Origin of the sequence: Massilia aurea, assembly GCF_024753205.1 — a bacterium.
Classification (GTDB): Bacteria; Pseudomonadota; Gammaproteobacteria; order Burkholderiales; family Burkholderiaceae_D; genus Telluria; species Telluria aurea.
Window position 1 is genome coordinate 690,913 of record NZ_JANUGZ010000003.1, and the last position, 115,343, is coordinate 806,255.

Annotated in this window: 102 protein-coding genes, 1 other RNA gene and 1 pseudogene (2 of these 104 only partly in view); 35 read left to right on the forward strand and 69 right to left on the reverse strand. The window is 63.0% G+C overall.

Annotation, left to right across the window (positions count from 1 at the left end; all coding sequences use genetic code 11):
* Positions 1-1,677, reverse strand: a pseudogene (locus tag NX775_RS24190) (Pls/PosA family non-ribosomal peptide synthetase); it reaches 2,354 nt to the left of the window's first position.
* Positions 1,678-1,992: 315 nt separating this feature from the next.
* Between NX775_RS24190 and NX775_RS13630 the strand changes: the two are divergent.
* Entirely contained in the window at positions 1,993-4,062 is a 2,070-nt protein-coding gene (locus NX775_RS13630) for a hypothetical protein (protein WP_258836496.1), read from the forward strand.
* 82 nt (positions 4,063-4,144) lie between these two features.
* On the opposite strand, the gene NX775_RS13635 is transcribed toward NX775_RS13630, so the two are convergent.
* The 6 genes from NX775_RS13635 to NX775_RS13660 form a co-directional block, all read right to left on the reverse strand.
* Positions 4,145-5,170 (reverse strand): porin, encoded by a 1,026-nt coding sequence (locus NX775_RS13635; RefSeq protein ID WP_258836497.1) that lies wholly within the window; start codon positions 5,168-5,170, stop codon positions 4,145-4,147.
* 30 nt (positions 5,171-5,200) lie between these two features.
* Positions 5,201-5,905, reverse strand: a complete 705-nt coding sequence (locus NX775_RS13640) for a MarC family protein (RefSeq protein ID WP_258836498.1) — start codon at positions 5,903-5,905, stop codon at positions 5,201-5,203.
* A gap of 340 nt (positions 5,906-6,245) precedes the next feature.
* Positions 6,246-7,634 carry a cytochrome c gene (locus NX775_RS13645; protein WP_307732210.1) on the reverse strand — a complete coding sequence of 463 codons (1,389 nt, stop codon included), beginning with the start codon at positions 7,632-7,634 and terminating at the stop codon, positions 6,246-6,248.
* Positions 7,635-7,646: 12 nt separating this feature from the next.
* On the reverse strand, positions 7,647-9,422 hold the full coding sequence (locus NX775_RS13650; protein ID WP_183557271.1) for a GMC family oxidoreductase: 1,776 nt from the start codon (positions 9,420-9,422) through the stop codon (positions 7,647-7,649).
* Between the two features lie 2 nt (positions 9,423-9,424).
* Positions 9,425-10,150, reverse strand: coding sequence for a gluconate 2-dehydrogenase subunit 3 family protein (locus NX775_RS13655; RefSeq protein WP_183557268.1), 726 nt, complete (start codon positions 10,148-10,150; stop codon positions 9,425-9,427).
* Between the two features lie 781 nt (positions 10,151-10,931).
* A complete protein-coding gene (locus NX775_RS13660; protein ID WP_258836500.1) occupies positions 10,932-12,275 on the reverse strand; it encodes an MBL fold metallo-hydrolase in 1,344 nt (447 codons plus the stop codon).
* Between the two features lie 195 nt (positions 12,276-12,470).
* On the opposite strand from NX775_RS13660, the gene NX775_RS13665 reads away from it, so the two are divergent.
* The 5 genes from NX775_RS13665 to yidD all read left to right on the forward strand — a co-directional run bounded on the left by NX775_RS13665 (position 12,471) and on the right by yidD (position 15,458).
* On the forward strand, positions 12,471-13,340 hold the full coding sequence (locus NX775_RS13665; RefSeq protein WP_258836501.1) for a prepilin peptidase: 870 nt from the start codon (positions 12,471-12,473) through the stop codon (positions 13,338-13,340).
* Positions 13,337-13,942, forward strand: a complete 606-nt coding sequence (gene coaE, locus NX775_RS13670) for a dephospho-CoA kinase (RefSeq protein WP_258836502.1) — start codon at positions 13,337-13,339, stop codon at positions 13,940-13,942. The genes NX775_RS13665 and coaE overlap by 4 nt, the downstream gene beginning before the upstream one ends.
* 87 nt (positions 13,943-14,029) lie before the next feature.
* The gene (zapD, locus tag NX775_RS13675; RefSeq protein ID WP_258836503.1) at positions 14,030-14,785 is read left to right on the forward strand and encodes a cell division protein ZapD; all 756 of its coding nucleotides are present in this window, start codon (positions 14,030-14,032) and stop codon (positions 14,783-14,785) included.
* A 15-nt stretch (positions 14,786-14,800) separates the two neighbouring features.
* The gene (locus NX775_RS13680; protein WP_258836504.1) at positions 14,801-15,001 is read left to right on the forward strand and encodes a DNA gyrase inhibitor YacG; all 201 of its coding nucleotides are present in this window, start codon (positions 14,801-14,803) and stop codon (positions 14,999-15,001) included.
* Between the two features lies 1 nt (position 15,002).
* A complete protein-coding gene (gene yidD / locus NX775_RS13685) occupies positions 15,003-15,458 on the forward strand; it encodes a membrane protein insertion efficiency factor YidD (RefSeq protein WP_258836505.1) in 456 nt (151 codons plus the stop codon).
* Positions 15,459-15,547: 89 nt separating this feature from the next.
* On the opposite strand, the gene NX775_RS13690 is transcribed toward yidD, so the two are convergent.
* Genes NX775_RS13690 through argJ form a run of 3 tightly spaced genes read right to left on the reverse strand, consistent with a single transcriptional unit; the run spans position 15,548 to position 18,092 of the window.
* Positions 15,548-15,958, reverse strand: coding sequence for an NUDIX domain-containing protein (locus tag NX775_RS13690; protein ID WP_370660583.1), 411 nt, complete (start codon positions 15,956-15,958; stop codon positions 15,548-15,550).
* 5 nt (positions 15,959-15,963) lie between these two features.
* Positions 15,964-16,854, reverse strand: a complete 891-nt coding sequence (locus NX775_RS13695) for an ATP-binding protein (protein WP_258836507.1) — start codon at positions 16,852-16,854, stop codon at positions 15,964-15,966.
* Positions 16,854-18,092, reverse strand: coding sequence for a bifunctional glutamate N-acetyltransferase/amino-acid acetyltransferase ArgJ (gene argJ, locus NX775_RS13700; protein WP_258836508.1), 1,239 nt, complete (start codon positions 18,090-18,092; stop codon positions 16,854-16,856). The genes NX775_RS13695 and argJ overlap by 1 nt, the downstream gene beginning before the upstream one ends.
* Before the next feature lie 250 nt (positions 18,093-18,342).
* Here argJ and NX775_RS13705 point away from each other — a divergent pair, with 250 nt between their 5' ends.
* The 4 genes from NX775_RS13705 to NX775_RS13720 are packed head-to-tail and all read left to right on the forward strand — an operon-like array spanning position 18,343 to position 23,787.
* The gene (locus NX775_RS13705; protein ID WP_258836509.1) at positions 18,343-21,195 is read left to right on the forward strand and encodes a type VI secretion system Vgr family protein; all 2,853 of its coding nucleotides are present in this window, start codon (positions 18,343-18,345) and stop codon (positions 21,193-21,195) included.
* Positions 21,195-22,439 (forward strand): hypothetical protein, encoded by a 1,245-nt coding sequence (locus NX775_RS13710; RefSeq protein ID WP_258836510.1) that lies wholly within the window; start codon positions 21,195-21,197, stop codon positions 22,437-22,439. Before NX775_RS13705 ends, NX775_RS13710 begins: the two co-directional genes overlap by 1 nt.
* A 17-nt stretch (positions 22,440-22,456) precedes the next feature.
* Entirely contained in the window at positions 22,457-22,747 is a 291-nt protein-coding gene (locus NX775_RS13715; protein WP_258836511.1) for a hypothetical protein, read from the forward strand.
* Between the two features lie 20 nt (positions 22,748-22,767).
* Entirely contained in the window at positions 22,768-23,787 is a 1,020-nt protein-coding gene (locus NX775_RS13720) for a hypothetical protein (RefSeq protein ID WP_258836512.1), read from the forward strand.
* Between the two features lie 85 nt (positions 23,788-23,872).
* On the opposite strand, the gene secA is transcribed toward NX775_RS13720, so the two are convergent.
* Positions 23,873-26,659, reverse strand: a complete 2,787-nt coding sequence (secA, locus tag NX775_RS13725; protein WP_258836513.1) for a preprotein translocase subunit SecA — start codon at positions 26,657-26,659, stop codon at positions 23,873-23,875.
* Between the two features lie 279 nt (positions 26,660-26,938).
* Between secA and NX775_RS13730 the strand changes: the two genes are divergently transcribed.
* Positions 26,939-27,430 (forward strand): DciA family protein, encoded by a 492-nt coding sequence (locus NX775_RS13730; protein ID WP_258836514.1) that lies wholly within the window; start codon positions 26,939-26,941, stop codon positions 27,428-27,430.
* An 18-nt stretch (positions 27,431-27,448) separates the two neighbouring features.
* Here the strand turns inward: NX775_RS13730 and lpxC are convergent, their stop codons facing one another.
* The 18 genes from lpxC to mraZ all read right to left on the reverse strand — a co-directional run bounded on the left by lpxC (position 27,449) and on the right by mraZ (position 47,526).
* Positions 27,449-28,384, reverse strand: coding sequence for a UDP-3-O-acyl-N-acetylglucosamine deacetylase (lpxC, locus tag NX775_RS13735; RefSeq protein ID WP_258836515.1), 936 nt, complete (start codon positions 28,382-28,384; stop codon positions 27,449-27,451).
* Positions 28,385-28,435: 51 nt separating this feature from the next.
* Positions 28,436-29,278: a DMT family transporter gene (locus NX775_RS13740; RefSeq protein WP_258836766.1), complete on the reverse strand. Its 843-nt coding sequence runs from the start codon at positions 29,276-29,278 to the stop codon at positions 28,436-28,438.
* 215 nt (positions 29,279-29,493) lie between these two features.
* Positions 29,494-29,997, reverse strand: coding sequence for a peroxiredoxin (locus tag NX775_RS13745; RefSeq protein WP_183557230.1), 504 nt, complete (start codon positions 29,995-29,997; stop codon positions 29,494-29,496).
* 399 nt (positions 29,998-30,396) lie between these two features.
* Complete coding sequence (gene ftsZ / locus NX775_RS13750; protein ID WP_183557227.1) at positions 30,397-31,596, reverse strand: cell division protein FtsZ; 1,200 nt, start codon at positions 31,594-31,596, stop codon at positions 30,397-30,399.
* A gap of 163 nt (positions 31,597-31,759) precedes the next feature.
* Positions 31,760-32,992 carry a cell division protein FtsA gene (gene ftsA, locus NX775_RS13755; RefSeq protein ID WP_183557224.1) on the reverse strand — a complete coding sequence of 411 codons (1,233 nt, stop codon included), beginning with the start codon at positions 32,990-32,992 and terminating at the stop codon, positions 31,760-31,762.
* Between the two features lie 13 nt (positions 32,993-33,005).
* Entirely contained in the window at positions 33,006-33,842 is an 837-nt protein-coding gene (locus NX775_RS13760) for a cell division protein FtsQ/DivIB (RefSeq protein WP_183557221.1), read from the reverse strand.
* Between the two features lie 5 nt (positions 33,843-33,847).
* Positions 33,848-34,837 carry a D-alanine--D-alanine ligase gene (locus tag NX775_RS13765; RefSeq protein ID WP_258836516.1) on the reverse strand — a complete coding sequence of 330 codons (990 nt, stop codon included), beginning with the start codon at positions 34,835-34,837 and terminating at the stop codon, positions 33,848-33,850.
* 2 nt (positions 34,838-34,839) lie between these two features.
* Entirely contained in the window at positions 34,840-36,228 is a 1,389-nt protein-coding gene (gene murC, locus NX775_RS13770) for a UDP-N-acetylmuramate--L-alanine ligase (protein WP_258836517.1), read from the reverse strand.
* A complete protein-coding gene (gene murG / locus NX775_RS13775; RefSeq protein WP_258836518.1) occupies positions 36,225-37,310 on the reverse strand; it encodes an undecaprenyldiphospho-muramoylpentapeptide beta-N-acetylglucosaminyltransferase in 1,086 nt (361 codons plus the stop codon). Before murG ends, murC begins: the two co-directional genes overlap by 4 nt.
* Positions 37,307-38,524 (reverse strand): putative lipid II flippase FtsW, encoded by a 1,218-nt coding sequence (gene ftsW / locus NX775_RS13780; protein WP_258836519.1) that lies wholly within the window; start codon positions 38,522-38,524, stop codon positions 37,307-37,309. The genes murG and ftsW overlap by 4 nt, the downstream gene beginning before the upstream one ends.
* Positions 38,524-40,017, reverse strand: coding sequence for a UDP-N-acetylmuramoyl-L-alanine--D-glutamate ligase (gene murD, locus NX775_RS13785; protein ID WP_258836520.1), 1,494 nt, complete (start codon positions 40,015-40,017; stop codon positions 38,524-38,526). Before murD ends, ftsW begins: the two co-directional genes overlap by 1 nt.
* Complete coding sequence (gene mraY / locus NX775_RS13790) at positions 40,017-41,186, reverse strand: phospho-N-acetylmuramoyl-pentapeptide-transferase (protein WP_183557206.1); 1,170 nt, start codon at positions 41,184-41,186, stop codon at positions 40,017-40,019. Before mraY ends, murD begins: the two co-directional genes overlap by 1 nt.
* A gap of 1 nt (position 41,187) precedes the next feature.
* Positions 41,188-42,558, reverse strand: a complete 1,371-nt coding sequence (locus NX775_RS13795) for a UDP-N-acetylmuramoyl-tripeptide--D-alanyl-D-alanine ligase (RefSeq protein ID WP_258836521.1) — start codon at positions 42,556-42,558, stop codon at positions 41,188-41,190.
* On the reverse strand, positions 42,558-44,090 hold the full coding sequence (locus tag NX775_RS13800; protein ID WP_258836522.1) for a UDP-N-acetylmuramoyl-L-alanyl-D-glutamate--2,6-diaminopimelate ligase: 1,533 nt from the start codon (positions 44,088-44,090) through the stop codon (positions 42,558-42,560). The genes NX775_RS13795 and NX775_RS13800 overlap by 1 nt, the downstream gene beginning before the upstream one ends.
* Complete coding sequence (locus NX775_RS13805) at positions 44,090-45,865, reverse strand: peptidoglycan D,D-transpeptidase FtsI family protein (RefSeq protein WP_258836523.1); 1,776 nt, start codon at positions 45,863-45,865, stop codon at positions 44,090-44,092. Before NX775_RS13805 ends, NX775_RS13800 begins: the two co-directional genes overlap by 1 nt.
* Positions 45,862-46,134, reverse strand: a complete 273-nt coding sequence (ftsL, locus tag NX775_RS13810; RefSeq protein ID WP_183557193.1) for a cell division protein FtsL — start codon at positions 46,132-46,134, stop codon at positions 45,862-45,864. Before ftsL ends, NX775_RS13805 begins: the two co-directional genes overlap by 4 nt.
* Positions 46,131-47,090, reverse strand: a complete 960-nt coding sequence (rsmH, locus tag NX775_RS13815; protein ID WP_258836524.1) for a 16S rRNA (cytosine(1402)-N(4))-methyltransferase RsmH — start codon at positions 47,088-47,090, stop codon at positions 46,131-46,133. The genes ftsL and rsmH overlap by 4 nt, the downstream gene beginning before the upstream one ends.
* Positions 47,091-47,097: 7 nt before the next feature.
* Positions 47,098-47,526, reverse strand: a complete 429-nt coding sequence (gene mraZ, locus NX775_RS13820; protein WP_183557569.1) for a division/cell wall cluster transcriptional repressor MraZ — start codon at positions 47,524-47,526, stop codon at positions 47,098-47,100.
* 504 nt (positions 47,527-48,030) lie between these two features.
* On the opposite strand from mraZ, the gene NX775_RS13825 reads away from it, so the two are divergent.
* From NX775_RS13825 to udk, 4 genes are all read left to right on the forward strand, one after another.
* Entirely contained in the window at positions 48,031-48,666 is a 636-nt protein-coding gene (locus tag NX775_RS13825; RefSeq protein ID WP_258836525.1) for a response regulator, read from the forward strand.
* Positions 48,667-48,835: 169 nt separating this feature from the next.
* Complete coding sequence (locus tag NX775_RS13830; RefSeq protein ID WP_258836526.1) at positions 48,836-49,225, forward strand: response regulator transcription factor; 390 nt, start codon at positions 48,836-48,838, stop codon at positions 49,223-49,225.
* Positions 49,226-49,508: 283 nt separating this feature from the next.
* A complete protein-coding gene (locus NX775_RS13835; RefSeq protein WP_258836527.1) occupies positions 49,509-49,766 on the forward strand; it encodes a hypothetical protein in 258 nt (85 codons plus the stop codon).
* An 85-nt stretch (positions 49,767-49,851) separates the two neighbouring features.
* On the forward strand, positions 49,852-50,493 hold the full coding sequence (gene udk / locus NX775_RS13840; RefSeq protein ID WP_258836528.1) for a uridine kinase: 642 nt from the start codon (positions 49,852-49,854) through the stop codon (positions 50,491-50,493).
* Positions 50,494-50,503: 10 nt separating this feature from the next.
* On the opposite strand, the gene NX775_RS13845 is transcribed toward udk, so the two are convergent.
* Positions 50,504-50,911: a response regulator gene (locus NX775_RS13845; protein ID WP_258836529.1), complete on the reverse strand. Its 408-nt coding sequence runs from the start codon at positions 50,909-50,911 to the stop codon at positions 50,504-50,506.
* A gap of 158 nt (positions 50,912-51,069) precedes the next feature.
* Positions 51,070-52,629 (reverse strand): sensor domain-containing diguanylate cyclase, encoded by a 1,560-nt coding sequence (locus NX775_RS13850; protein ID WP_258836530.1) that lies wholly within the window; start codon positions 52,627-52,629, stop codon positions 51,070-51,072.
* A gap of 296 nt (positions 52,630-52,925) precedes the next feature.
* Here NX775_RS13850 and NX775_RS13855 point away from each other — a divergent pair, with 296 nt between their 5' ends.
* Positions 52,926-55,181 carry a putative bifunctional diguanylate cyclase/phosphodiesterase gene (locus tag NX775_RS13855; RefSeq protein ID WP_258836531.1) on the forward strand — a complete coding sequence of 752 codons (2,256 nt, stop codon included), beginning with the start codon at positions 52,926-52,928 and terminating at the stop codon, positions 55,179-55,181.
* Between the two features lie 19 nt (positions 55,182-55,200).
* Here the strand turns inward: NX775_RS13855 and NX775_RS13860 are convergent, their stop codons facing one another.
* The 6 genes from NX775_RS13860 to rnpB form a co-directional block, all read right to left on the reverse strand.
* The gene (locus tag NX775_RS13860; RefSeq protein ID WP_258836532.1) at positions 55,201-56,208 is read right to left on the reverse strand and encodes a Csu type fimbrial protein; all 1,008 of its coding nucleotides are present in this window, start codon (positions 56,206-56,208) and stop codon (positions 55,201-55,203) included.
* Positions 56,209-56,212: 4 nt separating this feature from the next.
* Entirely contained in the window at positions 56,213-58,666 is a 2,454-nt protein-coding gene (locus NX775_RS13865; protein WP_258836533.1) for a fimbria/pilus outer membrane usher protein, read from the reverse strand.
* A 14-nt stretch (positions 58,667-58,680) separates the two neighbouring features.
* The gene (locus NX775_RS13870) at positions 58,681-59,418 is read right to left on the reverse strand and encodes a fimbrial biogenesis chaperone (RefSeq protein WP_258836534.1); all 738 of its coding nucleotides are present in this window, start codon (positions 59,416-59,418) and stop codon (positions 58,681-58,683) included.
* Between the two features lie 12 nt (positions 59,419-59,430).
* Complete coding sequence (locus NX775_RS13875; RefSeq protein WP_258836767.1) at positions 59,431-59,943, reverse strand: Csu type fimbrial protein; 513 nt, start codon at positions 59,941-59,943, stop codon at positions 59,431-59,433.
* Between the two features lie 177 nt (positions 59,944-60,120).
* Positions 60,121-61,614 (reverse strand): glycerol kinase GlpK, encoded by a 1,494-nt coding sequence (glpK, locus tag NX775_RS13880; protein WP_258836535.1) that lies wholly within the window; start codon positions 61,612-61,614, stop codon positions 60,121-60,123.
* A 59-nt stretch (positions 61,615-61,673) separates the two neighbouring features.
* Positions 61,674-62,021: RNase P RNA component class A (gene rnpB / locus NX775_RS13885), an RNA gene on the reverse strand.
* 145 nt (positions 62,022-62,166) lie between these two features.
* Here rnpB and NX775_RS13890 point away from each other — a divergent pair.
* The 6 genes from NX775_RS13890 (at position 62,167) to yghU (ending at position 69,320) form a co-directional block, all read left to right on the forward strand.
* On the forward strand, positions 62,167-63,864 hold the full coding sequence (locus NX775_RS13890) for a thiamine pyrophosphate-binding protein (RefSeq protein ID WP_258836536.1): 1,698 nt from the start codon (positions 62,167-62,169) through the stop codon (positions 63,862-63,864).
* A gap of 99 nt (positions 63,865-63,963) precedes the next feature.
* Positions 63,964-65,103, forward strand: a complete 1,140-nt coding sequence (gene ftsY, locus NX775_RS13895) for a signal recognition particle-docking protein FtsY (RefSeq protein ID WP_258836537.1) — start codon at positions 63,964-63,966, stop codon at positions 65,101-65,103.
* A gap of 23 nt (positions 65,104-65,126) precedes the next feature.
* Positions 65,127-65,798, forward strand: coding sequence for a cell division ATP-binding protein FtsE (locus NX775_RS13900; RefSeq protein ID WP_183557109.1), 672 nt, complete (start codon positions 65,127-65,129; stop codon positions 65,796-65,798).
* The gene (gene ftsX / locus NX775_RS13905; RefSeq protein WP_258836538.1) at positions 65,795-66,715 is read left to right on the forward strand and encodes a permease-like cell division protein FtsX; all 921 of its coding nucleotides are present in this window, start codon (positions 65,795-65,797) and stop codon (positions 66,713-66,715) included. The genes NX775_RS13900 and ftsX overlap by 4 nt, the downstream gene beginning before the upstream one ends.
* 586 nt (positions 66,716-67,301) lie before the next feature.
* Positions 67,302-68,192, forward strand: coding sequence for an RNA polymerase sigma factor RpoH (gene rpoH, locus NX775_RS13910; protein ID WP_258836539.1), 891 nt, complete (start codon positions 67,302-67,304; stop codon positions 68,190-68,192).
* Between the two features lie 285 nt (positions 68,193-68,477).
* Positions 68,478-69,320: a glutathione-dependent disulfide-bond oxidoreductase gene (gene yghU, locus NX775_RS13915; protein ID WP_258836540.1), complete on the forward strand. Its 843-nt coding sequence runs from the start codon at positions 68,478-68,480 to the stop codon at positions 69,318-69,320.
* A gap of 15 nt (positions 69,321-69,335) precedes the next feature.
* Here the strand turns inward: yghU and NX775_RS13920 are convergent, their stop codons facing one another.
* The 3 genes from NX775_RS13920 to pstS form a co-directional block, all read right to left on the reverse strand.
* The gene (locus NX775_RS13920) at positions 69,336-72,029 is read right to left on the reverse strand and encodes a bifunctional diguanylate cyclase/phosphodiesterase (protein WP_258836541.1); all 2,694 of its coding nucleotides are present in this window, start codon (positions 72,027-72,029) and stop codon (positions 69,336-69,338) included.
* 21 nt (positions 72,030-72,050) lie between these two features.
* Positions 72,051-72,713: a winged helix-turn-helix transcriptional regulator gene (locus NX775_RS13925; protein ID WP_258836542.1), complete on the reverse strand. Its 663-nt coding sequence runs from the start codon at positions 72,711-72,713 to the stop codon at positions 72,051-72,053.
* Between the two features lie 90 nt (positions 72,714-72,803).
* The gene (gene pstS, locus NX775_RS13930) at positions 72,804-73,832 is read right to left on the reverse strand and encodes a phosphate ABC transporter substrate-binding protein PstS (protein ID WP_258836543.1); all 1,029 of its coding nucleotides are present in this window, start codon (positions 73,830-73,832) and stop codon (positions 72,804-72,806) included.
* Between the two features lie 177 nt (positions 73,833-74,009).
* Between pstS and NX775_RS13935 the strand changes: the two genes are divergently transcribed.
* The gene (locus NX775_RS13935) at positions 74,010-74,438 is read left to right on the forward strand and encodes a hypothetical protein (RefSeq protein ID WP_258836544.1); all 429 of its coding nucleotides are present in this window, start codon (positions 74,010-74,012) and stop codon (positions 74,436-74,438) included.
* 2 nt (positions 74,439-74,440) lie between these two features.
* Positions 74,441-76,207: a gamma-glutamyltransferase gene (ggt, locus tag NX775_RS13940; protein WP_258836545.1), complete on the forward strand. Its 1,767-nt coding sequence runs from the start codon at positions 74,441-74,443 to the stop codon at positions 76,205-76,207.
* A 157-nt stretch (positions 76,208-76,364) separates the two neighbouring features.
* Here ggt and NX775_RS13945 read toward each other — a convergent pair whose 3' ends face one another.
* The 6 genes from NX775_RS13945 to NX775_RS13975 form a co-directional block, all read right to left on the reverse strand.
* Positions 76,365-79,211 carry a PAS domain-containing protein gene (locus NX775_RS13945; RefSeq protein ID WP_258836546.1) on the reverse strand — a complete coding sequence of 949 codons (2,847 nt, stop codon included), beginning with the start codon at positions 79,209-79,211 and terminating at the stop codon, positions 76,365-76,367.
* A 94-nt stretch (positions 79,212-79,305) separates the two neighbouring features.
* Entirely contained in the window at positions 79,306-80,922 is a 1,617-nt protein-coding gene (locus NX775_RS24085; RefSeq protein ID WP_307732214.1) for a methyl-accepting chemotaxis protein, read from the reverse strand.
* 384 nt (positions 80,923-81,306) lie between these two features.
* Entirely contained in the window at positions 81,307-81,891 is a 585-nt protein-coding gene (locus NX775_RS13960; protein ID WP_258836547.1) for a TerD family protein, read from the reverse strand.
* A gap of 12 nt (positions 81,892-81,903) precedes the next feature.
* The gene (locus NX775_RS13965) at positions 81,904-82,599 is read right to left on the reverse strand and encodes a TIGR00266 family protein (RefSeq protein ID WP_258836548.1); all 696 of its coding nucleotides are present in this window, start codon (positions 82,597-82,599) and stop codon (positions 81,904-81,906) included.
* A gap of 63 nt (positions 82,600-82,662) precedes the next feature.
* On the reverse strand, positions 82,663-83,238 hold the full coding sequence (locus NX775_RS13970; protein WP_258836549.1) for a TerD family protein: 576 nt from the start codon (positions 83,236-83,238) through the stop codon (positions 82,663-82,665).
* 118 nt (positions 83,239-83,356) lie between these two features.
* Entirely contained in the window at positions 83,357-84,403 is a 1,047-nt protein-coding gene (locus NX775_RS13975; protein WP_258836550.1) for a DUF475 domain-containing protein, read from the reverse strand.
* A 115-nt stretch (positions 84,404-84,518) separates the two neighbouring features.
* On the opposite strand from NX775_RS13975, the gene nhaR reads away from it, so the two are divergent.
* The 5 genes from nhaR to NX775_RS14000 all read left to right on the forward strand — a co-directional run bounded on the left by nhaR (position 84,519) and on the right by NX775_RS14000 (position 89,662).
* Positions 84,519-85,427 (forward strand): transcriptional activator NhaR, encoded by a 909-nt coding sequence (nhaR, locus tag NX775_RS13980; protein ID WP_258836551.1) that lies wholly within the window; start codon positions 84,519-84,521, stop codon positions 85,425-85,427.
* A gap of 59 nt (positions 85,428-85,486) precedes the next feature.
* On the forward strand, positions 85,487-86,827 hold the full coding sequence (locus NX775_RS13985) for a hemolysin family protein (protein ID WP_183557055.1): 1,341 nt from the start codon (positions 85,487-85,489) through the stop codon (positions 86,825-86,827).
* 86 nt (positions 86,828-86,913) lie between these two features.
* Complete coding sequence (locus NX775_RS13990; protein ID WP_258836552.1) at positions 86,914-87,717, forward strand: alpha/beta fold hydrolase; 804 nt, start codon at positions 86,914-86,916, stop codon at positions 87,715-87,717.
* Positions 87,718-87,723: 6 nt separating this feature from the next.
* Positions 87,724-89,274, forward strand: coding sequence for a hybrid sensor histidine kinase/response regulator (locus NX775_RS13995; RefSeq protein ID WP_258836553.1), 1,551 nt, complete (start codon positions 87,724-87,726; stop codon positions 89,272-89,274).
* A 28-nt stretch (positions 89,275-89,302) separates the two neighbouring features.
* A complete protein-coding gene (locus NX775_RS14000; RefSeq protein WP_258836554.1) occupies positions 89,303-89,662 on the forward strand; it encodes a hypothetical protein in 360 nt (119 codons plus the stop codon).
* Between the two features lie 46 nt (positions 89,663-89,708).
* On the opposite strand, the gene NX775_RS14005 is transcribed toward NX775_RS14000, so the two are convergent.
* The 10 genes from NX775_RS14005 to paoA all read right to left on the reverse strand — a co-directional run bounded on the left by NX775_RS14005 (position 89,709) and on the right by paoA (position 102,418).
* Positions 89,709-91,394, reverse strand: a complete 1,686-nt coding sequence (locus tag NX775_RS14005) for an alkaline phosphatase D family protein (protein ID WP_258836555.1) — start codon at positions 91,392-91,394, stop codon at positions 89,709-89,711.
* Positions 91,395-91,546: 152 nt separating this feature from the next.
* Positions 91,547-92,575: a glycerophosphodiester phosphodiesterase family protein gene (locus tag NX775_RS14010; protein WP_258836556.1), complete on the reverse strand. Its 1,029-nt coding sequence runs from the start codon at positions 92,573-92,575 to the stop codon at positions 91,547-91,549.
* 372 nt (positions 92,576-92,947) lie between these two features.
* On the reverse strand, positions 92,948-93,514 hold the full coding sequence (locus tag NX775_RS14015; protein ID WP_258836557.1) for a DUF3617 domain-containing protein: 567 nt from the start codon (positions 93,512-93,514) through the stop codon (positions 92,948-92,950).
* A gap of 160 nt (positions 93,515-93,674) precedes the next feature.
* Entirely contained in the window at positions 93,675-94,355 is a 681-nt protein-coding gene (locus tag NX775_RS14020; RefSeq protein WP_258836558.1) for a carboxymuconolactone decarboxylase family protein, read from the reverse strand.
* 130 nt (positions 94,356-94,485) lie between these two features.
* Positions 94,486-95,004, reverse strand: coding sequence for a (R)-mandelonitrile lyase (locus tag NX775_RS14025; protein ID WP_258836559.1), 519 nt, complete (start codon positions 95,002-95,004; stop codon positions 94,486-94,488).
* Between the two features lie 70 nt (positions 95,005-95,074).
* Positions 95,075-97,519 carry a membrane-bound PQQ-dependent dehydrogenase, glucose/quinate/shikimate family gene (locus NX775_RS14030; RefSeq protein WP_258836560.1) on the reverse strand — a complete coding sequence of 815 codons (2,445 nt, stop codon included), beginning with the start codon at positions 97,517-97,519 and terminating at the stop codon, positions 95,075-95,077.
* On the reverse strand, positions 97,516-98,547 hold the full coding sequence (locus tag NX775_RS14035; protein ID WP_258836561.1) for an SMP-30/gluconolactonase/LRE family protein: 1,032 nt from the start codon (positions 98,545-98,547) through the stop codon (positions 97,516-97,518). The genes NX775_RS14030 and NX775_RS14035 overlap by 4 nt, the downstream gene beginning before the upstream one ends.
* Positions 98,548-98,604: 57 nt before the next feature.
* Positions 98,605-100,815, reverse strand: coding sequence for an aldehyde oxidoreductase molybdenum-binding subunit PaoC (gene paoC / locus NX775_RS14040; RefSeq protein WP_258836562.1), 2,211 nt, complete (start codon positions 100,813-100,815; stop codon positions 98,605-98,607).
* Positions 100,812-101,771 (reverse strand): FAD binding domain-containing protein, encoded by a 960-nt coding sequence (locus NX775_RS14045; RefSeq protein WP_258836563.1) that lies wholly within the window; start codon positions 101,769-101,771, stop codon positions 100,812-100,814. Before NX775_RS14045 ends, paoC begins: the two co-directional genes overlap by 4 nt.
* On the reverse strand, positions 101,768-102,418 hold the full coding sequence (paoA, locus tag NX775_RS14050) for an aldehyde dehydrogenase iron-sulfur subunit PaoA (RefSeq protein WP_258836564.1): 651 nt from the start codon (positions 102,416-102,418) through the stop codon (positions 101,768-101,770). The genes NX775_RS14045 and paoA overlap by 4 nt, the downstream gene beginning before the upstream one ends.
* A 317-nt stretch (positions 102,419-102,735) precedes the next feature.
* Here paoA and NX775_RS14055 point away from each other — a divergent pair, with 317 nt between their 5' ends.
* The 3 genes from NX775_RS14055 to NX775_RS14065 all read left to right on the forward strand — a co-directional run bounded on the left by NX775_RS14055 (position 102,736) and on the right by NX775_RS14065 (position 104,521).
* Positions 102,736-103,623, forward strand: coding sequence for an AraC family transcriptional regulator (locus NX775_RS14055; RefSeq protein WP_258836565.1), 888 nt, complete (start codon positions 102,736-102,738; stop codon positions 103,621-103,623).
* Between the two features lie 30 nt (positions 103,624-103,653).
* On the forward strand, positions 103,654-104,136 hold the full coding sequence (locus tag NX775_RS14060; RefSeq protein WP_258836566.1) for a putative quinol monooxygenase: 483 nt from the start codon (positions 103,654-103,656) through the stop codon (positions 104,134-104,136).
* A gap of 79 nt (positions 104,137-104,215) precedes the next feature.
* Entirely contained in the window at positions 104,216-104,521 is a 306-nt protein-coding gene (locus NX775_RS14065; RefSeq protein ID WP_258836567.1) for a glutaredoxin domain-containing protein, read from the forward strand.
* 37 nt (positions 104,522-104,558) lie between these two features.
* On the opposite strand, the gene NX775_RS14070 is transcribed toward NX775_RS14065, so the two are convergent.
* Positions 104,559-104,858: a putative quinol monooxygenase gene (locus tag NX775_RS14070; RefSeq protein WP_258836568.1), complete on the reverse strand. Its 300-nt coding sequence runs from the start codon at positions 104,856-104,858 to the stop codon at positions 104,559-104,561.
* A gap of 201 nt (positions 104,859-105,059) precedes the next feature.
* On the opposite strand from NX775_RS14070, the gene NX775_RS14075 reads away from it, so the two are divergent.
* Positions 105,060-106,160: an NADH:flavin oxidoreductase/NADH oxidase gene (locus tag NX775_RS14075; RefSeq protein ID WP_258836569.1), complete on the forward strand. Its 1,101-nt coding sequence runs from the start codon at positions 105,060-105,062 to the stop codon at positions 106,158-106,160.
* Between the two features lie 153 nt (positions 106,161-106,313).
* Positions 106,314-106,490, forward strand: coding sequence for a hypothetical protein (locus NX775_RS14080; protein ID WP_258836570.1), 177 nt, complete (start codon positions 106,314-106,316; stop codon positions 106,488-106,490).
* 65 nt (positions 106,491-106,555) lie between these two features.
* Here the strand turns inward: NX775_RS14080 and budC are convergent, their stop codons facing one another.
* From budC to NX775_RS14115, 7 genes are all read right to left on the reverse strand, one after another.
* Complete coding sequence (gene budC / locus NX775_RS14085; RefSeq protein ID WP_258836571.1) at positions 106,556-107,317, reverse strand: meso-2,3-butanediol dehydrogenase; 762 nt, start codon at positions 107,315-107,317, stop codon at positions 106,556-106,558.
* A gap of 153 nt (positions 107,318-107,470) precedes the next feature.
* Positions 107,471-108,550 (reverse strand): AI-2E family transporter, encoded by a 1,080-nt coding sequence (locus NX775_RS14090; protein ID WP_258836572.1) that lies wholly within the window; start codon positions 108,548-108,550, stop codon positions 107,471-107,473.
* A gap of 29 nt (positions 108,551-108,579) precedes the next feature.
* Positions 108,580-109,134 (reverse strand): SCO family protein, encoded by a 555-nt coding sequence (locus NX775_RS14095; RefSeq protein ID WP_258836768.1) that lies wholly within the window; start codon positions 109,132-109,134, stop codon positions 108,580-108,582.
* A gap of 49 nt (positions 109,135-109,183) precedes the next feature.
* Positions 109,184-110,077, reverse strand: coding sequence for a heme o synthase (cyoE, locus tag NX775_RS14100; protein WP_258836573.1), 894 nt, complete (start codon positions 110,075-110,077; stop codon positions 109,184-109,186).
* Complete coding sequence (locus tag NX775_RS14105) at positions 110,077-111,246, reverse strand: COX15/CtaA family protein (protein WP_258836574.1); 1,170 nt, start codon at positions 111,244-111,246, stop codon at positions 110,077-110,079. Before NX775_RS14105 ends, cyoE begins: the two co-directional genes overlap by 1 nt.
* A gap of 24 nt (positions 111,247-111,270) precedes the next feature.
* Positions 111,271-111,879: an SCO family protein gene (locus NX775_RS14110; protein WP_258836575.1), complete on the reverse strand. Its 609-nt coding sequence runs from the start codon at positions 111,877-111,879 to the stop codon at positions 111,271-111,273.
* Positions 111,857-112,582, reverse strand: a complete 726-nt coding sequence (locus NX775_RS14115) for an SURF1 family protein (RefSeq protein WP_258836576.1) — start codon at positions 112,580-112,582, stop codon at positions 111,857-111,859. The genes NX775_RS14110 and NX775_RS14115 overlap by 23 nt, the downstream gene beginning before the upstream one ends.
* A 33-nt stretch (positions 112,583-112,615) precedes the next feature.
* On the opposite strand from NX775_RS14115, the gene NX775_RS14120 reads away from it, so the two are divergent.
* Positions 112,616-112,816 carry a twin transmembrane helix small protein gene (locus tag NX775_RS14120; RefSeq protein ID WP_183557020.1) on the forward strand — a complete coding sequence of 67 codons (201 nt, stop codon included), beginning with the start codon at positions 112,616-112,618 and terminating at the stop codon, positions 112,814-112,816.
* Positions 112,817-112,831: 15 nt separating this feature from the next.
* On the opposite strand, the gene NX775_RS14125 is transcribed toward NX775_RS14120, so the two are convergent.
* The 5 genes from NX775_RS14125 to ctaD form a co-directional block, all read right to left on the reverse strand.
* Positions 112,832-113,707: a cytochrome c oxidase subunit 3 gene (locus tag NX775_RS14125; protein ID WP_258836577.1), complete on the reverse strand. Its 876-nt coding sequence runs from the start codon at positions 113,705-113,707 to the stop codon at positions 112,832-112,834.
* Positions 113,708-113,787: 80 nt separating this feature from the next.
* On the reverse strand, positions 113,788-113,997 hold the full coding sequence (locus NX775_RS14130) for a DUF2970 domain-containing protein (RefSeq protein WP_183557016.1): 210 nt from the start codon (positions 113,995-113,997) through the stop codon (positions 113,788-113,790).
* Positions 113,984-114,565: a cytochrome c oxidase assembly protein gene (locus tag NX775_RS14135; RefSeq protein WP_183557014.1), complete on the reverse strand. Its 582-nt coding sequence runs from the start codon at positions 114,563-114,565 to the stop codon at positions 113,984-113,986. Before NX775_RS14135 ends, NX775_RS14130 begins: the two co-directional genes overlap by 14 nt.
* A gap of 1 nt (position 114,566) precedes the next feature.
* The gene (locus NX775_RS14140) at positions 114,567-114,674 is read right to left on the reverse strand and encodes a cytochrome oxidase small assembly protein (RefSeq protein ID WP_221290780.1); all 108 of its coding nucleotides are present in this window, start codon (positions 114,672-114,674) and stop codon (positions 114,567-114,569) included.
* A 10-nt stretch (positions 114,675-114,684) separates the two neighbouring features.
* Positions 114,685-115,343, reverse strand: the final stretch of a protein-coding gene (ctaD, locus tag NX775_RS14145; protein ID WP_258836578.1) for a cytochrome c oxidase subunit I. 949 nt of this gene lie beyond the right edge of the window; the window shows 659 of its 1,608 coding nt (coding positions 950-1,608); its start codon lies beyond the right edge, outside the window — the gene reads right to left on this strand; it ends in the stop codon at positions 114,685-114,687.

Sequence of the window (115,343 nt, forward strand, 5' to 3'; positions counted from 1 at the left end):
CCGGATCGGCTGCCCCGGGAACAGCTGGGCAAGGGCCGCGAACAAGGCAGTCTCCCCCGCGGTTTCCGGCGCGTCCGATGCCGCCAGGTCGCCCGGCAGCGGCGCGCTCAGTGCCATGGCCTTGAGCGCCTTGCGGTCGATCTTTCCTGAGGTTAGGCGTGGCATGACCGCGAGAACTTCGAAGCGGCTCGGCACCATGTAGGGCGGCAGGCGGCCGGACAGCGCCGTGCGCAACGTGGCGCTCGCAAGCTGTTCGTCGGTCGCACCCGGCGTCGGCACCAGATAGGCCACCAGACGGTCGATGCCATCGTCCTTGCGCAGCAGGACGGCGGTGGTACCGATGCCGTCCTGCTGGGCCAGCACAGCCTCGATCTCGCCCAGTTCCACGCGAAAACCGCGGATCTTGACCTGATCGTCGGTACGGCCCAGGCACACCACCTGCCCGTCCGGTTCGATGCGCGCGAGGTCGCCCGTGCGGTACAGGCGCGCATCGTCGCTGCCGCAGGCCCATGGGTTGGGCAGGAATTTTTCGGCAGTTAGATCAGCGCGCCCCAGGTAGCCGGCAGACAGGCCGGGACCGGTGATGCACAGCTCCCCGGTATCGCCGCGCGGCAGGATCTGCAGGCCCTTGTCGGTCTCGGTCGAAATGACCAGCAGGCCATAGTTCGGCAGCGGATCGCCGATGGTGATCGTGCGTCCCGGTTCCATGCGCGCCAGGCTGGCCGAGACCGTCGCTTCGGTCGGGCCATAGGTGTTGAACATGACACGGCCGGGCCGGGAGAAGCGCTCGACCACGGCTTCCGGGCACATCTCGCCACCCAGATTGATGATGCGCAGGCTCGCGACATCCTGGGCGAACAGGGACAGCAGGGTCGGTACCGCATGCAGCACGGTGACGCCGTTTTCCGCGAGCAGGCGCGGCAGCGCTTCCGGATCGCCTGCGGCTTCCTTGGGGCCGAGCCAGAGCGTCGCGCCGACCAGATAGGAAATCCAGATCTCTTCGAAGGACATGTCGAAGGCGACCGAAAATCCCTGGTAGACACGGTCGTCCGCACGCACGCCCAGCACCGCGTTTTCGCTGCGCAGGAAGTGGCAGATGCTGCGCTGGTCGATCAGGATGCCTTTCGGCTTGCCGGTCGACCCCGACGTGTAGATCACATAGGCCGGCGCGCTCCCCGGGACCACGCCGCGGCGCTTGAGCACGTAGCCGTCGGTTGCGGGCAGCAGCAGGTGCTCGGCCATGTGGATGGGTTGGGTAATACTGCCAAGGCGCTCGCGCATCCGTTCGCTGGCCACCAGCGCCGGCGAACCGGCGTCCGTCATGCAGACCAGCAGGCGCTCGGCCGGCGTGTCTTCGTCGACCGGCAGCCAGGCGGCCCCGGTCTTGGCGATCGCCGCCTGCATGATCAACAGGTCGATCCCACGTGGCATCCACAGGCCGACGATATCGCCTGGCCCGATGCCGGAGTCGATCAGGCGCGAGGCGGCCAGGCTGGCCTGCTCGTCGAGTTCGCGGTAGCTGAGCTGGCGTGCGCCGGACACAAAGGCGGGCTGGTCGGGCGCACGCTGCGCGCTGGCTTCGAGCAGGTCGGCCAGGATTTCATCGCGCAGCAACTCGGGCTGGTGGGGTCCGTACAGGATGTCGGGATGCTGCGTCGAGGAAATAGAATTTTTCATCGACACCACATAAGGCTGAGATGCATTTACGCAAGGCAGTTGTAAAACAAAAATTCCCGCACCACCACCTTTCATCGGTTTTTACAACGACAGGCTGACCTTCCCTCAAATAGGTGCATTAAGCTTTTTTATATTTGACTTCTTCATATGTTGTAAAAAAACAATCGGAACCAAGTGCTGTAAATATTGATGGAAAAACAATTTGATTAAGGTCAAACTAGTTCTGTAAATACACCAAGGGAGGCTTACATGAGAACCAAATGGATCGGATCCACACTCTTTTTGCTGTGTTGCTGCCTATTGGCGAGCGGTTGCGTGACCCACATCCAGAAGTCGCTGGACCGCTCGGTCATGATCGCGCAGCGATGCGCAGATATCGAAGAAGCTGTACCAAATCGCAAAGATGTGGAAAGCGACCTGTTGAACGCCATCTCCATGCGCTTGGTAGCCACCTGCGCCGACGGCAATCAGAGCTGTGTGGGTTCGACGTCAATAACGGCGCCACCTAATCCCATGACTTTTGCCGGAAACCTGCTCGCAAACTTGGAACAGCACCATACGATTCTGCTCTCTATAAATCACCAGTTTTCAGAAACCAATAAGAGCACACTCAGGTCGTTCCGAAACGAACAGGAAAGCCTTCGAAACGAACTGATCCAAACTCAAAACGATATCCCCAAAGCCCTGAATGCGCTGTATGGCGAGTTAAGGAATGCAAAGATAGTGCTTGATGAGTCGCTATCGAAAGCGCACGCGTGCGAACGTCGCACAAACTGCGTTGCCGCTCTTGGCCGGAAGTTGGCGACGATCCGACCGACGTTGGACAAAAAAGTCGGCGACCTCCATCAAAAGATACGAGATTTTTCTGCCCTTGCACGACGCTCACAACGTCTTGCAGAGAACACAGCATCTCTTCTAGAGCAGTTCGGCGAGACACTCACGACGACCGCAACAATGGAACAGCAAGCGATCAAGAACACGAGCAATCAGCTGAAACGCGACACAGCCAACCTTGTCGCCAGCAGCGCCTTCATGGAGCAGCGGCTGGAAGCTGGCGCCCGGGCGCTCGACAGTCTGTTCTCACTGGAAGTCCAAGTCGCTGCGGCTGATCTCATGGCGACGAGACTATACGAAAAAGTGGCCGACAAAATGGTTGTCGGTATAGATCGCCTGTTGTCGCAAGTAGATCGGACCATCGACAAGGTGGATGAGCACGCATATGGCGCCGCCACGCTCGGAACCTATCTTTTCGAAGATAAGATACAGAATAAATTCGATGGGGTGTTCACCACCTATATTGCCGACCGTTTACCAAAAAACAGCAATACGGCGAAGCTTGCTTTCATGGCCGCGACCTGCAAACGCCTGGTGCCCGACGACGATAATGTGGCCAAAAATGCGTCGCTGTTCTCGCCCTTTGTGTTTGCTGCCCTCATCCGTATGCAGGTGGATCTGGAGGGCGGCAAGAGGTCACTGGAAAGCGTTCGCAAGGAATGGGAACAAGGCTTAATTTACACGGGCCACAAATCAGTGGAGGCCGAGCAAAAATCGGACACGACCTTCCTCGGTCTTGTCGCCGAGGCGTATCGTGTTGAGTCCTCCACGGACGGGGGTGGACAAAAAGCCCCTTCAATCCTGCAGCAGGTGGCATTGTGCGCCAACGTGGAGCAGCAACTCGCGGCGACCGAGCAACTGACCCACAAAGAACTGAAAGAACGCTCATGGGCGGCATGCGGAAAGGCTGTGATGAGTGCGACGTTGATCGGCCAAGGGCTGCCCGACGCCGCGAATCCTGCACTTGCCCACCAGGCGATCGAAAAAGCGAAATTGGACCCGCCTGCGTCGCGGCCGGCAGGGCAACCTGGTGCAGAGGATGCTGCTGCCTGGCGCCAGGCCATGGAGGCAGTGCTTGCCGCCACCGCCCCAAAGCAGCCATCACACTTCGAGCGGCTGTGCCAACGCATCCGCAGTGGCACGCCAGCGCTCCGCTGCCAACCAAGCGTATCAGGCGATACGGTAACACTGGACTTCGACTCCAGCTTCGCTATCAGCAAGGCTGAGGACCGGGCACTGGAAATGCAGATTGCCCAACTCGCCGACGTACTGGGTGAGGAGCAGCAGGTCTATATCTTCACAGTGTACGGTTATGCTTCCGCCAGTGCCTATCCTTGCCGCCGCTCGATAGCTCGCAAGCCCTCTCCCTGCGACGAAAAGAAGAATTATGCTTTAGCAAAGTCGCGTGCTGACTGGGCGATAAACGTACTGAGGAAGCGGCTACAACACCGTTTCGTCTCGGGCAGCGATACCGTTGGCCTGTTCAACCCGCTGAGCTTTGACACGCCAGAGGACCGGCGTATCCGGATGAAGGTCGCTTTGCAAAATTGAACAAGCTGCAATGCGCGCATAGATCAGCAAGGTCACCTGCGCAGGAATTGCCGGCAATTTTCTGGCATCCCTGCGCGCCGCCTCAAAAATCGTAACGCAGCCCCACTGCCAGCGCACGACCACCACGCACACCGCCATCCACGTCCGCCAGGCCGCCACGGCGCGTCGTCAGCGCCGCCGTTTCAGCTTCACGATACAGCTCGGCAAACAACCTGGCGTCGCGCGACAACGCGTAATCGATGCCGAGATGGATGATCTCGTCACCGTAGTTGTCCACCTTGGCGAGCATCAGCTTGATCGTGCTCTTGCCCAGCGCATAGTGGCCGTACAGATTGATGGCGCGGTTGCCATCGGTCGAGAAGCTGCCTGGCTGGCGGTTGCCCGTCTCGAATGCCTCGTACTTCACTGCGAGATACAGGGCGTCGGCCTGATGGCTCAGCGTGACGCCGTAGATGCGGTTCTTGCCATAGCCCGCGTCGCCCCGGTCATCGACGCCTGCCGCCAGGCGGGTGTCGCCGCGGACATACGTGGCCACTGCCTGCCAGCGGCGGTCGTCGATGCGCGAAGTCGAGCGGCGGTTACCGCTGCTGGGCGCATAGCCTGCGCCAAACGACAGGCCGTTGTAGTCGGGGGTCGTGTACGCCAGCGTCTTGGCTACCCGGAACACGGTGTAGGTCGCATAGCCACTGTAGTAGGTGCTGAACATGTCCACCGGCGCCGCCACCGCGTTGTAGTAAGGCATCCATTGCTGGCCGTAGGTGAGCGCGCCGAGGGTGCCCTTCACCCCGACGCTGGCGATGCGGATGTTTTCATCCTGGTCGTAGGGATCGCGCAGCCTGGCGTTGGCGACATCGACCGGCAGTTCGACCTGTCCGACGAGCGCCAGATCTGCATTGATCGGGTATTTGCCGCTGACGCCCACGCGTGAATATGCGTCGCGCAGGCCAGTGTAGGAATCAGCACGATCTGGGTGGACCGATTCGACCTGGGTGCGCAGCGAGCCGTAGAAATCGAACTCCGGCGTGTCCTGTGCAAACGCGGCGCTGCCGCAGAGAGAGCCCGACAATGCAAACGCCATGCAGGCAGGTGTGGTGGTAAGGAAAGTCATCGATGGTCTCCAAAGGTCAGGACCATAAGGTCAAATTAAAGCGGCAAGATGGGTGGCTACTGGCATCAGACTGAGCACCAGTTCGCGCACCCCGTCCCAGACGATCTGCACGCCCAGACACAGCAGGATGAACGCGGTCAGGCGCAGGAAGACGGCGGTGCCGGCTTCGCCGATCAGGCGCAGGAAATGTTCGCCGTAGCGGAACGCAAGGTACAGCAGCACGCCAATCAGGCCGAGGGCGAGCAAGGCGCCGCCCATGCGCGCTAGTGAAAACACCACCTTGACATCATGCAGGGCCACACCGACGGTGATGGCGACGGCGATCGAGGCCGGGCCACAGCTGATCGGGAAAGTCAGCGGATAAAAGGCCTGGCGCTGGGCGTGCTCCGGCGTGAAGGTCTCGGCCAGGGAGGCCCGGCTGTCGGGCGTGGCAGGCGTCGCCCCGAGCAGGCGCCAGGCGACGGAGGCCAGGATCAGGCCGCCGCCAATACGGACGATGGGGAGCGAGATACCGAAAAAATCGAGGACGTACGAGCCGATCAGCATCGAACCGGCCATCAGCCAGAACATGTTGCGGGCGATGCGGCGTGCCAGCAGCGCCCGGATCGTCGGCGAGGCGCCTTCGGTCAGGCTCAGGAAAATCGGCGCGGTTGCGGCCGGATTAAGGATTGGCAACATCGTTACCAGTACAAACAGGAAGCTCCTGGCTGCCACCAGAATAAGTTCGATCGTCATGGATAATCCGGCAGCCCCGTCAGGCTGCACCTCGGTTGCCAGCGCATGGGGTCGCTGGCGTGGTGGTTGTTTACGTGCACACCTTCAAGCGAAACACGACGCGTGCCAATGTGGAACCTGCCGGTGTTACGGGGGCTCTTAGTCTCACAGCATAAACTGTACAGGAAGGTCGGGCGGGATGGACACACGCCTAGCGTCGCTCCGTGGTGTGCGGAGGTGCGTTGAACGCGTGGACGGGAAACCCGCCCACCCTACCCGTGAAAAAAAGCGGCGCCGCCAGCACCGGATCACGTGAATGACCCTGTACCGACGGCGCCGCCGTCACGCTACCCTCACACGTTTAGTGCTTGGTATCGCCCTTGTCCATCTCGTGGATCTCGTGGTCCTTCAGTGCCTTGCGTACCTTGGCCACATCGGCTGCACCGACTGGCGCGGCCTTGTTACCCCAGGCATTGCGCACGAAGGTGGTCAGGTGCGCCGTCTCTTCGTCCGACAGACGCCATGCGAAGCCCGGCATGCCCAGTTCCGATGGCGCCGTTTTGGTCGATGGCAGGCGTGCGCCGGCCAGGATCACACGGATCAGCGAGCTCGGGTCCTGCTGCAGCACGGTCGGGTTGCCCGGCAGCGCAGGGAACACATTGCCCGAGGCCTTGCCGTCGACACGGTGGCAGGCCGAGCAATTGTCCAGATACAGCTGGACACCGCGCTGGCTGTCGTCGCCGCTCATGATGGCGTCGACCGTCGCCGTGCTGGCCGTGAAGCTGGCTTTCTTGTTGCCCGTGGCCGGCAGCGTCTTGAGGTAGCCTGCCATCGCGCTCAGGTCGTCATCCGTCATGTTCTGCGTGCTGTGCAGGACGACGTCCTGCATCGGCTCGCCGAGCACGCCCGAATGGCTGTTGCGACCGGTCTTGAGGGTATCGACGATATCCTTCTCGCTCCAGTTGCCCATGCCGTCGACCTTGTCGCCACGCAGGTTCACCGCGAGCCAGCCGTCGATCAGCGGACCGCCAGCCAGGTACTCGGGACCCGACTCGTCCAGCGCCAGCTCATTGAGCGTGGCGGCGCGCGGGGTGTGGCAGGTGCCGCAGTGACCCAGGCTCTGGACCAGGTAGGCGCCGCGTGCAATGCGCTGGTCGGCGTACTTCGACAGGTCCATCGGGCCCTGCACCGGCACGAAGGTCTTGCGCCAGATGCCGAGCGGCCAGCGGATCGACAGCGGCCAGCGGATGTCGGCCGCGCGGTTCGCGGCGCTTGCCGGCGCCACGCCGTGCATGAAGTAGGCGTACAGCGCGCGCAGGTCGTCGTCGCTCATGCGGGCATACGACGGGAACGGCATCGCCGGATACAGCGTGCCGCCGGTCGGCGTGATGCCGTGGCGGATCGCGCGATCGAAATCGTCCAGCGTGTAGTTGCCGATACCGGTCGTCTTGTCCGGCGTGATGTTCGTCGAGTACATATTGCCGATCGGCGACTGGATCACGCGGCCGCCCGCGAAGGCTTTGCCGCTTGGCGCCGTGTGGCAGGCGATACAGTCCGAGGCGGTGGCGACATAGCGCCCCTTCTCGATCAGGCCGGCATCAGGCTTGGCGCCGGCCGCAAGTTGCGGACCGGGTTCGATCTTGCGCGTCTCGGTCGGTGCAACGGCGTAGCCGTACATGCCGGCAAACACCAGCGCGCCAACGATGCCAAGGGTCAGGAGGACTTTTTTCACAGGTTTTTTCGTCGTCATCTGTTCGTCCTCTTATGCCTGGACCAGTGGGCCTGGGTTCTTGATGTACTGCTCACGGATTGCCTTGGCACACCAGTAGGCCAGCGCGCCGACCATGCCGGTCGGGTTGTAGCCATTGTTCTGCGGGAACGCGTTGGCGCCCGGCGCGAACACGTTCGGCACATCCCACGACTGCAGATACTTGTTCAGGGCCGACGTCTTCGGGTTGTCGCCCATGATCGCGCCGCCAACCGTGTGCGTGCTCTGGTACTGGTTGATGTTGTAGTGGCTGCCCGCCTTTTTCGCATCGCCCTTGATGGCCAATGGATTGAGCACCTGGCACATGTCCTGTGCCTTGCCGACCAGGTATTGCGACGCGATGATTTCGTTCTCGTGCCAGTCGAACGTCATGCGCAGCAGCGGACGGCCGAAACCATCCTTGTAGTTCGGATCGAGGTCGAGGTAGGCATCGTCGTACGACATGCAGGAGCCCTGCACTTCGAAGTAGAACGAATGGCGCATCGCTTCCTTGGCGCCCTTCTTCCAGTCGCTGCCCCAGCCCGGTACGCCCGGTGCGGTCGCGATACCGCGCACGGGACCGCCGCCCGGCTGGCGCGCCCAGATGATGCCGCCGCCGATGAAGCCGGTCTTGGTCGGATCGTTGCGATTGCCGTTCAGGTCATCGAACGTGGCGCCGCCGCCGCCAATGCCCATGAACTGGTTGGCATGCACGGTTTCGTCGAAGAACAGCGAGACGCGGTTCAGGTTCTGGTACGAGTAGTTCTTGCCGACGGTACCGGTCTTGGTGACAGGATCGTAAGCCGGGCCAATGCCCGAGAGTAGCATCAGGTGCACGTTGTAGAGCGAGAACGCGGCCAGGATGACGATGTCCGCTGGCTGCTCGGTCTCGCGGCCCTGGGCGTCGAGGTAATTCACGCCGGTGGCCATCTTGCCGTCCGGCGTCAGGTTGACCTTCATGACTTGCGCCATCGTGCGCAGGTCGAACCCCTTGCGGCCACGCAGCACCGGCAGGATGTTCGCGTTCGGGCTTGCCTTCGAGTAATTCAGGCAGCCATAGTCGGAGCAGAAGCCGCAGAAGTTACATGGCCCCATCTGGCAACCGTACGGGTTGACATAGGTGCCCGAAGCGTTCGAGGCCGGGATCGGGTATGGGTGATAACCCATCGCGTTGGCGGCCTTGTAGAAGTATTCGGCGCCCAGGTAGTCCGGGTTGGGCCCGAGCGGGAATTCGCGCGAGCGCGAGCCTTCGTACGGATTGCCGCCGGCAACTTGCGCGCCATTGATGATGCCGCCCTTGCCCGAGGTGCCGCACACGTATTCGAAGTGGTCGAAGTGCGGTTCCAGATCTTCATACGTGATCGGGAAATCCTGGATCGACATGCCGGCCGGCAGGATCTTCTTGCCGTACTTTTGCTCCATGATGCTGCGGATCTTGAAATCCTCTGGCAGCGCGCGGAAGTGGCAGCCCGACCAGTGCGAACCGGCGCCGCCGACGCCGGTGCCCGGCTTGAACGAGCCCATGCGGCGCATCGGCACCGCCGACGTCGTGCCGTTGTGGCGGATGGCGATGGTTTCCTGCGCCAGCGACTGCAGGTACTTGCGGTGCACCGAGCCTTCGAGCTCGTCGATCACGCGCGGGTAGGCGAAGTCGGGCTGCGTGTCGCGGTCAGGACCGCGCTCGAGCACGACGACGTTCATGCCGGCGTCCGTCAATTCCTTGGCAATGATGGCGCCAACCCAGCCCATGCCAACGATCACTGCATCTGTTTTTGGTTTTACGATTGCCATGCTTATCCTCTCCGTCCCGCCAGATCGACCGGTCCGAGCGGATACGGTTTGTCGCGAATCTTGACCCACTCCAGATAATCGCCCCGCATGCCGGGGTAGCCGATCATCTTCCATGCGCCCATGTTTTTGTTGCCGCCGTGGCTCGGGTCGGCAAAGTAGCCGGCGCGCACTTCGGCGAGGAAATCAGCGAAGAACAGCTTCGACGAAATGTCGGCCAGCTTGATCTTGCCTTCTTCGAGGTCCTTCAACACCGCCTCTTGCATGCGCAGGTCGAGGTCCGCAAACGCCTTGCCCGAGAAGCTGCTGGCGCAATGCGCGTCGACGGCTTTGATGCCCACGCGGATGATGTCCTTGAGCGCCAGCTTGCCCTGGTAGCCGAATTCGGACGTCGCTTCGAGGAACGGACCCTGCATGTACCAGATCGCGCCGGCGGCGTACGGGCTCTGCATATGGCGGTCGAGGAATTCGGGCACGCCCAGTTCGACGGCGCCAGGGCCGTGCTGGTCATGCGGAATCAGGCGATCGACGGCGGCGATGACGAATTTCCATTCGGTCGCGGTGAAGAATTTGGGGGTGTAAGCATCTGGCTTGCCTTCGGCCGGCGCTGCGGCCGTTGCGTTGGGCAAGTTCTGCTGGATCGCCGCTGCAGCGCCCGCACCCATCGGCACGAACACCAGGGTCTTGATGAGCGTGCGGCGCCGGGAAGGAGATTGCTGGTCATCGGACATAATGTCTTTGCTCCATATTGACGTTGGATATATATGCATCAGGCATCTCGCATGATAACAATGCTGAACTTGATACGCCATTGAAAATCCCGGCAGGGGAATTGGTGCGATCCATTATGTGTTTGTTGATTGACGCCGATTTGGGGTAATACGACCGTGCTAATTGCCGCATAGGGAAACCAGCGCCAGAACCACTCATATATTTACAAATGAAACATTCGAATATTCAGAAATTTCAAGAGTTTTAATGTAGAGGTGGAATGCGCACCTATACAACGACAGCACCGTACTAAGTAATTGCTGCACGGATACACTGAAATCCTCGTCAATACAAATGTGTCGTTGTGGACGCAGTCTGAAATGATGGGAGGAAAAGTACAGGGGTAGATGACACCGCGATAGGCGCGTGGGGAGGACGAGCGCCACTGCTTCAGGCTGCTGCCGGCATATCGACATGGGTTCAGCATGTGACAAGAAAAAACTTCACACGTTGCATAAATGAAACACTGTAACAGTCGTCTTCAATCCCTGAAAATACCTGCTCATCCAAGTTTTAGTGACCACATCCGATGGAAAATAATTCGTAATAATATCAAGCTAATAATGTTTTACAGCGTCTGCGCAGTGATCATTGGCTGGAGATGTAATGACAAACCCATGCATATTTTTAATGCTCGCATCACCCAATATGATGAAGGCAAATACATTACCGATATGGCATCACGCTGGCATTGAATTCGCATGGTAATTGGCAGTGGCGCAGTTAATTCAGGCAGTGCATTCACGACAATTGTGTACGTATTGCACGCCATGCCCAAACCAATGTCGCACGCAGCAGCGCAGCGCCAATATTCCATGGTCGTTGCCGCTCCAGCACACGCTGGCATACGCGCTGGGGCAAGAAGAAACGCCTGAACATCGGCATACCTTGCGCACGCATGCCCTGGAAGCAACCGCCCGCAACCGTCGTGTCGAACCCGTCCCCGGCGCGCAGCAGGTACAACGCCGTGCCCGAACACATCGCGATATCGGCGCGGGCATCGCTCGCCAGTGGGCGCAGGCCGTGCCTGTACGACAGCACGATCGTCCGGTGCAGGTCGGGCAGCGCGATGTGCAGCGGACACAGAATGCCAAGCAATTCCAGCATCCTGGGCAGGCCGTGCAGATGCACACCGACGCGGTCGCGATAAATGCCGAACGCCTCCTTCAGCTCGGCCAGCGTGGCTTGGGTAGGACGCGGCAACGGCGCAGGTTGCTCTCGCCAGCGCGCCATCCAGTACGCCAGCGCTTCGGCGTGCTGCGCGCACAAGGCGGCCGGCGTCGCAGAGGCCAACTCGACCTGCGCACCGGGCCGCATGAATCGGACAACGCCACGCAGTGCGGCCAGCGCTGGCGCATCAAGCACGTCCAGTGGCGTGGGACGGCCGTGATTGCGCCACGTGTTGTCGATGCGGCTGAAGTGCGCGAACGAGGCGACCGGCACGACCAGCCGTGGCCGGAAAACGTCGATCTGGCACGCCATGCGCCCGACGCCACGTTCGGTCGCTGCTTCGCCGGGCGTCGCATGGGCAGCAAAGCTGGTCAGCAGCAGATCGATACGCACCTGCCCCGCGCGCAGTTGCACAGCCGCGCGACGGCACGCGGCGGCAGTGGCCAGCGCCCGTTCGCCCAGGTGCAGCAGCGTGTGCTGCCCGCACGCGATCAGGCAATAGGACTCGCCCTCGTCGCTGGCATGGGCCGTCAGGCGCAGGCCGGGGGCCAGCGCGCGCGGCGCGCCGGCGCGGAACGTGGCGATGGGCAGGCGGTGACGCCGCAGTTCGTCCGCCAGGCGCCAGTCGCCCTCGCGGCACAGGAAGGTGGCGATGCCGCGAAATTCGGCGCGAAAACGCTGCACGAAGGAGTGCGACAGGTGCTCGGGCCGGCTACTCGAGCACCAGATAAACACCGGCAAACTGCTTGCGTTAAGTTCGTCGATCACGTGCGCGTTGCGGGTAGCATCGTCCAGCAGGCGGCAGGCATTGTTGTGCACGGTGCCTTCGAGCCATGGGTCGACCAGCAACAGCGCACCGTCAGTGTGCAACAACCAGCTGGCGTGGTTCAGGAATGTGAAGGTCGGAGTTTGCATGGGCTTAATCGCACGGGACGTCGATACGATCGAGTCTGGTGCGTGGCCGCGCATCGCGCGTGAGGCGTCGCAATCGTGCGCGGGAACCGGCAAAGCGCTTCGCCAAATGGGGGAAACGCCCTACAATAAGGTTGTTCTACAGAATCTCCGTGCAGCTTGCCCGTACTGCATGCCACCCGACCCGAAACGACCGACATGCCCCTGGAATCCCTTTTGTTCGCGCTCCCTGCGCAGCTTGCACCCACGCTGGTGGCGGCCCTGCTGGGCCTGTTGGTCGGCAGCTTCCTGAACGTCGTCATCTACCGCATCCCGAAGATGATGCAGCGCGAGTCCGACAATTATGTTGCGCAAGAAAGTGGCCAGCCGCCACCGCACACGGACCGCTTCAACCTGACGGTGCCCCGCTCTGCCTGCCCGTGCTGCGGGCACCGGATCACGGCGATGGAAAACATCCCGGTCATCAGCTACCTGGTCCTGGGCGGCAAGTGCCGCAAGTGCAAGACGCCGATCTCGCCGCGCTATCCGGCCGTCGAACTGTTCACCGCGATCGTGTCTGGCCTGCTGGTCTGGACCTTCGGCAGCGGCGCGATGGGCATGGCCAGCCTGGTGTTCGCGTGGCTGCTGATCGCGATGACCTTCATCGACTACGACACGCAGCTGCTGCCGGACGACCTGACCTATCCGCTGCTGTGGGCCGGTCTGCTCATCAACTTGAACGGCACCTTCGTGCCGCTGCAGGATGCCGTCATCGGCGCCGCCGCCGGTTACCTCGTGCTGTGGTCCGTGTATTGGCTGTTCAAGCTTGCTACCGGCAAGGAAGGCATGGGCTACGGCGACTTCAAGCTGCTCGCCGGCCTGGGCGCGTGGCTCGGCTGGACCGCGCTGCCGACCATCATCCTGCTGTCGTCGGTCGTCGGCGCCATCGTCGGCATCAGTCTGATCGTGTTCGCCAAGCGCGCGCGCGACAAGGCGATTCCGTTCGGCCCCTATCTGGCAGCGGCGGGCCTGCTGACGATGCTGTACGGCGCGCAGCTGGGCGGCTTCACGGCGGGTCTGTTCGGATGATGCCGGCGTTTTCGGTAGGACTGACCGGGGGCATTGGTTGCGGCAAGAGCACGGTCGCCGACCTGTTTGCCGCGCTGGGCGCGACAATCGTCGACACCGACGTCATCGCCCATGCGCTGACCGCACCGCAGGGCGCAGCGATGCCGGCCATCGTGGCCGAGTTCGGGCCCGACTTCGCGCAGCCAGACGGCGCGCTCGACCGCGCCCGAATGCGCACCCTCGTGTTTTCGGATGCCACTGCCCGCGCGCGGCTGGAAGCCATCCTGCACCCGCGCATCCGCGCTGCGACCGAGGCGGCCGGTCAGGCAGCCACGGGCGCTTATGTCATCTATGTCGTGCCACTCCTGATCGAATCGGGCAGCTGGCGCGAACGCGTCACGCGCGTGCTGGCCATCGACTGCAGCGAAGACACGCAGGTGGCGCGCGTCATGCGCCGCAGCCACCTCTCCGCCGACGAGGTGCGCGCGATCATGGCGACCCAGGTCACGCGCGCCCGGCGCCTGGCCGAAGCCGACGATGTCGTCGACAACGACGCCGGCCTGGAGGCCCTGCGGACGCAGGTGCAGGCATTGCATGAACGGTATCTCGCGTTAAGTCTGTAACAATAGTGATGCAGGGTTTGTAATTTCGGCCCGCATGGTTCAGAATCACGCAGTTGCCTTCCAGCCTACATTCAGAGGAATGTCATTTTGATCGTCTACGAATACCCTTTCAACGAGCGGATTCGCACGTTGTTGCGGCTGGAAGACCTGTACGAAAAATTCAAGTTCTTCGTGCATCAGGAACACCCGATGCAGCACCATGTCGCGCTCGCGACGATCTTCGACATGCTGGAAGTGGCCGGCCGCGCCGATCTGAAATCCGACCTGCTGCAGGAGCTCGAGCGCCAGAAGCAATCGCTGCTGGCCTACCGCAGCAATCCGGCCGTCGTCGCCGAAACCCTCGACGCCGTGCTGGCCGAACTCGATGCTGCCAGCAGCGCCTTGGTCGCGAGCCAGGGCAAGACCGGCCAGAACGTGCGCGAGAACGAGTGGCTCATGAGCATCCGCGGCCGCACGATCATCCCGGGCGGCGCCTGCGAGTTCGACCTGCCGTCGTACTTCGCCTGGCAGAAGCGCCCGTTCGACAAGCGTTTTGACGACATCATGGGCTGGTTCGGCCCGCTCTCGCCGCTGCTCGAAGCACTGTCGCTGGTCCTGCGCCTGCTGCGCAATTCAGGCGCGTCAGTCAAGATGTTCGCCGCCGCCGGCAGCTACCAGCAGATGTTGCAGGGCAAAATCTACCAGATGCTGCGCCTGACGCTCGACGAAACGACCGGCGCGATCCCCGAGATCTCGGCCAACAAGTACATGCTGTGGGTGCGCTTCACCAGCCAGGACGGCGATTGCAAGCCCAAGCCGCTCGAAGCCGATGTGCCGTTCGACCTGACGCTCTGTAATTTTTAACCGATTGACCGTACGATGACCGTTGTCTCCTGCCCTACCTGCAGCAAGAAAGTCGAATGGATCGAGGCGAACAAGTATCGCCCGTTCTGCTCCGAGCGTTGCAAGCAAATCGACCTGGGCGCCTGGGCCGAAGAAAAATTCGTGATCCCTGGCGCCGTACCGGCCGACCCGCTCGATCCGTTCGACGAACCACCACCACCGCCACCACAGCGCTGACATGGGTCGCGCGCCGCATTCCGCCGGCACGCGCCTGGCACTGTGGGCGATTCGCCTGTACCAGCGCCACCTCTCCCCCCTCAAGGGTTTTTCCTGCGCCTGGCGCGCCACCACTGGCCGCGCCAGCTGCTCGGGCCATGCCTACCGCGTCATTGCGCGCCATGGCTTGAGGCTGGGGTTGCCGCTCCTGCGGCGCCAGTTGCGGCGTTGTGGCGCTGCGCACGACCGCGCGCTGGCTGAACGTGTGGTTGCGGCGCCCAATCCTGTCCTGCATTACCAGCGTGGGGAGTGCGACCTGTTGCCGTGCGATTGCTGCAGCAGGCCGCTGGGCAATGCTCTGGCGAGCCTGGGTTGCCAGGCAGCGGGGGAATGCGCGTGCGACAAGGTCGACCGCTGGCTCACGCGCTGGCTGCGCGGCTGGGGCGACGCGCGCAAGAAGTCACGGCAGCAGCGCTGATCTGCCATCCTGACGCCGTCGCGGAACGACACACCCAGGCCCCACGCCAGTTGAAGTCGGCGCTGGCGAGGTGCCTGCGCTACCGAACTTTACGTTATGCGATCCGGAAAACGGACACGGTCGAGCCATTCGAGCAGCGGGATGGTGGCCGGCAGCAGCGGGCTGACGCCATACGAACCCTGCCAGGCAAACGCCTGCCCTTCCAGGCTTTGCGGTTCACCAAGCCACTCGCGGCAGATGTAGAAATAGAGGCGCACGTGCGCGTGCTCGTAGACGTGTTCGACGCAGCACCAGGCCTCCCCGCTTATGACCTGGACCCCGAGTTCTTCCATGAACTCGCGCTGCAGCGCCGCGAAGATATCTTCGCCCGCTTCGACTTTCCCGCCCGGGAATTCCCAGTAGCCGGCATACGGCTTGCCCTCCGGGCGCTGGCCGAGCAGCACGTCACCATCCGGGCGCATCAGCACGCCGACGGCGACATCGACGGGTTTAATGTTCACATCACTCATGCGGCTTGATCCGGCAACTTGCCTGCGTAGTCCTTCGCGAACTGCCAGGCCACACGGCCCGAGCGCGAGCCGCGCTGCAAGGCCCATTGCAGCGCTTCGGGGCGCGCCGCCGCGATCTGCTCCGGCGTGCAGCCGAAGCTCGCCAGCCAGTGGCCGGCGATCGCGAGGTAGTCGTCCTGGCGGAACGGGTAGAACGACAGCCACAAACCAAAACGCTCGGACAGCGAAATCTTCTCTTCGACCGTTTCGCCCGGATGCAGGTCGCCATCCGCGCCATGCTGGTAACTCGCGTTGTCCGACATTTTTTCGGGCATCAGGTGACGCCGGTTCGACGTCGCGTAGATCAGCACATTATCGGACTGCGCCGAGATGCTGCCATCGAGCGCAACCTTCAGGGCCTTGTAGCCGGCCTCGCCCTCTTCGAACGACAGGTCGTCGCAAAAGATCACGAAGCGCTCGGGCCGGCCGGCGACCAGATCGACGATGTCAGGCAGATCGGCCAGGTCGGCCTTGTCGACTTCGATCAGGCGCAGGCCCTGGTCGGCGTAGCCGTTCAGGCAGGCCTTAATCAGCGACGATTTGCCGGTGCCGCGCGCGCCGGTGAGCAGCACGTTGTTGGCCGGACGGCGCGCGACGAACTGGCGCGTGTTCTGCTCGATCTGGCGCTTTTGCGTGGCCACGTGGTGCAGGTCGTCCAGGTTGATGGTCGACGCGTGCAGCACCGGCTGCAGATAGTTGCCGGCGCCGTTCGCGCGGCGGCGCCAGCGGAACGCCGTGCTGCGCTTCCAGTCCGGCTCGCGGGCATGCGCGGCCGGCAGCACCGCCTCGAGGCGCTCGAGCAGCCCTTCGGCGCGGCGCAGGAACTGATCCAGTGGCGACGTCACCATCAGGACCGGTAGTCGGCGTTGATCGTGACGTAGTCGTGCGACAGGTCGCAGGTCCAGACCGTGGCCGTGGCGTCGCCGCGCGCGAGCTTGACGCGCACCGTGATCTCGGACTGCTTCATGATGCGCTGGCCGTCTTCTTCCTTGTAGTCGGGATTGCGCCCGCCCGCCTTCGCGACCCAGACGTCATCCAGGTACAGGTCGAGCTTCGTGACATCCAGGTCGTCCACGCCGGCATAGCCGATGGCGGCCAGAATGCGGCCCAGGTTCGGATCCGACGCGAAGAACGCGGTTTTCACCAGCGGCGAATGCGCAATCGCATACGCGATCTTGCGGCACTCGGCCACATCGGCGCCTTCGTCGACCGTGATGGTCATGAACTTGGTGGCGCCCTCGCCGTCGCGGATGATCTGCTGCGCCAGGTTGCGCGAGATGTCGGTGACGGCATCCTTCAACGCTTCATAATCTGCGCCTTCGGCCTTGTCGATCACGAGCGAACCGGCGCCGGTGGCGACGATGATGAAGGAGTCGTTGGTCGACGTGTCGCCATCGATCGTGATTGCATTGAACGAATGATCGGCTGCATGCTTGACCAGTTCATCGAGCACCGGCTGCGCAACCTTGGCGTCGAACGCCAGGTAGCCCAGCATCGTGGCCATGTTCGGCTTGATCATGCCGGCGCCCTTGCTGATGCCGCTCATCGTGACGGTGTGCCCGCCGATGGTGACGGTGCGCGATGCGGCCTTCGGCTGGGTGTCGGTGGTCATGATCGCCTCGGCGGCGTTGTACCAGTTGTCCGCCTTCAGGTTCGACACTGCGGCTGGCAGGCCGGCGACGACCTTCTGCAGCGGCAGCTGTTCCAGGATCACGCCGGTCGAAAACGGCAGCACCTGGCCCGGCTCGATATCCAGCAGCTTGGCCAGCTCGGCGCAGGTGGCTTGTGCATTGGCCAGGCCCACTTCGCCCGTGCCCGCATTCGCGTTGCCGGTATTGACCACCAGCGCGCGAATCGGCGCGCCGCCATTCTTGACGGCGGCCAGATTGGCCTTGCTGACCTGGACCGGCGCGGCGCAGAAGCGGTTCAGCGTGAACACGCCGGCGACAGTGGCGCCTTCGGCCACACGCATCACGAGGATGTCCTTGCGGTTGGGCTTCTTGATGCCGGCTTCGGCAAAACCGATCTCGATGCCGTTGACGGGTTTCAGGTCGGCTGCGACTGGCAGGGGGGAATTGACGGCCATGGTGATCTCGTTGGAAAAATTGCGAATCTCTTATTGTAACGCCAGCGTCGCCGCCACGCGGCAAGCATGCGGCCGCAGGTGTGAATGCATTGAACATGCGACCGACCTGCCTGCGCAGGGCATCTGCTCGTTCCTGCCCTGTGGGCTGTGGTATTTCCCCACAGCGATATCAAGGCAACGACAAAAGTCAAGGTTGGTGGATTCAGTGTCGGGCATGTTTATGAGCTAGTTCTTCAGCGAAAGATCTCATATGAACAGCCTGAATCTGAATGGAACCATATTCGAATACAGCCAGTGCAATCGTGCGATCCGCCTGCGTCTCGCCCACGGCGAGATAGACATGGAGGATGTGCTAGTGGTGGCTCGTCTGAGCGGACAAGAAACACTGTGTGGAGGTCTTGAATACCGCGTGGATTGCTTCTCGACTCAGGCGGATCTTCCTCTGAAAATGTTGATTGCGCTGCCTGCAGAGCTGCAATTCGTGACTGATCGCGGCACATTGCATTCGGTGTGCGGGATTCTCGCGCAGGTGTGCGCCGGACCGAGCGATGGTGGGCTGGCTACCTACCATTTGGTGATTCGCGATGCGCTGGCGCTGATGGAGCAGCGCGTGAACTCGCGTGTTTTCCAGAACATGCACGAAGTCGATATCTCGACGGTGCTGGTACGCGAGTGGCGCCTGAACAATCCGGTGCTGGCGATGGCATTCGAGCTTGATACGACTGGCATCGCCAAGGAGGGTCCATTTCGGGAGCTGACGATGCAGCACAATGAATCCGATGCGGCGTTCCTGCGCCGTCTGTGGAAGCGGCGTGGCATTGCCTGGTTTTTTCGGCCAGGGAAGGCTGCCAAGCCCGCGTTCCCTGGTACACCCACTCATGTGCTGACACTCTTTAACAAACCGCTCTCGCTTGCAGAAAATGCCGTGGGCATTGCGCGGTTTCATCGCGATGCGAGCACTGAAGAGCGCGACGGCATCATCGGCTGGAGCGCTGTGCGTACGTTAAAGTCTGGCTGTGTTTCCCGCCAAAGCTGGAATCCCTTGCAGGGCCGGATGATGTACGCCTACTCCCCCACCCTCACGAAGCAGGGAACTGCAGGCACCCAATTTTCATCCGGCCTCGAGGATTTCCAGATCGATCCACCCGGTATCGCGATGGATGCGGCCGACTATCGAACGGAGGGTGATTTACGCATTCAACGATTCGAATATGAGAGCAAGTGCTTTCACGGAGAAAGTGGCGTGCGCGATTTGCGTATCGGCGAGTGGTTTCGCCTTGACGGGCACCCCGAGATCGACCGTCACCCGGAAACCGAGCGTGAGTTCGTAGTCACAGACCTCTCGGTAGTGGCCGAAAACAACCTGCCCAAGGACGTTGATGAACGCATACGGCGTATGTTCGCCGCCGATTTGCTGGCCAACGCGTCGATTCACAAAGGGTTGGAACTAGCAAGCCAAGAGCGTGACGTGAAATACACCAATCGGTTCACCTGTGTGCGACGCGGGATACCGATCGTCCCGGCCTACGATCCGCGTACCGATCTGCCCAGAATAAAATTGCAGTCAGCCCTTGTGGTTGGGCCTCCTGGTGAAGAAGTACATTGCGACACCCTGGGACGGATCAAAGTGCGGTTTCCCGGAAACCGGGAGCAAGACCATCAGGACCGCGGCGGCGCGAGCAATACCGACCGCGATTCCCCCTGGGTACGTGTGGCTACTTCCTGGGCCAGCAACCACTGGGGCGGCATTAGCTTGCCACGAGTCGGCGATGAAGTATTGGTCGACTTTCTTGGTGGCGACCCGGATCGCCCCATTGTCGTCGGCCGGGTATTCGGCGGCGCTTCTCTTCCCCCTGCCTTCAGTCATCACGGCGCATTGCCTGGGAATCGGTTCCTGGCTGGCATCAAGAGCAAGGAGGTAAAAGGCACGCGCTATAACCAGCTCCGACTGGACGACACGCCCGGACAAATCAGCGCGCAACTGGCCAGCGAACATGGACATAGCCAGTTAAATCTGGGATGCCTGACACATCCCAGGAACGATGGGAATGGCGAACCCCGGGGTGAAGGTGCGGAATTGCGCAGCGATCATTCGGTCGTTGTACGTGCAGCGCAATTGATGTTACTGACCACACAGGCGATGCTTGGTGCGACCGGCAAGCAACTCGAGCGCGAGCCCCTGCTGGCACTGCTGGAAAGTTCACAGGCCCTGCTGAAGGAGCTTGGAGAATTCGCTGCACAGCATCAGGCACTGCCAGTCGATCTGACATCCCATCAGCAGCTGGCGGATAGCCTCGAGAGCGCTGGCGCCGCGTCTGGTTCGGATGCGAATGGCGCCAGACAAGCAGCGGCTCTGATCGCCCAATATGCCGATGGGGGCTTCGTCAACGCCACGCCGAAATCGACCGTCAGCTACAGCGGACGCCAACAGAATATTCTCGCGCAACAGCACATCCAGGTCGTTGCCGGTCAGCGGATCAATTTCAATGCCGGCAAAGGCATTTCGCTGTTTGCGCACGAGGATGGAATGAAGCATATCGCGCGCTCAGGAAAGCTCGAACTCCAGGCGCAGCAGGACAGTGTCGGCATTGCTGCGGATGTCGATGTCAGGATCACTGCCAGTCAGGGCGAAGTCGTCATCGCGGCAAAGAAAAGCCTGACGCTGCTATGCGGCGGTGCATATATCAAGATCTCTGACGGAAAGATCGAGCAAGGCTGTGCTGGTGACTTTACCGTCAAAGCCGCGAATCATCGATTTAACGGCCCTGCACAACAAGAGGCGAAATTGCCTTTCTTCCCCGCTGCCGAGCACACCAACTGGCTGAAACTCGATCTGGACGGGCACGAAGGCGCACCGATGGCTGGTGTGCCCTACACCCTGTACATGGCCGGCGGCCAGCAAAAGGACGGGATGCTCGATGGCAACGGCATGGCCGAAGAGCGCAACCTGCCGGACACGATCGACAAGGTGGTTTATCACAACTCGCCATCAGCCCAGGATGAACCACGCGCGCAAATTGACGAGCTGCTGGCATCTGTCGATCGACTGGTGAGCGAGGCGCCGCGCCTGTCAGATGAGCAGCCAATCAGGGGAGACGCCTGATGGCCACCAGCGATCAAACATTGAGCGCCCTGAACGAAGTGCGCGGCTACCAGAAACCAGATGATGTGGGAATCGGCGAGTGGATATGGGGCGCATTGCAAGGGGATTTTAATCCGGACAGAACGAACGGACAGATCGGCTTCGACATGGGGGTGTCGCTGGTTCCGGTCGTCGATACGATTCTTGACCTGCGAGATCTGGTCGCAAATATTCGCCTTTACCGAAAGGACCCCGATAACAAAGTGACGATGTTTCTCATCGCGACAACGGCTATCGGCTTTATTCCCGAGATCGGCACTGTGGCCAAGAGTGGCCTGCGCCTGGTGTGGGTCTATCTGAAGCCATTGATCAAGCATGCAGACGATTTCACCAATGTCAGCAAGCTGGTCGCTTTGACGAATCGCGCGTGCGATCTCGCCCTGCCGAGGTTGACGGAATACCTCCAGCATAGCCAGGTTGCAAAATGGGCGACACGGGGGAAAATACCGGACGTTTACAAATTTATTTCAAAGAAAATCATAGATGTTGCGGCGAGCATCAGCCCATCCGTCCTTAAAGGTCTGATCAACGAGAAGTGCGATGCACTGAAAGAACTTCTTAAAAAAATACGGTTGATTGTTCCCACGGGTATTCGCACGCGAGTGGACGACAATCTGAAAATGCTCGATGAGTTTCGGAAAGCGGTTGGTGAGTGCATCGATGATTATGCGCAACCTGTCAGAACCGTACTCAAGGTCGTGGCAAAGAGGCTTGATGACCAAGCATGGCGGGTGGAAATATATCGAACGAATCGCGGTTGGATTGCACCGATTTCAGAATCTGGCTCGGCAAAACTGATTAATGCACAGCCTCCGGTTTGGGTTAAACCCTTTAAAGGAAGTCTTGACTTTCCCCCGCTACAGTTAAGTGATGTAGAAGCTGCAAATCTGATGAAAATGTATCCTAACCATCCAAAAATTACAGCCGGAAACGCGGCCACTTTCAGCAATATAGGTACTGGAATGGAAGCAAAATATATTACTGGCCCAGAAAAACTGTATCGAATTGTCGACCCTTCCAATGAAGGTGCGGGCATTTTTTGGATATCCGAAGCAGATTTCAAAGCCACAAAAAGTCTCGCTGAGTGGCGCCGCCGTTTTGCAGTCAAGCCTGAATGGAATCAAAATGGTTGGTTTGTAGAATACGAGGTACAAGCCGGAGAAACTCTTGCAGTCTGGAGGGGGCTAGCTGCAGTCAGGAACTAGGAGGAACAAACTATTATTTGGAAGGTGGAGCAGAGCAAATTTTATTTTTCCCAGGCAAACGGGATGATATGCACAATATAATGCCAAGAGTAGATCCTAAAACTGGCGATGACATCATGGACTACGCTGGAAATTTGGATCGTCGTGTTGAATTTACCGACATTGCCGGTGAAAAAGCTCCTGCTAAATTGCGCAAGCGGATTGTCGACCCTCACATAAAGGGTCCAATTGAAACTGGCTGGGGCGCAACCCATTATTCCTCGGAAGAAGCGAAAAGAATTCTTCTCAACTTACCTGTAAAGCCATAAGCGAAAAAGAAAGGAATGTAATGAGAAATATCAACCTCGAAGCTGCAATCTGGTATTTATTTACATCGCCAGAATTTTTCGAGAAAGCAGCACTAGATACTGATTCCACATTGAGGTGGTTTGAGAATTTGGCCGTCTCTCGCAACGTTTCGAACTTTGGTAGAAATAATCAAATTTACGACACATTCAAATCCCTAGGTAATAATTTGAGAAGAGGATCAGCCCTAGCAAGACTTGGGGACTACCAACTCATTTTCGACACGGCGCGCTCATTCACAGGAAGTGCCCGAGGAATGCTTGAGCAGCCATTACATAGTTGGATGACAGAAAAGGAGCATCACGAGTTTGAATGGGTAAGGATTTCGAGGGCCACGGCATATACTAATCTAATAAAGATCTCGTTACATAACGCATTATGGGGCGCAGAAAGTTATTTTAGTCAAGATTTAACATGTCAAAATCGACGAAATGATGATAATGGTTTTCCCGGAAGCAAAATCGTGGATTGGTACAATGATGAAGCTAACTATTATAAAAATCCATTTTTCCCTCCGCTGCCAGATCCCGCTATCGAGTACGTCGTTGATAAATCAATTTCTTGCCATACTGGTAACGAGGTGCCATGGACAGGCGTATGGTATCCCGGCACAGGCTTACAAAATCACAGTCTCACCTTTGCAATTAAAGGAATGAGAATGCAGCCAGTGTATAAGGTGATTAAGACAACGGAAGAACTTAGAACAGAAACACGCATGTTTCCCCCGCCTGAAACAGTGGCGATCGCTACAACTTGGAACCCAGTCATTCCTGCCCCACCAAAAACGCACGTCCCAATCGAACTGTGGTCAAAGGCTGCCAGCAATGCCCAAAAGAAGGCGTATGGGAGCCAACCGACCCCGGTGCAGCTCGCCGATACTATCGAGTCGGAGATGTCATGCTCAGTCTTGGATCGGCCCATGGTTATACTGTATGGCGATGGGTATCGGAACGTTAGTTCCGATTTGCTGCAATCCGCACCGCCGCGAGATAAAGCGGCGTAACCCATTACATATCAATCAGCGGCTAGGCAGAAGAAAAACGGCCGGGTTTCCCCGGCCGCTTCTACATGCTACCTGCCTGCTGCGCTTACGCCAGCTTGCCGTGGCACTGCTTGAACTTCTTGCCGCTGCCGCAAGGGCATGGATCGTTGCGGCCGACCTTCACGCCCATGTAGCTGCTGTGGTCTTCGGCCGAGACCGCGTCGCCTTCGCCGCCCTTGTTCGGGTTCGGATTGAACAGCTCTTCCGGCGCGGCCGACGGGTTGTAGTCGGCGTGCTGGTAGTTGACGTTCTCGAGCTGGGCCGCCTGCGCTGCCATCGCTGCTTCGGCTGCTTCGACTTCTTCACGCGACTGGATGTGCACTGTCATGACGGTGCGAATCACTTCGTTCTTGATCAGGTCCAGCATGCTGCTGAACAGCTCGAACGCTTCGCGCTTGTATTCCTGCTTCGGGTTCTTCTGTGCGTAGCCGCGCAGGTGGATACCCTGACGCAGGTGGTCCAGCGCCGCGAGGTGTTCGCGCCAGTGGGTGTCGACGCTTTGCAGCATGACGTTGCGCTCGAAGCCGCCGAACGATTCGCGGCCCACGATGCCGACCTTGCTGTTGTACGACGTTTCGGCCGCCGTCAGCACGCGCTCGAGCAGTTCGTCGTCGTTCAGGTTCGGCTCGTCCTGCAACATCTGCTGCAGCGGCACGTTCAGGCTCCACTCGCCTGCCAGCGTCGTTTCCAGCGCCTTGACGTCCCACTGTTCTTCGACCGATTCGGCCGGCACATGGATGCGCACCTGGTCGGTGAACACGCCCACGCGCAGCGAATTGATCATCTCGCTGATGTCGGTCGCTTCGAGCAGTTCGTTACGCTGGGTGTAGATCACCTTGCGCTGGTCGTTGGCGACGTCGTCGTACTCGAGCAATTGCTTACGCACGTCGAAGTTGCGGGCCTCGACCTTGCGCTGGGCCGACTCGATCGAACGCGAGACGATGCCTGCTTCGATCGGTTCGCCTTCCGGCATCTTGAGACGGTCCATGATCGCGCGCACGCGGTCGCCGGCGAAGATGCGCAGCAGCGCGTCGTCCAGGCACAGGTAGAAGCGGGACGAACCCGGATCGCCCTGACGGCCCGAACGGCCGCGCAGCTGGTTGTCGACGCGGCGCGATTCGTGGCGCTCGGTGCCGATGATGTGCAGGCCGCCGGCATTGACCACGTGGTCGTGCAGCGATTGCCACTCGTCGCGCAGCGTCTGCGACTGGGCCGCTTTTTGCTCAGGGGTCAGGTTGCCATCGGCTTCGATGAGCTGGATCTGCTTGCCCATATTGCCGCCCAGGACGATGTCGGTACCACGGCCGGCCATATTGGTGGCGATGGTGATCATCTTCGGACGGCCCGCCTGCGCCACGATCTCTGCTTCGCGTGCGTGCTGCTTCGCGTTCAGGACGTTGTGCGGCAGATTGGCCTTGGTCAGAATGCCAGAGAGAAGCTCGGAGTTCTCGATCGAGGTGGTGCCCACCAGGACCGGCTGACCGCGCTCGTAGCAGTCGCGGATGTCCATGACCATCGCGTTGTACTTCTCGTCAGACGTCTTGTAGACCTGATCCTGGCGGTCCTTGCGCTGCGACGGCCGGTTCGGCGGGACGACGACGGTTTCGAGGCCGTAGATTTCCTGGAATTCGAATGCTTCGGTGTCGGCGGTACCGGTCATGCCGGCCAGCTTGCCGTACATGCGGAAGTAGTTCTGGAACGTGATCGAGGCCAGCGTCTGGTTCTCGTTCTGGATGCGCACGCCCTCTTTTGCTTCGACGGCCTGGTGCAGGCCATCCGACCAGCGGCGGCCCGTCATCAGGCGGCCCGTGAATTCGTCAACGATGACGACTTCATTGTTCTGCACCACGTAGTGCTGGTCCTTGTGGTACAGGACGTGGGCGCGCAGGGCCGCGTACAGGTGGTGGATCAGCGTGATGTTGCCGGCGTCGTACAGCGACGCGCCTTCTGGCAGCAGGCCCATCTCGGTCAGGATCGCTTCGGCGTGCTCGTGGCCCGATTCGGTCAAGAGCACGGTGTGCGCTTTCTCGTCCTTCAGGTAGTCGCCCGGGACTTCGATCTTGCCCTTGCCGTCTGGCGTTTCTTCGCCGATCTGCTGGACCAGCTGCGGCGGCACCGCGTTCAGGCGGATGTACAGGTCGGTATGGTTCTCGGCCTGGCCCGAGATGATCAAAGGCGTACGCGCTTCATCGATCAGGATCGAGTCGACTTCATCGACCACCGAGAAATTCAGACCGCGCTGGACGCGCTCGCGCAGGTCGTAGACCATGTTGTCGCGCAGGTAGTCAAAGCCGAATTCGTTGTTGGTGCCGTACGTGATGTCCGAGCTGTAGGCTTTCTGCTTGCTGTCGTGGTCGAGCTGCGACAGGTTGACACCGGTCGTGAGGCCCAGCCAGCCGTACAGCTGGCCCATCTGGTCAGCATCGCGCTGCGCCAGGTAATCGTTGACGGTAATGACGTGCACGCCCTTGCCCGACAGGCCGTTCAGGTAGACCGGCAGCGTGGCCATCAGGGTCTTGCCCTCGCCCGTGCCCATCTCCGCGATCTTGCCTTGGTGCAGGACCATGCCGCCGATCAGCTGGACGTCGAAGTGGCGCATCTTCATGACGCGCTTGGCCGCTTCGCGGCAGACGGCGAATGCTTCCGGCAGGATCTCGTCGAGGGTCGTGCCCTTGGCCAGCCGGTCCTTGAATTCAGGCGTCTTGGCTTGCAGTTCCGCGTCCGAGAGCTGCTCCATCTGTGGCTCGAGCGCGTTGATGACACGCACGGTCTTTTGATATTGCTTGAGCAGTCGCTGGTTGCGACTGCCGAAAATCTGGGTCAGGAATGACATGCTTGGTTTCTAGTATTAAATACGCCGCAATAGACGCCAATGAGGGAGCCAAGATGATATCAACAGATTTCACCAAAGACCGCGTTAGGCAAATAACCACTGATTTTATCATGCGATTCGGCCACACTTGGGGATCGTGGGCAGGATAACAAGTCCCGCAGGGACAGAAACGTTATCAGACTGCCTCGTATGGCGTGCAAAATCCCACCCTGCATTGCCCGCGACCCGGCGCTGCGCCGGGGTTTCCCCATCGGCCGCGCGCTGTGGTATGTTCCGAGCATGCAGCAACCTCCCCCAAAGCGCCCGGTCCATATCTTCGGCACCAAGAACCGGCAGACCTCGCACGCCGCCACCGACTTCCTGCGCTCGAACGACCGCCTGGCCAGCCTGATGCCGGCCATCACGCGCATGGCGCGCCTGCAGGCCGATTGCGCCGCAGCGCTGCCGGCCGTGTTTCACAACTGCGATGTGCTGTCGTTCCAGGAAGGGGTATTGATTCTGGCCGTGCCCAGCTCGGCGCTGGCGGCGCGGCTCAAGCAGATGCTGCCCAAGCTGCAGACGACGCTCATCGGGCGCGGCTGGCAGGTGGAATCGACCCGCATCAAGGTGCAGGTCACGCGCGCGCTGCCCGACAAACCCGAGATGCGCACGCTGGAGTTGCCACCAACGGCGGTGCGCGCGTTCGAGGAACTGGCCGCGTCACTGCCGGACGACAAGCACAATCACGACCTGGTGGCCGCGCTCAGGGCGCTGGCAGCGAAGAGAAAATAAGCACAGGCAGCGCCGGGATCAGCTCTGCGCCCACTCCCGCGTCATCTGCTTGACGTACGACGGCGGCGCGCTCTCGAGTGCATCGAAGCTGACGATCTCGTACGAATCCGGCTGTGCCAGCAAGGCGCGCAGCAGGTCGTTGTTGAGCGCGTGGCCCGACTTGTGAGCCGTGTAGCTGGCCAGCAGCGGATGACCGACCAGGTACAGGTCACCGATCGCGTCGAGAATCTTGTGGCGCACGAATTCATCTTCGTAGCGCAGGCCGTCAGCATTGAGGATGCGGTATTCATCCATCACGATCGCGTTCTCGAACGAGCCGCCGCGCGCCAGGCCCATGCCACGCAGGCTTTCCACGTCCTGCATGAAGCCGAAGGTGCGCGCACGGGCCACGTCGCGCACATAGGTGATGTCGCCGAAGTCCACGCTCGCGCGCTGCATCGTGCCATCGACTGCCGGGTGATTGAATTCGATGAAGAAGTCGAGCTTGTAGCCGTTGTGCGGCGACAGGCGCGCCCACTTTTCACTGCCACCAGTGCCCTGGCGCACTTCGACGTCCTTCAGCACGCGGATGAACTTGCGGGCCGACGACTGCTCCTGCACGCCGGCCTGCTGCAGCAGGAACACGAACGACGACGCCGAACCGTCCATGATCGGGATTTCCTCGGCCGTCACATCGATGACGAGGTTATCGATGCCCAGGCCGGCGCAGGCCGACATCACGTGTTCGACGGTCGAGACGCGCGCATCGTCCTTGATCAGGACCGACGCCATGCGCGTATCGCCCACGACGTGCGCGGAGCTGGGAATGGACACGATCGGGTCGAGATCGACCCGGCGAAACACGATGCCCGTGTCCGGACCGGCCGGGCGCAGCGTGAGTTCGACCTTGCGGCCCGAGTGCAGTCCGACGCCCGTGGCGCGGACCAGTTCCTTGATGGTTCGTTGTTTCAGCATGGATCGATTATAGCCCAGCGTCTCCGGCGCTGCTGCGCCCCTCCCTGCTCGTCAAGGATGCTCGGCCTCGACATGCTCTTTCTCGTGGCGGATCAGATACAGGCCGCTGCCGATGATGATTGCCGCGCCCAGCAGCGTGTAGCTGTCGGGCAGCGTGCGCCACAGCAGCCAGTCCAGGCCCACGCCCCAGGCCAGCGCCGAGTATTCGAACGGCGCCACGCTCGATGCTTCGCCGCGCGAAAACGCTTCGGTGATCGCCAGCTGGCCGATGAAACCCGACACCGCCAGGCCACACAGGATCGGGATGTCACGGGCCGACATTGGTACCCAGTCGGGCGCCGCCAGGGAGCCGGCGCCAATGGCGATCAGCACCATCAGCCAGAACACCGTGTGCTCGCTGCGGTCGGTCCGTGACAGCACGCGCACCGTGATCGCGGAGACGGCGTAGCAGGCGGCCGATCCCAGCACCGCCAGGCCGCCCACTGTCAGGAAGCCCGCGCCGCTGGGGCGCAGCACGACCAATACGCCAATCAGGCCGACGCCAATGGCGAGCCAGCGCGCCAGGTCGACGCGCTCGCGCAGCAGCAGGACCGACAAGGCCGTGATCAGGGCCGGCGCGATGAAGAAGATCGAATAAGCCTCGGCCAGCGACAGCTTCTGCAGGCCGAAGGCAAACAGCGCCAGCATCAGGATGCCCAGCCCGGCGCGCAGCAGGTGCATCGGCCAGCGCACGCGCAGGATGCCGGCAAATGCGCCGCGCCAGGCCACGTACAGCGCAATCAGGGGCAGCGAGCAGATGGCGCGCAATGCGGCGACCTGCAACGCCGGATAGCGCGCCGACAGCAGCTTCATGGCCGTGTCCATCAGCGCGAACATGAAGACGGCAAGCAGCATCGCATAGATGCTGTACAGGTTTCCCGATGGGCGCTTCACGGTGAGATTGTCTTAGTTGGCGGTAAAAAAAACGGCGCCGTAGGGTGGACGGGTTTCCCGTCCACGCGTCCAACGAACCTCAACGCGCCACAAAATCAGCTTGATCTGAACGCGTGGATGGCACAGCCATCCACCCTACGGCCAGCTTGATGCCGCGCCGGTCGTTACAACAAAAATCAGCCCAGCTTTTCCAGCATCGCTTCCGCGCTCGAGGCTTCGACGCCCTTGGCATCCAGGTCCAGCGTCTTGACCACGCCGTCGTCGACGAGCATCGCGTAGCGCTTCGAGCGCACGCCCATGCCGTGGGCCGAGTAGTCGTTGTCCAGGCCCAGCGCCTTGGTGAACGTGGCGTTACCGTCGGCCATCATGCGCACGATGCCGGTGGCTTTCTGGTCGCGGCCCCAGGCGCCCATCACGAACGCGTCGTTGACCGAGATGCACCAGATTTCATCGATGCCCTTGGCTTTGAGCGCGTCGGCGTGCTTGACGTAGCCCGGCACGTGCTGCACCGAGCAGCCTGGCGTAAAGGCGCCTGGCAGGCCGAAGATGACGATCTTCTTGCCCTTGACCAGATCGGCGACCTGGAACGTGTTCGGGCCCAGGCTGCAGCCTGCGGTTTCGTTCTCGATGAATTCGGCCAGCGTGCCGTCGGGCAGGCGTTCGCCAATCTGGATGCTCATGTTCGCTCCTGTGAAGGTTGTGTGAATCCGGCCATTATCGCCGATCCGGGTGGGCTGTGCAGGGCATTGCCCCGGCAGTTGGCCACTCCCCCCACCACGTCGTTCCCGCGAAGGCGGGAACCCAAGATGGGGTGTGCAGGGCATTGCCTTGGCAGTTGGCCACTCCCTCGGCACGTCGTTCCCGCGAAGGCGGGAACCCAAGTTTGCACGCGCAGCTACATTTGCCATACATAGCGGTAGCGCTCAAGACTGGGATTCCCGCCTGCGCGGGAATGACGCGTGTCGTGGCAGCTGGCCGGCAGGACTGGAAGCAGCGCGCAAGCGGCGCGCAAACAAAAAAGGCCAGCTTGCGCTGGCCTCTTCAACTCTGGTCATCCTGCGCCGACCATCATGCGAACATCAGTCCGCCTGCTTGCGCAGGAACGCCGGAATGTCGTAGGTCTCGACACCATTGCGCTGCATTGCCTGCACCTGCTCGGATGCCTGCTCGCGGCGCCACACGGCTGGCTGCTTCATGCCGCCCAGTGCGTCGGGGCTGGCCTTGCCGGCGGTCAGGCCGCCCGGCACGGCTGCGGCGCCCTGCATCACTGGCGCATCGTAGGTACCGGTGCGCATGACCTGTTGCGGCTGGACCAGCTGGATCGACTTCTTGTTCTTGCCCAGGCCCGTCGCGACCACGGTCACGCGGATCTCGTCGCCCATCGAGTCGTCGTAAGCGATACCCTGGGCGATCGACGCGTCCGGCGCGGCGAAGGCGCGCACGGCGGCCATGACTTCCTTGATCTCTTTACCTTTCAGGCCACGGCTTGCGGTCACGTTGACCAGCACGCCCTTGGCGCCCGACAGGTCGATACCGTCGAGCAGCGGCGAGGCGACAGCCTGCTCGGCGGCGATGCGCGCGCGGTCGACGCCGGCGGCGGTCGCGGTGCCCATCATGGCCTTGCCCTGCTCACCCATGATCGTCTTGACGTCGTTGAAGTCGACGTTGATGTGGCCCGGCACGTTGATGATCTCAGCGATACCGGCAACCGCGTTGTTGAGCACATCGTCGGCGTGCTGCATCCAGTCGAGCATGCTTTCGTCTTCGTAGATGTCTTCGAGCTTTTCGTTCAGGATGACGATCAGGGAGTCGACGTGCTTGGTCAGTTCTTCGAGGCCCGCTTCGGCCACGTCCATGCACTTCTGGCCTTCGTACGAGAACGGCTTGGAGACGACAGCCACGGTCAGGGCGCCCATCGCCTTGGCCACTTCGGCCACGATCGGTGCGGCGCCGGTACCGGTGCCACCGCCCATGCCGGCGGCGATGAAGACCATGTGCGCGCCGCGCAGTGCGTCTTCGATGCGCGAGCGCGATTGTTCGGCGAGCTGGCGACCGACTTCAGGACGCATCCCTGCGCCCAGGCCCGAGTCACCGATCTGGATGATGTTGCCGGCGCTCGATACGGCCAGCGCTTGCGCGTCCGTGTTCGCGGCGATGAACTCGACACCGGATACACCTTTATTGATCATGTGCTGAACCGCGTTGCCGCCGGCGCCACCGACGCCCACGACCTTGATCACGGTCCCCAGTGCTGCGTTATCGACCATATCGAACTCCATGATGTGCTCCCTAATTTTCAAAGTGCAGTTCCGGGAACGAGGCCTGTGCGTATCTGGTTCGCCGCCTCAAACCGGTATCTGCGATTGTATGTAAAAAACTGTAATTCGTGATGAAATTTCGCTACCTAATTTGTTACCAAGTGCTAGTGCGATTGCATGTGCGTCAGAAGTTCCCCGCGATCCACTCCTTCATGCGCTGCCAGACTGCCTTCACCGAACCATCCTGGCGCGTGACGATGTGTCCGCGCAGGTACTGTTTCTTTGCTTCGAGCAGCAAGCCAAGCACGGTGGCGTAGCGGGGGCTGCGCACCACGTCGGCCAATTGCCCGCGGTAGTCCGGCGTGCCAAGGCGTGCCGGTTTGAGGAAGATGTCTTCCGCCATTTCGATCATGCCGGGCATGATCGCGCTGCCGCCGGTCAGGACGATGCCGGACGACAGCACGCCTTCGTAGCCCGATTCGCGCACCGCCTGGTGCACCATCGCGAACAGCTCCTCCACCCGGGGCTCGATCACGGCTGCCAGCGCCTGGCGCGACAGGGCGCGCGGGCCGCGGTCACCGAGACCTGGCACTTCGAGTGTCTCGCCCGGGTCGGCCAGCACCTGCTTGGCCACGCCGTAGCGGATCTTGATATCTTCAGCTTCGCCGGTCGGCGTGCGCAGTGCCATCGCGATGTCGCTGGTGATCTGGTCACCCGCGATCGGGATCACGGCCGTGTGGCGGATCGCGCCGTCCGAGAACACCGCGATGTCGGTGGTGCCCCCGCCGATGTCGATCAGCACCACGCCTAGTTCCTTTTCGTCGACCGTCAGCACTGCGTCGGCGGAGGCCATCGGCTGCAGGATCAGGTCCGAAACCTCGAGACCGCAGCGGCGCACGCACTTTACAATGTTTTGCACTGCGGAGACCGCACCGGTGACAATGTGCACCCGCACTTCGAGGCGGATGCCGCTCATGCCGATCGGCTCGCGCACGTCTTCCTGGTTGTCGACGATGAATTCCTGCGGCACCGTGTGCAGCAGTTGCTGGTCGGTCGGGATATTCACCGCCTTGGCCGTCTCGATCACGCGCGCCACGTCGGTCGCCGTGACTTCTTTCTCCTTGATCGCCACCATCCCGCTCGAATTGAACGAACGGATATGGCTGCCGGCGATGCCGGCATAGACGTTGCGGATCTTGCAATCCGCCATCAGCTCGGCCTCTTCCAGCGCGCGCTGGATCGATTCGACGGTGGCCTCGATGTTGACGACCACGCCTTTCTTCAATCCCCTGGACTCGTGCTGACCCAGCCCGATCACCTCGTGGCGTCCGTCGGACATCACTTCGGCGACCACGGCCACCACCTTGGAGGTGCCGATGTCGAGACCGACGATCAGGTTTTTCGCGTCTTTTGTCATTGCTGTAGCCTGCTCAGATTTGCTTGGTTGTTGTATTGGTTTTTGTATTCGGTGCGGCTTTGGGCTTCTTGGCTGCCTTGACCGGCTTCGTCGCATCCAGCGGCACGTTCAGCGCTGCCGACGACAAGGCCAGTCCGTTCGGATAGCGCATATCGATCGTATCGATACGGCCCTCCTGCAGCCGGGCCACCAGCTGCGGGTACACGCCGACCAGACGCGCGACGCGCTTGTTCAACGTGTTGCGATCCTGTTCGCGTCCGAGTTCGACGCTCATGCCATTATCCAGCTTCACGGTCCATGCATAGCGATTCGATAGCGACAACGCGTGCGGCACCAGCGCCACCTTGGCGAACGCCGTGCGCAATTCATTGAAGCGCGCCAGCACATCCTTCTCGCTGCCCACCGGTCCATCGAATTCGGGGAGCGTCTGTTCATCGTCGGCTTCAGCGATATTGGCCGTAAACACGTCGCCCTTGACCGACAGCAGGCGGCCTTCGTCGCCCCAGGTGCCGAGCGCCTCGTGCTCTTCGACTTCGACCACCAGCGCGTTGGGCCATTCGCGGCGCACCGTGGCGCGGCGCACCCAGGGCACGGTCTCGAACGTCGCGCGCACCTGTTCCAGGTCGGCGGTAAAGAAGTTGCCGCGAATTTTACCGACCACGCCGTTGCGCACGGTCAGTTCGTTCACATGTTTCAGGTCGATCCCGTACATGCTCTCCACCGTCACCGAGCCCAGTGCGAACATCGGGCGCTGCGACAGCCACCAGACGCCGGTCACCAGCGCGGCGAGCACCGTCAGCGCCGTCAGGAAGCTGGCGGTTGCATTGAGGGAGCGGACGTCATGCCACATCGCTGTCAGTCCTTCACGTCGGGTTGCGCACCCCGGTTGCCCATCTTGAGCCGCGCCGAACGCAGGATCTCGACGCACAGATCTTCGTAGCCGATGCCCACTGCGCGCGCCGCCATCGGCACCAGCGAGTGCGTCGTCATGCCCGGGGACGTGTTCACCTCAAGCAGGAATGGACGCATGTCGCTCTCGCGCACCAGCACGTCGACGCGCCCCCAGCCTTCGCAGCCGAGCGCGCGGTAGGCATTCACGGCGTGACGCTGAATTTCCTGCGTCAGTTCGTCGGGCAGCGGCGCCGGGCAGTGGTATTGCGTGTCGTCGGTGAAGTACTTGTTCTGGTAGTCGTACTTGCCTTCGGGCGCGACGATCTCGACGATCGGCAGCGCGCGGGCGGCGGCGCCCTGCCCCAGCACGGCGACCGTGAATTCTCGGCCGGTGACGAACTGCTCGGCCAGCACCGCATCGTCCATGCTGGCCACGAGCGCGATCGCGTCCGCCAGCTGATTGCGGTCGGTGACCTTGGTGATGCCGATGCTCGAGCCTTCGAGCGGCGGCTTGACGATCAGCGGCAGGCCCAGTTCGGCCACCAGCGCATCCAGATCGGTGTCGGCGTCGACCGTTGCGTACTTCGGCGTTGGCACGCCTTCCATCAGCCACAGCTTCTTGGTGGTGATCTTGTCCATGCCGACGCTCGAGGCCCTCACGCCGCTGCCGGTGTACGGAATGCCCAACTGCTCGAGGGCGCCCTGCAGGCTGCCGTCTTCGCCGTAGCGGCCGTGCAGCGCGATGAACACACGGTCAAATCCCTGCGCAGCCAGGTCGGCCAGGCTGTGCGTGCCCGGATCGAACGGGTGCGCATCGATGCCGCGGCTTTTGAGCGCCTGCAGCACGCCTTCACCGGAAATGAGCGAAATTTCGCGCTCGGCCGAACGGCCGCCGAACAGGACGCCGACCTTGCCGAAGACGGTGGCATCGAGAAGTTGAATGGTCGTCGTCATGCTCAGCCTTTCGCTGTGGTCAGTTGTTGCGGAATGCCGCTGATCGAACCGGCGCCCATCGTCAGCACGACGTCGCCGTCGCGCGCCACGTTCAGGATGGCGTCGCGCATCTCGGCGATCGACTCGACGAAGATCGGCTCGATCTTGCTGGAGGTGCGCAGTGCGCGGGCCAGGGCGCGCCCGTCGGCGGCCACGATCGGCGCTTCGCCGGCCGGGTACACGTCGGCCAGCAGCAGCACGTCTGGCGTGGCCAGCACCTTGACGAAGTCTTCGAACAGGTCGCGCGTGCGGCTGTAGCGGTGTGGCTGGAACGCCAGCACGAGGCGCCGGCCCGGGTAGGCGGCGCGCGCAGCGGCCAGCGTGACTTCGGTTTCCACCGGGTGATGGCCGAAATCGTCGACCAGCGTGAAGCTGCCGCCAGACGCCAGCGCCACGTCGCCGTAGCGCGTGAAGCGGCGGCCCACGCCGCGGAACTCCAGCAGGCCCTGGGCGGTGGCAGCGTCGTCGATGCCGATTTCGCGCGCGATGGCAATCGCCGAGCAGGCATTCAACACATTGTGCATGCCGGGCTGGTTCAGCACGAACTTGGTGTCGGCATAGCCTTCCTGGCGCACGGTGAAGTGCATGTGCGTGCCATCCGCGTAGGCATCCAGCGCGCGCACTTCGGCATCGATCGAAAAACCGTAGGTGGTGACCGGCTTGGTCACCTGCGGCAGGATCTCGCGCACGTGCTTGTCGTCGATGCACAGCATGACGCGGCCGTAGAACGGCAGGCGGTGCGTGAAGTGCACGAACGCGGCCTTGAGTTTCTCGAAGTCGTGCTCGTAGGTTTCCATGTGATCGGCGTCGATATTCGTGATCACTTCGATCATCGGCGACAGGTTCAGGAACGACGCGTCCGATTCATCGGCTTCGGCCACGATGTAGTCGCCGCTGCCCAGCGCCGCATTGGCGCCGGCGGCGGTCAGGCGGCCACCGATGACGAAGGTCGGATCGAGTCCGCCCTGCGCCAGCACCGATGCGACCAGGCTGGTGGTCGTCGTCTTGCCGTGCGTGCCTGCAATTGCGATACCGCGCTTCAGGCGCATCAGTTCGCCCAGCATGATCGCGCGCGGCACCACTGGCACCTTGTTGGTACGCGCGGCCACCACTTCCGGGTTGGCTTCGTTCACGGCGGTCGAGGTCACGACGACGTCGGCGCCCGTGACGTGATCTTCGTGGTGGCCCAGATACACCTTGGCGCCCAGATCGGCCAGGCGCTGGCTGGCGGCATTGCTGCCCAGGTCCGAGCCCGACACCTGATAGCCGAGATTGAGCAGCACTTCGGCGATGCCGCTCATGCCGCTGCCGCCGATGCCCACGAAGTGGATGTTCTTGATCTTGTGTTTCATGCTGCTTTTACCCTTGCTGCCAGTTGTTCGAGTTCGCGCGCGATCGCCTCGTTGGCGTCGCGCTGGCCGACGCGCGCTGCCGCCTGCGCCATGGCCAGGCACTGCTCGCGCGTCGTTTGCAGCAGGCTTTTCAGCCGCTGCGGATTCAGTTCACCCTGCGGCAGGTGCACGGCCGCGCCTTGCCCGTCCATCCAGATCGCGTTGTCGCGCTGGTGGCTGGTGGTGCTGGCCACGAACGGCACCAGCACGCTGGCCACGCCGGCCGCCGTCAGTTCGGACACCGTGATCGCACCGGCGCGGCAGATCACCAAGTCGGCCTCTGCGTACGCCGCCGCCATATTGTCGATGAAGTCGACCACATTGGCCTGCACGCCAGCCTGTGCATACGCGGCGCGCAGCGCATCGATGTTCTTCTTGCCCGACTGGTGCGTGACGACCGGCCGTGCGGCCGGGTCGATCAGGGCCAGGGCTGCCGGCACGCCATCGTTGAGCACCTTGGCGCCCAGGCTGCCGCCCACGACCAGCACGCGCAGCACGCCCGCGCGGCCGGCGAAGCGTTCGGCGGGCGCCCGCAGATCGAGGATCTGCTGGCGCACCGGGTTGCCGGTGACGACGGCCTTGCCGGCCGCCTTGCCGAAATCGGCCGGGAAGCCGAACAGCACGCGCTGCGCCAGCGGGGTCAAGGTCTTGTTCGACAGCAGCAGCGCGGCGTCGGCATTGATCAGGGCCAGCGGGATGCCGGCGGCGCGCGCCATCATGCCGCCCGGTACCGTCACGTAACCGCCCATGCCCAGCACGACGTCGGGCCGGCGCGCGGCCAGGTAGCGCCGGCAGGTCGCAAAGGCGGCCGCCATCTTGAGCGCGCCCTTGATGGTGTGCGCCAGGCCCTTGCCGCGCAGGCCGGCGAAGTCGATCGTGTCCATGTCGATGCCGGCTTTCGGCACCAGATCGGTTTCCATGCCGTGGGCGGTGCCCAGCCAGCTTACTTCCCAGCCGCGCGCGCGCATCGTCTGCGCGATCGCGATGCCGGGGAAGATGTGGCCACCGGTACCGGCAGCCATGATCATCAGCTTTTTGGTCATGTGCGGCCTCCGCGCATGCGCACGCGATTTTCGTAATCGATGCGCAGCAGGATCGCCAGGCCGACGCAGTTGAACAGCACGCCCGAACCGCCAAAGCTCATCAGCGGCAAGGTCAGGCCCTTGGTGGGCAACAGGCCCAGGTTCACGCCCATATTGATGAAGGTCTGCACGCCGATCCAGATGCCGATACCTTTGGCAGCCAGGCCAGCGAACACCTGTTCGAGCGCGATCGCCTGACGGCCGATGTCGAAGGCGCGCTTGACGAGCCAGTAGAACATCGCCACCACGACCAGCACGCCGACCAGGCCCAGTTCTTCGCCGATGACGGCCATGATGAAGTCGGTGTGCGCTTCGGGCAGGTAGAACAGTTTCTCGACCGAGCCACCCAGGCCCACGCCAAAGATCTCGCCACGCCCGAATGCGATCAGCGAGTGCGTCAGCTGGTACGCCTTGTCCAGGGCATTGCCTTCTTCCCACGGGTTCAGGTAGGCGAACATGCGCGCACGGCGGAATGGCGAGAGCGCGATGATCGCGCTGAAGATCACGACCAGCAGCGCGCCGATGCCGCCGAACCAGATAATGTTGATCCCGCCCAGGAACAGGATGCCCATGGCGATGCAGACGATCACGCCGAATGCGCCCAGATCCGGCTCCATCAGCAAGAGGCCGCCCACCAGGCCAATGGCCACGACCATCGGCACGAAGCCCTTGGTCAGCTTGTGCATGTACTCTTGCTTGCGCACCGTGAAGTCGGCCGCGTACAGCACCACGGCAATCTTCATGATTTCGGATGGCTGCACCATGAACACCTTGAGCGACAGCCAGCGGCGCGCGCCGTTGACCGACACGCCCAGGCCAGGAATCAGCACCAGCACCAGCAGCACCAGCGTGCCGATGAAGATCATCGGCGCATGCCGCTGCCAGACCGCGATCGGCACGCGGAACACGATCGCGGCGGCCACCATCGAGACGAGGATGTAAACCGCCTGGCGGTACAGGAAGTATTCGTTGCGGTCCTGCAGATAGCGGAATTTCGGCGAATCGGGCAGCGCAATCGACGCCGAGTACACCATCACCATCCCGAACAGCATCAGGAGCAGCGTGACCCAGACCAGCGGCTGGTCGTAGTCCATCATTTTGGACGGCCGGCTACGACCGTCGACAGTGGCGTCGACGGCGTTGCCGGAAAACTTGAAGGGCAGCTGGAAGGCCATCAGATCTCCTGCCCTTTATCGAGCGCGATGTCGCGCACGGTTTCGACGAACACCTGCGCGCGGTGCGCGTAATTCGTGAACATGTCCAGGCTGGCGCACGCAGGGGACAGCAGTACCGCGTCGCCGGCGCGTGCCAGACCGGCTGCGCGGCGCACTGCCTGCGGCAAGTCGTCGAGGTCAAAAGCCGGCACGCCGGTGGCATCGATGGCGGCGCGCACGGCCGGCGCATCGCGGCCGATCAGCAGCACGGCGCGGGCATACGCCGCCACCGGCTGGGCCAGCGGCGAAAAGTCCTGCCCCTTGCCATCGCCACCGGCGATCAACAGGATTTGCTGGTCGGCGCCGGCAAAGGCCTTGCCCAGGCCCTGCAGCGCAGCGACGGTGGCGCCGACATTGGTGCCCTTGCTGTCGTCGTAATAGTCGACGCCGTCGATGGTGGCCACCAGTTCGACGCGGTGCGGTTCGCCCGCATACTCGCGCAAGCCGTGCAGCAGCGGCGCGAGCGGCAGACCGCAGGCGCGGCACAGGGCCAGCGCAGCCAGCGCATTGGCGGCATTGTGCAGGCCGCGAATCTTGAGCGCATCGGCCGGCATCAGGCGGCTCACGATGGCGTCGACCTGTTCGCGGATTTCGCCGCGTTTGAGTTTCTTGTCGCTCGCCTCGCCCGCCACGGCGTTGGCCAGCCACAGCACGCCGCGCTCGTCGATCAGGCCGAAGCTGTTAGCGTCGACCGGTTCGTCAGTCCCGAAGGTGAACAGCGGCGCATCGACCGCCATGCGCATCACGCGTGCATCGTCGCGATTCAGGACGCGCACGGTATCCGGGCCGAAGATGCGCGCCTTGTCGGCCGCATAGGCATCCATCGTGCCGTGCCAGTCGAGGTGATCCTGGGTCAGGTTCAGCACCGTCGCGGCGTCGGCCTTGAGACTGAACGTTGTATGCAACTGGAAGCTGGACAATTCCAGCACCCAGGCTTGCGGCAGTTCACCGGCATCGATCGACTCGCGCAGCACGTCCAGCGCGGCCGGGCTGATATTGCCGGCCACCCGCGTGGTCAACCCCGCGCGGCGGCACAGCAGGCCGGTCAGGCTCGTCACCGTCGTCTTGCCGTTGGTACCCGTAATCGCGATGACTTTCGGCGCATAGCCGTTGGTCTCGTGCAGGTGCGCCAGCGCCTGAGCGAACAGTTCGATCTCGCCCCAGACGGGGATGCCGCGGGTAGCAGCGGCAGGCATGATGGCGGCCACCTCGCGCTCCGGGGCCAGGCCCGGGCTGACGGCGACAAAGTCGACGCCGTCGAGCAGGTCGGCGCCAAATTCGCCAGCGACGAACTGCGCATCCGGCGCGGCCGCGCGCAGCGCCGGCAGACGTTGCGGTTCCGCGCGCGTATCGGCCACGCGCACGCGTGCGCCGCCCCGCGCGAGCCAGTGCGCCATCGCGAGTCCCGATTCACCGAGGCCCAGTACCAGTGCGAGTTTGCCGTCGTAGTTCATTAACGCAGTTTCAGTGTAGAGAGGCCAACCAGGATCAGCACGATGGTCACGATCCAGAAGCGGACCACGACCTTGGTTTCGTTCCAGCCCTTTTGTTCAAAGTGGTGGTGCAGCGGCGCCATGAGGAACACGCGGCGGCCGGTACCATAGCGCTTCTTGGTGTACTTGAACCAGGTCACCTGGATGATCACCGATAGCGTTTCAGCCACGAACACGCCGCCCATGATGAACAGGACGATTTCCTGGCGCACGATGACGGCGATCGTACCGAGCGCGCCGCCGAGGGCCAGCGCGCCGACGTCGCCCATGAACATCTGGGCCGGGTGCGCGTTGAACCACAGGAAGGCCAGGCCCGCGCCGGCCATCGCGCCGCAGAAGATCAGCAGTTCGCCGGCGCCCGGGATGTACGGGATCAACAGGTATTTCGAGAACGTCACACTACCGGTCAGATACGCGAACAGGCCAAGGGCCGCGCCGACCATCACGGTCGGCATGATCGCCAGGCCATCGAGGCCGTCGGTGAAGTTCACGGCATTGGATGCGCCCACGATCACGCAATAGGTCAGCGCGATGAAGCCCCAGACGCCCAGCGGATAGCTGATGGTCTTGAAGAACGGGACGATCAGGTCGGCCTTTGGCGGCAGGCTCATCGAGAAGCCCGACTGCACCCAGGCGTAGAACAGTTGCGCGACTTCCCATGGATTGGCAGCCGAGACCGAGAACGCCAGATAAAGAGCAGATGCGATACCAATGAGCGACATCCAGAAGTATTTTTCGCGCGAGCGCATGCCTTCCGGGTCCTTGTAGACCACCTTGCGGTAGTCGTCGACCCAGCCGACGGCGCCAAAGCCCATCGTCACGACCAGCACTGGCCAGATCAGGCGGTTCGACAGGTCGCACCACAGCAGCGTCGAGATGCCGATTGCGATCAGGACCAGCACGCCCCCCATCGTCGGGGTGCCGTGCTTGGTCAGGTGGCTTTGCGGGCCGTAGGTACGCACGGCCTGGCCGACTTTCAGTTCGGTCAGTTTGCGGATGACGATCGGGCCGGCCACGAGGCCAATGGTGATGGCCGTAATGGTGGCGAACACCGCGCGGAACGTGAGGTAGTTAAACACGCGCAGCGGACCGAGATAGTCCTGAAAGTATTGTGCGAGCCAGAGAAGCATATTAGTGGGCGTCCTTGCCAAGGGGGGTTGATCCGGTCAGGTGCAGGACCACGCGTTCCATTTTCATGAAACGCGAGCCCTTCACCAGCACAGTCGCGTCCGTATTGCTGCCCAGTTTTTTATCCAGTGCTGCCAATAACTCGTCGAACTGCTCGTAATGCTGTGCTCCCGACGCGGCCAGATGGCGCGCCAGCTCGCCCGTCGCGAGCACGGTGTCGATGCCACGCGTATGTGCGTAAGCCCCGATTTCTTCGTGAAATTCTTTGCCCTGCGCGCCGACTTCGCCCATGTCGCCCACCACCAGGATGCGCGGCGCGGGATACGCGGCCAGCACGTCGATGGCGGCGCGCATCGAATCGGGATTGGCGTTGTAGGTGTCGTCGATGACGGTCGCGCCGCCGGCGGCCTGCTTGCGCTGCAGGCGCCCGCCGACCGGTGCGAAGGCTTCGAGGCCGCGCACGATGGCGTGCTGATCGATGCCAGCGCCGACAGCACAGGCGATCGCGGCCAGCGCATTGCGCACATTGTGCTCCCCGGCCGCGGCCAGCTTGATGGCGAACTGTGCGCCGCGTGCGCTCACCTGCAGGTCGCTGCCAAAGCCGTTGCTCGTGTAGTCGGCGCGCACGTCGCAGGCGTCAGAGAGGCCAAACGTGATGACGTCGCAGGCGGCCAGGCCGCGCCACAGGCCGGTGTACTGGTCGTCGCCCGGGAACACGGCCACGCCATTCGGCGCCAGCGCTTGCAGCACGGCGCCATTTTCGCGCGCCACCGCTTCCACGGTGTGCATGAATTCCTGGTGCTCGCGCTGCGCATTGTTCACCAGTGCGACCGTCGGTGCGGCGATGGCCGCCAGGCGGGCGATCTCGCCCGGATGGTTCATGCCCAGTTCCACCACCGCCGCGCGGTGGGAAGCCGTCAGGCGGAACAGCGTGAGTGGCACGCCGATCTCGTTGTTCAGATTACCCTGCGTGGCCAGGCGCGCTTCTTCGCCCACTGCCGCTGCCAGGATAGCCGCGATCATTTCCTTGACCGTCGTCTTGCCGTTGCTGCCGGTGACGCCGATGACGGGTAGAGTGAACCCCGTGCGCCAGGCATGCGCGATGCGGCCCAGCGCCACCAGCGTGTCGGGCACGACGATCGCCGGCAGCGTCCAGCCGTCCGGCAGCGTCGACACTACGACAGCCGCGACGTCGCGCGCCGCGACCTGGTCGAGGAAATCGTGGGCGTCGAACGACTCGCCGCGCAGCGCGACAAACAGCGCGCCGGCGTCGACCTTGCGGCTGTCGGTTGACACGCCGCCAAAGGCGACATCCGCGCCGACGAGGCGCGCGCCGGGAATGGCCGCCACGAGTTGTGCGAGCGTACCGCGCATCAATGCGTCCTCAACATGGTAAGCCGCGCCGTCAATGCGAGCGAAGCGTGGTCCGTATCCGAAAACGGCATCTTGCGTCCCTTGATTTCCTGGTAAGGCTCATGGCCTTTGCCTGCCAGCAGGATCACGTCCTGCTTGGCCGCCTGTTTCACGGCCAGCAGGATGGCCGACGCGCGGTCTTCCACCGTCTGCAGGCGCGAGCCCGGGGCATTGGCGTCCATCCCCGCCACGATCTGGGCGATGATGGCGCTTGGTTCTTCGCTGCGCGGGTTGTCGCTCGTGACGAGCACCTGGTCGGCGGCCTGCGCGATGCGGCCCATCTGCGGGCGCTTGCCCGGGTCGCGATCGCCCCCGCAGCCAAACACGCACCACAACTGGCCGCCGCGGTCAGCCGCCACCTGGCGCAGCGCGTCCAGGGTTTTTTCCAGTGCGTCCGGCGTGTGCGCGTAGTCGATCACGACCATCGGTGCATCCTGCCCGCCCATCTGTTGCATGCGGCCCGGCGCCGGCACGAGCGATTCGATCGCCTCGACCGCGCTTTTGAGCGCCACGCCGCGCGCCAGCAAGGCGCCCAGCACCGCCAGCGTGTTGCTCACGTTGTAGTTGCCCACCAGGCGGCTGCGGATGGTCGCGCTGCCCGCGGGCGTTTCGACCTGGCATTCGGTGCCGGCGTTCTTGCTGCGCATGCCGCTCGCGCGCAGCACGGCCACGCCATCCGGCGCTGCTGACGCATCCAGTGTGTAGCCCGTCACGGCCAGCGCCGGGAAGTTCGCGCGCAGATGCGCCACCAGGCGCTGCCCGGCTGCGTCGTCAAGGTTCACGATCGCGTGCTTCAGGCCCGGCCACTCGAACAGCTTGACCTTGGCCGCCTCGTAGCTCGCCATATCGCCATGGAAGTCGAGGTGGTCGCGCGTCAGGTTCGTGAAGATCGCCACGTCGACATGCATGCCGGCGGTACGCTCCTGCACCAGACCAATGGACGAGGCTTCGATTGCCAGCGCCGTGACGCCCTTGCCGTTCAGCTCCGCCAGCGTCTGCGCCAGCAGCACGGCGTCCGGCGTCGTGTAGCCGGTGACGTCGAACCGCGCTTCGGTTTTTGCCTTGGGCGCGATGACGCCCACGCCCAGCGTGCCGATCACGCCGGCGGTCTCGCCCAGGCGCGCCAGCGCTTGCGCGGTCCACAGCGCGCACGAGGTCTTGCCGTTGGTGCCGGTGACGGCGACGGTAAACATTGCGCTGTCCGGCTGGCCCAGCACCGCATGCGCGATCGGACCGGCCAGCTGCCTGAGGCCGGCCACGGCCAGGTGCGGCGTCGTGACTGTGTCAGGCCAGGTGAAGTCCTGATCGTCATACACGATGGCGGCGGCGCCCGCGTCGGCAGCCGCGCCGATGAAGCGGCGGCCATCCTGCGCATCGCCCGGATAGGCAAAGAACACGTCGCCCGGCTGCACGCGGCGCGAGTCGGAAACGAGACGGCCGCCCGGTGCGGCGGCGGCGATCCAGCTGCGGATGTCGTTCAGGCCTGGGCTCATCACATGCTCTCCTCGAGTGGGACTTCCGGAATGATGATGTCCGTGATGGAGGAATCGGGCGGCACGTTGGCCGCGCGCAGCGCGCTGGCAAACAGGTCGGCGGCCGTCGGTGCGGCGACGCTGCCGCCGGTGCGCAGGGCGCCGCTCGGATCGTCGACCATCACGGCGATGATGAAGCGTGGCTTGGACATCGGCCCGATGCCGGCGAAGTAGCCGATATTGTTGGTGCGCGAGTAGCGGCCGTTGACGAGCTTTTCGGCCGTACCGGTCTTGCCGCCGATGCGGTAGCCGGCGACCTGCGCTTTGGACGCCGTGCCTTGCGGGCCGACCACCGATTCGAGCATCGTGCGCACCTGCGCTGCGGTCTTGGGCGAAATCACCTGCTGGCCGACCGGTTCTTCGTTGACCTTCACGAACGACAGCGGAATGATGTCGCCGTTGCGGGCGAAGATCATGTACGAGCGCGCCATCTGCAGCAGCGACACCGACAGGCCGTGGCCGAACGCCATGTTCGCGTACTCGATCGGGCGCCACGATTTCCATGGCCGCACGCGGCCGGCGGTCGCGCCCGGGAAGCCGAAGCGCGGGGCCTGGCCGTAGCCGACCTTCGTGTACATTTCCCACATTTCCTGCGCCGGGATGCGCTGCGACACCTTGACGGCGCCGATATTCGACGACTTCTGGATGATGCCGCTGACCGTCTGCACGCCGTAGTTGTGGGTATCGCGAATGCGCTTGCCGGTGATCGTCATCCAGCCCGGATTGTTGTCGAACACCGTGTCGGGCGTGATGCGGCCCGTGTCCAGGCCCAGGCCAATGGTGATCGGCTTGATCGTCGAACCCGGCTCGAACGTGTCGGTGATGACGCGGTTGCGCAGCTGCTCGCCGGTCAGCTTGGAGCGGTCGTTCGGGTTGTAGGTCGGGTAGTTTGCCAGCGCCAGCACCTCGCCCGTATGAACGTCGAGCACCACGGCGGCGCCGGCCTTCGCATTGAACTTCTCGACCGCGTTCTTGATGCTGGTAAACGCAATGTATTGCAGCTTGCTGTCGACTGACAGCGTCAGGTCGCGGCCCTGGTGCGGCTCGCGGAACATGCCAAGATCTTCGGCGATGTGGCCCAGGCGGTCCTTGATCACGCGGCGGCTGCCAGGCACGCCCATCAGCGTTTTCTGGTGTTGCAGCTCCATGCCTTCCTGGCCCTTGTCTTCCACGTTGGTGAAACCGACCAGGTGGGTGACGACTTCGCCCTGCGGGTAGAAGCGCTTGTATTCCTTGCGCGTGTCGAGACCATTGATCTTGAGCTTCTCGATTTCGGCGATCACTGGCATTTCGACCTGGCGTTTCAGGTAGACGAAAGTGCGGTCCGAGTCGAGCTTCTTGCGGATGTCGGCTTCCGGCATGCCCAGCAGCTTGGCCAGTGCCGTGATTTTTTCCGGCGGCGAGGCCAGCACGTCTTCGGGGATCGCCCACACGGCGCGCACCGGCAGCGAGGTGGCCAGCACGGCGCCGTTGCGGTCAAGGATGCGGCCACGCGTGGCCGGCAGTTCGAGCGTGCGCTCGTAGCGGCTCTTGCCCTGGCTTTGCAGGAACTGGTTCGACACGCCCTGCAGCCAGACGGCGCGCGCGCCCAGTGCGGCGAACGACGCGAACAGGACGAACAGCACCATGCGCGAGCGCCAGTCGGGCAGGCGCACCGCGAGCACCGGGCTCTTGGTGAATGCAACGCCCTTCGAGGCAGCAACGCGTGCGCCGGATTTGGAAGCACCGCGCGTCATGGGGCGCCTTCAGTCAGGTATTGGGTACGGGCGGGCGTGAGCGGCGCCATATTCAGTTCGGAACGGGCAATCTGCTCGATGCGATCGTTCTTGGCCAGGCGCGACTGGTCGAGCTGGAGCTGGTCCCAGTCGACGTCGAGCTGGCGCGCATGCTGCTGCAGGCGTTCGAGTTCGATCAGCAAGTGGCGCGCCTGGTAGCGGGCGTTGACGACCGACAGCGCGCAGCCGACCAGCAGCGTGGTAAGAAACACGTTGACCTTCACGCTCATGTCGGCGTTCCCAGGCGTTCGGCGACGCGCAGCACGGCCGAGCGCGAGCGCGGGTTGTCCGACACTTCGGCATCCGATGGCTTGATCTTCGTGATCAGCTTCATCAACGGCTGCGGCAGGTCGACGGCGCGGATCGGCAGGCGCCGGTCGGGCTGTTCGACATTGGCTTTGGATGCGAAGAACTGCTTGACCATGCGGTCTTCCAGCGAGTGAAAGCTGATCACCGACATGCGGGCGCCGGGCGCGAGCATGCTGTAGGCAGCGGTCAACCCCGCTTCGAGGTCTTCAAGCTCTTGATTGATGAAAATCCGGATAGCCTGAAAGGTCCTGGTTGCCGGATCCTTGCCTTTCTCCCTGCTTTTGACCGTGCTTGCCACGATTGCGGCAAGCTGTCGTGTGCTTGAAATTGGTTCGACTGCGCGGCGAGCAACAATCGCCTTTGCAATCTGAAAAGCAAACCGCTCTTCTCCATAATTGCGTATCACCTTTTCCAAATGGTTTTGCTCTGCCGTCGCGACCCATTCGGCCGCCGACATGCCGCGCGTGGTGTCCATGCGCATGTCGAGGGGGCCGTCCTGGCGGAAGCTGAAGCCGCGGCTGGCGTCGTCGACCTGGGGCGACGAAATGCCCAGGTCAAGCAGGATGCCGTCGACCTGATGAATGCCGCGCGCGGCAAGCGCGTCGGCCATCGTGGCAAAGCTGTCGTGAACAATGCTGAAACGCGGATCGTCGATCTGCTCCGCGGTTGCAATGGCTTGCGGGTCCTTGTCGAACGCGATCAGGCGCCCTTCCGGCGCCAGGCGCGACAGCAGCAGGCGGCTGTGACCGCCGCGACCGAAGGTCCCGTCTATATACGTACCGGCAGCACGTGCGCCGCTCAGCTCGAGCGCATCGACTGCTTCGTCAAGTAGCACCGTGCGATGCTGATAATCAGGCACCGTCAAAGAATCCGTCATCGGCGCCTCAGAAAGAAAAATTGGAAAGTACATCCGGCATGCCGCCAGCCACGGCTGCGGCCTCGTCCTCGGCCAGTTTGGCGGCGTTCCAGATTTCGAAGTGGCTGCCCATACCGAGCATCATCACTTCCTTCTCGAGCCCGACTGCAGCGCGCAGTTCGGGAGAGATCAGGATCCGTCCGGCGCTGTCGAGCTCGACATCGACGGCATTGCCAAGGAAAATACGCTGCCATGAACGGGCCGACATCGGCCAGGCGGCGATCTGCTTGCGATGCTCTTCCCACACCGGGCGCGGAAAGAACAACAGGCAGCCCTGTGGATGCTTGGTCAGCGTGACGCGACCTTCGCACTGAAGTGTCAGGGCGTCACGATGCTTGGCTGGAATGGACATCCGCCCTTTTGCATCGAGGTTGATCGCTGACGCGCCCTGGAACACGTAAATGCCTAGCTTGGAGAATTCGGTTGGTCGTTGTTGTCTGGCGCCGGGATCTGGATTTCTTCCCACAAATCGACACTTTTTCACACTGTTTCCCACTTTAGTGGAAGCAATGTTGACGGTCAAGCGAAATCCCAACCGTGCTTTCCTAATTTTGCCAATGAAACCAATGACTTAGGTGCGTGTTTGGGGTACTCGACAATTCAAAATATTCCTTTAAATTAGGGACTTAGCCGTCACAGTGAAGGTCGGGCCTCATTCCGCAACCACATATTTACGTTTGTGCCAGCGCAAGGCAAAGAATAAGATTGACGTAAAGTAACAACCAGCGTGTGTTTCAAACCACTGTACGGGCATCCAGCACTCTGATGTACCCCAAGAACTTGCCAATGCGCTATCCTCCGCTTTGACAGCACCGAATAACAACTTTTGGTTTAAGGAATTCTTCATTTATCTGGTTAACTATTTTGACTTTGGGAAACTTAAAACGTAACATCAGTAAATATGAAAAATTCCCCCGACCTGCAGCCGGCAGCACCGTACAACGCCGCCGACTTTTGCTCGACCAAGGAGGCGGCCGCAGTCCTTGGCGTATCGCATCGCACGGTGCAACTGTGGGTGGAGAGCGGTACGCTGCAAGCGTGGCGCACGGCCGGCGGCCATCGCCGCATCACGCTGGAATCGGTCAACCGCCTGGTCGAAGGGCGTCGCGTTGCCATCGCCGCGCACGCGCCGCCGCCGGCCGCGCCGGTCGCCCCGGCGTCCTCGACGCGGCGCGTGCTGGTAGTGGACGATGATCCCCTGATGCTGCGCTTGTACGAACTCGAGATGGCCGGCTGGGGCATGGACCTGAACGTGGTCAAGGCCAACAACGGTTTCGAGGCCCTGATCCGCATTGGCGAAGAGCGTCCCGACCTGCTGGTGAGCGACCTGAACATGCCGGGCATGGACGGGTTCCGCATGATCCGCACGCTGCGCGAAGACAGCGGCAGCGCCGGCATGAGCATGATCGTGGTCAGCGGCCTGGACCGTGCAACGATCAAGGCGATGGGCTTGCCGGCCGATATTCCGGTGTTCCCGAAGCCGGTGCCGTTTGGCGAATTGCGCGCTGCTGTTGAACACGGTCTGGCGCGCGCTTGATCAGCAACTGAACTGCTATGCTCGGCGCACCGACGCGCCTTTCATGCCAGCCCATCCATGACCGCCACCCTGGCCTCCATGCCGATCTTGCCTACCCTGCCGATCCTGCCTGTCTTGCGGTGCGACCGGACGGGCGCCATCAGCCTGCACTCACGCCAGGAGCACGGCGATGCCCGCTAACACCATTCTCGTCGTCGATGACCAGGACGAACTGCGCCTGCTGATCTCGCTGAGCCTGCAAGCACTGGGCCGCATCGTCGAAGCGGCCAACGCCGAACAGGCGCTTGCCCTGTTTGCGACCGAGCGGCCCGACGTCGTTATGCTCGATATCTGGCTCGGCCCCGGAGAGAGCGGCCTCGACGTCTGCGCGCGGCTGCGGCAGGATCCGGCCAACGCGGGCGTCAAGATCGTGCTGCTGTCGGCCTGCGGCCAGCAAAGCGATGTGGCAGCTGGCATGGATGCCGGCGCCGATCTGTACATCGTCAAGCCGTTCAGCCCGATCGAACTGATCGACGCGGTATCGGGATTGCTGGCGAGTTTGCCTGAAAACACGGTCTAATATTTCTTTATTTAAACTAATATTGCTTTTAGAGACTATTCTCTAATTTGCCAAAAACCCGCAAAACCGACAACTGTTTTTATATTTATTGCAATTATCAGCGTTTGAGTCGACGGCCTGCGAAATGCATTCGGTCGAACCGGCAAGTAAATACCGCCAAACCCGAAATACCGCTAAATCCCTTCTTCGCTTCGTTTCACACTGTGTTCGCACACGGCTTCGCCGATGTGGCTATGATGGTCTTCATCGATCATCTAACGGCTAATTGCCCCGACCACAAAGCATGTCGCGCTCCCTTCGTTTCCTTGCTGCTCTCCTGGCCACCGCCACCCTGACCTTGCCGGTCGGTGCGGATGCGCACGTGGTGTCGGCAAGCTTCGAAGCGCGCCTGACGATCATTGCCACCTGCTCGATCAGTGCCGGCGCCGCCGTGCAGGTGCAGTGCGCCAGCCCGGCCACGCCGTATCTTCTCGATGCTCCGGCAGCGCCATCGCTGCGCAGCGCCGGCCCGGACGCCGGCCGCGTCACCGTCTACTTCTGATGCACTGACAATCGAGCCAGGTCAGGGCCAGGTCATTGCCAGGCCTGCCCTGTCGGCCTGCGCGCCTCTCCGGTATCATGCGGGGATGAATTCCATTCCTTTTTCGCCATTCGTCATCGGGGTCGCCGGTGGCAGCGGCAGTGGCAAGTCCACGGTCTCCCAGCAGGTACTGGCGTCGTTCGGCGCCGACATGGTCTCGATCGTGATGCAGGACGATTACTACCGCGACCAGTCCGACCTGCCCCCTGAAGTGCGCCGCAAGCAGAACTACGATCATCCGCATGCGTTCGACTGGCCGTTGCTGATCCAGCACGTCCAGGCCCTGCGCAATGGCGAGGCGATCGCCATGCCCGAATACGATTTCACGATCGACAACCGCTCGGACAAGACCATTCCCGTCAAGCCGGCGCCCGTGATCGTGGTCGAAGGGTTGTTTGCGCTGTACGACGCCGATCTGCGCGACATGATGTCGCTGAAGATCTTTGTCGATACGGCATCCGACGTGCGCTTCATCCGCCGCATGCAGCGCGATATTGCCGAACGTGGCCGTTCACTCGAGAGCATCGTCAGCCAGTACCTGGACACGGTGCGGCCAATGCACAAGCAGTTCATCGAACCCACCAAGCGCAATGCCGATGTGATCCTGCCCCATGGCGCCAATGGCCCGGCGGTCGACATGATCACCACCAAGGTCGCGAGCATCGTCGGCCGGTCGAAGCGGCCCTGAACCATCGGGCTCACATGCGCATGTGCTTTTCGACGGTGGCCTGCAGCGCGGATCTGAACCGGGCCAGGTCGCCCGACTTGTGGACATAGTCGACGGCGCCGAGCTTGCGGGCACGCTCGCGGTCGGTGTCGAGATCCGAGTTGGACAGGATGATCAACGGCACGTCGTACTGCAGCTGGTAGCCCCGCATCAGGATCATCGTCTCGAAGCCATCCATCCGGGGCATCTTCAGGTCCATGAGGATCAGGTCGAAATGACGTTGCTTCATCAGGACCAGCGCATCCCAGCCATCGCGCGCGACATCGACATCGACGCTGCCTTCGAATTTTTCCAGCGCCTGCAACGTGAATTCAGCGTCGAACGGCAGATCTTCGACCACCAGAATGACTTTTTTGGCAGCATTGTCTGTCTTGGTCATTGCACAGTCTGGCTTTCCGGTGAATCGCGTCGTGGAGGTACTGCTGGTCGTCGGCATCATCAATACAGTATAGACGAGCCACTGCCCTGGCGTTGGGCCATGTCCGGCAGATGTCCCGACAATCTGAGGCAACCGTTCAGCCCCGCTGCCGGCCGCTGCTACGGCCCGACGGCAAGGCGATTGCGCCCATCCATCTTCGCCTGGTACAACAGGCGGTCCGCAGCTTCGATGGCGTCCACCGGCGCGTCGCACGTGCCATCGGCCTGGTTGCAGGTATGGACGCCGAGACTGACCGTGACATGGCCGTAGGAACTTCCCTCGTGCGCCAGGCCAAGCGCCTGCACGGCGCACCGGATGTTCTCGGCCACTGCGCGGGCGCCATCGCTGTCGGTATCGGGCAGGATGATGGCGAATTCTTCGCCGCCGTAGCGCGCCGTCAGGTCAGTCGGCCGCCGTGGTCCCGACGCGATCGCGCCCGCGACCCGGCGCAGGCAATCGTCGCCGGCGACGTGGCCATAGCAGTCATTGAACTTCTTGAAGTGGTCGACATCGAGCAGGATTAGCGAAAATGGCAGGCCGCTCCTGCGTCCCCGTTCGTATTCGACGGCCAGTACTTCGTCGAAGCGGCGCCGGTTGGCCAGCCCGGTCAGGGCGTCGACGTCGGCCAGGTGGCGCAGCGATACATTGTGCAGTTCGAGCGCGCTGCGCGCTGCGCGCAACTCCGATTCCAGCGCTTCGCGCACGCGCAACTGGCTGATCATGCGGTGCCCTCCCCAGCCGAGCATGCACACGGCGAACACGACCACGCAGCTCATCTTGATCACGGCCATCCACCAGCCGTCCAGAATTTCGTCCTTCGACTGGGCCGTTGCCACCAGCAGCGGAAAGCCGTCCAGGTGGCGATAACTGTACAGGCGCTCGACGCCATCGATCCTGGAAGTCATCATCGCCGTGCCGACGGGCCCCGATTTGGCATACGTCTGGAACACGGGACCGTTGCTGATGCTCGTTCCCACCATCACGGCGTTGAACGGGCGGCGGTACAGCAGTGTGCCGTCATCGATGGCCAGGATGATCGTGCCGGTGCGGCCGACATCGAAGCTGTCATAGAACTTGCCGAAGTAATCCAGATTGAGCGACGCCATCGCAACGCCGCCGAAACTGCCATCGGGGCGGTTGATCCGGCGCGACACGGGAATCGTCTGGACGCCGGTGGAGCGGCTGAAGATCGGCTTGCCGATACGCGTGCCCAGGTCGGTATGGGTCATGTGGTAACGGAAAAACTCGCGGTCGATATTGCTGCCCGGTAGCACTGCTGGCAGCGAGGTCGCCAGCCGCATGCCGTCGGCGCCGTAGATGAACAGCTCGCGCACTTCTTCGCTAGTGCGCGTGATGCGCGCCATCCGTGCATGCAGGCGCCGTACATCCACCGGCTGCGTGGCTGACTGCTCGACCCGTTCCACCATCTCCGCCAGCACCGAGTCGGCCACGGTCAGCGAGCGCTCGGCGTGCGAGGCCAGCGCGCGCGCCATGTTTTCGGTGCTGATTGCCGTCTGGTCCAGTTCCCCCTGGCGCGATGCCCACAGGCTCCATCCATGCAGGCCGATCAGCAACAGGCAAAAGCCCGCCATCAGAATAATCGACCGCACGACCAGCGGTCTGCGCCGCTCGTCGAGATGTTGCAGGCGGAGCAGGTTGAGATCGGCGGAAGGGGGCATGGCAAGAATGGCAACGAGGAAAAAGAAAGATTCCGGACAGCTTAATAGTTCCTTCTGGAAATGTCTTGCAGATTAGAACGTAAAGCCTCGTTCTGTTCATGGCTTAGATTCAGGACCGAACGGGCGAGCATGGGAACCTGCGCCGATGGTCGCGTGCGCGCAACAGGGACGGATCAAACGATGTGATCCGATACAAACTGATAGAATGTTTCCTGATGGAAATTTACAAATGATCGCACTATTTTTGGACAGCCTGGATGCCTCATAGAATCAATCGGGATCTCTTCCGATGGCGCGTGCGCGCCTTTGCCAGGCTGATGTCGGCAGTGCTCGTGCTGGCGCTGGTCGTGGCCGTGCCCAGCGCGCTGGTTGCCGCGTACCGTGGCTATCCGCAAGTTGCCCTGATGGACACGATCGCACTGGCGTGGATCCTGGCGATCTGGCGTTTCGATCGCTTGTCGCACACGAGCCGCGTCGTCAATTTTCTGGCCATGCTGTTTTTCGTTGCCGTCGGTTCAATCGTCTCCGTTGGCGCAGTCGGCCTTTGCTACCTTCTTGCAATACCCGTCATCGCCGTGATCCTGCTGGGACAGCGCGCGGCGTATGCCACGATCGGTGCCGGCGCCCTGGCCATGATCGTGCTCGGCCTGGCCGGCTACAGCGAGCTGACCATGGGCGACCTTGCGAACGACTCGCCTGTGGGCGTGCTGCTTTTTGCGCTCAACTATGCATGCGTTGGCGCGCTGGGCACGCTGACGGCCGGCAGCGTGCTCAAGGGCTTGTCGCGCTCGCTGAACAAGGCGGACGCCGTTTCCACATCCCTCGAGCAGGAGCGCACCACACTGCGCGCGGTCAATCAGGAACGCCGACTGACCTCGGCAGCGCTGGCGGGCCTGCACGACATGGTGCTGATCATCCAGGCAATTCCCGGGAAAACCTCGCATCAGCCGATCATCTTCGCGAACGCCGCGTTCGAGCGCCACAGCGGTTATCGCATCGACGAAATCATCGGGCAAAGCCTGCATGCGCTGCACGGGCCGGAAACCAGCACCGAAACCGTTGCTGCCCTGTCGGATGCGATGGCGCGCTACGAACCGGCGTCGGCGCAACTGGTCAACTACACGAAAGCAGGCGAACCGCGCTGGGTGGAAGTCGATATCGTGCCGTTCGCCGGCGAAGGCGGACCGATCACGCACTGGGTGGCTGTCGGCCGCGACATCACCGAAAAGCGCCAGTCGGCCGAATCGATCCGCAAGCTGGCGTTCTACGACGTGCTGACCGAACTGCCGAACCGCCGGTTGCTGATGGAGCGCCTGGGCGCCCTGACCGACAAGGCGCAGCGCGGCGAAGGGATCGGGGCCGTGCTCTATCTCGACCTCGACAACTTCAAGAGCGTCAACGATGCGCGCGGCCATGCGACCGGGGACGCTCTGCTGAAACACGTGGCCGGCATCCTGCGCGATACCGTCCACCGGCGCGACACCGTGGCGCGTCTCGGCGGCGACGAATTCGTCGTGCTGGCCGAGCATCTGGGCGACGACGCCAGCGCGGCCACCGCCGCCGCGGTGGCGCTGGCCGAGCGCGTCGGCACCGCCCTGCGCCGGCCCATCGACATCGATGGCCAGGTCTACCAGTCGTCGGGAAGCGTGGGCATTTCACTGCCCACCCGACCGGAGCAGACCGCCCAGGACCTGCTGCGCGAAGCCGATACGGCGATGTACCATGCCAAGGCTGCGGGGCGAAATAGCGCGGCCCTGTTCGAGACGACCATGCTGGCCGCTGCCGAAAATACGCTGATGCTCGAACGCGACTTGGGCAATGCCCTCGACAACGACGAGTTCGCGCTGCACCTGCAGCTGCAGGTCAGCCCTGACGGCCAGCCGATCGGTGCCGAATCGCTGTTGCGCTGGCGCCGTGCCGACGGTGTGCTGGTACCGCCCGACGTGTTCATTCCGATCGCCGAAAAAACCGGCCTGATCGTCCCGCTGGGAACCTGGGTGCTGCGGCAGGCCTGCCTGTCCTGGCTGCGCCTGTCGCGCGCCGGCCACGCGCTGCCGCTGTCGGTCAACGTCAGCCCGCGCCAGTTCCAGCAAGCCGACTTCGTTGACGTGGTGCGCTCGATTCTCGCCGAGACGGGCGTGCCCGCCACCCAGCTGATCTTCGAGCTGACCGAAGGCCTGCTGGTCGAGAACATGGACGCGACTGTCGCCCGGATGCACGTGCTGGCCGAGCTGGGTATCCGGTTCTCGATCGACGACTTCGGCACCGGCTACTCGAGCCTGGCCTACCTGCAGAAGATGCCGTTGTACGAACTGAAGATCGACAAGGGCTTCATGCGCGACATGCCGCACGACGTGAATGGCACGGCGCTGGTCAAGTCCATCCTCGCCATGGCCGGCCAGCTTGGCCTGCGCGTCGTCGCCGAAGGCATCGAAACCCGCGAGCAGGCGCAGTTTCTTGCGTCGCACGGCAAACCGTGCATGCAGGGCTTTCTGTTCTGCCGCCCGATGCCGCTGGGCGAACTGATCAGCCAACTCGAAGCCGCGGCCTGAACGGCGCACCAGCCTTTCATCAGAACATCAGCAACACCGTCACCGTATCGCGGTAATCGCCCGGTGTCGGCGCCCGCTGGCGCGGCACGATACCGTGCATCATGACGGCCTGCGCGCTGCCGGTGCCGATGCCGCTGTAGACCGTGGTGCCCACCAGCCCGTCGCCCCAGGCCGGACCGTCGGGCGTGGCCGAGATCCGGTAGGTCAGCGTTTCTCCGGTCACGCTGTTCTTCATCGTGCGCGCCCCCGGATTGTTCGACACGCCGCCATTCAGCGCGATCTGGTACGTGCTGTTGGCCGTGCACGCCACGCTCAGTGGTGCGCTGATGCGCTGGTCGGTGATCGGGCTACCGCTGGCAAAGGCCAGGTTGCTGGTGCTGATCAGGCAATTATTGACCGCCGTGGCGCGCGCCTGGAACGAGAATGCCGCGCTGGCGCCGCCCGTGCACGGCACGCTGCCGAAACCATACTGTATGGTGCCGTGGCCGGCGAAGCTGGCGCCATAGAGTGTATCGGCATTGCCCACCGTGGGCACGCCCACCAGGCTTGCCGCCGCAATCTTGCCGTACACGGTGAAGCTTTGCGTCACCCCGCCCAATCCCAGCAAGCCCGCCAGGGTCGCGTTGACCGGCCTGGCGCCGATGGTGCTGGCGGTGCTGCCCCAGATCTTGGCCGCCGTGTACGAGCTGTCGGTGTAAAGGTTGAAGGCCAGGCGGTTGCTGCCGTTGAGCAGGTAGCGCGGGGCGCCCGTGCCGCCGCCCGGGCCCACGCCCAGGTTGACGCACACGTTCGCCGCCGGCAGCAGCAGTTGGTTGGACCCGAGAGTCCAGTAGCAGGTCACGGTCAGCGTGCCGCTGGCCGTGACGTCGCTCCCTGCAATGGGGCTGACGACACCGAAGTCGACATCGGTCATCGCGGCCACGCAGTTGTCGGCGCGCGCCGCAGTGGCAGCCAGCAACCACAGCGTGACAGTCATCAACATCAGGCGGCACAGGCGCAGCGCGAGTGGGTGGCAGATTGCGGTCATTTGGTCATTCTCCTTGCAGGGGCTGGCAAACCAGCGGTCCGATCACGGGCAGTTCGCCCGCCACCGGTTTGTAATCGAAACGCACTTCGCACAGATCCTTGCCGCTGCCGACGCGCACGCGGTTTTGAGCGCGCAAGCCTTCAATGAACAGCACGCCATCGTACCCGACCATCGCCGTCAGTTCGCTGCCGTCCAGGCGCGCCAGCGTGCCGACGTCGGGTACCGTACCATCGGCGCGCACCAGCGTGAGCGTCGCGGCCGCGTAGCGTTCGATCGCGAAGCGCGCCACCACGCCGGCATTCTGGCGCGGCACGATCTCGAGGAGCGTGTGCGGGATGCGGGTATCGGACGGCAGCGACGACGGGTCGATCGCGATCCGGCTGGCAGCGTACGGCTGCAGGTCGGGCACCAGGAGGCGCCCGTTGCGGTCGGTGCGCCCGATCGGGCGATTGTCCTGCAGCACCGGCAGGTCGGGCGCGCCGCTCGAGACCAGCGCGAAACCGCGCCCGACATTGCGCGCCGTGATCAGCGCGCCATCCATGGCGACGATGGCGCCGCTGACATCCAGGCTCGTGTTGCGGCTCTCGCCAACGCGCTGCGTCGACACGATCGCGCGGCCGTGTGCGCCCAGGTATTGCACCTGGGCCTGGTCGTAGCGTTGCGGGCCGGTCTTGCCCGCCTGGACGGCCCAGCCGAGGCCACCGTCGAAGTCCGGCGCGCGGCCCATCGACACCGACGCCACCTGCTCGCCGCGCTGGCGCCCCGCATTGGCGTTGACCGCCACGCGCGAATCGAAGGCCATGCTGAAAGTAGCCGTGATGCCCCGTTCGGCACGCCGCTCGAGATCCTGGAACGCGCCCAGGCTGAAGTAGCCACGCAGGCCGACGCTGCGCGACCAGGCCAGCGACACGGTGCGCGTTACCTGAGACGGTGTGGCCTGCGCCGTCAGTCTGCTCAGCGGGTTGCCGAACGGATCGAGCACTGGCGCGACGCCCGCCAACAGTGGCGTGCGCAGCCCGATCAGGTTGATGCTGAAGCTGTTGCCGGCGAACGCCGTGCTGATGCTGGCCCGGTCGAGCGCGCGCGGCACCGGCGTGCCTTCGAGCGTGCCCAGGTCGCCGAAGCCGGCGCTGGCGCGGATCGATTGCAGGTCGAGCGCGAAGCGTGGCGACACGTATTGGTAGCCGAGCGTGGCTTGCCAGCCACGATAACGGCCGGCGCTGGCCGCCAGGGCGCCACTGGCCACCCCGGCGCCGGGCACGCGCGCGAGCACGCCGCCGCCGAGCAGCACCTGGCCGCTGCCGGCTTCGGCATGCCCTTCCAGCGTCAGGCGGTCGGTCCAGCCGTGGCGCACCGAGCCCACTGCCGCCGGGCCACCGTAGCGGAACGATGCCACGCCGTAGTCGCGCCGCAGCGCGCCAAGGGAGACGGCGAAATCGGTCAGGCCGCGCGCCAGCAGGCGGGTGTCGACGTACAGCGGCAGCGTGGTGGCCACTTCACGCCCGAGCGCATCGCGCGTGATGACGGTGGCCTGGCCGGCGCCGTTCAGGCCCGCCACCTGGTCGACCACGAACGGGCCGGTCGGCACGCTGGTGCTGAACTGGCGCACGTTGTTGACGAACAGGTCCACGCTCGTGGGCACGACGGCCGAACCGGCAATCGAGGCCACCGGATAGGTCACCAGGTCCGGACGCAGCTCGAAGTTGCGGCGCCACTCGATACCACCCAGGCGCAGCGCGCGCGACCAGCTCAGCGCCGGGGTGACGGTGTCGCCCAGTTGCACGGTGGTCAAGCGGTCCTGATTGGCGTAAGTCCAGGTGGTGTCGTAACGCGTATAGCCGCGCTCTTCGCCGCGCAGGATGGCCGCGCCGGTGCTGGTCAAGCTGCCGTACGGATCGAAATAACGCAGATCGAGATTGCTGGCCACCGAGCCGCCGCTGCTCTGGGCGAACACGTTGTAGTTCAGGAGCATGCCGCGGCTGGCCTGGCCGGCGCCGCTGGCGCGCACCGTGCGCGCGCTGATCACGCGCGCCACGCGCAGGCGATCCGACAGGGTCAGCGCCAGCGTCTGGGCGGCGCTGTCGTAGCGCCAGGTCATGCCGTCGATCTCGTCGAGCAGAAAATCGGCGCGGTCGGCCACGCCGAAGCGCGCCGGGTCCAGGCCCAGTTCGCGCAGGCTCTCGACCGTCATGCGCAGGCTGGCGCCCTGCTGGATCACGGAGACGAGCAGACCCGTGGGCTGGCCGTCGATCGACACGTCCAGATACAGTTCGGTGGGTTGGGCGGCCACCAGGCCGGCCTGCGCTTCGAGCGCGGCCAGCGAGGCCGACGCCGGCGCAGCGGCGACCATGGCGGCCGCCGCCGCGATGGGCGTCACAGGTGTGATGGCGAGGGCCAGCAGGCAGGTGGGCAGGGACGACGACCGCAGGGCCCGCCACGCCCGGTGGCGCGTGTGCATGGCTGCCCCGGGCGTCAGTCGCGCGCGACGGCCGCCTTGGCGGACTGCGGCTTGGCGTTGACGTTGGTGGCGATGGCGAGCGGCGCCGGCAGTGCCCCGGCGACGTCGGCGGGCAAGGCCCATTCGCGCGTGCGGCCTGGCAGTGCGTAACCCAGCAAGCCTTTGCTGAGCACGACGTCGCGGCTGCCGACCGTCACGCTGGTGGCGCCGATCTGCGCATGCAGCGCGCCGGTATTGCGGGCGCGCAGGTGCCAGGCGCCGGCGCGCTGGAAGGTGCTCCATTCGAGCTGCGGGGCAGCTTGGGTATCGCTTGGCAGCACGAACGCCGGGACCGAATATTGCAGGCGGATCGCGACATTGGCCTGCTGGGGATCGCCACGCGGCAGTTCATCGATCAGGATGCGGTAGGTCTGTTCGGCGCCGCCCGGCGTCGAAGGGTTACCGACTGCAGCACCGGCGCGGCGCACGAGGCGGATCGTCTGGGCGCTCTTGCCCGCGATCTCGATGATCGGCGGACTGGCCACGAGCTGCGTGGTCGGGGTCAGGGCGTCGATGCCGTCACGCTGGTCCCAGGCATACACCCGGACCTGGCCGTACAGCGGCGTGTCGCCATTGTTCTGCAACTGGATCCCGGCCGAATTCTGGCCGGGCTGGAAGCTGATCGACACCGGTGAAATCTGCAGGTTGGCGCCGTACGCCGCCGTACCGGAACACAGTGCCGCCGCCAGCACGATGGAGTAAAAGCCCCGCATGCGCGATTCCGATCAGAAGTAGATGGTCGCGGTGATCGTCGATTTGTAGTTGTCCGGCGTCGGCGCCTTCTGGACCGGGATTTCACCGTACACGGTCAGCGTCTGCGCAGTACCGGTACCGGTGCCGGCCAGCGTGTCAGTGCCCTGGGTATTGCCCCACAGGCTAGAGCCGGCGCTGCGGTACAGGTTGACGGCGACCGTGTCGGCGTTGGCGCCGGTGCCGCTCAGGAAGCGCGTGGTGCCAGTCGAACCGGCGCCGGTGCCGGCGTCCAGGCCAACGTTGTAGGGCGTGGTGTTGGTGCAGGTCACATTGATGTTCGACGAGCCGGTGAGCGCCGAGGTGATGACACCGGTCTGGCCGAAGTCGATGCCGTTGGCAGCGATGGTGCAGTCGGCCACGACGCGCATCGTGACGTCGAAGGTGCTGCTCTTGCTCTTGGAGTACACCGCAGCGCCCGTGGTGAAAGGCATGACAGCAGCCAGGACAGCAGCCAGGACACGGATACGTTTTGGGGTAGTCATCATCATATTCTCCAGATTCAAGGGCGCTGTCACCGCGACGCGCATCGTCTTGCTCAACTCAGAAAATATGATACATGTGTTTCCATGCGGAATCAAACGCCTTTTTTCAATTCTGCTGAATCTGCGCACTTTGCTGGTTTTTTGCAACACTCGTTGCATTGTTGTCATCCAGCAGTGGATTTAATCCTCCGGTTCGGCCCACGACCTTGCATGCGCAACAGCCCGCGCCCAGCGCGCCATCAGCGCCGCGCGGCGCTCGGCCGCCATCCGGGGCTCGAAACAGGTGTCGACCTGCCACTGGTGTTCGAGTGCTGCGGGCGATTCCCAGACACCGCACGCCAGGCCGGCAAGCCAGGCGGCGCCCAGCGCCGTCGTTTCGGTCACGCGCGGGCGCACCACGGGGATGCCGAGCAGGTCGGCCTGGAATTGCATCAGCAGGTCGTTGCGCGCCGCCCCGCCGTCGGCGCGCAGTTCGGTGACGGCGCACGCAGCGTCCTTCTGCATGGCCGTCAGGAGTTCGGCGCTCTGGTAGGCAATCGCCTCGAGGGCGGCGCGCGCGATATGGGCGGCAGTGGTGCCGCGCGTCATGCCGAGGATGGTGGCGCGTGCGTATGGATCCCAGTGCGGCGCGCCCAGGCCGGCAAATGCCGGCACCAGCATCACGCCGCCGCTATCGGGCACGCTCGTGGACAGCGCCTCGACCTCGTGCGACTGGCGGATGATGCCCAGGCCATCGCGTAACCACTGCACCGTGGCGCCACCCATGAAGACGCTGCCTTCGAGCAGGTAGTCGGTGCGCCCGTCAATTGTCCAGCCAACGGTCGACAGCAGGCGGTGATGCGATACCGGTGGCGTGGCGCCGGCATGCATCAGCATGAAGCAGCCGGTGCCATAGGTATTCTTGACCATGCCCTTGCGATGGCACGCCTGGCCGAAGGTGGCTGCCTGCTGGTCGCCGGCAATGCCGGCAATCGGGATCGGGTGGCCGAACCACTCGGCGGCGGCATGACCGACCAGGCCACTGCTGGGCACGACCTCGGGCAGCACCGCGCGCGGGATGTCGAACAGCGCCAGCAAGGCATCATCCCAGGCCAGCGTGTGGATGTTGAAGAGCATCGTGCGCGCCGCGTTGCTGGTGTCGGTCACGTGGCGCCCGCACAGGCGGTACACCAGATAGCTGTCGACGGTGCCGAAGGCCAGCTCGCCCCGCTCGGCGCGCTGGCGGGCGCCCGGGACATGGTCGAGCAACCATTGCAGCTTGGTGGCCGAAAAATACGCGTCGAGCTCCAGGCCGGTCAGTTCGGCGATCATGGCCGCCCTGCCCGCTTCGCGCAGCCGGTCGCAGGCGCCGGCCGTGCGCCGGTCTTGCCAGACGATGGCGTTGGCCACGGGTTCGCCGGTAACGCGGTCCCACAGGAGCGTCGTTTCGCGCTGGTTGGCGATGCCGATCGCGGCGATGCGCGCAGGGTCGACGCCGCTGTCGGTCAGCGCGGCGCGCGCGCAGGCAAGCTGGCTGGCCCAGATGTCCGCCGGATCGTGCTCGACACAGCCGGGTTGCGGGAAATGCTGGGGAAATTCGCGCTGGCAGCTGGCCACGGCCACGCCGGTATCGTCGAACACGATCGCCCGCGAACTGGTGGTGCCCTGGTCGAGGGCGAGGATGTAGTGGGTCACTGACGGTCTCCGGAACGACCGGGGAAAACGCGCACCGAGCGGTGCGCGTCATGAATTATGTGTAAAGCAGGCCGATAGGCCGGATTCTGTGTAGTGCCACCTTGCGGCGACACTTGGACAATCATTCCTCTAGGCGCTGAATTACTCCAGCGCTCAAGCTTCCTACCCGCACGCTCCGCGAGCAACATCAACGCGTGCCTATTTGGAATTGCTCCGAGTGGAGGTTACCGCGTTTCACCGTAACTAAATACGCTCGTCTCTGTGGCCCTGTTCCTCGCCTTGTACCACTGGCTTGCGCCAGCGGATTTCGGCGGACGGCCGTTAACCGTCACCCTGCTCTATGGAGTCCGGACCTTCCTCCCGTCCACGACCTTGCGGCGTGGACCAGCGACTGCCTGGCCTGCTTCACGGGGGCATTGTAACCGATATCCCTCTGGCCAAGTCCGGCGCCGCGCCCGTGTTTTCTGAAATTTGATGTCGCCATTCCAAAAGCCGCGTGTGGGCCGCTCACTTAGAATACTTGCAAGCGAACCCTATAAGGACGACCCTTCCATGACGCACCCTTCCCGCACCGGCGGCCAGATCCTGGTCGATGCCCTCTCCATTCACGGCGTCGACACCGCCTTCGGTGTCCCGGGTGAAAGCTACCTGGACGTGCTCGACGCGCTGCACGATTCGAACATCCGGTTCGTGATCAACCGTCAGGAAGGGGGCGCGGCGTTCATGGCCGAGGCCTATGGCAAGCTCACCGGCAAACCGGGCATCTGCTTCGTCACGCGCGGGCCGGGCGCCACCAATGCGTCGATCGGCGTGCACACGGCCTACCAGGATTCCACGCCGATGATCCTGTTCATCGGCCAGGTGGGCAACGACTTCGTCGATCGCGAAGCGTTCCAGGAAATCGACTACCGCCGCATGTACGGCCAGATGGCCAAGTGGGTCGCCCAGATCGACCGCGCCGACCGCATCCCCGAATACATGGCGCGCGCGTTCCAGGTCGCCACCAGTGGCCGTCCCGGTCCGGTAGTGCTGGCGCTGCCCGAAGACATGCTCGTGTCGCTGGCCGAGGTTGCCGACACGCGCGCCTATACGCCAGCGCATGGCGCGCCGTCCGCCGACCAGATCGCGCAACTGCGCACGATGCTGGCCGGGGCCGAGCGTCCGGTCGTGCTGCTCGGCGGCGGCACCTGGACCGCGCAAGCCTGCGCCGACCTGGCACAGTTTGCCGAGCGCAATCACCTGCCGGTGGGTTGCACGTTCCGCTTCCAGGACCTGCTCGACAACGCGCACCCGAACTACATTGGCGACGTGGGCATCGGTATCAATCCGAAGCTGGCCGCGCGCGTGAAAGACGCCGACCTGGTCATCGCCATCGGTCCGCGCCTGGGCGAAATGACGACCGGCGGCTACACCTTGCTGGCCGCGCCCGTGCCGGCCCAGCGCCTGGTGCACATCCATCCCGATCCCGAAGAACTGGGCAGCGTCTACCAGGGCGAACTGATGATCGCGGCCGGCATGCCGCAGGCGTGCGCCATGCTCGCCGCGATGGAACCGGTCGACGCGACCTGGCAGGCCAATGTGAAGCAGGCCAGGATTGAGCTGGCCGCGTGGCAGGAGCAGCCTGCCCTGCTGCGCGAAGGCGTCCCGCTCGACCTGTGGCAAGTGGTGCAGGATCTGCAGGGTGCGCTGCCGGCGGACGCGATCATCACCAACGGCGCCGGCAACTACGCGTCGTGGGCGCACCGCTTCTACCGCTATGGCGGCATGCGCACGCAGCTGGCGCCGACCAATGGCGCGATGGGGTATGCGGTGCCAAGCGGCGTCGCGGCCAAGATCGTGCATCCCGAGCGCGCCGTGGTGACCTTTGCCGGTGACGGCGAATTCATGATGACGGGCCAGGAACTGGCCACCGCTGTGCAGTACGGCGCCGGCGTCGTGATCCTGGTCTTCAACAACAATATGTTCGGCACAATCCGCATGCACCAGGAGCGCACTTATCCGGGCCGCGTGTCGGGCACGAACCTGCACAATCCGGATTTCGCAGCGCTGGCGCGGGCCTATGGCGGCCATGGCGAAGTGGTCGACCAGACTGCCGACTTCGCACCGGCTCTGGCGCGCGCGCTGGCCTACACGGCGCAGGAACAGCTGCCGGCCGTGATCGAGCTGCGCTACGACGGCAATCTGATCACGCCGAACGCCACGCTCGAGATGATGCGTGCGCAGGCCGAGGCCGCAAAAGGAGCACGCTAGCGCGCAAAGCGGGAACGTATTGCTGCTCTGGTAAAATATTCGCACGTTTTTTCATCGCCGGCCCCGCCGGCGTTCGCACGAAGTCCCCCACCAGACACTATGTTCAGCTTCTTCAAAAGAAAGAAAGCGCCCGATACCCCGGCGCCGGAACCTGTTGTACCTGCTGCACCCGCGGCGCCCGCGGCGCCTGCCACCAGGCCGGCACCCCCGGCGCCAGCCGTGGCCAAGCCCGACACCAAGAAGGACACCAAGCCCGAGGTCAAGACCGAAGTCAGCGTGCTGCACGAAGGCGGCAACCTGTTCCCGGAAACCGCCGAGCGCCCCACCACCGAGCTGGAAAAGAAGCAATCGTGGATGGCGCGCCTGAAGGCCGGCCTGTCCAAGACCTCGAGCAACCTGTCGCTGCTGTTCGTCGGTGCGCGCATCGACGAAGACCTGTACGACGAACTCGAAGCGGCGCTGCTGATGTCCGACGCCGGCATCGGCGCCACCGAACACCTGCTCACCGAACTGCGCCGCAAGGTCAAGGAAGACAAGCTGCTCGACGCGCCCGCCGTCAAGACCGCGCTCAAGAGCCTGATGATCGAGATGCTGCTGCCGCTGCAAAAGCCGCTCGAGCTGGGCCGCCACGACCCGCTGGTGATGATGATCGCGGGCGTGAACGGCGCCGGCAAGACCACCACCATCGGCAAGCTGGCCAAGCACATGCAAAGCTTCGACCAGTCGGTGCTGCTGGCTGCGGGCGACACGTTCCGCGCCGCCGCGCGCGAGCAATTGATGGTCTGGGGCCAGCGCAACAATGTGACCGTGATTTCGCAGCAGTCGGGCGATCCGGCGGCTGTCGCCTTTGATGCAGTCCAGTCGGGCAAGGCGCGCGGCACCGACGTCGTGATGATCGACACGGCCGGCCGCCTGCCGACCCAGCTGCACCTGATGGAAGAGCTGAAAAAGATCAAGCGCGTGATCGGCAAGGGCATGGCGGGTGCACCCCATGAAATCCTGCTCGTTATCGACGGCAACACGGGCCAGAACGCGCTGGCGCAAGTGAAGGCGTTCGACGATGCGCTCGGCCTGACAGGCCTGGTCGTTACCAAGCTCGACGGCACCGCCAAGGGTGGCGTGCTGGCCGCGATCGCACAGAACCGCCCGATTCCCGTGTACTTCATCGGCGTGGGCGAAAAGCTGGAAGATCTGCAGCCATTCAATGCCGAAGAATTCGTCGACGCGCTGCTCGGCTGAGCGGCTGATCGAACAAGGACACCATGATTGCATTCCAGTCAGTATCGAAGCAGTACACGCACGGCGACGCGCAGGGCAGCTATGCACTGCACGACGTCACGCTCGCCATCGGCAAGGGCGAGCTGGTCTACCTGGCCGGTCCGTCGGGCGCTGGCAAGTCGACCCTGATGAAAATGGTCGCCGGCGTCGAGCGGCCCACCAGCGGCAAGGTGATCGTCAGCGGCCATGACGTCGGGCGCATCAAGCCGGCCGGGATTCCTTTCCTGCGCCGCAATATCGGCATCATCTTCCAGCAGCAGCGCCTGCTCAACGACCGCAATATCCTAGCCAATACGATGCTGCCGATGCTGGTGACCGGTGCGCGCACGGCGGAAGCCGAGCAGCGCGCCCGCGCCGCGCTCGACAAGGTCGGCCTGCTCGACCGGGCGCGCGCGATGCCGCTCGAACTGTCCGGCGGCGAGCAGCAGCGCGTGGCCGTGGCCCGCGCGATTGTCAACCGGCCGCAGATCATCCTGGCCGACGAACCTACCGCCAACCTCGACCGCGTCGCGGCCGACAAGGTGCTTGATGCGCTGCGCTCGTTCCACGCAGTGGGCGTCACGTGCGTGATCTCGACCCACGACGATTACGTGCTGGAGCGCGCCGAGCGCGTCATCCGCCTGGAAAATGGCCAGCTGGTCGGAGGTGCAGCATGAGCCCGTGGTTGCGCCAGCACCGTTTCGCCCTGGTGGCCGCGCTGTCGACCGTGCGCAAGTCGCCCGGCAGCTTCCTGTTCAACGTACTCGTCGTCGCGCTGGCGCTCACGCTGCCATTCGCCGGCCTGACCTTGCTCGACAATGTACGGCCGCTGTCCGAGCAGTTGTCGGTCGACCCCGAGATCAGCCTGTTCATGCGCGAAGATGTCAGCCGGCCCGATGCACAGGCCTTGCTGCCGCAGATTCGCCAGATCGTCGCGCAGGGCAAGGGCGAAGTCATGTTCGTGCCGCGCGAAGAAGCGCTGGAATCGCTCAAGGCGCGCAGCAGCCTGGGCGGCGTGCTGGAAACGCTGGGCGAGAACCCGCTGCCGGACAGTTACGTGATGAAGCTGGGCGGCTTCGCCAGTGCCGGCGCCGCGGCGCAGGTCGACGCCATCACCGAGCGCCTGCGCGCCCTGCCCGGCGTCGAGACGGTGCAGGTCGACTCGGCCTGGGTCAAGCGCCTGGCCGCGCTGCTCGGCATCCTGCGCCTGGCCCTGCTGCTGCTGGCCGGAACGCTCGGCATCGTCGTCATCGCGGTGGTGTTCAATACCATCCGCCTGCAGGTGCTGACGCAGAAAGAAGAAATCTCCGTCTCGCAACTGCTCGGCGCGACCAATGACTTCATTCACCGCCCGTTCTTCTATACGGGCGCCCTGCTCGGCCTGTGCGCCGGCGGCGTCGCCCTGGGCGTGGTAGCGCTGGCCTTGCACCCGCTCAATGGCGCCATCGCCGAATTTGCGCGGCTGTACGGCTCGCAATTCCAGCTGGCACCGCTGGGCGGGCTGGAAATTGCAGGCTTGCTGGCGGTGAGTGCCGGCCTGGGCCTGATCGGCGCCATGCTATCGGTACGGCGTCACCTGGCGCGCGGGCGCTGACGGGCTACAGGGGTGCCGGCAGCGGCACTCCTACAATATTGCTGAATAAAAAAGATTGATTCAGGGTGTTGAAAATGCCGGAAGTGGCACCACTTCCAGAGCAGGGCGAGGCGGCCGTTGTGCTGCCTCCCCGATTACCTGGCCGTCGGAATGCGCCGCAGCGCGCCCATACTCCTACGGTCGCTTCGCACTTCCCTACGCTGTCTTGCGTAGAACTCCTACAGGCCGTCCCAGTCGTACGTGCGCCATTCAACAGAGAGCTTGTCTGTCCCGCCTTACTCTGAACCTGTACGCGATTTCCAGTGTTTATCGGCTCAGTTCTGGGCTGCATCAAACGAATATTCAAGTGCTGCACTAAAGTAAGTTTGCTTGCGGGTTTAATTCCCATAGGCAATACTTTGGACAGTCTTAAGTTCTGGCCACATTCTGGCACTCTCTTTGGGGGAGTGCTAATATATGGTCCAAGGCAATCAAATTTCAAGCAAAAGTATCCGCATGACGAAGCGATGTTCGCTTCAGGATGGCGTCACCGGCATGAGGCCGAGGCCCGTCAGGATGCAGCAAGATTACTAAAAGGGAAATAAACATGTCCGCACAATCCGCATTGGTCCCGACCGGCAATCGTGCTCTGGGACTAGGTTTCACCGGCAATCTCGGCAATATCGATGCGTACATCTCGGCAGTGAACCGCCTGCCGATGCTGACGCACGAAGAAGAGATGTCGCTGGCAAAGCGGCTGCGCGACGATAACGATCTCGACGCAGCGCAAAAGATGGTGCTGTCCCACCTGCGCCTGGTAGTGTCGATCGCGCGTGGCTATCTGGGCTATGGCCTGCCACACGCAGACCTGATCCAGGAAGGCAATATCGGCCTGATGAAGGCAGTCAAGCGTTTCGACCCGAACCAGGGCGTGCGCCTGGTGTCGTACGCCATGCACTGGATCAAGGCCGAGATGCATGAGTACATTCTCAAGAACTGGCGTCTGGTCAAGGTCGCGACGACCAAGGCGCAGCGCAAGCTGTTCTTCAACCTGCGCAGCAACAAGGTGGGTCTGGACGCGATGTCGCCGGGTCAGGTCGATGATCTGGCCAAGCTGCTGGGCGTGAAGCGTGAAGAAGTGATCGAGATGGAAACCCGTCTGTCGGGCCGCGATATCGCGCTCGAGTCGCCAACCGACGACGAAGACGACAAGTTCTCGCCGATCGCCTACCTGTCGTCGGAACAGCAAGAGCCGACCAAGGTGCTTGAGGCGCAGCAAGTCACGCGCCTGCAGTCAGAAGGCCTGGAATCGGCGCTTGGCAAGCTGGACCCGCGTTCGCGCCGCATCATCGAAGCGCGCTGGTTGGCCAACGACGACGGTTCGGGCTCCACGCTGCACACGCTGGCGGAAGAGTTCAGCGTGTCGGCCGAGCGGATTCGCCAGATCGAATCGGCGGCACTCAAAAAGATGAAGGGTGCGCTGACGGCGTTTGTCTGAGCCGCTTTGCCATCTCCCAAACCCCGCTTCGGCGGGGTTTTTTCTTATGCGGCTTTGCTCTTTCCATCCCGGCCTTGGCCGATTTTTGTTGCGTTGAACGCGTGGGTGGCATAGCCGCCCACCCTACGGTGTTTTTTTTAGGGTGGACGGGTTTCCCGTCCACACGTTCAACAAAACGTGGCAGCCACGAAACTGGGGTAATTTGAACGCATGAAGCCGCCGCCGACACGTTTGTCGCCCATTGGCTAGAATGGTTCTTCTGACACGTCAGCTCAAGGAAAAGCCATGCCTGATTCAACGCCGTATGTCCCACCAACTGTCTGGACCCCGCCCGCCACCCCGGGCGGCGCCTTTGCCAATATCAATCGCCCGGTCGCCGGACCGACGCACGACCAGGCGCTGCCGGTAGGCGAGCATCCGCTGCAACTGTATTCGCTGGCCACGCCCAATGGCGTGAAGGTCTCGATCATGCTCGAAGAACTGCTGGCCGCCGGCCATGCGGGCGCCGAGTACGATGCCTGGCTGATCCGCATTAACGAAGGCATGCAGTTCTCGAGCGGCTTCGTCGATGCCAACCCGAATTCGAAGATTCCCGCCCTGGTCGACCGCAGCGGCGCCGAGCCTGTTCGTGTGTTTGAATCGGGGGCGATCCTGGTGTACCTGGCCGAAAAATTCGGCGCGTTCCTGCCGAAGGACGGCGTGGCGCGCACCGAGACGATGAACTGGCTGTTCTGGCAGATGGGTTCGGCGCCATTCATGGGCGGCGGCTTTGGCCACTTCTACGCGTATGCACCGGAAAAGCTGCAATACCCGATCGACCGCTACGCGATGGAAACCAAGCGCCAGCTCGACGTGCTGGATCGCCATCTGGCCGACAACCGCTACATGGCCGGCGACGAGTACACGATCGCCGACATGGCCATCTGGCCCTGGTATGGTGGCATGGTGCTCGGTCAGCTGTACGACGCGGCCACGTTCTTGTCGGTGCACGAGTACAAGCATGTCAAGCGCTGGGCTGATGCGATCGCGGCGCGGCCGGCCGTGGTGCGTGGGCGCAAGGTCAACCGGTCGTTCGGACCGGCAGAAGACCAGGTGCTGGAACGCCACAGCGCTGCCGACCTCGACTGATTGTCGCGGCGGCGCTCACGACGCCGCCGCAACGACCTCGAGCAAATAGCGCTGCGTCATCAGCACCGCCATCTCGTGCGCCGGCATCGGGCGCGCGATGAAGTAACCCTGCACTTCATTGCATTCCAGGCCGCGCAGGATCGCCAGTTGCTCGGCGGTTTCCACGCCCTCGGCCACGACCGACATGCCCAGCGCGTGCGCCATCGACACGATCGCCTGGAAGAACACCTTGCCCTCTTTCGACCTGGCCAGCTCGTTGGTGAACGCGCGGTCGACCTTCAGCACGTCCATCTTCAGGCGCTGCAATTGCGACAGCGACGAGTAGCCCGTGCCAAAGTCGTCCACGTGCAGTTTCACGCCCAGCGCGCGCAGCGCCGCCAGTTCGGCCAGGATGTCGTCCTGGTCGCCCATCATCGCCGACTCGGTGATTTCCACTTCGATCAGGCTGGCCGGCACGCCGTGGCGCACCATGGCGGCGCGCAACTGCCGCTGCACGCCGCCGCGCAGGAACTGCTTGGGCGAGACATTGATCGAGACGGGCACCAGCGCCACGCCGGCCTCGCGCCACGCGGCCAGTTGTGCGCACGCCTTGTCGATCACAACTTCACCGATGCGCACGATCAGGCCGGTCGATTCGGCCAGCGGAATGAAGTCGCCCGGCGCCACCATGCCCAGCGTCGGATGGCGCCAGCGCACCAGCGCCTCCATGCTCAGCAACTCGCCGCTGCGGGAATCGACGCGCGGCTGGTAGTGCAGCACGAACTGGTCGCCCTCGAGCGCCTCGAGGATGTGCTGCTTGAGGCGCGCGCGCGAATTGAGCGTCGTCGACAGCGATGGATCGAAGAAGCGGTACTGGCCCTTGCCGTCGTTCTTGCCGACATACATGGCGATATCGCTGTGACGCACCAGCGTTTCGGCATCGGCGCCGTCGCGCGGGTACATGCTGATGCCGATCGATGCACCCACCGCGTGCAGCTCGTCGCCCAGCAGGAACGGCACCCCGAACGCCTCGACGATGCGCGCCGCCACCGACGCCGCCTGGCGCTCGCCATCGCAGGGCGTGAGCAGGACGACGAATTCGTCGCCGCCGAAGCGGGCCACCTGGTCTGACGGGCGCAGCAGCGCCAGCAGGCGCTGGGCCGCGCACTTGAGCACGCCGTCGCCGGTGGCGTGGCCGTGCGAATCGTTGATGTGCTTGAATTCGTCCAGATCGATGAACAGCAGCGCCGCCCCCATGTCGGCGGTGTGCGCCTGCGCCAGCATCGCCGGCATGCGTTCCAACAACGCGTGGCGGGTGGCCAGGCCGGTCAGTGAGTCGACGTTGGCCAGGCGCTCGAGCTGCGACTCGTGGGCCTTGCGCTCGCTGATATCCTGCAGCGTGACGGCCAGGCCATGACCTACCCGCACCAGGCGACGCCGGCCCCAGCTGATGTTCAGACGATTGTCGCTCGGCATTTTGCGGTCGTCCTCATGGAAGCCCGTCTCCATCGCCTTGCGGTAGGTGGCCAGTAATTCTTCGCCGAACAGGCCGGTGTCGATCTCGGCCAAACTGGCGCCGACCAGGTCGTCACGCGTCATGCCATAGAAGAAGGCGCCCCGTTCATTGCAGTCGACGATGCGAAAGTCGACGATCTGCCCATCGCGTCCGCGCACGGCGGCCGCCATGTAGAAGCCGTCGTTGCCGCTTTCGGTGGCGGTGCGGTAGGCGCGCCGCACGTCGTCCTGTTCGGTGCCGCGTTGCAGCGCGCGCCGCGCCAGCACGGCGCCGACGGCACCCAGCAGCATCAGGCACAGCGTGGCGGCGATGGCGCGGTCGCGGCTGTCGGTCCAGTAGGTATTGGTTGTGGCCAGCGTATCGGCGCGTGGCAGGCCGACCAGTGCGACCAGCGGATAGACCGGCGACTGGCGCCAGCCCAGCACGCGCGACTGGCCGTCGGCAAAGCCATTCGCCCCATCGACTTCGCGCACGCCCTGCTCGCCCGACCAGGCGGCGCCGCGGCGCGGCAGCGTGGCCGTGTCGAAGAACGCGGCGCCGTCACTGCGTTGTTCGACGCGCAGGCGCCCTTCGCTGCCGGCCAGCGCGACGATGCCGCCGGCGCCGAGCGTTGCCGGGCTGACGAACGACGTGAAGTAGCGCGCATCGACCGCCATCATGATGACGCCGTCGAACTCGTCTTCGCGGTCATCCAAACGGCGTGTGAACAGCACCACGTCGTCGGCCGCGCCGAACTGCACCGGCGTGGTGCCCAGCCGCAGTGCCGTCGAATTGTTGTCGCGGTGGCGTGAAAAATACGGGCCATCCGCCAGGTCCGCGCCAACCAGGCTGGGGCGCGTGCTGGAACGCACGATCCCGCGCCGGTCGAGCACGGCGACCACGTGGAAGGCGCTGTCGGTGAACATGCCGTCGCGCCGCATGTCCGCCAGGAGTTCCGGCTTGCGCGAGTTCTCCCAGCTGAACTTGAGCTGCATCGTGATCTGGTCCATCTGCGCGACCGAGCGCGTGATGTACTGCTCGTAGGCTTCGGCGTAGGCGGCAGCGTCCTTGCGGATCTGGCCGGCAACGCGATCCTGTTCGGTGTCCACCCGCACCAGGGTTGCGCCCCACAGCGCGATGCAGAGCAACAGCGCAAGCAGCGGCCATGCCAGCACCAGGTAGCGTTTGCTGCGGTGAGGCGTGATGGAAGGGGCGATACGGGGGTGGTGACTCATGCTGCCGGCAAACACTGCATGTCAGGTCGGCGCGAGCATGTAACCGGCGCCACGCACGGTCTTGATCAGCGATTTCGCGCGGCCCAGCGCCTTGCGCAGGCGCAGCACGTGGACGTCGACGGTGCGCTGGTCGAGCGACTGGTGCGCGTCCCAGAGTTGTTCGAGCAACTGCGAGCGCGAGAAAACCTGGCCCGGATGGCACAGCAAAAAACGCAGCAGGCGATATTCGGCGTGGCGTACTTCGACCCGGCTGTTGCCGACCCTGACGCTGCAGCTGAGCGGATCGAGCACGAGGCGGCCCGAGCGCAGCAGCCGCGATTCGGGCGACAGTTCGCGCGCCTCGCCGATCGGCGCCTGCGGGATGAATTCGGGATGCGACACCGCTGCCGGCAATGCAGACGGACGCTCGCCTTCGGCACATTCGGCCGCCAGCAGGATGACAGGCTGTTCGCGCAGGCGGCGGTCACCGCGCAGGCGAGCCAGCAGGCGCATGCCGCCTTCGTTGCGCAGCATCGATTCCTGCAGCAGGAGTTCGGGCCGTTCGCGTCCGATGAAGTCCCAGGCTTGCGCCAGGCTCGGCACGTTGTGCCAGACCCACTCGTCCTCGTGCAGTGAAAATTTGAGCAGTTCGGCGATGGCCGGCTTGTCGTCAATCACCAGGACGATCGTGTTCGCCATTGTCATGGGATACCCAGTCTGTGAGATGCCGAGGTTGGATGTGCTGATAAAAAAATCCGGCAGTCGCGCTGCCGGATCGTTGCTTCACCTGCCTGATTACATGATCGCTTTGCCGGAAGCGTCTTTCAGGTTGGCTTTCCAGGCATCCTGCACTTGCTTGACGACGCTGGCTGGCATCGGGACGTAGTCCAGTTCAGCTGCTGCTGGCGCGCCGTTCTTGAAGGCCCAGTCGAAGAACTTGACGACTTCCTTGCCCTTGTTCGCGTCAGCCTGTTCCTTGTGCATCAGGATGTACGACACGCCGGTGACTGGCCAGCTTTGCTTGCCGGCGCCGTCGGTCAGGACCACGCCGAAGCCTGGGGTCTTGTTCCACTCGGCGTTCGCGGCAGCTGCCTTGAACACGTCGTCGCTTGGCTGCAGGTCGACGCCTTCTTTATTGCGCAGCTGGGTGTGCGCCAGCTTGTTCTTTTTCGCGTAAGCCCACTCGACGTAGCCGATCGAACCCTTGATACGCTGCACGTTGGCGGCGACGCCTTCGTTGCCCTTGCCACCCACGCCCACGGCCCACTTCACGGTGGTGCCCGAGCCGATGTTTTCTTTCCAGGCCGGGCTGGTTTTCGCCAGGAAGTCGGTCCACAGGAACGAGGTACCCGAGCTGTCGGCACGGTGCACAACGGTGATCTCGGTATCCGGCAGCTTGACGCCAGGGTTCAGCGCGGCGATCGGCGCAGCGTTCCACTTGGTGATCTTGCCCATGTAGATGTCGGCCAGCACCGGACCGGTCATCTTCAGCTGGCCTGGGGTCACGCCCTCGACGTTGACCACGGCAACCACGCCGCCCATGATGGCCGGGAACTGCATCAGGCCTTCCTTGTCCAGCTCATCTGCTTTGAGTGGCATGTCCGACGCGCCGAAGTCGACGGTCTTGGCCTTGATCTGCTTGATACCGGCGCCCGAACCCACCGACTGGTAGTTCAGGCCATTGCCGGTCGCTGCCTTGTAACCCTCGGCCCACTTGGCGTAGATCGGGTACGGGAAGGTAGCGCCTGCACCGGTCATGTCGGCGGCAAACGAGGTCGTCATCACGAGTGCGGCAGCGGCGCCGGCGAGGATCTTTTTGAACATTGTTATTCCTTAGTTGAGGGATATGTTTTGCACTACGGGACAGAGAATAGCCTGCGAATATGACCTGTTTATGACTTCACAATCGCCGTGTTCATGACGCCCGGGCGCATCATGCCGCGCCGCTGCGCTTGCGCTTTTGCTATCATGGGTTTTCCCTGCCAAACACTGGATGACACCATGCGCCCCTCGATCTTCCGTCCGGCCCGCGTCTTCTGCATCGCCGCCGTTTGCCTCGGCGCTGGCCTGTTGTCCGGCTGCGCCGCGCCCGAGCGACTGCCGGACGCGCAATACAATCTCAGCGAGAGCCAGAGCCTGCTGCTGGCGCCAGAGCAGCGCCTGAGCCTGACGTATGAAGGCGCCGACGACACCCGCTGCCCGGACAATGCACGCTGCATCGTGGCCGGGCGTGTCGCCTACCGCTTCACGCTGCGCATCCAGAACGTGGCGCAGGCATTCTGGCTGGTGCCGGGCAAACCGGGCTTCACGTCGCCGGCGCTGCGCGGCGCGCGTGTCGAACTCGACCGGTCGTTCGAGCCACCGGCGCGCGGCATGATCGAGGCGAGGCCGGCGTCGTATCCGGTCGTGCTCAATATGTACGGTACGTAATCGTGCCGGCCCGCTCGCCGGTCAATGCCGCACTGGCCTGCGGGCTGGTCCTGTCGATCGTCGTTGTCCCCGCCACCGGCGCGCCTGTCGCGACGGGGCACGGCGGCGCCGTCGCCACCATCAGCGCCCAGGCCTCGCAAGCGGCGCTGACCATCCTGAACAACGGCGGCAATGCAGTCGATGCGGCCGTCGCCGCAGCCGCCACGCTGGGCGTGACGGATCCGTTCAGCTGCGGCATCGGTGGCGGCGGCTTCATGGTCATCTATCTGGCCAGGGACAAACGGGTGATCACGATCGACCACCGCGAGACGGCGCCGGCCAAGGCCGGCCCCACGCTGTTCGAGCGCGATGGCAAACCGATCGACTTCGACACCGCTGTCGCCAGCGGCGCGGCAGTGGGCGTGCCGGGCACGGTACGCGGATGGCACGAGGCGCTCGAACGCTACGGCAGCATGCGCTTCGCGCAGGTACTGGCGCCGGCCATCGCGGTGGCCGACACGGGCTTTCGGGTCAACGCCACGTTCAATGGCCTGGTCGACCAGAACCTGGCCAAGTTTCGCCAGTTCACACCCACCAGCGCGCTGTACCTGCACGACGGCAAGTCCATCCCCACCGGCACACTGCTGCGCAATCCCGATATGGCGCGGGCCTACCGCGCCATCGCTTCGGGTGGCGTGAAGGCATTCTACGAAGGCCCGATGGCGCGCGCGATCGTCGACACCGTCAACCGCCCGCCCGTGGCCAGGGGCGTCAATGTCCGCGCTGGCACGATGACGCTGGCCGACCTGGCCAACTACGAGGCGCGTATCCGCCCTGCCCTGCGCAGCACCTACCGGGACTACGAACTGTATGGCATGCCGCTGCCCAGCAGTGGCGGCGCGACGGTCGCGCATGCCCTCAATATCCTCGAAGGCTACGACCTGAAAGCGCTGCCGCGCGCGCAGGCCGAGCACCTGTACATCGAAGCGAGCCGCTTTGCATTCGCCGACCGCAACGCATATCTGGCCGATCCCGAATACATCGATGCGCCACTGGCTGGCTTCCTGTCGAAAGACTTCGCCGCCACGCGCCGCGCACTGATTTCGCTGCAGAAGGCCGCACCGGGCGCAGTGGCGGCGGGCAATCCGTATGCATTCCAGAATGATCCCAGCGTGCCGCTGCTGCCACCTGTGCGCGCCAGCATCCGCCCTCCACCGGAAAGCCTGCACACGACACATCTGACGGTGTCAGACAAGGATGGCAACGTGGTCGCCTACACGTTCACGATCGAATCGTGGGGCGGCAGCGGGATCGTCGTGCCGGGCTACGGCTTCCTGCTCAATAACGAGATGACCGACTTCGACTTCGCCGGCCCGCACCCCAACGTGCCCGAAGCCGGCAAGCGGCCCCGCTCCAGCATGGCGCCGACGATTGCGCTCAAGGATGGCAAGCCGGCGTTTTCAGTGGGGAGCCCGGGCGGCGCGACCATCATCACGACCGTGCTGCAAACGATCGTCAACTACGTCGACTTCGGCATGCCGATGCACCAGGCGGTGGATGCCCCGCGCATCAGCCAGCGCAACGCGCCCGACACATCGGTCGAACCAGGCTTTGCCGGCAGCGCGCAAGCAACGGCGCTGGCGCGCTTCGGCCAGCGCTGGGAATCACCAGCGGAAGAAATCGGCGCGGCCAATGCGCTGGTGTTCAACCCGGATGGCACCGTGACCGCAGTCAGCGAAAGCAAGCGCCATGGCGCGGGTACGGCACTGGTGCAGCGGCGCGGCCACTAACGCAAAAGCCGGGGGTCAGGTCTGACATTCGGACACGGCCTCGACATTAGTTCGCCATTTCTCTCGCGCCGGATGTCATGGCTGCCTTCGCGCACCATGGCTACTGCTGTGATCGTGTCCGAATGTCAGACCTGACCCCGGCTGTGGTGAACGGCTATCACCCGTGCCGCGCCACCATGTCCCGTACCCGCTGCGCCATCGTATCGATTGAAAAAGGTTTGGTCAGGATCGCCATGTCGGGACCCAGTTGCCCGTTGTCGAGCAAGGCGGTTTCGGCATAGCCAGTAATGAACAGCACCTTCAGTTCGGGCCGGGCCACGCGCGCGGCATCGGCCATCTGCCGCCCGTTCATCATCCCGGGCAAGCCGACATCGGTGATCAACAGATCGATGCGCGCGCCCGATTGCAGCAAGGCCAGGCCGCTGGCACCGTCTTCGGCGTTCAGCACGTGGTATCCCAGGTCTTCCAGCAGATCGACCACCAGCATGCGCACGCTCGGCTCATCGTCGACCACCAGGATCGTCTCGCCGCGGCCATCCGGTGACGCCAGCGCCACGGGCGGCGCGGCATCGACGCCCTCGGCCTGGCCGCGATGGCGCGGCAGGTAAATGCTCACCGTGGTGCCCCGCCCTACCGCCGAATCGATGTGTACCTGGCCGTCTGACTGTTTGGCGAAGCCGTAGATCATCGACAGCCCCAGCCCCGTGCCCTGCCCGATCGGCTTGGTCGTGAAGAACGGGTCGAACGCCTTGGCCACCACGTCCGGCGCCATGCCGGTGCCGGCGTCGGAGACCGACAGCGTCAGGTAGTCGCCAGGCGGCAGTTCGAGCGAGCGCGCGGCAACGGAGTCGATCTGCCGGTTGGCAGTTTCAATGGTGATCGAGCCGCCGGCCGGCATCGCGTCGCGCGCGTTGATGCACAGGTTCAGCAGCGCGTTTTCGAGCTGCGACTGGTCCACCAGCGCCGCCCACAGGGCGCGCTCACCGCGCGGCTCCACCTGCACGCCGGGGCCGACCGTGCGCCGGATCATGTCAAGCATGCCATCGATCATGGCATTCACGCAGATGGCCGTGGGCGCGAGCGTCTGGCGGCGCGAGAACGCCAGCAGGCGATGGGTCAGCGCCGCGGCGCGCCGGGTCGCGCCTTGCGCCACGCCGATGTAGCGGTCGACATCGCCCACGCGGTCCTGCGCGATGCGGATCTTGACCAGGTCCAGGCTGCCCGCGATGCCGGCCAGCAGATTGTTGAAGTCATGCGCCAGGCCGCCGGTGAGCTGACCGACTGCTTCCATTTTTTGCGAGTGGCGCAGCTGCTCCTGGGCGCGCTCGAGCTCGGCCTGGCGCTCACGTTCGACCGTGATGTCGCGGCCGGTCGCATACGTCACACTGCCCGCTGGCGCCGCGGCCCATGAAATCCAGCGTATCGAGCCGTCCTTGTGGCGATAGCTGTTGACCAGATGCGGCTGCTCGCCTTCCGCTGCAGCGCCATACGCATTCATCGTCGAGGCATGGTCTTCGGCCACGACGAATTCATTGGTGTGATGCCCTACGAGTTCCTCGGGCGTGTAGCCAAGCAAATGGGTCCATGCCGGATTGACGCGCCGGAACACGCCATTGGCATCAATGGTAAGCAACAGGTCGGGCGACGTGTCCCACATGCGGTCGCGCTCGGTCTGGGCTTCTTTTTCGAGGGTCACGTCACGCGCCGAGCAATACACCTTGCCATCGTCCGGGACCGCCACCCACGATAGCCAGCGCCAGCCGCCGGCCTTGTGGCGGTGACGGTTTTCAAATCGCAGCGCCGGAATGTTGCGCTCGAGCGCATCACGCCACACGGCCCGGGTCAGCGCGTGATCGTCGGGATGGATGAACTCCATGAAGTGCGTGCGGGCGATCTCTTCCTCGGTCCAGCCCAGGCTGGCTTCCCAGGCCGGGTTCGACGTCTCGACGAAGCCGTCGGCATTGAGCACGCCCAGAATGTCCGGGCTCACCTGCCAGGTACGGCCACGCGCCAGCGCCTGCGCAATGACTTTCTGCTCGAGCTGCTCGTTGAGCGCGCGCAGCTTGAGGATCGCCTGGTCGCGTTCGGCCTCGACTGCGCGCCGGCCTTCGACGTCGATCAGCACGCCCGGGAACGACAGCCCGGTGCCGTCCGGCGCCAGGTCGACCCGGCCGTTGGCCTCGATCCAGTAGTAGCGCCCGTCGGTGCGCTTGACCCGGTACTGGTGGGCGTAATGGCCGCCGCGCGCGATGACCGTGTTGATCGCCTGCGCCAGGCCGGCCTGGTCGTCGGGGTGGACCGTGGCGACGACTTGGGCCAGGCTCAGGCCGACGCGCCCGAGCGCCGGATCGAGGCCGAAGGCGCGCGCAAACGCTTCGTCGACCGTGAATCGGTCGGTGGGCAAATCCCAGAACCAGGTGCCGATGATGGCGCCGGCGGCCAGCGCCAGTTGCACCCGTTCGGCATCGATGCGCGAATTGCTTTCGTGCTCGCGCAGCACGGCCTCGTCGGCCACCTGGCGGCGCCGGGCGAGGATGGTGTCGGTGGTGTCGATGCAGGTGCATAAGAGGCCGAGGATCTCGCCGTCATCGCCGCGCACCGGGCCGTACGAAAATGTGAACCAGGTGTGCTCGGCATAGCCCTTACGCTGCATGACCAGCGGCAGGTCATGCATCTTGTACGACTCGCCGCCGACGAGCGTGCGCTCGACCAGCGGCGCGAGCACGTCCCAGATTTCGGGCCAGGCGGCCTGGAAGCTGCCGCCCAGTGCGCGCGGGTGCTTCTCGCACAGGATCTCGGCGTAGGAATCGTTGTACAGGAGGGTTTGCTCAGCGCCCCAGACGAGAAAACTGGGGAACGCCGAACCGAGCACGATGCTCACGCCGGTGCGCAGCGTGGCCGGCCAATCCTCGATGGGCCCCAGCGGCGTGGCGGCCCAGTCATGCTCGCGAATCGCGGCGCCGAGCGCCCCGCCGTCGATGGGAAATGCGTTTGGATCACGCATGGGATCGACAGGCTGCGGGGCCGGCTGTCAGCGGAAAAGGGGTGCGCACGCTCATGATGCCGGCATTATGGCATGGGCAGTGCGCCCCACTGCACTATGCTGCGATGGCGATGCGCTGCTGCGCCTTGTGCCCGAGCGCGCGCCCGTGGCCGTGCCCGGTCGCCTGGGCGTCGACCTTGAACACGCTCACCATCTGCTGCAGCGCCTGGGCCTGCTCTTGCAGCGCGCCGGTGGCCGCCGCCGCTTCTTCGACCAGGGCCGCGTTCTGCTGGGTTGCCTGGTCCATCAGGCTGACCGCTTCATTGATCTGGCCAATGCCCGAGGTCTGCTCTTCGCCGGCAGCCAGGATCTCGGCCATGATGTCCGAGACCCGTTTCACACTCGAAACGATCTCGTTCATCGTGGTGCCCGTGCTGTCGACGAGGGCCGTACCCGCCTCGACATTGGTCACCGATGTGCCGATCAATTCCTTGATCTCTTTGGCTGCCGCCGCCGAGCGCTGCGCCAGATTGCGCACTTCGCTGGCCACGACCGCAAAGCCCCGGCCCTGCTCGCCGGCGCGCGCAGCTTCGACGGCTGCATTGAGCGCCAGGATATTGGTCTGGAATGCGATACCGTCGATGACGGAAATGATATCGACGATGCGCTTGGACGACGCATTGATCGCACTCATGGTCTCGACCACGTCCCCGACCAGCTTGCCGCCGCGAATGGCCACTTCGGACGCCGAACGCGCCACATTGTTGGCCTGGCGGACGTTGTCGGCATTGTGCTGCACGGTGCTGGTCAGTTCTTCCAGCGAGGATGCCGTTTCTTCCAGGCTGCTGGCCTGCTGCTCGGTGCGGCCCGACAGGTTCATGTTGCCGGCGGCGATTTCAGCGCTGGCGGTGGCGATCGACATGCTGCTGTCACGCACGCTGCGCACGGTGCCGGACAACTGCTCCTGCATCGAGGCCAGGCCCTTGAGCAGCGCGCCCATTTCATCCTGGCGATCGACGACGACCGTCGTCGACAGGTCGCCGTGGGCCATCGCGTCAAAGTGGCCGATGGCTTGTTCGAGCGGCCGCATGATTGCGCGCAGCAAGAGCACTGACGACACGATTGCCAGCACGAGGCCGAACACGATGCTCAAGCCAGCCGCCCACATCAAGGTGGTAAACAGCGCCAGGCTCGACTCGAACTCGTGGCGGGCAGTGGCCAGCTGGTAGTCGTCCAGCGCGACCGAAGCCTTGTCGAAGACACCGTACAGCGCCGTCATTTCTTTCATCGACAGCGCTTCGATGCGCTCGACATTACCCTGCTCGATGGCGGTGGCCAGCGCCAGCATGCCGTCATTGATGTAGCGTGTGCGTTCGGTTTCCAGGGTCTTGGCCAGTATTGCCTCTTCACCATCGCGCGGCATGGTCAGATAGGTTTGCCACGATTTGTTGGCGTCGTCAATGAAGCCTTTGGCACGCGCGATCGTCTTGGCGACGTCGGGCGACTCTGGATGGAACACAGCACGGTCCAGGCCGAAACGGGCGCGGTTCAGGAAGTTCTTGGAATTGTTGATCGCGATGCTCGAGGCGAGCTGGTTGCTGTACACCTGCTCGAGCGCGGCATGATTCGAACGCATGCCGTAGATGCCGAGCACGCCGATGGCGGCAATGAGAAGACCGAGGACCGCCAGCGTGGCGATCAGTCGGAAACGCAATGTTAATTTGGAAAGCATGGAGGCCCTGGATAAAGTTTTCTTGCACGGAGTGAATACCGCAACAGAAAGACGATAGCCCGGAAGTGACGACTTCTCGTCAAAAAATAGAGTCTGACGTTCAATATCCTGGAAAGTAGTTGTCTATGAGCAACAGCATACAGATCCGCTGATCCGTTTTTCCTGCAAGCTTGCTTATTTGAAAAGTGTTACCTATGTCCCTGTACAGACAGGGTTTCCCACCTACATGTTGAACTCGACTTTGCAAAAAACATTGAATAAGGTTGGTTGAACGCGTGGACGGCTTAGCCGCCCACCCTACGAATGTCATCCAGCTTATTTGCACCAAGCAATAAAAAACCGGGGCACATGGCCCCGGTTCTTGGTAACAAACAACGCTACCGATTACAAATGCACTGAAATCTGCGGCATCAGATCGTCGAACGTACGGCCATTGCCATTCTCACCGATCGCGTGCATCTTCCACTCGCCGCCATGGCGGTACAGCTTGGCCATTATCTGCGCCGAATGCGAGCCCGTCACCGACAGATTGAAGCGCGCGACTTCCTGCTGGTCGGCTGCATTGATCAGGCGGCAGTAGGCGTTTTCGACCGTGGCAAAGGTTTGCCCGGTGAAGCTGTTGACCGTGAAGACCAGCGCCTTGACCGATGCCGGCACGGCGTTCAGGTCGACGGTGATCTGCTCGTCGTCGCCATCACCGGCGCCGGTGCGGTTGTCGCCCGTGTGCACGATGCTGCCGTCCTTGCTCTTGAGCTGGCGGAACCAGATCACGTCCACCGGCTTGTTCGACTCATCGAACATGACCACCGATGCGTCCAGGTCGACGGCATCCGACTTGCCGCCGCCGAAGCCGAAGAAACCCTTCGACTTGATCGCATCCCAACCCAGACCCATGGTCACGCGGGACAGGCCGCCACCGGCTTCCTTGTCCAGAGAGATTTTCTGGCCTTTTTGCAGATTGACTGACATTGTGTTCCTCCGTTATTTCGCTGGCTGCTGCATCCAGGCTTTGAATGCAGTGCGGTTGCGCGAACATACATACACCTTGCCACGACCCGAGAAGCGCAGGACCATGCCCTCGCCACTGGTCTGGCTGTTGATCAGGTTACCCAGGAAGCCGCCGCTGGTGCCGGTGGTGATCGAAATTTCGTAGCGCAGCGTGCTGTCCCAGCACACCACGTGCGAGTTGTCGATGATCGCGTCCTTGCCCGGCTCGACATCCAGCACCGACATCGACCCGAAACCCGACACCACCACCTGGCCCTGGCCGCCCGTTTCGGTGACGAAGAAGCCGCCACTGTTGGCGAACATGGCATTGCCCAGGCTTTGCGTGCGCACCTTGAGGTCGACGCCAGACGTGGCGGCGACAAATGCGCCATCGCTGATGATGTAGTGGTTCGGACCGACATCGACCGTCTGCATCGCACCCGGCAGGGTTGGCGACAGCAGGCAGTCACCATCGCCACGCGTGGCTTCGATGTGCTGCTGAAAGAACGACTCGCCGTTGGCAAAGGTGCGCATCAGCGCACTACCGAGCCCGCCCTTCATCTTGCCTTTGAGGTCGAGGGTCGATTCCATCATCACCATCGCGTCGGATTCGCAATAGATGGTCTCGCCCTGCTTCATCGACACATGAAGGAAAGGATCGACGTCCCCGGTCACGGTAAATACTGGCATTTGGCTTCCTTAGAATTTGGTTCCACGCAGGGCGCCTCCGCAGAAGCGCCCTGGCTTGCATGATTAAACGTTGACGCCGTAGTTGCGGGCGAGTGGGCCCAGGCCGCCGGCAAAGCCCTGGCCGATTGCGCGGAATTTCCAGTCCGCGCCGTTGCGGTAGACCTCACCGAAGATCATGGCCGCTTCGGTCGAACCGTCTTCCGACAGGTCGTAGCGCGCGACTTCGGCGTTGGTGGCGTTGTTGACGCAGCGGATGAACGCCTTGCCGACCATGCCGAAGTTCTGGCGACGGGTTTCGGCATCGTGAATGGTCACGCCCAGGACGACCTTGTCGACGTCAGCCGGAACCTTGGTCAGGTCGATGGTGACGAATTCATCGTCGCCCTCGCCGGCGCCGGTCGTGTTGTCGCCCGAGTGGACGATCGAACCATCGCTCGACTTCAGGTTGTTATAGAAGATGAAGTCGCCATCCGAACGGACCTTGCCGGACGAATTGAGCAGGAACACAGCGCCGTCGAGGTCAAAGGCTGCGCCATCGGTGGCGCGAATGTCCCAGCCGAGTGCGACTTTCAGTGAAGTCAGGCCTGGTGCTTCTTTCGACAGGTTGACGTTGCCGCCTTTTTGCAGACTGATTGCCATGATGAGAATCTCCTAAATTGTGAACACCGGGTTGCAAGCGCCGCGAGCTGGTGTTCTGCCACTCGCGGCGAATTCTGTATTGCAGGGCCGGCATGCATGCCGCCGGCCCGATTACCGCTTACGCGCCGCCGAGTGCGGCGTGCTTCTTCTTGTACTGAATCGAACTCCACAGCGACGCCAGGATGAAGGCCACGCCCACACCGCCGGTGATCAGCTCTGGTACATGCCACTTCATACTGGCCAGCATGATCACGGCCAGGATACCGATCGCGTAGTGCGCGCCGTGCTCGAGGTAGACGTATTCATCGAGCGTGCCCTTGCGCACCAGGAACACGGTCATCGAACGCACGAACATCGCGCCGATTGCCAGGCCCAGCATGATGATCACGACGTCGCTGGTGATCGCGAACGCGCCGATCACACCGTCAAACGAGAACGATGCATCCAGCACTTCGAGGTACAGGAAACCACCGATACCGCCTTTTTTGACCGCGTCACCGACAGCGCCCTCGCCCGATTCACTCTTTTCCAGCAGGCTGCTAAGCATATCGACAGCAACATAGACCAGGATGCCCCACATACCGGCGATCGCAACGACCATCTTCTGCGCTTCATCAACATACGTCAGGCTAAACAGCAGCGCGGCGATGGCGATCATGACGGCGATCGACGACACCTTGCCGAGCGAACCCAGTTTTGCTTCGAAGTTGCCCAGCCAGTGGGTTTCTTTTTCATCGTCCAGCATGAAGTTCAGGAACACCAGCAGCAGGAACATGCCGCCGAATGCCGCCACTTCAGCGTGGTGGTTGGTCAGGTGCATCGAGAAGGCTTTTGGATTGGTCAGCGCCAGGTTCCAGACTTCCGCCGCGCCCAGGTCGGCAGCCACGGCCACGATGACCAGCGGGAACACCAGACGCATGCCGAACACGGCGATGATGATACCCACGCCCAGGAACAGCTTGATCCAGAACTCGTCCCAGGTCTTGAGGACCGAGGCGTTGACCACCGCGTTATCGAACGACAGCGAGACTTCCATGACGGCCAGAATGGCCGCCACGCCCAGCGCGGTAATCATGCCCGACGTGCCACCATGATCGAATCCCCACCATGCCGCAAGGGCAAGACAGACCGCGGTCACGATGAATGACCAGGTAAAGTACTTCATTAATATTTCCCCTCTTATGATTTATAAAAAACGGTGCTGACGAACAATTGTAAAGGTTGCCAAACGATTGAAAAAGCGAAGATAATTGGAGGGTTACTTCCGAAAAACAGAAGCCATGAGCCACGCACTCCCCAACTTTCGCCACCTCTATTACTTCTGGGTGGTTGCCAAGGAAGGCAGCATTACGCGCGCCGCCGAGCGTCTTGGCCTGGCCATCCAGACAGTGAGTACGCAGCTTACCTTACTTGAACAGGCGTTCGGCAAGGCACTATTCACCCAACAAGGCCGGCGCCTGACACTGACCGAAGCAGGCCGCCTGGCGCTGTCGTATGCCGACCAGATATTCCTGCTGGGCGAGCAGATGCAGGAAGCGCTCGACGCTTCCGACAGCACGCGCATCCGCCTGGCGGTGGGCATTTCCGATTCGCTGCCCAAGTTCACCGCCTACCGCCTGCTCGAGGTCACGACTCAGTTGGCCACCCCGGTGCGCCTGGTGTGCCACGAAGACCAGTACGAGGCGCTGCTGGGGGACCTGGCGCTGCACAAGCTCGACGTCGTGCTGACCGACCGCGCCGTTCCCACCGGCACCACGCTACGCGTGTTCAGCCACCTGCTGTCTGAAAGCGAGATGTTCGTTGTCGGCGCCCCGGCCCTGGCGCACGAGTACCGCGACGATTTTCCGGCGTCGCTGCACGGTGCGCCGTTTTTGCTGCCCACGCGCAACAACGCCCTGCGCGGCAAGATCGACGACTGGTTCGAGCGCCATGCGATCCGGCCCGACGTGGTCGGCGAGTTCGAAGACAACGCGTTATTGAATACCTTTGGCCGGCGCGGCCTGGGCCTGTTCTTCACGCCGGCCGCGCCTGCTGCCGACATCGACTACCAGCTCGGCGCCGAGCTGGTCGGCCGGGTGCCGGAGGTGCGCGAACACTTCTATGCGATCTCGAACGAACGCAAGATCAAGCATCCGGCGGTCGAGGCAATCCTGTCGGCCGTGCACAAAGGCGCGTTAGCAGACGGATAAGAGCCGTTTTGGGTTGTACAATGCCCCTTGGCTTTACCTTTTGTTAAGACATCTCCAGCATGGAAAATATTCTCTTCCTCGTTCTCGCCCTGTTCCTGGTCGCGCTGAACGGCCTGTTCGTCGCCGCCGAATTCAGTATCGTCACGCTGCGCAAGACCCGCGTGAACGCCATCGCCAAGACCACCGGCCTGCGCGGACGCATCCTGGAAAAAGTCCACGGCAAGCTCGACGCTTACCTGTCGGCCTGCCAGCTCGGCATCACGCTGGCATCGCTGGGCCTTGGTTGGGTCGGCGAGCCGGCGTTTGCCAGCCTGCTTGAACCGGTCTTCGCGTTTGTCGGCGTGACGTCCGAAGAGCTGATCCACAGCATTTCGTTCATCGTCGCGTTCTCGGTGATTTCGTTCCTGCACATCGTGGTGGGCGAGCTGGCCCCGAAAACGCTGGCGATCCGGTTGCCGGAATCGGTGGCGCTGTGGTGCGCCATCCCGCTGTACGCGTTCTACTGGGCCATGTATCCGGCGATCGCCCTGCTCAATGCCAGCGCCAATACGCTGCTGCGCGTGGCGGGCCTGGCCGGCAAGGGCGGGCACGACCATCACTACTCGCTCGACGAACTCAAACTGATTCTGCGCACCAGCAACCCGGCTGAAAAGATCACGCAGGACGACCGCAATATCCTGGCCCAGTCGCTCGACTTCAGCCAGCTGGCCGTGTCCGAGCTGATGCGCCCGATTAACGAAGTCAGCGCCCTGTACGCTAGCCGCTCGCTCGAGCAGAATCTGGAAACCGTGCGCCGCAACCGCTTTTCGCGCTACCCGTATTTCGACAAGGACGGTGAAGAAGTCATCGGCATCGTCCACCTGAAAGACCTGTATTTCGCGCTGCAGTCGGGCCGGCCCATCGGCGACCTGACCCAGTTCCTGAGGCCAGTCGAATCGATTTCGGCGCGCACGCCGGCGCAGGACATCTTCCGGCGCTTCCGTGGCGGCGCGCCCCACTTCGCGCTGATCGGCGAAAAGGGCAAGCGCCCGGTCGGCTTCGTCACGCTCGACAACCTGCTGGGCGCGATGGTCGGCGAGATCCGCGACGAATTCCGGATGAACGAAAACGATTGGCTCAAGCAGGCCGACGGCACCTGGATCGGCAAGGCCAGCCTGCCGATCTTCTCGCTCGAACGCCTGCTGGGCATCGACATCGACAACGAACAAATGGGCCTGGACGATGTCGAATCGGTCGGCGGCCTGTTGATGGCCAAGCTGGGCGACATCCCCAAGCAAGGCCAGCGCATTGGCTTTCCGCAGTTCGATGTCGTGGTCAAGAAAATGAATGGCCCACGCATTCTGCTGGTCAAGGTGATCCCGCAATTGACCCGCGCTGGCGAGAACGACGACCACGACTAACCGCCTTTTACATCGGCATTGCTGACATTACACAAGAATGATGCTATTTTTTGTGTATATCTGCGTGAACCGACGAGAGGCATTCAATGTCCGCCCAGCTTCGCCATAACGTTCACCTTGCCGGCCAGGGCGCCGCCACCATGGTGTTTGCCCATGGTTTCGGTTGCGACCAGACGATGTGGCGTCACCTCGCTCCCGCCTACCAGCACCGGTATCGCGTTCTCACCTACGATCTCGTCGGCTCCGGCGGCTCGGACCTGTCGGCCTATGACCGCGCCCGCCATGCGACGCTGCAGGGTCACGCCGACGACCTGCTCGCCCTGATTGATGCCCATGCCAGCGGCCCGGTCGTGTTTGTCGGGCACTCGGTCGGCGCGACAATCGGCATGCTGGCCACGATCGCCGCGCCCGAGCGCTTTGCCGCGCAGATCATGGTCAGTCCCTCGCCCTGCTACATCAACGACGGCGACTATACCGGCGGCTTCACGCGCGACGACATCGACGAACTGCTCGAAACGATGGAGACAAACTTCATCGCCTGGTCGCACAGTCTTGCACCCACCATCATGGGCGCGCCCAACCAGCCCCATCTGGCCTCCGGGCTGACGGCCAGTTTTTGCCGCAACAATCCCGAAATCGCCCATCACTTTGCCAGCGTTACGTTCCGCTCGGACCACCGCCTTGATGTGCCCAGGTCCACGACGCCCGCGCTGATCCTGCAATGCAGCGACGACCTGATCGCGCCGCACACGGCCGGCCAATGGCTGCACCAGAACCTGCCCGGCAGCACGTTCGCGATGGTACCGAACGTCGGCCACTGTCCGCACATGAGTGCGCCGACCGCCGTCTCGGCCGCGATCGACGCCTTCCTCACACAGCAGCTTCGCTGACCATCCATGAACGCCGCCCTCACCGCGACCGACCTGTTCTTCGACCAGGCTGCTTGCGGCCTGATGGCAACCGATGCACACGGCATGATCCTCACGGCCAACACCAGCCTGCATGCGTGGCTCGGCATGGCCCCCGGCGCGCTGGTGGGCACGCGCCTGCACGACCTGCTGCCGGCCAGCGCCCGCCTGTTCCACTACACGTGCTGCGTGCCGCGCCTGCAGAGCGAGGGCGTGGCGCACGATATCCAGATCGACCTCCTGATGGCAGGCGGCGCGCGGCTGCCGGTGCTGCTCCAGCTCGTGCGCCAGCGCGACGGCGATCGCGAGATCGACCACTGGGCGCTGTTTCGCGCCGGTGGCCGGCATGCCTACGAAAACGCACTGCTGTGCAAGTCGGAGGCCGCCGATGGTGGCCGCGAGGTGCAGCGCCAGCGCGACCTGCAACTGCAGGCGGTGAACACGCAGTTGTCGGCGGCCGACCTGCGCAAGGATGAATTTCTGGCCACGCTGTCGCACGAGCTGCGCAATCCGCTCGCTCCAATGCGCAGCGCGCTCGACGTGCTCAAGATCAGGCACGGCAACGACGAAGACGCGCGCGTGATCGGCGCGTTCGACCGCCAGCTGCGCCACCTGACGCGCCTGGTGGACGACCTGATGGAAGTCTCGCGCATCACGCAGAACCGCATGCAGCTGCGGCGCGCGCCCGTCGACATGGCGGCGCTGGTGCGCGGCGCGGTGCACGACATGGCGCCGATGATGACGGCGGCGCGCCACACGCTGCGCCTGACGCTGCCAGAGGCGCCGCTGACGGTCGATGGCGATGCCACGCGCCTGGCGCAGGTCGTGATCAACCTGCTGGGCAACGCGGCCAAGTACACGCCCGATGGTGGGCTGATCGATGTTGAACTGGCTGGCCAGGCCGGTCACGCCGAACTGCGCGTGCGCGACAACGGCATCGGCATCCCGGCGGGCGCGCTGGGCACGATCTTCCAGCTGTTCACGCAGCTGGAACCGGGGCGCGAGCGCGCCTGTGGCGGCCTGGGCATCGGCCTGGCGCTGGCGCGCGGCATCGTCGAGTTACACGGTGGCGAGATCCTGGTGGAGAGCGATGGCCCGGGCCGCGGCAGCCAGTTCACGTTGCGCCTGCCGCTGATCGCGGGTTGTGCGGTGGCGGAAGAAATAGCAACGGCGCCTGGCCAGCCGGCGCCGCTGCGGGTGTTGGTGGTGGATGACAATGTCGATGCGGCAGAGACAATGGCGACGATGCTCGAGCTGTTCGGCTGCACGACGCTGCTGGCGCATACGGCGGCCGGCGCACTGGCGCTTGCGCCGGACTTCCTGCCCGAAGTGGCGCTGCTCGATATCGGCCTGCCCGACTTCAATGGCTACGAGCTGGCGCGGCGCCTGCGCGGGCTGGATGCCTGCGCCAGCACCAAACTGATTGCGGCGACGGGCTGGGGCCAGGAGCGCGACCGGCAACTGGCGCGCGATGCGGGGTTCGACCATCACCTGACCAAGCCGATCGATATCGAGCGGCTGCGCTTGCTGCTACAGTAAGCACCTGTTCCTCACCGGCATCGACACCATGACCCGCGCCTTGTCCCTGAACCTTCTTGCAGCAGGCTTGCTGTCACTGTCTGCGTTCGTCGTGGCGCCAGCGCCCGCCCATGCCTGCGAGCGGGTCTACCCGCAAGCCAATGGCGACGACCGCACGCGCCACGTGCGCCTGTCGGCCGGCTGGCCCGATGCGCAGATCCTGCAGAACCTGAAGCTCAATTTCGACCGGGCCGACGTCAAGCGCACCGAGAGCGCGGGCGCGGTCAGCATCCAGTACACGTACTTTCACAAGACGGTCGTGATCACGCGCTCGGCCAGCAAGGGGGTCGAGGTGCAGCTGCAGGAAAAGGATCGGGAGAAACTCGTCTGGCAGCTGGGAATGTGTTGATGGTATGAAGGGGAGCGAGGAATTGCGCCTCGCTCCATGCTCTACGTCAGGCGGCGATGATCTTGCGGTTCGCTGCGCCCGGCAACATGCGCAGCGTCTTGCCGACGACCGCCTTATAAGTCTTCGACGTGACCGTATCGACATAACGGTACTCGGCCCGTGTTTCGATCGGCGTGACCGTCAGCACGACGAAACCGCGCGAGGCCGTCTCGGCGTATTGCAGCGGGCCGATCAGCTGCTCCATGCCGCCAGCCACAGTGGCCGGCGCAATAGTCGGGAAATAGGTCTCGAAACCAGGCGAGGTCACGGCAGGCACGCCGAATTCGACGCCCACTGCCCGCCCCTGCTGGTCGGCCAGGTCGCTGGCCCAGGCATTGTGGGTGTCGCCCGCCAGCACCACCATGTTCTTGTTCAGCGTCTGCGCCATGTTCAGCACCGTCTCGCGCGCAGCATGGTAACCGTCCCAGGCATCGAGGTTGTACGGCACCGGCGTGGCCGCGACCAGTTGCTGCTCGGCGGCGCTCAGCGCCACACCGGCCTTGACCTTGGCGGCGATCGCGAAGTACGCCGGATAGCCCGTGGTGCCCAGCACCATCGGCGCAGGCAGCAGCATGCGCGCCATCAGCACCTGCTGGCCCAGGACCTGCCAGGTGGCCGTCGACTTGCTCATCTGGTTGCGCAGCCAGGCAGTCTGCTCCGTGCCCATCAGCTGGCGCGCCGGGTTCGTCACGTCGGCAGTGAAGGCAGCGCTGTTGAAGCTGCGGTCGGCGCCGACATAGCTGGCCAGGGCCAGCTGCTTGTCGCGACCGATCACGCGGGTGTCCAGCATGTGCAGCGACAGCAGGTTGCCGAAATCGAACGAGCGGTAGATCCTGTCCGGGCGCGCGGCATCCGGCACACGGATCGGCATCCACTCGTGATAGGCCTGGATCGCCATCTGGCGCCGCGCCGACCACAGGCCTTCCGTGGCCGGATCGTGGTTCTCGGCGCCGCCGCTCCAGGTGTCGTTGGTCAGTTCATGGTCATCCCAGACGGCGATGAAGGGCATGCGCGCATGCACCGCCTGCAGGTCCGGGTCGGTGCGGTATTGCTGGAAGCGAACCCGGTAATCCGTCAGCGTGATGATCTCGGTGGCCGGCTTCGACACGCGCCCCAGGGTGCCCGCGTTCTGCGACGCATAGCCGCCGGCGGCGTATTCGTAGATGTAGTCGCCCAGGTGCAGGCCGACATCGATATCGTCGAACCTGGCGGCATCGGCATATACATTGAAGTAGCCGGCCGGGTAGTTCGAGCAGCTGAACACGGCAAAGCGTACGCGCGAGACGCTGCCCGTCGGGAGCGTCTTGGTACGCCCCACCGGCGAGAGCTGGCCATAGCAGCCGAAGCGGTAGAAATAGCTGCGGTTGGCCGTCAGGCCGGTCGCATCCACTTTGACCGTGAAGTCGCTGGCGCTGCCGGTGCGCAGGCTGCCCGAGGCCACCGTACGCGAAAAGTCGCTCGTCTCCGAGATCTCCCAGCCGACATCGATGTCGGCGGCGCCGGTGGCCGTGATGCGCGTCCACAGGATGACGCGGTCGGCCAGCGGATCGCCGCTGGCCACGCCATGCGAGAAACTGACGACGCGGTCATCGTCGCCATTACCGCCGCAGGCCGCGAGCGGGAGCGTGGACACGGCGACGGTGCCGAGGGAGAAGGTACGAATGAAATTGCGACGCGAATGCGATTGGTTCATGGGATGGCAATTGGTAAAAGTGAAAGACGGCAAATCTTAGCCAGCGCCGATGACGCTCTGATGACGCGGGCAATGCACGGGGCATGAAGTGCCAGGCATGAGTTGCACGCCCGGCCGGACATGCCGACCGGGCGTGCAACTCATGTGCGTGATCAAGCCTGCTTGCGCTTTTTCAGTCCGGCGATGCCGGCCAGACCCAGGCCCAGCAGCGCCAGCGAATGCGGCTCGGGCACTGGCGTGGCCGGGCCGAATACCTGGTCGCGCACGGTAACCGCGATGTCCGGATAGTTGGTGAAGACGCCGTCCACACCGAGGTTGTAGGCCGCCTCGTAGCTGGCCGTGTTGTTCAGGAACGTGTACGGCGTGACCGTCATCCCGGCATCGTGCGCAGCCTGCACGCAGGCTGCGCTGAGCTGGCCCGCCGATGGACCGATCCCGTCGGCGATGGCGGCGACCGCAGCCGCCCCTGCTGCCGTGGTGGGGCAGACGCCCAGATAGCTGACCGGGATGGACGAGTTGGCGTTCAGGTATTCCACCTGCGCTGCGTTGAAGGACTGCGTCAGCGCGCGGCCCGCCGTCGTAAAGTAGCCGTTGTACTTCGCATTGGTCAGGCCCGCCAGGATGGCTTCCGCCACCTCCAGCCCGGCCTGCTTGGCTTCCGGGAACACGCCGATGGCGACACCGGTTTCCACGAAATAATTGTAGGCCAGGTCGAGGAAGGCGTCGTACGACGTGAAGCTGTACGAGATGGCCGGGTTGAAATAGGTCTTGTCGGTGCAGTAGCCGTTGGCGTTACGGCACGTCACGGACAACTGCTCGAGCTGCGCCAGCGTGAATTTGCGCACGTCGTAGGTCCCGTTGCTGGAACGCAGGGCGGCGATCTCGGGATGCGTGGCCGCGAATGCGACGACATTCGTCGTGGCGTTCAAAGTGCCGTCATGCAGCATCACGGCCTTGTTGTCGGCGGTCAGGTAGACGTCGCCTTCGATATAGTCGGCGCCCATCCGCATGGCGAGTTGATAGGACTGCACCGACTCTTCCGGCAGATACCCGCTGGCGCCGCGGTGGGAAATGACCAGCGGACGCTCACCGGTGAGCGTCGACACCGGCATGGCATGGGCGGCGACCGGCGCGAACAGCATGGCCGCAAGCGGCAACAGTCCGAAATGCGACGTTTTCATAAAAGCAAACCCTCTTCAAATGGTATGAGTTATTTCGCGCCTCGCACTTCGGGCGAGCGCATCAGAAGTTGTCAGCGCCATCCTGGCGGGGCTGACGGGGGGATGCTAATTCGGCATGATGACAGTGGCATGAATTCGGGCGCCAATGTGTTGTTGAGGCGGCCACATTTTGCAATGATTGCCAGGCAGCGCGAATGGGCGGGTCGATCGACAAATGGTCAGCGCACTGTGGCGGCCATCATGTCGATCAGGTATTGGTTTTTTATGGGAAGATGGCCTGCGCGACAACGGGGTGTTGCTGTACCGGACAATGCCTGCCGCAGCTGGCGCCTGCCAGGCCGCCCTTCGCTGCGCTGATCCGCACCGTGCCCGTTACCGGCCAACCGCTGCTGCAGCGGTCTTGCCACAATCGCTTCCCAGCCATTTTCCGGTGCCGTTTGATTTCTGGCTGATGTCTGCGCCGCCCGGCCCCGGTACGGTAGTGACTGATTCAAACCGATACGATGTTTCACTCTCGGCCTTCACGACGGCGTCGACCTTCATCCGGGGCTGGGCGCAAGTCATGCTCACATTCATTCCGCCAGCGGTTGGTGTCATTTTCTTGGTGCAGGAATCCGCGCCTTTTTTACCGAACAAATCGAAGTCGTTGATGTTTTGCTGGGTAATGCACTGCTTCGTGCGCAAACCATTGCCATTGAGTTCCGTGCCATTTGCAGCCAGCATTTTATCGATCTGCGCGCGCTGCTCGGGCGTCATCAGGGCCATCTGGCTTTTCACCAGTTCGAGATAGCCGCCCAGCGGATTGCTACTCGCCTTGTCGGACAGTGACATATCGATCTGCCACAGCCCGGGTTTGATGGTCGGTTGCTGCGCGAATGCCTGCCCTGCACAGAAGCTGGCAAGGGCAAAGACGATCTGTGTGGCGTGTTTCGTTCGCATACTGGCTCCTGATAGATAGGGTGTTTCAGTGTATGCGATTCGGGCAGAGAGCGAATTCTGAGGCTGTGCAATCGATGCGATGCCAGTAACTCAATGTCGGGTGACAAGCAACGCATACCTTCGATCCGATGTCCTCGGCGGCGCCAGGTCCCGATGAGAATTACTTGCCCACGGTCCCTGCACGCTTGCTGAACACGTCCTTGAAAACGGGCATCGCGGAGAACACGTTTGGCCAACCGGCATAGAACGCCAGCTGCGTCAGCATTTCCCCCGCTTCTTTTTCGGTCAGCCCATTGTCCATGGCGCGGTTCAGGTGGTAGGTGATTTGCGCTACCTGGCCGGACGTCACCAGGGCGCTGACCGTGACCATACTGCGATCACGCGGTGCGAGCCCCGGACGCAGCCAAAGGTCCCGGAACAACGCCTCGGTCGTGTACTTCACCACGCCTGGCGAAACCTGCCCGAAGTTCTCCTCGACAGTCCTGGCGCGCTTTTCCTCTGCTTCTTTGTCCAGAGGCAGCAACGCGACCCTTGCCGGAGGCAGTTGCGACACATCGATCTGGCGTTGGGCAAACACGGCTTGCGCGGCACTTGCGGCCCCGCTTGCATTGGGCCAGCCCGAATAGAAAGCGAGGTGGGTGATGATCTCCGCTATTTCGCCAGGCTTGACTCCGGCATCCAGACCCCGGACCAGGTAGGACGGCAGTTCCGCTGTCGCGTTTTTGGAAACGAGTACGGCAATGGTGACAAGCGACCGGTCACGTTGTGACAGATCCGGACGCTTCCATACGTCGTCAAATAACAGTTTTTGGGTGTAGTTGTCGAATGCTGGTGCAGCCATGAGTACTCCTTTGGTTAGCGGTGTTGAACCGGGCGCACTCGTGCGCGGCTGAGCACTTGCATCGCCCGACATGGCGAACAAGCTTGCGCAGCCAAGCAATGCAAGAACGAGCCCGCTGTTTGGCATGGACCTATTGCGCGTACTGCTCATCGCTGACTTTCTCCATCCACTCGACGGTTTTGCCACCCACCGCATCCTGGATGGCGATATGGGTCATCGCCGTGGCCGGCGCAGCGCCGTGCCAGTGCTTGATGCCCGGCGGGGTCCAGATCACGTCACCGGGACGGATGTCTTCAGCTTTGCGGCCCCACTGCTGAATCCGCCCCACGCCTGACGTCACAACGAGGACCTGCCCTGCAGGGTGGGTATGCCAGGCTGATCGGGCGCGTGGTTCGAACGTGACTGCGCCGGCCGAGGTGGTAACCGGCGGGTGTGCGCCGAACACCGGGTCGACCCGGACGCTGCCGGTAAAGTTTTCCGCTGGCCCTTTGATTGATGCCTGGCTGCCGGCGCGGGCAATCTTCATTTCGCCGGGTCCGGCGTCGGCGCCTTGCGCCGCAGTCCCTGGCTTGGCCTGTCCTGTCGCAGTTTGCGAGAAAGCAGGTGCGGCAAGAAAGAGCGATAGTGTTGCTACGATGATAGGTTTCATGGATGTCCCTGTGACCCAATGATGCTGTTAAAAAATCGCCGCTCGATGGCATGAACGTTGTAGAGGGTGCTCATCTGCCGACGTCGGCAGACGCCGATGCAGGACCTGAACTGGGCAGCGCGAATGCCACGATGCTGTTGCCGAGCTTTGTTTTCAGCGCCACTTTTCCGCCTGCGGCGATGACGACGAATTGACGGCCACTACGCGGCCCCCGATATGTCATGGGCGACGCGTTGGCGCCGGCTGGCAGCCGTGCCTGCCAAAGCTCGCGCCCGGTGCGCAGATCGATCGCCCGGAGTGTCTTTTCTGCGGCTGCGCCAACGAATATGAGGCCGCCGCGCGTCGTGACGGTGCCGCCCGTGAGTGGCGTCCCGATTGTCAACGGCACCATGGATGGGATGCCCAATGGACCGGAGTCGCGCGCCGATCCCAGCGGCGTGTGCCAGAGCAGTGCTCCGGTTGCCAGATCGACGGCGCCGATCTGCCCCCAGGGCGGCGCATTGCATGGAACGCCAAGCGGCGAAACGAACGTTGTTCCATACGAGGCATACGGCGTATTGAGCATGGGGCGCTCTGCATCGCCGCCCGAACTCTGACCGTCCATGAGTTTGAACTTGCGTCGTATTGCCTCGGCACGTGTCAGAATTTCGACCCGGTCGGCAGTCTGCATCCACGTCACCACCATGACGCCGCGATCGAGGTCGATCGAGACACCGCCCCAGTTGATGCCGCCTGCAGAACCGGGATCGAACAAGGTTGGCGTGTCGAGCGTGGATGGCGTCAGGTGGCCTTCGTAGCGCGATTGACGGAACTGCAGGCGGCATAGCATCTGGTCGATCGGCGTGACCCCCCACATGTTTTTCTCGACCAGTGTCGCACCCCTGAACGCCGGTAACCGGATGGAAGCAGGTTGCGTCGGTGACAAACGCTCTCCGGGAGCAACGGAGCCCTGCAACGCAGCCTGCTCTTCGACCGGGAAAATCGGCTTGCCATTGGTGCGATCAAGAACGAAGACCTCGCCGCGCTTGGTGGCCTGGATCAGCGCATGGCGCACACCGTCGGGGCCGGGCAGGTCAACCAGGGTCGGTTGGGCCGGTACATCGTAGTCCCAGATGTCGTGGTGCGTGGTCTGGAAACTCCAGCGCGGCCGGCCTGTCTCGGCGTCCAGGGCAAGGACGGCGTCACCGTACTGGTCGTCGAGCGCGCGGCGCTGTCCGCCGTAATTGTCCGGCGTGGCGCTTCCCATCGGCAAGTACACCAGGCCAAGTGTTTCGTCAGCACTGATCGGCGCCCAGCTGTTGGGTGACGATGGGGTATAGACGTCGCCCTCGGGCGGTGCGCCGATACGCTCCGGATGCCCGGGATCGAACGCCCACGCCAGTTGTCCGGATACGGCATCGAATGCACGGATGACGCCCGAAGGACCGCCCCAGAACTGACCGTCCGGTATGCCGCCGCCAACCACGATCTTGCCGCGGATGATCTGGGGCGCCGAGCTGACATAGAACTGCCCGCGCGGATACTTGCTGATGTTTGTGTTCAGGTCGACGAAGCCTTGCTTGCCGAAGCCCGTGCACGCCTTTCCGGTGTGAGCGTCCACCGCGATCAACGCTGGCGTCTGGCTGGCGGCAATGATGCGTTCCGCACAGGCGCCTATCGCATTCGGTATCCGGTAATACGAAACACCGCGGCACGGTTTGCCTGACGCAGGCACGCCACCAGACATGTCATAGCTCCACCGTTTGGTGCCATCTTCGGCGTCGAGCGCCACGACCTGATTGAATCCGCTACAGGCATACAGCATGTCGCCCACCATGATGGGGACCGTTTCAAGGCCATTTTTCGGTCCTGGCGACATGGGGCCCGTATCGGCTGTCCACGCGACCTCCAGTTTGTCGACATTATCGACATTGATCTGTGACAGAGGGCTGAAGCGGGTACCGGCCTGGTCGTTGCCGAAAGCCAGCCAATCCGTACGGTCGGCTGCGCCCGTTGCCTTGGCTCCAGCGGAAGGTACCTGGGCCTGCATTCCCCGACGCATCCAGGGTGGCGCGGGATCCGGCCCCGCAGCGGCGTGGATTGCCGTCCCGGCAACTGCGGCAATGGCAAAGACGCCGACGCCTGCCAACGCACCACGGCGTCCTGATGTGGCAGCCGTCACCGCTGCCGTGTCGGGAGCCCGCCGTACGGCCGGCAACAGCAGGAGCAGGCCCATGGCAAACGGCGCGCCCAGGCGTGGAACCAACGCCCAACCGTCGAAGCCCACTTCGCCGATACTCCACGCCAGCGTGAGTGCCAGGACAAGCGCATAAGCGCGGATTGCATGGGGATGGCGCCGCGCCACCATCCAGCCGATTGCGACGAGTGCCGCCCCGCTCAGGGCGTAATAAGCCGAGCCGTTGGCCAGCAACAAGCGCACCCCGCCAATCAGCAGTACGAATCCGATGAGTGCGAACAGGATTGCAATGCCATGACGAATCCAGCTGTTCAATCTCGTTTCCTTGGGTAGGGTCATGATCGCTTCCCTGCCTGCTGCGGTTTGGGAAGTGCCTGCGCCGTGACGAACGTGCGCGCACGGAAGACGGCGCCGCCCTGCCCTCCTGCACCGTCGCTGGCGACGATATACACTTCGTTCGTTCCAGGCTTGAGGGCCAGACTCGCCGATTTGAGGTAATGGCCTGTATCGCGCCCTGGCAGCAGGATCTGGCCGATCGGAATGCCGCCCGGACTGAAGACGAGCACCCTGCCCTGGCCATTGAGCGCCACGTAGAGGTTGCCCTCGACGTCGGCCCGCATCGAGTCGGGAGCCGGCCCGATGAAGCGATACACCACTGCCACCCCGAGACTGGACACGGTTGCAGGCGTTTCCAGAGTAATGCGCAGAAGGCGGTTCTGGCCAAATTCCGTTACCCACAGATACTTGCCGTCCGGGCTCAGCGCGATGCCGTTGGCCAGTGCAAGGCGTTGCACGATGGGCGTGACGGTACGCATGTCCGGTGCCACGTAATAGACCCCGCCAGTCGGATCGAACGCCGTGCCTTTGAAGTCGGTGAAATAAAATCCGCCATGCCGATCGAGTACCAGGTCATTCGGCACGTAGGCATCGGCCGTCACCGCTATTTTGTTGACTTCATGGCGGCCAGGTTCAATCACACCCAGCATGCCGCGCTTGCGGTCTCCCGCAGCTGCAACGAAAATGCGCCCGTCCGGATGGATGGCCAGGCCACCCGCGTGCAATCCGGGTTGATGCAGTAATACCGAGATGCGCCGGTTGGCGTCGAGGCGCACGATCCTGCTGCCGCCGACATCGCACACCAGCAGGTTGCCTTCGGTGTCGAACAGCGCGCCTTCAAGCGCCGTATCGGTGTCGATGACGTCTGCCCACTTTTCCGCAACGGCAGTCGGTATATCGCGTTCTGCGGAAGGAATGGGCACCGGGCCCGTCATGCGCGGATCTCGGCGCAACGCAAGCGGGTCAGGGGCGCTTTGCGCAAGCGCGGGACAGGAGACGGCAACCAGGCCCCCCAGCGCGCCAAGCAGCATGGATCTTTTTTTTAGAGAGCAATGTGTAGGCATCATTTCACTTTGAAGATGGGCTACTTACGCCACAGGCGGCAAACCACCGAGCAGTTTGTCCAGCGTGACCGGATATTCCCTGACCCGTACGCCAGTCGCGTTGTAGACGGCGTTGGCGATCGCAGCAGCAACGCCACTGATGCCAAGTTCGCCCACGCCTTTCGCTTTGAGCGGCGCAATCGTGGGGTCTGTTTCATCAAGGAAGATTGCATCGAGGTGAGGCACATCGGCATGCACTGGCACTTCGTAACCTGCAAGATCATGGTTGACAAAAAAACCGACACGTTTGTCGACGACGAGTTCTTCCATCAAGGCGGCCCCGATACCCATTGTCATGCCACCGATCACCTGGCTACGCGCGGTCTTCGGATTGATGATGCGACCGGCCGAGCAAACGGCAAGCATGCGCCGCACGCGGATTTCGCCGGTGGCGGCATCGACGCCTACTTCCACGAAATGGGCGCCGAACGTCTGGATTGCATAACGCTTGGCCAGGTCACCGTATTCCATGACATCTTCCCCGACCAGGTCGCGCCACCTTGCGGCATGGGTCAGTGGCACGCTGCGATTGCCGGCGCGTACCAGGCCACCGGCAAACTCGGCGGTCGCAGGATCCAGTTCAAGTTGTTTTGCCACTGCTTCGCGCAATTTGACGCAGGCCGCATACACGCCTGCCGTGGAAGACGCTGCACCCCATTGCCCCCCTGAACCGGCAGACTCCGGAAAGTGCGAATCGCCCAGGCTGACGCGCACCTTGTCGATGCCGACGCCCATCATCTCTGCTGCCGTCTGGGCAATGATCGTGTAGCTGCCCGTGCCGATATCGGTCATGTCGGTTTCCACCGTGACGATGCCGCGGTGGTCGAGGCGGACCCGTGCTGCTGACTTCGTAACAGGTGCACCGCGGATGGCAGAGGCCATGCCGATGCCAACTAGCCAGCGACCGTCACGCCGGCTGCCCGGTCGTGCATTGCGTTCGCTCCAGCCAAACTGCTTCGCCCCGGTTTCCAGGCATTTGACAAGCTGTCGCGTTGAAAATGGCCGCTTCGGGTCTTCCGGATCGACCTGGGTATCATTGAGAATACGGAATGCCACGGGATCGTGACCCAGTTTCTCGGCCATCTCATCCATCGCAATTTCAAGTGCCATCATGCCGGGCGCTTCACCGGGCGCGCGCATCGCACTTCCCTCGGGCAGGTCCAGATGCGCAAGCCGCAGGCGCGTCATTCTGTGCGGGCCGGCATACAGCAGCCGGGTGGCTGCAGTGGCCGCTTCCGGCCTGCCGCCTTCGATGTTGCCAGACCAGCTTTCGTGTCCGATGGCATCGATCTTGCCGTCGCGAGACGCGCCGATCCGTACGCGCTGGATCGTGGCCGGCCGGTGGGTCACATTGTTGAACATGAGCGCGCGCTGCAGCGTTACCTTGACTGGGCGCCGCACCTTGCGCGCGGCGACGGCGGCAAGAACTGCATCCGACAGAATCGTTCCCTTGCCGCCGAACCCGCCGCCGATGTAGGGTGTAACGATGCGTACGTCCTCTTTGGCAATGCCAAGTGTTTTCGCCAGATCGCGTACGCCCCAATTGACTTGCTGGACCGAGGTCCACAGCGTCAGCTTTTTTCCCTTCCAGACTGCAATGGTCGCATGGGGTTCCATCATTGCATGTGACTGGTCCGGCGTCGTGAAATGCGCATCGAGCTTGACGGCCGCCCTGGCAAAAGCGCCTTCAAAATCCCCCACGGACGTCTCGGCCGGCGGCGAATACGGGCCTGGCTTCGGGGGCGGTGCACCATCTTTCGCAGCGGCCAGATCGAATACCCCATTGCCGCGTTGGTAGTGCACCCGCACCAGTTGGGCAGCTGACCGCGCCTGTTCGAAGGTCTGCGCGACAACAATGGCGACCGCCTGGTGGTAATGATCCACATCAGGTCCAGCCAGAGCCCGCGCCGCATAAAACTCGCCCTTGTCCAGCTTGCCTGCGTTGTCGGCGCTGATCACGGCCAGCACCCCGGGCGCCCGGCTGGCCGCCCGCGTGTCGATCGCTTCGATTGTTCCCTTTGCAATCGCGGCGCCAATGACGTAGCCGTACACGGCGTTCGGCGCCGCCTCGTGCTGTTCATAAGCATAGGTGGCGGTGCCAGTGACCTTGCGTGGACCATCTACCCGATCGGCTGGATGACCAACGACCTTCATCTGGTCGATGGGATTGGTTGTAGCGGGGGTATCGAATTTCATGACTGTGTGCTCCTTGCTTGCGCCAGCACCGACGCGAGGGTGCGCTCGGCCAGTGTCAACTTGAATGCGTTTTCAGGGGTCGTCCTGGCGCCTGCCAGGAGCTGCGCCATGCCGGCCTTGTCGCCATTGGAAATGGCGTGTTCGGCGGCCTCTACTCTCCATGGCATGTGAGCCATTCCTCCCAGTGCAATGCGTGCAGTGCCATCTGCCTGCACGATGGCGCCCACCGAGATCAACGCAAACGCATAGGATGCGCGGTCGCGTACCTTGCGGTAGATGTGCGTGCCCCCGATCGGTGGTGGCAGCGTGACGGCAGTGATCAGTTCACCGGGCTGCAGCGTGTTTTCGACATGGGGCGTGGTGCCGGGCAAACGGTAGAAATTTGCGATAGGGATCGTGCGGCTCGCGCCGCCTGCGTTGACTGTCTCGACTGTGGCATCAAGTGCGCGCATGGCCACGGCCATGTCGCCCGGATACGTTGCAATGCATGCGTCGCTGGCGCCCAGCACGGCATGCTGACGGCTGTAACCACCGATCGCGCTGCAACCGCTGCCAGGACGGCGTTTATTGCATGCCTGATTGGTATCGTAGAAATACGGGCACCGCGTCCGTTGCAGCAGATTGCCGGCTGTCGTCGCTTTGTTGCGCAGTTGCGCGGACGCACCGGCAAGCAGTGCACGGGACAGCAGCCCATAGTCGCGCCGCACTAACTGGTGGGAGGCCAACGCCGTGTTGCGTACCAGTGCGCCAATGCGCAGTCCGCCATCGGCCGTGGGTTCGATCTTGTCGAGTCCCAGTCCATTCACGTCGATCAGGTGAACCGGCGTTTCAATCTCCAGCTTCATCAAATCGAGCAGATTCGTTCCGCCTGCAATGTATTTCGCGCCAGGGTTTCGGGCAGCTGCAGATGCCGCTTCGGCTGCAGAATGGGCGCGCTCGTAAGTAAAGGCTTTCATGGCTGCCCTTTCACGACCGTTGCGCCCGCGACTTCCGTGATGGCGTCGATGATGTTCGAATAGGCGCCGCAACGGCAAATATTGCCGCTCATACGCTCCCGCAGTTCGTCTGGACTCAGCACCGGCCTGGTGGTGAGATTGGCCGTTACGTGGCTTGGAATATCTGCCTTGATTTCGTCGAGAACTGCCACGGCCGAACAGATCTGGCCTGGCGTGCAATAGCCGCACTGGAAACCGTCATGCTTGACGAAGGCTTGCTGCATGGCGTGCAGGCGTTGAGGCGTCCCCAGCCCTTCAATCGTGGTGATACTGTCGCCATCGTGCATGACAGCAAGAGTCAGGCAAGAATTGATGCGCTGTCCATTGACGAGTACGGTGCATGCCCCGCACTGCCCCTGGTCACAGCCTTTTTTCGTGCCAGTCAGGTGCAGGTGCTCACGCAGCGTATCGAGCAGCGTAGTACGTGTATCGAGTTCGATGCGGTGTGTCGTGCCGTTGACCTGGATCGCCACCGTTGCCGGCGTACCTGACCCGGTATGTTGTGCCTGCGCGTTGGCCTCGATCGGCAGCATGCTGACCGCGGCTGCGGCCGAGCCGGTGACAAGAAATTCTCGACGTGAAACTGCCAGCTGTTCTGGATGGTTCATGGGTTCGGTATCCAATTCGTTTTGAGTGTTCAATGATTGGGAGCCGTGATCGTTTCATCGACGATGCATTCAATTCCCTTGGCCAGGCAAAGTACGTTTGTACGAATATGACCAGCTTGCGGGGCGCACGATTCAAACGGTATCCTCATCCTCCTGATTTATTGCCTGATCCTCTGACGAGCGTGAATTCAGTAGGCATGGCCAGTCACTCGTCTTATCCTTGAATAAAATAAATCCAGTCAAAAATTATGAATTCGCTGGCTCAAACGCCTGTTCTCTCCCCGGATCCTTCGCCGAGCCGACGTGACGCACTCAGGATGCAGTTGGTCGACCGCGTCATACCACTGGTTGGCGCCGAGCCGAGTTTTTCGACCTCTATCCCCGGTGTGACGCTGTATCGCTATGTCGCGCCTACGGTGCCAGACTCCGTTACGTATGAGCCAAGCGTGGCTGTGGTCCTGCAGGGGAAGAAACGGGTGATGCTGGGGGCCATCCGCTTTGATTACGATGCGTCGCATTTTCTGATTACCTCGATCGACCTGCCGGTGACGAGCCAGGTTGTAGAGGCCAGCCCGAAAGCACCTTATTTGTGTATCAGGCTCAAGTTGGACATGGGCGTTGTCCGGGAGATGCTCGCAGGGGTGTCGGCAACTGTTACAGAGACGAACAATGGTGCACCGGGCATGACGACGGCGGAAACGACCGCAGAAATGCTCGATGCATTTTTGCGGCTGATTGACCTGCAAAGTGTGCCGGGTGAAATCCCTTTCATGAGCGCGTTGATTGAACGTGAGATTATTTTCCGCATTCTTCAAAGCGCCGAAGGGCAACGCCTTCGCGCGATTGCGACATTAGGCGACAACAGTCAGCAGACAGCCAAAGCGGTCGAATGGATCAGGGATCATTTCACTGAACCTCTTCGTATCGAAGAGCTTGCGCAAATCGCCTGCATGGGCGTGTCCACGCTGCATCATCATTTCCGCCTCATGACCTCGATGACGCCACTTCAGTACCAGAAGAAACTGCGTCTGCACGAAGCCCGGCGGCGCATGCTGACAGACGGCATGGATGCTGCAAGTGCAGGTTTCGTCGTGGGGTATGAGAGTGCCAGTCAGTTCAATCGCGAATACAGCCGTGCTTTCGGCAAGCCGCCGCTGCGCGATGTCCGGTCACTGCTGGCAGCCGGCGATGGCCTCGCCACCTGATCGAATCGTCTTTACTACCAAGGGGCAGAAATGACAGTCATGACCAACTCTTTTGAGCGAACTGGCGCCAATCTGCACCGGGTTTCCTTTGGAGAAATCCGAAACCTTATTGCGACTATGAGTTCGGCGCTCATGCTGACACTTTCCGGCACAGCCTGTGCCCAGGCGCCAGAAGCCATGATGGTACGCATATCCGAGATTGAAATTACTGCGGGTCAACTGGATCAGTACAAGGCAATATTGGCGGAAGAGGCAGAAGCGTCAGTGCGACTGGAGCCTGGTGTCATTGCGATTTTTCCGATGTACGAAAAAGAGAGCGATACCACATTCAGGATTCTCGAGATTTATGCAGACCGCCGGGCGTATGAGTCGCATTTAACGACGGCCCACTTCCAAAAGTACAAATCCACGACATCGCCCATGGTCAAGTCGTTGAAGTTGGTCGATATGCAGGCGATCGACGCTAAGACCATGGGCCGCATGTTTACAAAGATGAAGGTCAGTGCCGAGTGAGTCAGGTGCGATGATTTACGGATGTGGGTGCGTTCACGCACGGCGCGGCCCGTACCACACGCCTAATCTCGAATTTCCGATGTCACTGCTCGTCGCGTTGCCACAAGCAACCGAGCTATTCAAGAAAGGTTATATTCCAATGGAATCGAAACAAGCAACACTGCACCGCATGGTCACCCCGGAACATACTTGCCCATTCGGCGTCGCATCACTCGACTTGTTGCAACAGGCGGGTTACCAGGTCGAGGATCATCAATTGACGACCCGGAGCGAAGTCGATTCGTTCATGCAGGCCGAGGGTGTCGAGACGACGCCGCAGACTTATATTGACGGCAAGCGCATTGGCGGGCATGAAGAACTCACCGCTTTTTTAGGCGAGAAGTAAACGCCAGCCGCCCGGCCGGCCCCAGGCGCCTTCCGGCTTATGCCGGACCGCCGGCAACCTTCGCCAGCAGGATCACATCACTCGATTCGATCAACGCCGGTATCTGCTCTGACAGCATTCGCAGATGCGGCGTCGCAAGATGCCGGTCAAGGTCGGCCTTGCTCTGCCATTCCTCGGTGAACACGAAGCGCCGTGGATTGGCGATATCGCGGTTCACCTGGTAGCTGATGCACCCTTCCTCGCGCAGCGTCGGCTCGACAACGCTGCGTAACAGTGTTTCCAGTTTCTCTTCCAAACCGGATTTGGCAACAAAAATAGCAACGACGGGCAAGGTCATGGTGGTCCCTGAAAGTGAGCGACCGACAAGATTATCACAATGGCGCTGGCAGAAAGTTCCGCGACGGCGTACAGCACAAATCGATCGGTCCAACTGCAAAATTCTGGCCTCGCCAGCACGTTTTCCGCCTTCCTTCTATACTGGCCGACCGCCGCGGCGCAGACCGCGGCTTGACCCCTACGTTAAGAAAACGAAAAACCCATGGCAGCCTTGTTTACCCCGTTCACCCTCAAAGACGTCACGTTGCGCAACCGCATCGCGGTGCCGCCAATGTGCCAGTACACCGCCAATGACGGCTTCGTCAACGATTGGCATCAGACGCACTACGCCAGCATTGCCCGCGGCGGCGCCGGCCTGGTGATCGTCGAAGCGACCGCAGTTTCGCCCGAAGGCCGTATCACGCCGGGCTGTACCGGCCTGTGGAATGATGCACAGGTCGAAGGCATGGCCCACATCGCCGCCCGTATCAAGGCCGCAGGTTCGGTCGCCGGCATCCAGATCGGCCACGCCGGCCGCAAGGCCAGCGCCAACCGTCCGTGGGAAGGCGACGACCATATCCCGTCGGAAGATGCGTATGGGTGGGACACCATCGCACCGTCGGCGATTGCCTTCGGCAAGAACCTGCCAAAAGTGCCGAAGGAAATGACGCTGGATGACATCGCGCGCGTCAAGGCCAATTTCGTCGACGCTGCCCGCCGCGCGCTTGCTGCCGGCTTCGAATGGCTCGAACTGCACTTTGCCCACGGTTACCTGGGCCAGAGCTTCTTTTCGCCGCACTCCAACAAGCGCACCGACCAGTACGGCGGTGATTTCGCCGGCCGCAGCCGCTTTTTGCTCGAGACGCTGGAGGCCGTGCGCGAAGTCTGGCCGGCCAACCTGCCGCTCACCGCGCGCCTCGGTGTCATCGAATACGATGGCAACGATGAGCAAACCGTCAACGAGTCGATCGAACTGATTCGCATGATGCGCCAGCGCGGCCTGGACATGCTGAGTGTCAGCGTCAACTTCACGATTCCGGATGTGAATATCCCGTGGGGTCCGGCCTTCCTGGGCCCGGTGGCCAAGCGCGTGCGTGACGAAGCCGGCATCCCGGTCGCGTCGGCATGGGGCTTCGACGGCCCGCACCTGGCAGAACGCGCGGTGGCTGACGAGCAGCTGGACCTGGTCATGGTCGGCCGCGCTCACCTGGCCAATCCGCACTACCCGCTGGAAGCTGCCAAAGAGCTGGGCATCGAGCGTCCGACCTGGGTGTTGCCGGCGCCGTATGCGCACTGGCTCGAGCGTTACAGCATGCAGAAGTAAACCGTGTTTCGGCAGGCAGGGAGCATTGCCCTGGCTGCCGAACCGTTGTCCGGCAAGCGATTGGGGCGCGCGCGTTTCCTGCAGCGCCTGCCTCGCGCCACCCGCTCGAAAACCTCACTACAATCGGTTCACCGATCAGCAACGAGGACCATCATGAGCATTCATCCCGAACACGACCTCAATCCCGGCGACGATGCCGAACCCGGCACGCCAGGCACCGGCGAAGACATCTGCGATGCCTGCGCCGGCAAGGGCACACTCCCGGACGGCAACGCATGCCCGCAATGCGGCGGCAGCGGGCATGTGATTGTGGGTATTGGCGGAGGCTAAGCGCCTCGCCGGAGTCACCGCGTAGCGCAGGGCGTGCCGAACGCATGCCCCGTGCTGCCAGTGTTTTACTGCGGCGGCTGACCGTTCGACGCCATCAAGCCCGCATCCACCGGCAAGTTCACGCCAGTGATCAGGCGCGCATCGTCGCTCGCCAGGAACGCCATCGCAGCTGCAACGCCATCCGGATCTTCCGGTGCGCCCAGCGGCATGCGCTCGTTGAATTTGGCAACCAGCTCGGGCTTGCTGACCATATCCTTCGTCAACCCGGTGTCGGTAAAACTTGGATTGACCGCATTCACGCGCACCCCATCCTTGGCTGCATCCATTGCCATCGCGCGCACCATATTGCTGACCGCGCCTTTCGACGTGTTGTAGGCAAACATTTCCCAGTCACCACCCAGTCCTGAGACCGACGACGTCATGACGATCGATCCGCGGGTCTTGACGAGCTCGGGCATCGCTGCCTTGGCCATGTGATAGTAGCCGGTGACATTGACGGCCATGACGCGCGCGAAGTCTTCTTCGCTCGTTGCCATGATGTCGCCGTCCGTCGCGATGCCAGCATTGTTGATCAGGATATGCAAGCCGCCGAAGCGCTCGACGGTGGCCTTGACGGCGGCTGTCGCAGTGGCCTTGTCGGCGGTGTCGCCGACCTGCACGAGCACGCGATCCTGGGGAAGGCTGGCGGCGGCCTTGTCGAGTTTGTCGCCATCGATATCGAGCATGACGACACGGGCGCCTTCATCCAGAAAACGGCGGGCAGCCGACAGGCCGATGCCGGATGCGGCGCCGGTGACGAGGACGGTTTTATCGTTGAAACGGTTCATTGAATTCCTTTCGAGGGGGCGGCGACAGCCCGGTTGCGCACGGCAAGCGAGCCATTCATCATGCCTTGTTGGTTCACGAGTATGTGCTGCCGACGATAGCACAGCGGTTCGTGCACCCCTCTTACGGTTCCAGCAGGAAAACTCCGATCGACTCTATTCGACGATGCGTTCTTCGTCGTGCTTGACGATCGGATCTTCGGTGCCGGTCCACTCGCTCATCAGGGAGTAACCCACCGCCAGCAGCACCGGCCCGATGAACATCCCGATGAAGCCGAACGCGATCAGGCCGCCCAGCACGCCGAGCAGCGTGAGCAGGAACGGCAGGCTGCTGCCACGGCTGATCAGCATCGGGCGTACGACGTTGTCGACACCGCTGATCAAGACCGCGCCCCAGACCGTCATGAAGATCGACCAGCCCGTCTCGCCTTGCGCGAACAGCCAGAGGGCGGCGCCGCCCCAGACCAGCGGGGGGCCAAACGGAATCAGCGACGTCAGGAAGATCAGCACCGACAGCAGCGGCACGGCTGGCACGCCGGCAATGGCAAAGCCGATGGCGGCGACGATCGCCTGCGCCAGCGCGGTGCCGAGCAGGCCGTACATCACGCCGCGCACCGTCTGGCTGACGGTGGCCTGGATCGATTCGGCGCCCTCGCCCATCACCTTGCGCATCGTCACTTCAATGATCGACAACAAGCCATTGCCGTCGCGGTAAAGGAAGAAGCTCACGAACGCGGCCAGGCTCATTTGCACAACGCCGGTGCCGAGCATCAGCCCGCCCTTGACGAGCCAGTGGCGCGCCGGCTCGAGCATGCGCTGGGCCAGCGCCAGCATCTGCTCGCGGCTGGCGATGAGGTTGTTCAGATAGGTCTCAATCGACGGGCCGACCAGCGGGATGTCACGCAACCAGGTGGGCGGCGCCAGTTCGCGGTGCTCGATCAAGAGGCGCAGTTCGCCGAAACCGCGCGCGACGTCGTCGCCCAGGTTGTAGGCGACCATCGAGAGCGGAATGATGAACAGCAGCGTGAGCGAGAGCGTCATGGTCAGCGCTGCGATCGTGCGCTGGCCGTTCAGGCGGGTGAGCAGCCGCAGGTACAGCGGCCAGCTCGAGATGGCGACGGCGGCGGCGAACAGGATCGCCGGCAAAAACGGCCGCAGCACATAGAGGCAGCCCAGCGTGAGCAGGATGACCATGGCGATGCGGGTGTAGTTCCTGCCGGGTCGTTGCTGCTCCATGCTGCCTCAGGGAAATGGTATTTACGGCATCATAGCAGTTGGCGCAGGTCATGGGCGATCAGGCCCGGCCCCTGGCCATGGCGCACGAACAGGCGCAGCTGGCCCTGCTTGTCGAACACGAAACTGCCGGCCGTGTGGTCGACCGTGTAGCTGCTCGCGTCGACGCCTGGCGCCTTGGCGTAGAACACCTTGAATTCCTTGGCCACTTTCGCGGTCGCAGCGGCGTCGCCATACAGGCCGATGAAGCGCTTGTCGAACGCCGGCACATAGTGCGACAGCAGTTCCTGCGTGTCGCGTTCGGGGTCGACCGTGACGAACAGCACCTGCACTTCGTCGGCCGACGGGCCCAGTTCTTTGAGCACGGTCGCCATCTCGGCCATCGTGGTCGGGCACACGTCCGGGCACTGGGTATAGCCGAAGAACATCACGACAATCTTGCCGCGGAAGTCTTCGAGCGTGCGCACCTTGCCGGTGTGGTCGGTCAGCGTGAAGCCCTTGGCATAGTCGACGCCCGTCACGTCCGTATTGTGGAAGGCCGGGGCTTTGTCGCGCAGCTTGTCGCAGCCGGTGGCAAACAGCGCCATGGCCGAGAACGCCGCGATGGTCAGCAGTCGTTTCATCTTGAACCCAATATCAGAACTTGAAATAATGGTCGACTAATAGCGCCGCGAACAGCAACGACAGGTAGACGATCGACCAGGTGAACGTCTTGCGCGCCTGCGCATCGCTGTAGTTGCGGTGCACGCGCCACGAGTGGCGCAGGAAGACCGCATTGAGTGGCACCGCCGCCGCCAGGTAGATCAGACCGCTCATGCCGACCGCGAACGGCAGCAAGGTGGTAGCGGCCAGGCCGATCGTGTACAGCCACACCTGCAGGCCGGTGAATTTCATGCCGTGCGTGATCGGCAGCATCGGCAGGCCCGAGCGCGCATAGTCTTCGCGGCGATACATCGCCAGCACCCAGAAGTGCGGCGGGGTCCACATGAAAATGATCAGGACCAGCAGCCACGCTTCCATCGGAACCTCGTTGGCCACCGCCGCCCAGCCCAGCGCGGGCGGCATCGCGCCCGACAGGCCGCCGATGACGATGTTCTGCGACGTGTTCGGCTTGAGCAGCAGCGTGTAGATGAAGGCGTAGCCGACGAACGTGACGAAGGTCAGCCACATGGTCAGCGGATTGACGAGCGTGTACAGCACCAGCATGCCCAGGCCGCCGATGATCGACGAGAACACCACGGTCTGCGTCGTGCTCAGTTCGCCCGAGGCCGTGGCGCGGCGCGCGGTGCGCGTCATGCGCGCATCGACGCGCGCCTCGACCAGGCAATTGACAGCGAATGCGGCAGCCGCCAGCAGCCAGATACCGGCCGTGCCAGCGATCAGCGTTTGCCAGCCCGGAAAGCCGTCCGTGGCGAGAAACATCCCGATCACGGCGCAGAATACCGCCAGCTTCGTCACGCGCGGCTTGGTCAGGGTCCAATACTGCGAGAAACGGCTCTGGGGCTTGGGGATGGCTGTCTGGGTTGTCATCAATGGGTGCTTGCGGACGCGGCGAGTCCGGGCGCTGGGACAGCGCGGGCCGCGTCGAGTTGGAACTTCACCCGGTAGTTTAACATGGTCACCAGGATCACCAGCAGCGCCGCCCCGGCGTTATGCATGACGGCAATCGCCAGCGGAAAGCTGAAATACACGGTCGCGATGCCGGTGAGCAGCTGCGCCACCATGACCAATACCAGCAGGCGCGCAGTCTTGCCCAGCGCCGGCAAACGCCAGGCGCGCCACGCCGCCAGACCCAGCACCAGCACGACGGCCAGCGCGAAGGCGCGGTGCACCCAGTGGATCGCGACCAGCGCCGAGAACGGCAAATAATGCCCTTCCATCGTCTTGCCCAGCTCGCGCCACAAGTGGAAGCCATGCTCGAAGTCGAGCTCCGGCACGATCGCGCCCTGGCACAGCGGGAACGTGTCGCAGGCCATGGTTGCATAGTTAGTGCTTACCCACCCGCCCAGTGCGATCTGGACGGTGAGCACGACGGCGGCGAGCAGCGACAGCCAGCGCAGGGCGCGCAGCCGCGCCACCAGTCCCCGCACAGTGCCTCCCTTTTGCAGCGCCGCCGGCGGCTTGAGCAACGCGTCTTCGCGGCATCCCATCCAGACCAGCATCGCCAGGAGTGTCATGCCCAGCAACAGGTGGATGGTGACGATCACCGGTTGCAGCTTGAGCGTGACAGTCCAGGCGCCGAACGCGCCCTGCACCAGCACCGAGGCCAGCAAGGCGATCGGCATGGCCGGCTGGAACACGGCGTCGTGCGTGCGGCGCCATTGTTTTACCGACGTGAACAGCAGCGCCAGGATCAGCGCGCCGATGCCCATCGCCAGGTAGCGGTGGATCATCTCGATCCAGGCCTTGGCTACCGTGACCGGGCCGGTCGGCATCGCCGCTTCGGCTGCAGAAATCTGCTCGTGCGCCAGGAACGGGTTGGCTTCGCCGTAGCAGCCCGGCCAGTCCGGGCAGCCCAGGCCCGAGTCGGTCAGGCGCGTGAAGCCGCCGAACACGATCAGGTCGAACGTCAAAAACACCATCACCCAGACCAGCTTGCGGTATTTGTGGGCGTCGGACGACATCCAGACGATCGCCAGCGGCAGGCTGGCCACGAGCAGGCCCATCAGGCCGAGGTGTATGAGGGAAGACAGGTCCATGTGATTCTTTACGGGTAACGTGGTTCAGCCGATGGCCGATGCCTTGAGCAGTTTGGCGATGTCCTTGTAGACGCGGCCCGGTTCGGGCTGGAACGGGAAGCGCATCATGAGGTTGCCCAGCGGGTCGATCAGGTAGATATGGTCGCTCGGAGGGTGGCCTGCTTCGGTCGGCAGCCACTTGGCCACCGTCGCGGCCGGCGCGCGCAGCAATTCCATGCCGTCGTATTCGCGCATCATGACGGTGTCGAGCGGTTCGCTGTCGGTGATCAGCCACACGCGTTCCATGCGCTCCATATTTTTGCCCTGCATCGTGCGCCACTGGCGCATCGCGTACAGCTGGCGCATGCATTCATCGTCGCACTTGCCACCGCCCGTGCGCAGCATGACCCATTTGCCTTTCAGGTCGGCGAGCGTGCGCGGCTGGCCGTCGAGGGTGGTCGTGGCCATCTGCGGGATCGGCAGCGTGCGCGCATCGAGGATCGTGCCGTAGTTGGTGCGGTCGGTCGGCTTGACGATGTAGAAGGTAATGTACGACACGATCAGCGGCGCAGCGCAGATCAGTAGCACCAGTAGCAGCTTGAGGCGGCCGCGGCGGCGCGCAGTGTCAGGGTCAGCGAGTTGTTCTTGAGCCACGTCGAAATCCCGTCATCACATAAAAAAGAAGGGCCAGCGCCGCCAGTGCATACCACTGGAAGGCATAGCCGCGGTGTTTGTCGATCCCTGCCTCGGGCAGCGGCCAGTCGCGCGCCATCAGGTCGGCCGGCGTCGCCGGCAACGTCTGCTGCACCAGGAACGGCAGCAAGCGCAGGCCGCTTGCCTGTGCGAGCGCTTGCGGCGTCAGGTTCTGCACCGCCGCGCCCGGCGCCAGCGGCGGGCCGTCGCCCAGTTCCATCACCTTGCCGGCAGACAGGACGAGCCGTCCTTCGAGCGTGACCGGCCCGGCTGGCGTCGCAAATGTCGGCAGCTTGTCGAACTCGGCCTGGCGCGGCAACCAGCCACGCAGCACCAGCACGTGCTCGTCGGCACCCGCTATTTTAAACGGCATTGCGAGATAGAACCCGGACTGGCTCCCGCGTGGGCGGTTCGCGAGCAGGACGGGCCAGCCGGCGACGAATTCGCCGTGCACGCGCACACGGCGAAATTCAAGATCCGGGGAGGCGGCGATGGTGGGACTGAGGGTGAATGGCGGCTCGGCAGCGCGCACCAGCTGGCGCACCTGCAGGCCGGTCTTGTAGGCAGCCCGGTCCTGTTGCCAGTTACCGAGCAAGATGCCGATGAGGGCCACAATCAGTGCTGCAATCAGGGCGACGGGACGAAATCGGAAGGCGAAGCGCATTACAATGAATTCTCAACCTTTCGCGGGTCCATCATGAAAATCTTCGTTGCCATCGCCTTCGTCCTGATCCTGGCCAGCCTGGCGTCGGCCCTGTTCTTCATGATGCGCGACAAGGGGCGCACCAACCGCACCGTCAATGCGCTGGCGCTGCGGGTGGGCTTGTCGATCGTGCTGTTCCTGTGCCTGCTGGCAGCGCACCAGATGGGGTGGATTGCGCCGACCGGTTTGCGTTGATCGGGTTGTGCTTGCTTACAGCCAGTACACCACGACGTACAGCCCCAGCCACACCACATCGACGAAGTGCCAGTACCACGCGGCCCCTTCGAAGCCAAAGTGGTGTTCGGCCGTGAAGTGCCCGCGCAGCACGCGGTACAAAATTACCGACAGCATGATTGCGCCCATCGTCACGTGAAAACCGTGGAACCCGGTCAGCATGAAGAAGGTCGAACCGTAAATGCCCGACGTGAGCTTGAGGTTCAGGTCCTGGTAGGCGTGCATGTATTCATACACCTGGAAGCCCATGAACACGGCGCCCAGCAAAATGGTTGCGGCCAGCCAGAACGCCGTCTTGGTGCGGTGGCCGGCGCGCAGTGCGTGGTGCGAAATGGTCAGCGTCACGCCCGACGTTAGCAGCAGCGCCGTGTTGATGGTCGGGATCGGGAACGGCCCCATCGTGCGGAAGCCCTCGACGATGCCGGCCGGCCCCGTATTGCCCCAGTGCGCCGAAAAATCAGGCCAAAGGATCTGGTGATCGAGGTCGCCCAGCCACGGCATCGAAATTACGCGTGCATAGAACAGCGCACCAAAGAACGCGCCAAAGAACATCACTTCCGAGAAAATGAACCAGCTCATCGACCAGCGGAACGACAAATCGATGCGCTTGCCATACAGCCCTGATTCGGATTCGCCAATTGCTTCGCCGAACCAGAAGTACAGCACGACGAGCATCGCGACAATGCCCGTCAGGCACACGGGCATCGCGAACGGCAGCCCGTTGACCCAGCCCGACGCACCGGCCATCGTCACCAGCATCGACAGGCCGGCCAGCAGCGGCCAGCGCGAGGGGCCAGGAACGAAGTAATAAGGCGCGGCGGTCTGTGGCGATGCTGGTTGTGACGAACTCATCTTTATCTCCTCGGGCGATGCTGTTGATTGTTGCGTCATGCATGCTTGCTTGGATTCCCGCCTCTGCGGGAATGACGTACTTAGGCCACCGCGAAACTCACGGCCAGCATGATCAGGCCAATGAAGATCGCCACCCCGATCAGGCCAGCAACGATGACGTGGACCGGGTTCAGGCTGGCCGCATCGTTTTCGTAATCGGCGCGCTTGCGCACCCCGAAGAACGACCACAGCACGGCCTTCATGCTGGCCAGAAAACTCCCCTTGCGCTGATGGGGCTTATCCGTTTGCATCGCCCTCTTTCGGCGCGGCAGCGGCCTTGAACGCCCCGCCAATTTCAAAGAACGTGTACGACAGCGTGATGTTCTTCACTTCGCGCGGCAATTTGGGATCGATGAAGAACACCACCGGCATCTGGCGTGCTTCGTTCGGGGCCAGCGTCTGCTCGCGGAAGCAGAAGCACTCGACCTTCATGAAGTGCGGCGTGGCCGACTGCGGCGCATAGCTCGGAATCGCCTGCGCTTTCACCGCCCTGCCCTGCGTGTTGACGACCTCGTACATGACGGTGGCCAGTTCGCCCGGATGCACGTCGATGCTGCGCGTGGTCGGCCGGAACCGCCACGGGCCCTGCGAGTTCCCGTCGAGCTCGATCGTGATCGTGCGCGACTTGTCGACCTGGCTGTTGGTCGGCGCCGCGACAAACCCATCCTGCTGCGTGAGCACGTTGATGCCCAGCACTTCGCAAATCTGCCGGTACACCGGCACGAGCGCATAGCCGAAGCCGAACATCGCCACGGCCACCACCACCAGCTTGCCGAAGGTGCGGCGGTTCAGGCGCAGCAATTTGACGCCGGTGGCCATCTCAGCGCAGCAGCGTGAACTTGACGAACACGCTGATGAAGAAAAACAGCGCCAGGCCGGCCAGCCACAGCGCGGTTCTCAGGTTATTGGGTTTGCGTGGCGCGGTCATCGGATTGTCCTTACTTCACCAGCGGCGGCGTTTCAAAGGTGTGGAACGGCGCCGGGCTCGGCACGGTCCACTCCAGGCCTTCGGCGCCTTCCCACGGTTTGGCGGGCGCCTTGGCGCCGCCGCGGATCGTCGGCAGCACGACTGCGAACAGGAAGTACACCTGGCTGAAGCCGAAGCCGAACGCGCCGATCGAGACGATCATGTTGAAGTCGGTGAACTGCACCGCGTAATCGGCATAGCGGCGCGGCATGCCGGCCAGACCCAGGAAGTGCATCGGGAAGAACGTGACGTTGAACGTGATCAGCGACAGCCAGAAGTGCATCTTGCCGCGCGCTTCCGGGTACATATGCCCGGTCCACTTTGGCGCCCAGTAATAGAAGCCCGCGAACAGCGCGAACAGCGAGCCGGCCACCAGCACGTAGTGGAAGTGGGCCACGACGTAATAGGTGTCGTGCACCTGGATGTCGATTGGGGTCACCGCCAGGATCAGGCCGGTGAAGCCGCCGATGGTGAACACGAAAATGAAGCCGACCGCGAACAGCATCGGCGTCTCGAACGTCATCGAGCCCTTCCACATCGTGGCGACCCAGTTGAAAATCTTCACGCCGGTGGGCACGGCAATGAGCATCGTGGCGTACATGAAGAACAGCTGCGACGTCACCGGCATGC

Coding starts and splice junctions, on each gene's coding strand:
- NX775_RS13635 (WP_258836497.1), bottom strand. CDS start 5,170: ATGACTTTCCTTACCACCACACCTGCCTGCATGGCGTTTGCATTGTCG.
- NX775_RS13640 (WP_258836498.1), bottom strand. CDS start 5,905: ATGACGATCGAACTTATTCTGGTGGCAGCCAGGAGCTTCCTGTTTGTA.
- NX775_RS13645 (WP_307732210.1), bottom strand. CDS start 7,634: ATGACGACGAAAAAACCTGTGAAAAAAGTCCTCCTGACCCTTGGCATC.
- NX775_RS13650 (WP_183557271.1), bottom strand. CDS start 9,422: ATGGCAATCGTAAAACCAAAAACAGATGCAGTGATCGTTGGCATGGGC.
- NX775_RS13655 (WP_183557268.1), bottom strand. CDS start 10,150: ATGTCCGATGACCAGCAATCTCCTTCCCGGCGCCGCACGCTCATCAAG.
- NX775_RS13660 (WP_258836500.1), bottom strand. CDS start 12,275: ATGCAAACTCCGACCTTCACATTCCTGAACCACGCCAGCTGGTTGTTG.
- NX775_RS13665 (WP_258836501.1), top strand. CDS start 12,471: ATGCCCCTGGAATCCCTTTTGTTCGCGCTCCCTGCGCAGCTTGCACCC.
- coaE (WP_258836502.1), top strand. CDS start 13,337: ATGATGCCGGCGTTTTCGGTAGGACTGACCGGGGGCATTGGTTGCGGC.
- NX775_RS13680 (WP_258836504.1), top strand. CDS start 14,801: ATGACCGTTGTCTCCTGCCCTACCTGCAGCAAGAAAGTCGAATGGATC.
- yidD (WP_258836505.1), top strand. CDS start 15,003: ATGGGTCGCGCGCCGCATTCCGCCGGCACGCGCCTGGCACTGTGGGCG.
- NX775_RS13695 (WP_258836507.1), bottom strand. CDS start 16,854: ATGGTGACGTCGCCACTGGATCAGTTCCTGCGCCGCGCCGAAGGGCTG.
- argJ (WP_258836508.1), bottom strand. CDS start 18,092: ATGGCCGTCAATTCCCCCCTGCCAGTCGCAGCCGACCTGAAACCCGTC.
- NX775_RS13705 (WP_258836509.1), top strand. CDS start 18,343: ATGAACAGCCTGAATCTGAATGGAACCATATTCGAATACAGCCAGTGC.
- NX775_RS13710 (WP_258836510.1), top strand. CDS start 21,195: ATGGCCACCAGCGATCAAACATTGAGCGCCCTGAACGAAGTGCGCGGC.
- NX775_RS13720 (WP_258836512.1), top strand. CDS start 22,768: ATGAGAAATATCAACCTCGAAGCTGCAATCTGGTATTTATTTACATCG.
- secA (WP_258836513.1), bottom strand. CDS start 26,659: ATGTCATTCCTGACCCAGATTTTCGGCAGTCGCAACCAGCGACTGCTC.
- NX775_RS13730 (WP_258836514.1), top strand. CDS start 26,939: ATGCAGCAACCTCCCCCAAAGCGCCCGGTCCATATCTTCGGCACCAAG.
- lpxC (WP_258836515.1), bottom strand. CDS start 28,384: ATGCTGAAACAACGAACCATCAAGGAACTGGTCCGCGCCACGGGCGTC.
- NX775_RS13740 (WP_258836766.1), bottom strand. CDS start 29,278: ATGCTGCTTGCCGTCTTCATGTTCGCGCTGATGGACACGGCCATGAAG.
- NX775_RS13745 (WP_183557230.1), bottom strand. CDS start 29,997: ATGAGCATCCAGATTGGCGAACGCCTGCCCGACGGCACGCTGGCCGAA.
- ftsZ (WP_183557227.1), bottom strand. CDS start 31,596: ATGGAGTTCGATATGGTCGATAACGCAGCACTGGGGACCGTGATCAAG.
- ftsA (WP_183557224.1), bottom strand. CDS start 32,992: ATGACAAAAGACGCGAAAAACCTGATCGTCGGTCTCGACATCGGCACC.
- NX775_RS13760 (WP_183557221.1), bottom strand. CDS start 33,842: ATGTGGCATGACGTCCGCTCCCTCAATGCAACCGCCAGCTTCCTGACG.
- NX775_RS13765 (WP_258836516.1), bottom strand. CDS start 34,837: ATGACGACGACCATTCAACTTCTCGATGCCACCGTCTTCGGCAAGGTC.
- murC (WP_258836517.1), bottom strand. CDS start 36,228: ATGAAACACAAGATCAAGAACATCCACTTCGTGGGCATCGGCGGCAGC.
- murG (WP_258836518.1), bottom strand. CDS start 37,310: ATGACCAAAAAGCTGATGATCATGGCTGCCGGTACCGGTGGCCACATC.
- ftsW (WP_258836519.1), bottom strand. CDS start 38,524: ATGGCCTTCCAGCTGCCCTTCAAGTTTTCCGGCAACGCCGTCGACGCC.
- murD (WP_258836520.1), bottom strand. CDS start 40,017: ATGAACTACGACGGCAAACTCGCACTGGTACTGGGCCTCGGTGAATCG.
- mraY (WP_183557206.1), bottom strand. CDS start 41,186: ATGCTTCTCTGGCTCGCACAATACTTTCAGGACTATCTCGGTCCGCTG.
- NX775_RS13795 (WP_258836521.1), bottom strand. CDS start 42,558: ATGCGCGGTACGCTCGCACAACTCGTGGCGGCCATTCCCGGCGCGCGC.
- NX775_RS13800 (WP_258836522.1), bottom strand. CDS start 44,090: ATGAGCCCAGGCCTGAACGACATCCGCAGCTGGATCGCCGCCGCCGCA.
- NX775_RS13805 (WP_258836523.1), bottom strand. CDS start 45,865: ATGACGCGCGGTGCTTCCAAATCCGGCGCACGCGTTGCTGCCTCGAAG.
- ftsL (WP_183557193.1), bottom strand. CDS start 46,134: ATGAGCGTGAAGGTCAACGTGTTTCTTACCACGCTGCTGGTCGGCTGC.
- rsmH (WP_258836524.1), bottom strand. CDS start 47,090: ATGACGGATTCTTTGACGGTGCCTGATTATCAGCATCGCACGGTGCTA.
- NX775_RS13825 (WP_258836525.1), top strand. CDS start 48,031: ATGAAAAATTCCCCCGACCTGCAGCCGGCAGCACCGTACAACGCCGCC.
- NX775_RS13830 (WP_258836526.1), top strand. CDS start 48,836: ATGCCCGCTAACACCATTCTCGTCGTCGATGACCAGGACGAACTGCGC.
- NX775_RS13835 (WP_258836527.1), top strand. CDS start 49,509: ATGTCGCGCTCCCTTCGTTTCCTTGCTGCTCTCCTGGCCACCGCCACC.
- udk (WP_258836528.1), top strand. CDS start 49,852: ATGAATTCCATTCCTTTTTCGCCATTCGTCATCGGGGTCGCCGGTGGC.
- NX775_RS13845 (WP_258836529.1), bottom strand. CDS start 50,911: ATGACCAAGACAGACAATGCTGCCAAAAAAGTCATTCTGGTGGTCGAA.
- NX775_RS13850 (WP_258836530.1), bottom strand. CDS start 52,629: ATGCCCCCTTCCGCCGATCTCAACCTGCTCCGCCTGCAACATCTCGAC.
- NX775_RS13860 (WP_258836532.1), bottom strand. CDS start 56,208: ATGACCGCAATCTGCCACCCACTCGCGCTGCGCCTGTGCCGCCTGATG.
- NX775_RS13865 (WP_258836533.1), bottom strand. CDS start 58,666: ATGCACACGCGCCACCGGGCGTGGCGGGCCCTGCGGTCGTCGTCCCTG.
- NX775_RS13870 (WP_258836534.1), bottom strand. CDS start 59,418: ATGCGGGGCTTTTACTCCATCGTGCTGGCGGCGGCACTGTGTTCCGGT.
- NX775_RS13875 (WP_258836767.1), bottom strand. CDS start 59,943: ATGATGACTACCCCAAAACGTATCCGTGTCCTGGCTGCTGTCCTGGCT.
- NX775_RS13890 (WP_258836536.1), top strand. CDS start 62,167: ATGACGCACCCTTCCCGCACCGGCGGCCAGATCCTGGTCGATGCCCTC.
- ftsY (WP_258836537.1), top strand. CDS start 63,964: ATGTTCAGCTTCTTCAAAAGAAAGAAAGCGCCCGATACCCCGGCGCCG.
- NX775_RS13900 (WP_183557109.1), top strand. CDS start 65,127: ATGATTGCATTCCAGTCAGTATCGAAGCAGTACACGCACGGCGACGCG.
- ftsX (WP_258836538.1), top strand. CDS start 65,795: ATGAGCCCGTGGTTGCGCCAGCACCGTTTCGCCCTGGTGGCCGCGCTG.
- rpoH (WP_258836539.1), top strand. CDS start 67,302: ATGTCCGCACAATCCGCATTGGTCCCGACCGGCAATCGTGCTCTGGGA.
- yghU (WP_258836540.1), top strand. CDS start 68,478: ATGCCTGATTCAACGCCGTATGTCCCACCAACTGTCTGGACCCCGCCC.
- NX775_RS13920 (WP_258836541.1), bottom strand. CDS start 72,029: ATGAGTCACCACCCCCGTATCGCCCCTTCCATCACGCCTCACCGCAGC.
- NX775_RS13925 (WP_258836542.1), bottom strand. CDS start 72,713: ATGACAATGGCGAACACGATCGTCCTGGTGATTGACGACAAGCCGGCC.
- pstS (WP_258836543.1), bottom strand. CDS start 73,832: ATGTTCAAAAAGATCCTCGCCGGCGCCGCTGCCGCACTCGTGATGACG.
- NX775_RS13935 (WP_258836544.1), top strand. CDS start 74,010: ATGCGCCCCTCGATCTTCCGTCCGGCCCGCGTCTTCTGCATCGCCGCC.
- NX775_RS13945 (WP_258836546.1), bottom strand. CDS start 79,211: ATGCGTGATCCAAACGCATTTCCCATCGACGGCGGGGCGCTCGGCGCC.
- NX775_RS24085 (WP_307732214.1), bottom strand. CDS start 80,922: ATGCTTTCCAAATTAACATTGCGTTTCCGACTGATCGCCACGCTGGCG.
- NX775_RS13960 (WP_258836547.1), bottom strand. CDS start 81,891: ATGTCAGTCAATCTGCAAAAAGGCCAGAAAATCTCTCTGGACAAGGAA.
- NX775_RS13965 (WP_258836548.1), bottom strand. CDS start 82,599: ATGCCAGTATTTACCGTGACCGGGGACGTCGATCCTTTCCTTCATGTG.
- NX775_RS13970 (WP_258836549.1), bottom strand. CDS start 83,238: ATGGCAATCAGTCTGCAAAAAGGCGGCAACGTCAACCTGTCGAAAGAA.
- NX775_RS13975 (WP_258836550.1), bottom strand. CDS start 84,403: ATGAAGTACTTTACCTGGTCATTCATCGTGACCGCGGTCTGTCTTGCC.
- nhaR (WP_258836551.1), top strand. CDS start 84,519: ATGAGCCACGCACTCCCCAACTTTCGCCACCTCTATTACTTCTGGGTG.
- NX775_RS13985 (WP_183557055.1), top strand. CDS start 85,487: ATGGAAAATATTCTCTTCCTCGTTCTCGCCCTGTTCCTGGTCGCGCTG.
- NX775_RS13990 (WP_258836552.1), top strand. CDS start 86,914: ATGTCCGCCCAGCTTCGCCATAACGTTCACCTTGCCGGCCAGGGCGCC.
- NX775_RS13995 (WP_258836553.1), top strand. CDS start 87,724: ATGAACGCCGCCCTCACCGCGACCGACCTGTTCTTCGACCAGGCTGCT.
- NX775_RS14000 (WP_258836554.1), top strand. CDS start 89,303: ATGACCCGCGCCTTGTCCCTGAACCTTCTTGCAGCAGGCTTGCTGTCA.
- NX775_RS14005 (WP_258836555.1), bottom strand. CDS start 91,394: ATGAACCAATCGCATTCGCGTCGCAATTTCATTCGTACCTTCTCCCTC.
- NX775_RS14010 (WP_258836556.1), bottom strand. CDS start 92,575: ATGAAAACGTCGCATTTCGGACTGTTGCCGCTTGCGGCCATGCTGTTC.
- NX775_RS14015 (WP_258836557.1), bottom strand. CDS start 93,514: ATGCGAACGAAACACGCCACACAGATCGTCTTTGCCCTTGCCAGCTTC.
- NX775_RS14020 (WP_258836558.1), bottom strand. CDS start 94,355: ATGGCTGCACCAGCATTCGACAACTACACCCAAAAACTGTTATTTGAC.
- NX775_RS14025 (WP_258836559.1), bottom strand. CDS start 95,004: ATGAAACCTATCATCGTAGCAACACTATCGCTCTTTCTTGCCGCACCT.
- NX775_RS14030 (WP_258836560.1), bottom strand. CDS start 97,519: ATGACCCTACCCAAGGAAACGAGATTGAACAGCTGGATTCGTCATGGC.
- NX775_RS14035 (WP_258836561.1), bottom strand. CDS start 98,547: ATGCTGCTTGGCGCGCTGGGGGGCCTGGTTGCCGTCTCCTGTCCCGCG.
- paoC (WP_258836562.1), bottom strand. CDS start 100,815: ATGAAATTCGATACCCCCGCTACAACCAATCCCATCGACCAGATGAAG.
- NX775_RS14045 (WP_258836563.1), bottom strand. CDS start 101,771: ATGAAAGCCTTTACTTACGAGCGCGCCCATTCTGCAGCCGAAGCGGCA.
- paoA (WP_258836564.1), bottom strand. CDS start 102,418: ATGAACCATCCAGAACAGCTGGCAGTTTCACGTCGAGAATTTCTTGTC.
- NX775_RS14055 (WP_258836565.1), top strand. CDS start 102,736: ATGCAGTTGGTCGACCGCGTCATACCACTGGTTGGCGCCGAGCCGAGT.
- NX775_RS14060 (WP_258836566.1), top strand. CDS start 103,654: ATGACAGTCATGACCAACTCTTTTGAGCGAACTGGCGCCAATCTGCAC.
- NX775_RS14065 (WP_258836567.1), top strand. CDS start 104,216: ATGTCACTGCTCGTCGCGTTGCCACAAGCAACCGAGCTATTCAAGAAA.
- NX775_RS14070 (WP_258836568.1), bottom strand. CDS start 104,858: ATGACCTTGCCCGTCGTTGCTATTTTTGTTGCCAAATCCGGTTTGGAA.
- NX775_RS14075 (WP_258836569.1), top strand. CDS start 105,060: ATGGCAGCCTTGTTTACCCCGTTCACCCTCAAAGACGTCACGTTGCGC.
- NX775_RS14080 (WP_258836570.1), top strand. CDS start 106,314: ATGAGCATTCATCCCGAACACGACCTCAATCCCGGCGACGATGCCGAA.
- budC (WP_258836571.1), bottom strand. CDS start 107,317: ATGAACCGTTTCAACGATAAAACCGTCCTCGTCACCGGCGCCGCATCC.
- NX775_RS14090 (WP_258836572.1), bottom strand. CDS start 108,550: ATGGAGCAGCAACGACCCGGCAGGAACTACACCCGCATCGCCATGGTC.
- NX775_RS14095 (WP_258836768.1), bottom strand. CDS start 109,134: ATGGCGCTGTTTGCCACCGGCTGCGACAAGCTGCGCGACAAAGCCCCG.
- cyoE (WP_258836573.1), bottom strand. CDS start 110,077: ATGACAACCCAGACAGCCATCCCCAAGCCCCAGAGCCGTTTCTCGCAG.
- NX775_RS14105 (WP_258836574.1), bottom strand. CDS start 111,246: ATGGACCTGTCTTCCCTCATACACCTCGGCCTGATGGGCCTGCTCGTG.
- NX775_RS14115 (WP_258836576.1), bottom strand. CDS start 112,582: ATGCGCTTCGCCTTCCGATTTCGTCCCGTCGCCCTGATTGCAGCACTG.
- NX775_RS14120 (WP_183557020.1), top strand. CDS start 112,616: ATGAAAATCTTCGTTGCCATCGCCTTCGTCCTGATCCTGGCCAGCCTG.
- NX775_RS14125 (WP_258836577.1), bottom strand. CDS start 113,707: ATGAGTTCGTCACAACCAGCATCGCCACAGACCGCCGCGCCTTATTAC.
- NX775_RS14130 (WP_183557016.1), bottom strand. CDS start 113,997: ATGCAAACGGATAAGCCCCATCAGCGCAAGGGGAGTTTTCTGGCCAGC.
- NX775_RS14135 (WP_183557014.1), bottom strand. CDS start 114,565: ATGGCCACCGGCGTCAAATTGCTGCGCCTGAACCGCCGCACCTTCGGC.
- NX775_RS14140 (WP_221290780.1), bottom strand. CDS start 114,674: ATGACCGCGCCACGCAAACCCAATAACCTGAGAACCGCGCTGTGGCTG.